The following is a 115343-nucleotide window of genomic DNA, read 5'->3' as shown; positions in this document are numbered from 1 at the left end:
CGGCGCCCTCGGCACAGAGATCGATGGCGTGCCGCACCGCGGTGTCGGTGCTGGCCCAGCGTCCGCCATCGCTGAACGAGTCCGGCGTCACGTTGAGCACGCCCATGACCAGGGTCACTCGCGGCCGCCGGTCACTTGGAACCGCCGATCAGGGCGATGATCTCGGAGCGGGCGACGGGCAGGGCCAGTTCGCCGCGGCTAGCCATGGTGACGGTGGAGCTGTGCACCTGGCGCGGTCCCCTGGTGGTGACGCAGCCGTGGCTGGCGTCGAGCACCACCAGCACGCCGCGCGGCGCGAGGCCGGTTTGCAGCGCGTCGGCGATCTCCTCGGTGAGGCGTTCCTGCAGCTGCGGCCTGGCGGCGAGGGTCTCGACCACGGCGGCGAGCTTGCCGAGCCCGACCACGTGGTCGCCGGGCAGGTACGCCAGGTGGGCGGTGCCGAGGAAGGGCAGCAGGTGGTGTTCGCAGACGGAACGGAACTCGATGTCGCGCAGCAGCACGAGTTCACCGGTCCGGTCTCCGACCGGCACGGGGTCGCGCAGGTGGTCGAGCGGGTCCTGGGCGAGGCCGGCGAAGAACTCGGCATACGCCGCAGCGACCCGTTGCGGGGTCGAGCCCAGACCGGGCCGGGCCGGATCCTCGCCGATGGCGGCGAGGATCTCGGCGACGGCGGCTTCGATGCGAGGCTGGTCGACTGCCACAAGAACCGCTTACGCGGTTGCGGGGCGCGGGTTGCGTGCGGGCGCGCGCTTGGGCTTGTCCTCGGTCGCTCCGCCGCTGGTGACTCCACCATCCACGGCTCCGCCGTCGATCGGAGCCTTGGGGGCCGGCATGGCGATCGGCGGCAGATCGGAGACGGGCCGCTTGTCGCTAGAGAGCCACTGTGGGCGTGGCGGCAGCTTCTCGACGTTCGCGAAGATCTCGACCAGAGCGGTCTGGTCGAGGGTCTCGTGTTCGAGCAGTTTCGCAGCCAGGTCGTCCAGGATCGCGCGGTTGGCGGTGATCACGGAGTACGCCTCGTCATGGGCGTTCTCCAGCAGCTGGCGCACCTCGGTGTCCACGCGCTCGGCAAGCCGCTCGGAGTAGTCCCGCTGGTGGCCCATGTCGCGGCCGAACATCATCTCGCCCGAGGCCGAGCCGAGCTTGAGCGGACCGACGTCTGACGACATGCCGAACTCGGTGACCATCTTGCGAGCCGTCGCGGTGGCCTTCTCGATGTCGTTGGACGCACCGGTGGTGGGGTCGTGGAAGATGATCTCTTCCGCAACCCGGCCGCCCATAGCATAGGCCAGCTGGTCGAGCAGTTCGTTGCGCGAGACCGAGTAACGGTCCTCGAGCGGCATCACCATCGTGTAGCCGAGGGCGCGGCCGCGGGGCAGGATGGTGATCTTGGTGACCGGGTCGGTGTTGCGCATGGCCGTGGCCACCAGGGCGTGGCCGCCCTCGTGGTAGGCGGTGATGAGCTTCTCCTGGTCGCGCATCACCCGGGTGCGGCGCTGCGGGCCGGCCATGACCCGGTCGACAGCCTCATCGAGGGCGCGGTTGTCGATCAGCTGGGCGTTGGAGCGTGCGGTGAGCAGGGCGGCCTCGTTGAGCACGTTGGCCAGGTCGGCACCGGTGAAGCCCGGAGTCTTGCGGGCGAGCACTTCGAGGTCGACGCCGGCGGCCATCGGCTTTCCCTTGGAGTGCACCTCCAGGATGCGCTTGCGGCCGAGCATGTCGGGCGCGTCAACGCCGATCTGCCGGTCGAACCGGCCCGGGCGCAACAGCGCGGGGTCGAGGATATCGGGCCGGTTGGTGGCCGCGATCAGGATCACGTTGGTCTTGACGTCGAAGCCGTCCATCTCCACCAGGAGCTGGTTGAGGGTCTGCTCGCGCTCGTCGTGCCCGCCACCCATGCCGGCGCCGCGGTGACGGCCGACGGCGTCGATCTCGTCGACGAAGATGATGGCCGGGGAGTTCTCCTTGGCCTGCTGGAACAGGTCGCGCACGCGGCTGGCGCCGACTCCGACGAACATCTCGACGAAGTCAGAACCGGAAATGGAGTAGAACGGCACGCCGGCCTCGCCGGCGACGGCGCGGGCCAGGAGGGTCTTACCGGTTCCGGGAGGGCCGTACAGCAGCACGCCCTTCGGGATGCGAGCACCGACGGCCTGGAACTTGGCGGGCTCCTTGAGGAAGTCCTTGATCTCCTGCAGCTCCTCGATGGCCTCGTCGGCGCCGGCGACGTCGCTGAAGCTCACCTGCGGGGTCTCCTTGGAAACCAGCTTCGCCTTGGACTTACCGAACTGCATGACCTTGTTGCCGCCGCCCTGCATGCCGGAGAGCATCAGCCAGAAGAACGCACCGATCAAGAGCACGGGCAGCAGGATGCCGAGCAGCGACAGGAACCAGCTGGACTGCGGCACCTCGTCGGTGAAGCCATCCTTCGGGTCCGCGCTCGTCACCGCGTTGACGACCTCTTCACCGCGGGGAGCGACGTAATAGAACTGCACCTGCTCGCCGTAGGTCGAGTCCGCCTTGGTGAGGGTGAGGTCGACCCGCTGTTCGCCGTCGACGATCTTGGCCTCAGAGACCTTGCCGTCCTTCAGGAAATCCAACCCCTGCTGGGTGGAGATCTCGCGGAAGCCCGACATTGTGAGCAGGCTGGAGCCGATCCAGACAGCGATTACCGCAAGGAGAATCCAGAGGAGTGGCCCGCGCAGAAGTTTCTTGACGTTCATGGTGGTGACAGGCTACCGCTCTCGTACTGGGGGAACACCGAGTGTTCGCCCAAAGATGAACTGGGGTTGTCGAACGGATGGAACGGGGTGTCAGGCGTTGTTCTCGCCGGAGTACACGTGCGGAGCCAGCACGCCGACCGAACGCAGGTTGCGGTACTTCTCGGCGTAGTCGAGACCGTAGCCGACCACGAACTGGTTCGGAATGTCGAAGCCGAGGTATTTCACGTCGATCTCGACGCGGGCAGCGTCGGGCTTGCGCAGCAGCGCGCAGATCTCCAGCGACGCCGGACCACGGGACTTGAGGTTCGCCATCAGCCAGGAGAGGGTGAGGCCGGAGTCGATGATGTCCTCGACGATGAGCACGTGGCGCCCGTGCAAGTCGGTGTCGAGGTCCTTGAGGATGCGCACGACGCCGCTGGACTGCGTGCCGGAGCCGTATGAGGAGACGGCCATCCAGTCCATGGTGACCGGGTGCACGAGTTCACGGGCCAGGTCGGCCATCACCATGACCGCGCCCTTGAGCACGCCCACCAGCAGGAGGTCCTTGCCGGCGTAGTCGGCTTCGATCTGGCGTGACATCTCCGCCAGGCGAGAGCGGATCTCGGCTTCCTCGATCAGGATTTCAGTGAGGTCGCCGTCAATGTCACGAGGTTCCATGGGAGAGGAAGAGTCCTTTGCTGTGGGTGGGTCGAGGAGCTGAGAAAATGAGCGTTCCCCCCTGCCGTTCCACTCTAACGCCTGGCAGGTCCAGCGCATTCTGTCCGTGCCAGTCGATCACGAGCCGCGCAATCGCGACGGTATGGCTGCGTTCGAGCGACACTCCGAACTCCTCGGCCGCGACCAGCCGGATGATCCGGTGCAGCACCGCCGCCGGATTCGCGGCCAGGGCGGCTGCCGACAGTGCGGCACCGGATTCGGCCGGAACCCGCATCCCGTCGACGAGGCCGAGCACGATCGCGTCGAGAACCTCGGCGTCTTCGCGCAGGGTGTCTGCGGTGCGGGCGAGTGCCTGCGCGATGCCGGGGCCGAGCTCCCGTTCCAGCACCGGTAGCACCCGTTCACGGGCGCGCACCCTGGCGTAGCCGGGGTCGAAGTTCTGCGGATCCGACCAGGCGGTGAGGCCGGCGTCCAGGCAGGCCTGCCGGGTTTGGGCGCGGCGGATGCCCAGCAGCGGCCGCCGATAGAGCCCCGAGGTGCTGTTCATGCCCTGCAGGCTCGTCGCGCCGGAGCCGCGGGCCAGGCCCAGCAGCACGGTCTCGGCCTGGTCGTCGAGGGTGTGGCCGAGCAGGATCGCCGCGGCTCCGGTGGCGGCCGCGGCGTCGTCGAGGGCGCGGTAGCGCGCGGTGCGGGCGGCGGCCTCTGGGCCGTCGCCCTCGGCATCCGTCACCCGCACGGTCTCGATCAGCACCGGGTGCAGGCCCAGGGCCACGGCCTGGTCGGCTGCGGTGCGGGCGACGCCGGCCGACCCCGCCTGCAGGCCGTGGTCGACGATCACTGCCCCGGCGGTGAGTCCGGCCCGCGGCGCCTCGAACGCCGTCGCGGCCGCCAGCGCCAGCGAATCCGCACCGCCGCTCAGGGCCACGAGCACCAGGCCGTGATCGGGCAGCAGCCCCCGCACGGCACGGCGAAGGTCGGCGATGGCCGGCGACAGTCGCGGGCGGCGGGTGGACTCCATCCAGTAACGTTATCCGCAGACTTCGACATAAGGGAGATATCAGGCCATGGCCGAATACGACGCAGTCATTGAAATCCCACGCGGTAGCCGCAACAAGTATGAGGTGGACCACGAAACCGGTCGGGTCTACCTCGACCGGGTGCTGTACACGAGCTTCGTGTACCCCACCGACTACGGCTTCTTCGAGAACACCCTCGGGCTCGACGGCGACCCCGTCGACGTGCTCGTGCTGCTCGACTTCCCGCTCTTCCCCGGCGTCGGCGTGTCCGTGCGCCCCGTCGGCGTGTTCAACATGACCGACGACGGCGGCTCAGACGCCAAGGTCATCGCCGTTCCGGCGGGCGACCCGCGGTGGGACCACATCCAGGACGTCACCGACATCCCGGAGTACACCCGCAAGGAGATCGAGCACTTCTTCGAGCACTACAAGGACCTCGAGCCGAACAAGTGGGTCAAGACCGAGGGCTGGGGCGACGCCGCTGAGGCCGACCAGATCGTGCGTGACGGTCTGAAGAAGCTCGTCGACGAAGGTCACTGATCCACTGACCTCGTGAACTGAAGAAAGCCGCTTCCCCCGACGGGAGGCGGCTTTCTTCGTTGGTGCTGATGCTCAGGCGGGGGCGAACTACGAGGGCCGGCCCACGTAGGGCGCGACCTCGCCGGGCGACCAGATGCTGTGCACCCGTACCGGCTTACCGTAGTCGGCGGCCTCGAGAATCTGGCCGCCGCCGACGTAGATCGCCACGTGGTAGTAGTTGCCGGGGGAACCCCAGAAGACCAGGTCGCCCACCTGCACCTGGGAGAACGAGACCAGCTGGCCCTGGCCGGCCATGGTGTTGTACTGGTTGGTCGCCGAGTGCGTTCCAATGTAGATTCCGGCCGCGGCATACGCCGCCTTGGTCAGGCCGGAGCAGTCCCAGATATCCGGCCCTGAGCCGCCGAGTCCGTAGGCGTCGCCCAGCTGGGCACGGGCGAAAGAGAGGGCGGTGTCTACCGCGGAGGCATTGGGCGCTGCCGGGGCGGGATCTGCTGCCGGGGGCGGCGTCACGACGACCGGGGTGGAGCCACCCGAGGCCGGTGTACTGCCCGAATCGGTGGCGGGGGCGGCTGGAGCTGCGGGGGCCGCCGGCGCAGCCGGGGCGGCGGGCGCCGGAGCTGCGGGGGCGGCAGGGGCAGCGGGGGCCGAGTCCGCCGGCGGGTTGTTCTTCACGGCTTCAGCGGCGGCGGCCTGTGCCGCGGCGAACGCGGCAGCGGCCGCGGCAGCGTCGAGGCCGGTCTGGTACTCGCGTTCCACCTCTGCGGTGGTGTCCTTGAGCAGGGCGAGCTGCTCGTAGAGTTCAGCGGACTTCTTCAACTCGACATCAAGTGCGGCTTGGGCGCTCAGGGCCGCGGCGCTGGCCGTGTCGTACTTGTCCTTGGATTCCGCGCTCAGCCGCTTGCGTTCTGCGGTGGCAGAGGCAGCCTGTGCGATCAGCGATTCCGCGGTGTTCTTGTCTTGAACGGCCTGACGGTAGATGGTCTCCGACTGTTCGCTGAGCTTGCTGGCGGTGCCGAGCTGGCTGAGCAGGTCGTCGGCGGTGTTGCCGTTGAGGAACAGGTTCAGGGAGAGGTCCTGCGCGCCGGTCTTGGCCAGGTGCGCCGCGATCAGGCCGGCGCGCAGCTTGGAGGTTTCCGCGGCCTTCTGCGCGACGGCGGACTGCTTGTCGAGGCTTTCTTCCCGTGCCGTGGCGGCGTCGAGGTCGTCCTGGGCGATCCGGTACGCCTCTGCCGACATCTGCGAGGAGCGCGAAGCGGCGGCGGAGGATTCCTGCAGGCTGTCGAGCAGCCCGGTCAGGTTCTCGATTTCCTTGGCCTTGGTGGCTTCGCTCTCCTTGGCCTTGGCGACCTCGTCCCAGCTGGGGAAATCCTCGTCGGCGAAGGCGGGAACAGCAACGCCGGCCCCTGCCGCGGCGGAGCCGATCATCGCGGCAGACAACAGTGCGGCCGAGGTACGCCGTGAACGGCGCGTTGGTGTGCTGTTAGCCAAGGGGAGCTCCTCTGTCGGACATGAACGGTACGGCGTTGATGCGGTTTCCGCCGGTGCGCACCTCGAAGTGCAGGTGGCAGCCGGTGGAGGCGCCGGTGGTACCGGAGCTGGCGATGTTCTGGCCCACATCCACGCGCTGGCCGACGGAGACGAAGATGCCGCCGTCACGGATGTGCGCGTAACCCGTCTCAACACCGTTGCCGTGGCTGATCAGGATGAAGTTGCCGTAGGTGCCGTAACGGCCGGCGTAGGTCACCGTGCCGGTGGCGGCCGCGTAGATGGGTGCGCTGCAGCCGGTGCCGATATCGGTGCCGTAGTGGAACCCGCCACTGCATCCGCCGCTGCCGCAGAGCACGGACCGTGCGCCGTAACCGTCGGTGATGCGCCCGCCGGCAGGCACTGCCCAGCCCTGGCCGCCGATCGACCCGCCGCTGAGGCCGGCGCCGGCGGTGCCGGTCGCTCCGCCTCCGGAAGACTGGTTCGATGCCGACGCAGCTGCTGCCGCGGCTCGCTCTGCGGCGACCCGCTGGCGCTCGACCTCGGCCAGCCGCGCCCGCTCGACAACGCCTGCCTGGTACGCGGCCGCCGTGGTTGCCTCCGCATCCTGCATGAACTGCAGCTGGGCCTCGAGAACCACACTCTGCGCTTCGGACTCGGCCAGCGCGGCCGCGGCGGCTTCGGCCGCTTCCTGTGCCGCGGCCAGCGCGGCTTCCGCAGCCACCCGCAGGGTTTCGCGCTCCGTCTTGGCGATGGCGGCCTGGTCGCCGAGCGACTGGGCGGTGTTGTTGGCCGTCTGGGCCTGGTCGTAGACGTCGGTGCTGCGTTCGACGAGCTTGCTCATGCTGCCGAGCTTGGACAGTAATTCGTCGGCACCCTCGCCGCTGGCCTGACCGTCGATGAAGAGGTTGACACTGAGGTCGGTGCCGCCGGTGCGGTAGAGCTGGGCGGCGAGCTGGCCGGCCTGGCGAGTGGCCGCGTCCGCCTCGGTCTTGCTGGTGTCGGCCTGGGTCTGCAGGTCGGTGGCCCGCCGGCTGGCGTCGTCGAACTTCTCCTGTGCCACCTGCAGCTCGGTGCCGCGGGCCTCAGCTTCGGACTGGGTGCGCTCGACCTCGGTTTGCAGACCGGCGATGGCGTTCTGGATCTGGGTGACCTGGTCGGCCGCGGCCGCGGTGTTGGACTTCGCAGCCTGGAGGTCTTCCCAACTGGGGTAGTCGATGGCCATCGCCGGGCTGATCGGGCTCGCCAGCGTGACTGCGAGGGTGATCGCGGCGGCGAAGCCGGTCACGCCCATCACCTTCGAGCGGACTGTCGACGTGCTGTCGGGGGTGCGTTGACGCGAAGGCCGCATCCGGTGCAGGCCAGCGCGCAGGCCGCGGCTGATCACGGTTGCCGTGCTCTTCATAACTCCCCGATCGGGCTTGCGTCAGTCACATTCGTCACTGTGGTAACTCTCGTCACAATAACAAATCCGAATGTGTGGCTTGGGTGGCGCTAAAAAACCTAACCCGGGCACGGCGAAAAACGCCGACCATTCGTGGGCGCGGTGAGATGCGACACGCCGAAAGGCCGCTCGGCCGAGAATGGATTTCGGCCCGGAAACACGCGGATCTCAGGCCGTTTGGGCACCGATGACGTCCGGCGCCGTGCGGCCGATTTGAACTCAGGCGCTTTCTCACCTTATAGTTATGCGTCGGAAGTCATCAGGCCTCCGGGAGTTCGGCCCCATCGTTTAGCGGCCTAGGACGGCGCCCTTTCACGGCGTTAACACGGGTTCGAATCCCGTTGGGGCTACGCAATACTGTAGGTTGTACTCGGCACGAAAAGTAAGACAGCAAGACAGCAACACAAGAACGAAAGTCTCATCATGAGGCCCTGTAGCGCAGTTGGTTAGCGCGCCGCCCTGTCACGGCGGAGGTCGCCGGTTCAAGTCCGGTCAGGGTCGCCAAGGCGACAAGCCCTTTCGAAAGAAGGGGCTTTTCTCCTTACAGAGGGCAACTCACTCAGCTGCCTTCTGGCCCTGTAGCTCAGTTGGTAGAGCGTTCGACTGAAAATCGAAAGGTCACCGGATCGACGCCGGTCGGGGCCACTTGGCCATCTGCGGGCTTCTACCGCAGGTGGCCATTTTTTGTGCCCGCGAACCGTGAGCTAAGCACCGAAAACGAGCCACATCTGGTGCTTTTCTCACAGTTCGCGGATGTATGCGACCATTTGGGCATGAAGCGCTCCGCATCCGCACATCTCGAGCTGGAGGCCCTCGGGCCCGCCGAGCTGGTCCTGTCCGTCACCGTGGCCGCGGATGCGAGCGCGACAGAGCTGCTGACCATCCTGCAGAACGGCGTGCAGCTTCCCTACCGGGAGACCCTCGACCAGCACGGTACCCGGCTGCAGCTGATCTCGGTGCAGGCCGGCCGGATCGACATCGACTACACGGTGGAGGTCACCGGAGAGTCCGCAGCCCCCGAGGTGAGCGACATCGACATCGTGCGTTACCTCCGGCCGAGCCGGTACTGCGAGTCCGATCATCTCTGGGCGACGGCCCAGGCCGAATTCCGCGGCCTCACCGGCACCGAGCTGCTCGATGGGATCACCTCCTGGGTGGGCTGGCACCTCAGCTATGTGCCCGGGGCCAGCCTGCCCACCGACGGCGCCGTGCGCACCCTGCTCGCCCGGCAAGGCGTGTGCCGGGACTATGCCCACCTCGTCATCGCGTTCCTCCGCGCTCACGACGTTCCGGCCCGGCTGGTGTCGGTCTACGCGCCCGGCCTGTCCCCGATGGACTTCCACGCCGTCGCCGAGGCGTACCTCGACGGCGCCTGGCAGGTGGTGGATGCGACCGGGCTCGCGCCGCGCCAGTCGCTGATGCGCATCGCGACCGGGCGGGATGCAGCCGACACCGCGTTCTTGTCCTCGGCTGGAGCTGCCGTGCTGCTGAATGTGCTCACCGTCACGGCGGTCGCCGATGTGCTGCCCCGGGATGATGTGAGCCAACTCGCCCGACTGCGCTAGGCCGGCAGCTCCCGGCGCCGGTCACGGCCACAGCACGGCCGGCGACCAGGCGTGTTCGATGAGCAGGACCGGCGCCTGGGTCCCGTTCGCCGCGACCGACCAGACGTCGCTGTCTCCCGCCGCATCCGTCCTGGGCAGGCCATAGAGCACGGTGGAGTCGTCCAGCCACTCCAGCTGATCATCGACGCTGCGCTGCTCCGGCAACACCGTCTGGCGACCGGTGGCGAGCTCGAGCACGGCGATCGACCACTGCCCCGGCGGTGTTCCCTCGATCCGGGTCTTGTAAGCCACTGTGGTGCCGTCCGGCGACAGCGACGGGCACTCGGCGTTCTCCCGGATCGCGACCAGAGTGCGCGTTTTCAGGTCTCCACGCACCAGCCAGGTTCGCCCGGCTGACGCCCCGGTGGCATAGAACGTGTCACCGGCGGCGAACGTGACACCCCAGAAGTTACGGTCGGCACTGGTCACGGGTTGCCCGCCCACCGAGAATGCGAAGTCCTCGAGGTTGACTGCCTCCGCGGGCGCCGCTCCCGGCAACGCGACGATTGTGGTGGCGATTGAGAAACCGACGGTGGCGTACGACTCCCCCGTGATGAACGCGCTGAACGCAACCAACGCCCCATCCCCCGAAAACCGGGTGCGACTCGGCACGCCGGGCAGAGGCCAGGATTGCTGGGGGCGCCACTGACCGTCGTACAGGGTGGCGGTGAAGGTCGTCACCACTCCCCTGTCGATGCTCAGACAGAGCCGGGCCGATCCCGTGGAATCGATCCGGTCACAGGCCACCGGCGCCAGGGTGCGGACGCCGGCCGGATCGCCGAGCGGAACGCTCGCCACCTGGCCGTAGCCGGCCCCCTGTGCGGTGTTGCGGAAAACGATCGTGGCACCGTCCCCAGCGCCGACCTCGGCTCCGGGCTCCGCCGCGATGGTGTCGACCTCGCTGGGGGCAGCCTGCCTGGCGCGGTAGCCCAGGTATTCGGTGGCGGCGTACGCCGCCACCGCCACGAGGATGGCCGCGGCGCAGACCGCGACGATGGCTCGCCGGTTCACCGGTGACCCGGCGAGCTCCGGGTGCGCAGCAGGAACGCCGCCACCGGAAGCATCAGGAGCAGCGCCGCGGCGAAGCCGAGCAGCGCCACCGTTGAGCCGACCGAATACCAGAGCACACCGAAAACAGTGGACGCCAGGAACCGGGCCAGGGCGACAACCGTCTGGGCACCGGCAAGGCCCGTCGCCGTGGATCCCGCCGGGGCGAACTGGGCCGCCAGAGCGGCGAGCACGCCGTCGGTTGCGGCATAGAAGACCCCGAGCAGCACGAGGCAGACAAGCGTCGGCAGTAGCGTTCCGATCGGAACTGCCGCGCACAGGTAGGCCGCCACGAGGGCGGCGTGCCCGGCCACGAACACCCGCGCCCGCCCCCACCGGTCGGCCAGACGCCCGAGCGGAATCGCCAAGGCCAGGAACACCACATTCGTGCCGACGTAGAGCAGCGGGAACCAGGTCGCAGCGAAATCAGTCCTGGCCTGAAGCGCCAGGTAGACGAACCCGTCGCCGACCGTGAACAGGCCGCAGAGCCCGGCGACCACGAGCACTCGCCGCAGCCCCGGATCGGCAAGCGCCCGCCAGCTGAAGGCCGGTCGCACGGGGGTCGTACCGACGGCGGGCGGCACAGCGGCGCCAGTCCTGCCCGGCACAAGAAGGCCGAGTACGACGAGGCCGAGTAGCGCACACCCCAGCGAGAGCACAAAAACCGTGGTGAACCCGGTCGGCAGCACGAGGAGGATCAGGAACGCCAACAACGGTCCGACCGCGGCCCCGACGGTGTCGAGCATTCGATGGACACCGAAGGACCGGCCGAGGTTCTCCGGCACGGATGCCGCTGTGATCATGGCATCCCGCGGCGCCGTGCGGAGACCCTTGCCCAGCCTGTCGACCGTGACGATGGCGACGATGGCGCTGAAACCCGTGGCCAGCAGGAACCCGATCCTGGCGAGGGCGGAAATGCCGTACCCGAAAACCGCCACCCACTTGGGTCGCTCGGTGCGATCGGCGGCCCAGCCGCCGAAGATGCGCACTATCGCGCTGACCCCCTGGTAGAGCCCGTCGATCACGCCGTACGCGATCGGCGACAGCCCGATGACCGTGGTGAGGTAGAGCGGCAGGATCGCTGCGACGGATTCCGAGGAGATGTCGGTGAGGAGGCTGACCACACCCAGTGTCACGACCACAGAAGACACCCGGGTGGCGCCGGCACCGCGTCGGCGCGGGGACCCACCGCGGTCCGCGAAGGAGATGTACATGCTCGCCTGCCCTCAGGCCCCGCCGCGACGGCCGGGCGGGCGGTCAGACGGCGACAAGGGTGGCCAGGATCGAGTAGTCGCAACCCCCGGCTGTCGGGGTCAGCGTCACCGTGACGCTTTCGGCACCCCGGGAGTACGCCCAGGCTGTCGACCCGCCGACGGCCGGAGCCTGGGTGGGATGCAGGGCCAGTGCTGCGAAGATCCCGTCGAAGTAGTCCTGCACTGCCTCGACGGTGTTGGTGCTGGTGGCCGAGAATGCGGCCTGCACATTGGCACCCTCCGAGGCCACCATCGACGCCGCCACCGTGGACGAAGGCGCTGGGGTGAGGAACGTGGGGAATCCGTCGACGAGTGCGCCCTCTGCCGTTGCAGTGTCCGGCGCCGGCGCTTGCAGCAAGGGGGGAATCGGATCGGACGGCGGCAGCGCGGGCACGCCGGGGTCGGACTCGACCGGCGGGAGCACTTCGGCCCCGGCATCCGGACCTGCCGCGGCGTCACCGGTTGGCGGTTCCGCCGTCACGGCGTCGCCGTCTCTGGGGTCTGGCGTTGCGGCGGGATCCTCGCCGGCTCGGGGCGTTTCCGTGGGGCCGGAATCGGCTGGTACCGGTGTCTCGGTCGCGACGGCTTCCGTCGACACCGGTCCGCCGGCCACATCATGGCCGCCGACGGGCCAGAAGGCGGCGCCGACAATACCGACGGCCGCAGCGCCCAGTAGCACCACGCCGACAAGCAGCCCGCGGCGGCGAGTGGATGCGCTCAACGGCAGACCCCCTCTCGATCGACTCGGCGGCGTCGCTGCAGACAGTAGCCGGGTCGCTCCGGCCCTGCGACCCTCGTTCGCGGGGTATCGGGGCGCAAAACTGCCGACCGGGGCGGCATTACTCGCCCCCGAACGGGTCACAGCGGCCCCCTACCCAACCGAGTATGTTCTGGTGGTACCAAGCTGAGAGATCGTCAGTTAGTGGCACCTTCCCCGTCCGGAAGCAACACGGTTTCCGGGTGGCGGACCACCCGACGCAACCTGTACACCCGAACTGCAGGGAATCACCGTGACTGTACCTCTAACCCCCAACACCCTCCTCCAAGCGAGCATCGGCACGTCCGTGCGCACCACCCGACCAGACCGGGCCCGGGCGCGCTGATGGAGATCGCAACCTCAGCCGACATCGACCCCACGGCCGTGATCGGCCCCGGCAGTGCCATCTGGCACCTCGGCCAGGTACGTGAATACGCCCTGCTCGGGCCCGGTTGCATCGTCGGTCGCGGCGCCTATATCGGCCCTGGCGTCATTCTGGGCAAGAACTGCAAAGTGCAGAACTACGCGCTCATCTACGAACCCGCCCTCCTGGAGGACGGAGTGTTCGTCGGCCCCGCCGCCGTTTTCACCAACGACCAGTTCCCGCGAGCGATCAACGTGGACGGCTCGAGGAAGTCGGCCCACGATTGGGTGCTGGTGGGTGTCACCGTGCGCACGGGTGCGTCAGTCGGAGCCCGTGCGGTCTGCGTCGCCCCGGTGACAATCGGGCGGTGGGCCATGGTGGCGGCCGGGGCCGTTGTCACCAGGGACGTGCCGGATTTCGCCCTGGTGCGCGGTGTTCCCGCTCGACAGGTGGGCTGGGTGGGTCGCAGCGGTATGCCGCTCCGGCGAGAGAGTGCCGCAGAGTTCAGTTGCCCGGTGACCGGCGAGCGTTACCTCGAACACGACGGGCAGCTGACACTCCAATGACCATCCCCTCCCCCGCATCCGCAGCGCACCAGGCCCTGCCCGACCCGGGCGGCGCCACCCCGCCCCCCACGAAACCCGCCGCGCACGCCGACGCCCCGGGCGGCCGTCCTCCGCAGGTGGACGCCCTGGTGGAGCTCGCCGTGCGCGGACTGTCCGCATCGTTCATTGCCGGCGGCAGATTCGCCCAGACCATGCGCGCAGTGCGCGGGCCGCAACGGATCGAATTGGTCAGAGAAGGCCAGAGCCTGCGCTACGCCGCCATCGTCGCCCTGGGCCTGGCCAGACTGGGCAGCGCCGACCAGAACAGGGTGCTCGGTCCTCTCGGCCTACCGGGGCTGGTCGGCGCGGTGTCTGCGGAAGCCAGGCACGATGCCGACCCCGGTGCTGTTGCCCTCGCGGCGTGGGCCGCCGCCGAAGCCGGCGGCGCACCGGACAACGGCTTGCTTGAGCGCCTCGAGAGACTGCTCACCGGCGCGCATCCGCTGCCGACGGTCGATGTCGCGTGGATGCTCACCGCGGCAGTCGCGGGCCAGTCGGGTGGGCAGCCGGGCAGCCGGCTGGCCGGACGCATCGCGCAGTTGGCCCGCGACCGCCTCCTGGCCGCACAGGGGCCGACCGGGATCTTTCCGCACGCCCTGCCGGCCAGGTCGCTGGGGCGCTGGCGAGCTCACATCGGCTGTTTCGCCGACCAGGTGTACCCGATCCAGGCTCTCGCCCGACTGGCCGGACTCACCGACGACTCGGTCGCTCTGACGGCCGCGAACGTGGCCGCGCGTCGCATCTGCACCCTGCAAGGACCCGCCGGCCAGTGGTGGTGGCACTATGACGCACGCCTGGGCACCGTCGTCGAGGGCTACCCGGTGTACAGCGTGCACCAGCACGCGATGGCCCCCATGGCGCTGGGTGACCTGGCTGCGGCCGGAGGCGACGACCATGGTGACGCCATCCGATTGGGGCTGCACTGGCTGGAGCGCCACCCGGAGGTGCTCGACGATCTCGTTTCCCCCCATTGGGCGCAGGTCTGGCGCAAGGTCGGCCGCCGGGAGCCCGCGAAGGCCGCGCGAAAGCTCTCCGCGGTGACGACCTCGATCCGCCCGGACTGGCACCTGCCCGGCATGGACGCAATGCTGCCGGCCAACCGGATCGACCACGAGTGCCGCCCCTACGAACTCGGCTGGCTCGTCTACGCCTGGGGCCCAGGACAGACGAACGCTCCGGCCCCAGAAACCGGCGACTGACCATGCCGCACAAGTACACCGCCGACCATCAGGGACGCTCAGGGGGCACTCGGCAGCCCCTGTTCGGGCTGGAAATCGACGCACTGACGATGACAGAGGTGCTCGAACGTGCCCACCACGGCACCGAGGAGCACATGCGGTTCCTGATCGGAGTGGTCAACGCCGCCAAGATCGTGCAGATGAGGCGGGATGCAGAGCTTCGCGGTTCCCTGCTCGAGGCCGACGTATTGCTGGCCGACGGCCAGTCGGTGATCTGGGCCAGCCGCATTCTCGGCCGCCCCCTGCCGGAGCGGATCGCGGGGATCGATCTCTTCGAACGGCTCCTCGAATCGGCGAACGAGGAACAACGCTCGGTGTATTTCCTCGGCGCCAGGCCTGAGGTGCTCGTACAGTTGCTGAACCGGGTGCGAGAGAACTACCCCCGGCTCGTCATCGCCGGCAGCCGGGACGGGTACTTCAGCGACGATGAAGCCGCAAGCGTCGCCGCCGACATCGCCGACAGCCACGCCGACATGCTTTTCCTCGGCATCAGCTCCCCCAAGAAGGAGAATTTCCTGGCCAGGTTCGGGCCGGAGCTCGACGTGCCACTCCTGCACGGCGTCGGCGGGTCCTTCGACGTCCTGGCCGGGGTCACCCGCCGCGCGCCGGACGCCTGGCAGCGGCTGGGCTTCGAGTGGGCGTATCGCCTGCTGCAGGAGCCGGGCCGGCTCTGGAACCGGTATTTGTTCACGAACACCGCATTCATCGCACTCACCGTGCGGGAGCGTATCCACCCGACGACGACCTACAGCGTCGACGGGCCGAAATCCGGCACACGAACAGAGACGGACGGCCCAGCAGATGGATAACACGTTCACCGGGAAGGTCGCAATCCTCGGCCTCGGCTACATCGGCCTGCCCACCGCTGTGGCTCTCGCCACTCGCGGCATCGAGGTCGCCGGCGTTGACATCAACGAGGCCATCGTTGAGGCGGTCTCGCTAGGTCGGGTGCCATTCGTCGAACCCGACCTCGCGATCGCCGTGAGCGGTGCCGTCAGCATCGGCCGGCTCACGGCCAGCACTGTGGTGCCGCAGGCGGATGCCTTCATCATCGCCGTGCCGACACCGTTCCTCGATGACCACTCCGCCGATCTGTCCTATATCCGGGCCGCGGTCGACCAGATCGCTCCGAACCTCACCCCGGGCAATCTGGTGGTGCTCGAATCCACCTCGCCGCCCGGCACCACGGATCAGGTCAGCCGTTGGCTTGCCGCGCTCCGGCCCGACCTGCGATTCCCGCACGAAGCCGACGGTCTGAGCGACATCTGCGTTGCGCACTGCCCTGAGCGGGTGCTGCCCGGGCGAATCATGATCGAGATGATCACCAACGATCGCGTGATCGGTGGAATCACCCGCCGGTGCGCCGACCAGGCCGCCGCCCTCTACCGGGTCTTCGCCCAGGGCCAGATCCTCACAACGGATGCCGACAGCGCCGAGATGGCAAAGCTGGTCGAGAACGCCTACCGCGACGTCAACATCGCGTTCGCCAACGAACTCTCGCTGATCAGCGAGCGGCTGCGGCTCGATGTCTGGGAGATCATCCGGCTCGCCAACCACCATCCCCGGGTGAACATCCTGAGCCCTGGTCCCGGCGTCGGCGGGCATTGCATCGCGGTCGATCCGTGGTTCATCGTGGGAGCGGCTCCCGACCTCGCCCACCTCATTCGCACCGCTCGCGAGGTCAACGATTCCAAGCCGCTGCACGTGGCACAGCAGGTCGGCGACAAGGCCTCCAGGTTCCGGGAACCGACGGTCGCCTGCCTCGGCCTGTCGTTCAAAGCGAATGTCGACGACATGCGGGAGAGCCCGGCGGTGGATGTCGTCGTAGCCATCGCCGACGCCCACCCCGACCTCGACATCCGGGTGGTGGAGCCGTTCACCCAGGACCTCCCCGGCGATCTGGCCGGGAGACCGAACGTTCGACTGCAGGGCCTCTCTGCGGCCATCGACGACGCCGATATCGTCGTGCTCCTGGTGGACCACGACCAGTTCACGAGCATCCCGAAGACACGGCTCGAGGGCCGGGTGGTTTTCGACACCCGGGGCGCCTGGCGCTAGGCCCTCACATCGTCCACCGTTACCGCCGCGAATTCCTCCGGGCGCTCGGCGGTGCCGAAGAAGTGTTCGATGGCACCGACGACCCTGCCGGCCGCGTGACCGTCACCGTACGGGTTGACGGCTCGCGCCATGATCTCGTACGCGACCGGGTCGGTCATCAGCTCGGTGGCGGCGGCCACGATCCGGTTCTCGTCTGTTCCGACCAGGCGCACCGTGTTGGCGGTGACGGCCTCCGGCCGCTCCGTGGTGTCCCGCAGCACCAGGACTGGTTTTCCCAGGCTGGGAGCCTCCTCCTGGATCCCTCCGCTGTCGGTGAGCACGAGGCAGGACACGCCGAGCACGTAGGCGAGGTCGGTGTAGTCCAACGGGTCGGTGACCAGGACATTGGGAACCCCGACCAGGGCGGGCAACAGGGCACTGCGCACGGTCGGGTTCAGGTGGGCCGGCAGCACGAACAACACACCGGGGAAGGCGTGGGCCAGCCGCGCGACGGCGGTGGAGATGCGCACCATCGGCGCGCCCCAGTTCTCCCGGCGATGGCTCGTCACGAGCACAACCCGTTCGAAGGAACGCACCGGCAGGAGGGCGGGGTTGAGCGGAGTGATGTGGCGCGAGGTGACGTCCAGGAGAGCATCGATCACAGTGTTCCCGGTCACGTGGATACTCTGCGGCCGTACTCCTTCTGCCAGCAGGTTCGCGCGGGACGTCGGGGTGGGCGCCAAGTGGAGCGAAGCGAGGGCTGTCGTGAGGCGCCGGTTGATCTCCTCGGGGAACGGATCGTAGCGGTTCCCGGTTCTCAGGCCCGCCTCGACGTGGGCGACCGGGATGCGCGCATAGAAGGCGGCGAGCGCAGCGGAGAACACGGTGCTGGTGTCACCCTGCACGACCACGAGGTCCGGGCTGAGGTCGTCGAGGATCGGGCCGAGCCCTTCAACCACTTGAGCAGTGATCCCGGCCAGATTCGGTCGGCCCTGGAGCAGGTCGAGATCATATTGCGGTCGGATCCCGAAAAGAGTGTTCACCTGATCGAGCATCGATCGATGTTGCCCGGTCACGACCACGACGGGTTCGAGGGTGCTCGAGCGGTCCAGGGCGTGCAGCACCGGGGCCAGTTTGATGGCTTCCGGCCTCGTTCCATAGACCACGAGAATCCTGCGCATCGAGACCCCAATGCTTCATCCTTCGGGAGCACAATCCCAGATGAGACGATGCTGGCTGCTGTGTGGCACGGTTCGTTCTCAGATGGGCGGCTAGCCCTGCCGGCGCGGAAAACCACATCACCTGCACCGCCCGAATCGGTGCGTCGACGACGCGACACGCGTTCCAACAAGAACACGATAATTCCTCAGTACCGGTCGAAGATATCCCCCATTCTGGGTGTTGATTTTTCCTCACAGGCACCTGTCGAGAATGGTTCAGGCTTCTGCGCAGGTTTGGATTCGGCCGATTCACAATGTAAGGATGGGGTTTCCGGCGGCGCACTTGGGGGGCTCTACCGCCACTCTCTTGGAACTTTGAATCCCTACATTCTCTGGGTCCTTTTTTCGACAGTACTTGGAGACGCACCATGAAATACCACTTGTCCCATACCCGGCCGCGTTCGGCCATCACCAGAGCGGCGTTCGTCGCTGCAACCGCCCTCGCTCTCGTCGTCGGCTCCGCAACCGCTCCCGCACTGGCACTACCGGTCGCCGCAGCGACCGCGAGCACCACGAGCACGCTGTGGGGCACCAGTGCTCCGAAGGGCGCCGTCGTCGACAGCGACCGCGACAGCGTTGAACTGGGCACCACCTTCACCGCCAAGTCCTCGGGCCAGGTCCAGGGCGTTCGCTACTGGAAGACCGCAGAGAACACCGGCACCCACACCGGTACCCTGTGGACCTCCGGCGGTACCAAACTCGCCACTGCCACCTTCACCTCTGAGTCGGCCAGCGGCTGGCAGACCGTGAAGTTCGCCAAGCCCGTCTCCGTGACCGCCGGCAAGCGTTACGTCGCCTCGTACCACGCTCCGAACGGTCGATACGCGGCCACGACCAACCTCACCGTGCCGGCGTCGAGCTCATCGCACCTGTCCGTGGCCAACGGCAGCGGAACGTACAAGTACGGCGCCTCCACCGCCTTCCCCGCCGACAGCTGGAAGTCCTCCGGCTACTGGGTCGACGTGGTCTTCGCCCCCACTGCCACCACCGCTCCCCCGGCCGCGCCGGCGCCGGCGCCGTCACCGGCACCGACCGCGACGCCGGCCCCGGCTCCTCAGCCGACCAGCACCCCGAAGCCGACTCCGACCACGGCGCCGACCCCGGCGCCGAGCCCGGCCGGATCGTTCGCCGGCGCGAACAACACCGGGCCCGCCGCGGCCGGATTCACTCCGACCCAGAAGTACACCGGGCCCATGACCATCACCACCGATGGCACCGTGATCAAGAACCAGGTCATCCCGGCCGGCCTCCGCATCGAGGCCAACGACGTCACCATCCAGGGCAACGACATCGCCGGCCCCACCGCGATTTCCTACGACCAGGCCGCCATCCATGTCGAGGGTGACCGGGTCAAGATCCTGGACAACAACATCCGTGGCCTCTCGGCGACGGACTGGACGAAGGCCCCGGTTTCCGCGGCCAAGCTGGTCGGTGATTCGGTCAGCTTCGAACGGAACAACGTGTCCTGGATCGCCGGAGACGGACTGAGCCTCTACGGCGCGGACGCCAAGATCGTCGGCAACTGGATCCACGACTTCGTCGACCGCGCCGACGTGCACTACGACGCCCTGCACTACCCGGTGAACAGCATCAGTTCCGCCGGCCTGATCCGGGACAACACCGTGGAACTCTGGGTCAACGGCGGCATGACGGCATCGCTGTCCTTCCCTGACGAAGCCGGTCGAATCGTGGTAGACCACAATGTGATCGCCGGTGGCAACTACGCCCTCATGGGCGGCGGCGGCGGCATCACCTTCACGAACAACCTGTTCTGGACCAAGTTCTCCGATCGCGTGGGAGTGTACGGTCCGTACGCGCACCTCGGCACGATTGGAGTCGTCAATTGGAGCAACAACGCGTACACCGCGGACGGCAAGACCAAGGGGGCGAACCTCGCCTACTAGCTGATCGGGCTCGCCGCCAGGTCCCGACCCCCGCGCCCGCTCGCTTGTGATGCGGGCGCGGGGCACAACGCCCATCGGGGGCGCGCAGTCCGGCGTGACCGTCGCGACGACCACCGAACAGGTCGAAGCGCTGCGCCCACTGTGGCAGTCGATGTCCGTGTCGAATCTCGACGCGGACATCGACTATTTCCTCGCTGTTGTCGCCCATCTTCCGGGCGTCATCGCTCCCCACGTTCTCTCGGTGGAACGTCCCGGACGGCCGGCGATGATCATCGTCGCCCGGCTCGAACGACATGTCTTCCCGGTCACCGTCGGATACACCGAACTCCTGCGCCCGCACCTGAAGACCGTCGTCGTCTCCTTCGATGGCATCCTGGGGGCGCAGTCGGAGGACGACCTTGCCGCCGCCGTACTCGCCCTACGTTCGACGCTGCGGAGCGGCCGTGCCGATGCCGTGATCCTGCAAAAGGTCGGCCTTCAGTCTGCGCTGCACCGCGCCGCCGTAGCAGGGTCCGCTCGCGTCACTCGAATCGGCGGGATCGCCGCGACTCGCCGCTGGCTCGTCACACTGCCGGATACCCTCGACCTTTTGCTGGAAGGGCGCTCCGTCAAGGCACGCAAGAAAGCGCACTACGAGAGCCGGCGGCTACGCCGGACGTACGACAGCGTCGAGGTCATCCGGCTGGACCGGGTGGAGCTGGAGCGGGTGCTCGGCGAGATCGAGGCCGTCGCCCGGACCACTTATCAGCGCGCCCTCGGCGTCGGCGCCAGCGAGTCCGCGCTCGGCCGCGCGCTAACCACGCTGTCCTTCGAACGGGGCTGGTTGCGGGTCTGGATGCTGCATATCGATGGTTCTCCTGCGGCGTTCTGGTGGGGAAACCAGCACGGGGACACTTTCTCCGTCGACACCCCCGGCTTCGACCCACGCTATACAAAGGACGGGGTCGGCACCTTTGTGTTGCACGCCATGCTCGACGAGCTCTGCCAGGACCCAACCGTCGCCGTCGTCGACTTCGGGCACGGTTACGCAGAGTACAAGGAACGCTACGCGAGCCAGAGCGTCGAACAGCGCGACGTGATCGTGCTGGCTGCCCGCGTCCGTCCCTTGCTCACCGGGCAGTTCGTCGCCCTGTTGGCCACGGTCAACCGGATGGCCTATCGTCTCCTGCGGAACCGCTCATTCGCGACCCGGCTCAGGCGAACCTGGCGAGCCCGGCTCACGGAGCGCCGGGGCGCAGACTGATCCGAGCCGCCACGAGGACCGCCAGCATGCGCTCACCCGCCGCCGCCCAAGTCTTTCCGGCGGACCCCGCGATGGCGTTCGTGCGCAGGGCCGCCAGGAGGGCCGCGTCGGTGGACACCCGTCGGATCTGATCGGCGAGTGCCGCCACATCTCCTGGGCCGTGCAGCAGTCCCTCCACACCGTCCGTGACCAGCGCACCGGATGCCGTCGACACCAGGGGAACGCAGCCGCAGGCCTGTGCCTCGTAGGTGACCAGGGCGCTGCCTTCCTCCAACGACGGCAACAACAGCACGTCGGCACTTCGCAACAGGGCCGCGGTGTCATTCACAAAGCCCAGCACCCGCACACTGGGGTGCACGAGCAAGGGGCGCAGCGTTTCCCGGTACCCCGGCGCGAAACTCCCGGCGACCAGCAGCGTGCCGGACGTGGCAGCGCCAGAGCTGTGCCAAGCCTCGAGGGCGTAGTGCAGGCCTTTCCGCGGTTCGGCTGAGCCCAGGAAGACCGCGGTGAATGCGCGCTCGGCTCTGTCGAGTCGGCCAGCGGGGGTGAACCTCAGCGGGTCGAACCCGTACTGGTGGCGGGCGAGGTTCGTGTCCGGCACCCCGGCGGTGAGGAACGACTGCCGGACATGTTCGGAAGGCACCAAGATCAGGTCAGCCGCCGCATACTCTTCGAGCTCCCTGCCCAGTCGTCGCGGATTCGGTCGGTGCGACGCCGAGCCATCCATTGTCAGCCCCAACCGGCGAGACTCCGCACCGGCGATCGCGTACGCAGCCGCCGTGTGCGAGTTCGGTGCCTCCCTGGTGCCGAGCACACCGCGCGCACGCGCTGCCCGTAGGGTGGCGAGAGCCCCGAGCGGCCAAGTATGCACGACGTCGTAGGCGCCGGAGGCCAGCATCGCCCGCGCCCGCCGGTCGTGATAGCGGAAGGCCGCGTCGGCGCTGCCGAACACTCGGTGGGGCAGTCGATGCCCCCGAACGGTCAGCGTGCGCGCGGCGGTGAATGCACCCACCGACGCGTCGACTGCGGTACAGACGACCGTGACATCGGCGCCTGCCGCCCGCAGGCCACTCACCTGGTTGAGCGCTGTCATGCCGATTCCGGGGGCGCCCAGGGTGTGCGGAAAACTGTAGAGGATACGCAACGGCACCGCCGGCCGGCCGGGGATCATGATGTTGGACCGGCTACCAGGCTGGTGCGCCCGAGCAGGGCCAATGCGGCTGCCCGCCTGGTCGGGTCGGCCGCGCGCAGAGCCACTCCGACAAAAACACCGGCGCGGAAGAGTAGCGTGCTGGCCCCGCTGTGCCGTGACCGATACAGCTTCACGCGGTTGCGTACGAGCAGCGAATAGAGCGCACGAGACTGGTGCGAATCGCCCTCGAAGTGCACGGCCTCCGCCGCTGGCGTGAAGCGAAGCGGGAAGCCTGCGTCCCTGGCGCGTAGGGCGAAGTCGGTCTCTTCCGAGTAGAGGAAGAAGGACTCGTCCCACCGGCCCACCGCACTGCAACAGGCGCGTGAAATCAGCATCGCCGCCCCGGTGGCCCAGTCGGGTTCGGCAATGCCGTCATACAAGACCCGGCGCGTCTCCATCTCGCCGAGCCTGGGGTATCTCCCGGCCAGGCGGCCGCCGAGAAGCGCTTCCCCCCAGGCCCGCAACACGCTCGGCTCCCGGCGCATCGACAGACGGAGCGAACCGTCGGCGTCCCGGAGGCGTGGCACCACGATGCCCGCCCCTGAGGCCCGCGCTTCGTGCAGCAGGTTCCGGATCGTGCTCGGTTCCAACCGGATGTCCGGATTCAGGAGCAGCACGTAGTCGCTCTCGGCGGCAACCGCGATGCCGGCATTCATTCCGGCCGCATAGCCGGCGTTTCTGCCGGTGTCGACCAAGGTGGTGGGGATCCCGTTCAGATCGGGGATTGCCTCCCGGAACCTGCCGAGGGTGCCGTCGGTGGAGGCGTTGTCCACCACCACGAGCCGCAGCGGGCCGTCCACCTGGGACTGCCGGAGCGAGTCGGCAAAGCCGTCCACGTGACCGTGACTGTTGAATGTGACGACGATCACAGCGACGGCCACCGGCGTTTTCTGCGCCATTCCCCGCCACCTGCCAATCTCTGCTGTATCGGCTCCGGGCCGTTGCGGCTATACACGGTACTAACACGGCTCGCGGAAGGAAGTCATCATGGCACAGGTCTCGCCGTCGGTCACGATAATCGTTCCGGCGCACGACGAAGAGTTCGCCCTGGCCAGACTGCTGACCGCGCTGCTCGATGGCGCGGGCAACGAGGAATTCGCGATCATCGTCGTCTGCAACGGCTGCACCGACAACACCGTGAAGATCGCCAGGTCGTTCGAACCCAGAGTTGCCGTCGTCGAACTCGCCGTCGCCTCAAAACCGGCCGCTCTATACACCGGCGGTTCGCTCGCCCAGGCCTTCCCGATCGTCTTCGTGGATGCCGACGTCGTCATAGACGCGGCCAGCGTGCGCCGGCTTGCGGCCCGGCTGCGCGACGATGCCGTGCTGGCAGCGGGTCCTGCCCGCCACCTGGACCGGCACGGGGTTTCCGCGGTCGCCGGCTGGTATTACGACATCTGGGAGCGCCTGCCGCAGGTGAGTACCGGCCTGTTCGGCCGCGGGGTAATCGCCCTGTCCGAGCTCGGCTACCGCCGGGTTGCCGGCCTCCCGCACGTGATCTCGGATGACCTGGCGGTGTCGGAGTCGTTCCTACCGGAGGAGCGGGATATCGTGCCCGGTGCGAGCGTGACGATCTGGCCGGCCCGTCGCTGGCGAGCCCTGCTCGCCCGCCGAATCCGCGTGACCCAGGGAAACCGCGAGCTCGCCGGTACCGGTCTCGTTTCTCCCTCGGCGTCGACCAGACCGAGGGACCTCTGGCGGATTGTGCGCCTGACTCCGTCGATGGCCTTACGGATGCCCGTGTTCCTCGGCACCGCGGCGCTCGCTCGGCTGGTGGAGAGGTTCAGGAGCCCGGCGCGTGGCGTCTGGCTTCGCGACGAGACCAGCCGGGCATGAGGGGCGCACAACCCGCACCCGGGCTGTCGGTGAAAGGTCAGAACTGGGACGGCCTTGTGGTGATAGCGTCCGGAACCTCCTGGGACGACACCTGGCTGTCGGAGAAACATCTGGCCCTGCACCTGTCCAGGCACGTGCCGGTGCTGTTCGTCGACCCGCCGATGTCTGTTCTCACCCCGCTGCGTAAGCCCCTCCTGCGGGAGTCTATGAGGGGACCTCGTCTGCGGATGCTCGGGTCCAACCTGGCCCGGCTCACGCCGATGACGGTGCCCGGCATCAGCCGGCCGGGACTGCGCAGCGTCGGGGAATGGCTCACCCGGCGGGCGATCGCCCGGGCGGTCTCCCGGATGGGTGCCAGCGTCGACGGACTGGTGGTGGCATCCCTCGACGACGTCTTCGGCGCCTGCGACGCCAGAGTCACCGTGCTTTACGGCACCGATGACTGGGTCGCCGGCGCGGAACTGATGGGAATCTCCTCCGGCTGGCTGCGCCGCAGGGAACGGCTCCGGCTGGAGAACGCCGATGTGGTCGTCGCAGTGTCCCAGGAATTAGCCCAGCGCTGGTCCCAGACCGCGGCAACGGTCGTGGTCATCCCCAACGGCTGCGACACCGGACACTTCGCCCGGGTCGATGAGGTCGACGCGAGCTCCGCCGTCACCCTGCCGGACCCGATCGCGGGCTTCATCGGCCATCTGTCGGAACGCATCGACATCGGGCTGTTGGAGGGCGTGGCGGCCGCCGGCTGTTCCCTCCTGCTGGTGGGGCCGCGCCAGCTCACCTTCGACCTCGACCGTATGACGGCACTGTTGGCGCACGAAAACGTGCAGTGGGTCGGTGCCCAGCCGTTCAGCGATCTGCCGGCCCTGATGCGGCGGATCCACGTGGGACTGACCCCGTACACCGACAGCGACTTCAACCGCGGCAGCGACCCGCTGAAAACCCTCGAGTACCTGGCCGCCGGTCGGCCGGTCGTCGTCACCGACCTGCCGAGCTCCCGCCGCATTCCGGCTGGCCTCGTGAACGTCTGCACGACGCCGGAGGAATTCACCGAGACGACCCTGCGCCTGCTGTCGCAGGCTCCGGACGCCGCCCTCGCCGAGGAACGCCGGGCCTACGCGCGGAGCCAGAATTGGGAGGCGCGCACTTTGGACTTCGTGGCGATCTTCAGCGCTGCGAGGCCAGGACGCCACGCCGCCCGGGCCGCCGGGGACCCAGGTAGCCCAGCACCGACACGGTGACCAGCAGGCCGGCGACCACGGTTGCCGCCATGGCCCTGGTATCGCTGCCACCCACCGCGTCCACCTGTGGTGCCTCGGGGTTGAGGATGGTGCGTACCCGGCTGGCCAGAGGCACACCCTGCAGGTCCTGGATGTCCGCCAGGGCGGAGTCGACCCGCCGCAGGGCGGCGTCCAACTGCTGCCGTGCGGCCCGGTCGGTGGAACCCACAGCCTGCACGTCGAGCACCGGCTCGTCGAAGCGGTACTGCCATTGCCCGCCGGCGTTGGGTTGCCGCACGGTATAGCCCTCCCGACGGCCTTCGCCGGTGAGGGTGACACTCTCCGACACCGCCTCCGCACCGACATCCGAGTCCGCCACCGACTTCGCAACGACGCCGGCGAGGCTGATCAGCGACCCTGCGGTGTCGGTGAGTCCATTGGGCTGGGCTGTTGCCGGGGGCAGCAGAACCACCCTGACCTGCGCAAGATACGACGGCTGGGCCGAGGTGACGAGGAATACCGCGCCCACCGTCAGCACCAGTCCGAGAACCGTGACCAGCCAGCGTTGAGCAGCAATCGTAAGCACATCCCACGCCGTCATTCCGGCCTCTTCTCTGGTCCTGACCGACCGATTCCGCCACCGCGCGAAGAATGGCCGATCGTGTTTATATATAACCGACAGCGCCAGAGCCGACAAGGGGAGGGACCGCCGGTGTACTTAGCGGAACTCCTCCACGCAGCGGGGCGACGGTGGTACGTGCTTGTCGGCGGCCTGCTCCTAACAGCTGGAGTCATCATCCTGGCGCTGCGGCTGATTCCGGTTACCTATGACGTCAAGTCGTCCATTCTGCTGCTGCCCCCGCAGATCTCGGTCGAGGAGACGGGCGGAAACCCGTTCCTCAGCCTCGGCGGCCTGGAGGTGGTGGCCGGAGTGCTCGCCAAGTCCCTCACCGACACCGATTCGGTCGAGAGCATCGTGCCCGATGACGGCCCGGCCGAATACACCATCGAACAGGACGCAAGCATCGACGGTTCCGTGCTGGAGGTGACGGTCTCCGATCGCACCGCCGACGGGGCCTTCGACACCCTCGACGCGGTGCTCGCGCTCGCCACCGAACGCCTCGACGAGCTCCAGGACGCCGTGGCGGCGTCCGACGAGTCGCACGTGCGGCTGATGGTGATCACGAACAACACCGTTGCCGTGCCCAACGCGGCAGCGCTCGGACGCACGCTGATCGTGCTGACGGCGGCATGCCTGGTTCTCACCCTCCTGCTGGCCGTCTTCGTGGATGCGGCCATCCGGCGGCGACGGGCGGTGTCAGCGGCCAGGACGCCGACCGACACCGTCGACGACGAACCCGGCCGCCCGGCTCCGATCCCAGCGATGGCACCCACCAGGGCGGATCGCGACGAGGAAGCGGTCCTCGCGAGAGAGAGTCCATGACTCCTGGCCGGCCCCAGGCCGCCCCGGGCCCTCCCCCGGTCTTCCGGATCGATGCGGCAGGTTTCCTGTCGATCTGCGTGTTCACGCTGATGCTCATTCCCTCGAACCTGACCATCTCGGCCATCGGAGCGGTGGGCACCCCGGCTCTCCTGCTCGGGCTCTGCGCGCTGGTGTGGTGGACAGGTGCGCAGATGAATCGGTCCACCTCCACCCTCACACCCCCTCAGCCCATTCGCCGGGCGATGTTGTCGTTCACCATCGCCGTGCTGACCAGTTACATCGCCGCCACGGTGCGCCCGATCGATGACTTCGAATTGAACGCCGCCGACCGCGGCCTCCTCCTGATCGCCTCCTGGCTGGGGCTCGTGCTCCTGGCCTCCGACGGTCTGGTGGGCCGCCGGAGCCTCGACACCGTTCTTCGGCGTCTGGTGCTGGCGGCCGGCATCGCGGCGCTCATCGGCATCCTGCAGTTCGTCACCGGGGCCGCGATCGTGGACGTGATCCAGATCCCGGGCCTGACCCCCAACACCTCGCTCACCAGCATCTACGACCGCAATGGCTTCACCAGGGCGGCAGGAACGTCCAGCCATCCGATCGAGTTCGGCGTGGTGCTGGCCATGGTCTTGCCACTGGCCCTGCACTTCGCCCTCACCGACCGAACCCGCAACGCTGTGGCCCGCTGGTTGCCGGTTGCGCTCATCGCGGTCGCCGTTCCGATCACCATCTCCCGCTCTGCCCTGGTCGGGGTGGCCGTCGCCCTGGTGGTGCTGATCCCCACCTGGTCGGCACTCAGGCGACGCATTTCCTATCTCGTGATCGCCGGGGTGGTCCTGGGCATCTACGTGACCATTCCCGGCATGCTGGGCACCCTGACCCGGCTGTTCACTGACGTCTCCACCGACGGCAGCGCCAGGTCCCGCACCGACAGCTATTCGCTGGCGTTGGAGTTCATCGAACGCAATCCGCTCTTCGGTCGAGGACTGTCGACGTTCCTCCCGCAGTATCGCATCCTCGACAACCAGTACCTCGGGCTGCTCATCGAGGTGGGCTTCGTCGGCACCATCGCCCTGCTCACGCTCTTCGCCGTGGCGATCATGTCTGCCTGGGTCAGCCGCAGGTCCAGCCGGGACGACACCACACGCAGCCTGGCGCAGGCGCTGATCGCCATGGTGGCCGCTGGGGCCGTCAGCTTCGCCACCTTCGACTCGTTCGGCTTTCCCCAGGCGTCGACGCTGGTGTTCCTCGGTGTCGGCTGCATCGGCGCCCTCGCCAACACGATTCTGCTCGACCGCAATGACGACGGTCTCGTGCCGCCGGTCCGGTTCACCGCGGCCGGCCCGGCCGCCGCAGGTCACCGCGCCCGCGCACCCGAGCCCATGAACCCCTTGATCGTGCGCAGGAATCTCCGCCCGACCAGAAGGGCGTAGATGGCCGCACCGGTGACCCCGCCGACGGCGAGGAGCAGGAACCCGTCCGGCAGCGCGACCTTCAACAGCGCGGCAGAACCCAGAACGGCGGCGGCACCCAGAAGCGGCAGGGCGAGATCGGTCACCAGCGGCCACACCGGGACCCCCGCCCTGGCGAGCAGGATGCCGACCCCTGGAAGCACCACAACGCCCACGACCAGTGCATGCGCCCAGGCGATCCCGCCGATTCCAAACCCCATCGCCCCGGCGACCAAGGCCGGTACCAGCACCACCAGCCAGACTCCGTGCAGCCAGGCGTTGCCGACAGTACGGCCGAGCGCGACCAGGTAGTCGTAGGACAGTTCAACGGCCATCCGTCCCATACTCAGGATCACCAGGGCCGGAACGACGACTGCCGCGGGCACCCAGGTCTCGCCGTACAGGAAACGCACGATCTCCTCCGCGTAGGCGGCCAGCAGCGCGCTCAGCAGCATCCCCAGGGACAGGACGAGGAACAGGGAGTGCCGGAAGCCCGCGTGGCCGTCACCGCGGTTGTGCAGTTGCGCATATGCGGCGGTCGTCACCCGGCGCACGACGGTGGACACCAGGGTCATCGGCCACGTGCTCAGGTTGAATCCGAGAAAATACAACCCGAGCTGCACGGTCCCGAGGACCCGTCCGGCGACGACAAAATCAACGTTGACGAGGGCCAGCAGCAGCAGGCTGGCCCCAGCCAGGGGCAGGCCGAATCTGAGCAGCCCGCCGGCCACAGCCCGGTCGAAGCCCGGCCGGTACTTCTCCGGCGACCACAACACCGAGAACAGCCCGGTGGCCAGGTTGCCGGCCACGGCTCCCCAGGCCAGGCTCCAGGCCCCCTGCCCGGCGAGCGCGAGGAGAATGGTCACCGGGGTGCTGACCGCGAAACCGATCAGGTCGATCTGCATCCGTTTGGCCTGCATGAACGCCCTGGTGAGCATCGCAACCGGCACAGAGGTGACGCCGTCGATGAGCACAGCGACCGACATCAACTGGATGATGCCCGTCGCTTCCGGCGCGCCCATCGCCGCCGCGAACGGTGCGGCCGCGGCAAGCATGGCCAGAAAGAACACCGCACTCGTGCCGATCGACAGCGTCACCACGGTGGGTGCGATGGCCGTTACCGGCCCCGGGTGGCGCACCAGCGCCACGCTCACGCCCAGCTCGTTCATGCTGAGCAACAGATTGAGGGCCACCAGTGCCACGGCGTAGACCCCGAATTGCTCCGGGGCGACTATTCGGGCGATGACGATGCCCGCCAGAAGCGAACCCAGCCGGCCGGCGAGGGTGTTGATGAAACTCCAGGCCAGCCCGCGCGACACCCGCTGTTCCAGCCCGCCGAGGGTGTCCCCGACGGTGCCGCCCGGTGGCACGTCCATGGCTCACACCAGCCGGGTCAGCACATCGGCCACCCTGAGCTGCTGCTGCTCGGTGAGGTGCGGGAACATCGGCAACGAGAGCAGCTCGCCAGCCGCCTGCTCCGCGACCGGAAAGTCCCCCCGCGCCCATCCCTGGCTGCGGAAGGCTCCAGTGAGGTGGATGGGAGTCGGATAGTGCAGGGCTGCACCGATCCCTTCCCGGTGCAGCCCGGCCAGGATCCGGTCCCGGTCGGCGACACGCACCGCATAGATATGCCAGTTGTGGCTGTTGCCCGGCAGGGTGTGTGGCAGGCGGATGCCGTCGATGCCGCTGAACAGCGCGTCATAACGACGTGCTGCCGCGCGCCTGGCCTCATTCCAGCCGTCGAGGCGGGCCAGCTTGGCCAGGAGCACCACAGCTTGAATCGTGTCCAGCCTCGAATTGAATCCGAAATCGTCGTGTACGTACTTCTCGGCGCTTCCGTGGTTGGCCGTGCGCCTGACCCGGTCCGCGAGGACTTCGTCATCGGTGAGGACCGCCCCACCGTCGCCCGCCGCGCCTAGGTTCTTGCCCGGGTAGAAGCTGGTTCCGGCGATGAGGCCGAGGGAACCGGCCATCCGGCCGAATCTGGCTGCGCCCTGCGATTGGGCGGCATCCTCGACAATGACTGCGCCCAGATTCGCCGCGACCGGTTCGATCTCCTCCACCGGAGCGGTCTGTCCGTACAGATGCACAGCGAGCACAGCTGCGGTGTCGGGGCTGACGGCCGCCTGCACTGTCGACTGGCTGAGCAGCAGCGACTCATCGTCGACATCCGCGAGCCGTAGCGTCGCACCGGCCCGCACAACGGCCTCTGCCGACGCGATGAACGAGTTCGCCGGCACCAGCACCTCCCGCCCCCGGCCGATTCCGAGGGCGCGCAGTGCCAGCTCGAGGGCGTCCGTGCCGTTGCCGACACCGACGCAATGCCGCACCCCGGCGTACGCCGCGAACCGGTCTTCGAACCGGCCCACCTCCTCACCCCCGACAAAATGAGCCAGCCGAAGCAGGTGCAGGATGTCAGGACCGATGTCATCCAGGATCTCCGCCTGCTGGGCGACGAGGTCGAGGAACGGGACTGCCCCGACTCCGGCCTGGCCGGGTTGCGGAACCGCGATCGGGACGGTGTCGGTCATGGGGTTGCCCTTTCTGCTGGTCCCCGCAGGGCGGGCAGGGAGTTGAAGTCGTCACTGGGCACGCCGCCGAGATGCCGCCGAATCTTCCGAGCCAGGTCGTACCTGGCCGCGGCCAGGTAGGGGCGCGCAAACCTGGTCGGCGATGTCCTGCCCGCCCCGTGGATGGTGGCCACGTAGAACCGCTCCAGGCGTTCGGCGGCCGCCGGCAAGCCGTTGCCGGATTCCACGGTATGCCGGGCGAAGCCACCCAGCTCCACGCGACGCGACGGATCGGCCAGCAGCGGCCGCAGGATGCCCTCGAGCGTCGCCTCACCGGCCCTGGGATCGGCGCTGTCGCCGATGCCGAACCAGCCCTGGTCGAGGAATCCCGGGAGGCTGTCCGGCTCGAGCAGGCGCCAGAATCCCCGCTCCCCCTGCACGATGACTGGTTTACCGAAGGCCATCGACCGCAGCGCCGATCCGCCCATGCCGAGTGACACGTCGGCGGCGTCGTACACCGGACGGGGGTCGGCGAGCGCGCCGGTGAGCACGACGACCTGAGCCCCCGCTGCGGTGTTCACCCGGGCGGCCGCGGCGGCGACCTCGGCGCGGGCCGGCCCGTCGCCGGCGATCACGAGGCGCACCGGGCGGTCAGCATTCAGCGTCCCCACCACGGTGATCGCGGCCAGGATTCCCTCCAGCTTGAGTTCCGGGGCCAGCCGGGTGACCAGTGTCACAACCGGTGTTCCCGGATCGATTCCCAGAGCCTGTTTCGCCGAGTCCCTGTCGCCCGGTCGATCGTGCTCGGTGTCGACGGGTGGTTCGAGCAGGATCGTACCGGGGCGCTCGGCGATCACCGAATGCAGGATCTTCCGCGTTCCGACGGTGAGCGGAAGCCAGCGTGGCAGGAACGGTGCCACCGACATCGACATGATCGTGCAGACAGCGGGAATGCGCAATCGTCGCTCTGGCCCGAAGACCGCCTCGAGCGCCGGCGGCCATTCGAAGCCGTGCACAATATCGGCGTTGAACTCGTCGGCCACGTCGCAGAGACGGTGCATCACGGTCGGTGAGGGCCGCAGGCGTGGCCGAGGTGCCGGTTCGTGCCGGAGTCCGCGTTCGGTAACGAGGCCGACGAGGGCGCCCGGTGGGGAGAAGACCAGAACCTCGTGGCCCCGATCTCGCAACGCTGTAGCGAGGTCGACGGCGTTCGACTGGCTGCCGCCGAACTCCATCGAGTGCGGGTAGACGACGATCCTCATGGCCGGGCCCTCACAGTCGGGACCGGATGGACTCCGTCCCCGGCACTCGTGCCGGACCGGCCGGACTCCAGCCGCCGGGCCGGCACGCCGGCCCAGGTTTCCCCGGCGGGCACATCGGTCAGCACCACGGCGCCCATACCGACAATGGCGCTCTCGCCCACCCACACTCCTTGGCGCACCGATGAGTTCATGCCGAGATAGCTGGCGTGCTCGAGCACGACGGACCCGCCGAGGGCCACGCCGGCGGCGAGCGTCACGTAGTCGGCGATCACGTCATCGTGGGTGAGGGTCGAGTTCGGCATGACGACCACGTGCGATCCCACTGTCACGTTCGCCGTGGCGACGACGCCGGCGAGGAGGATGCTGCCTGGCCCGATGGAGGTGCCCGGCGGCACGTGCGCCGCCGGGGAAACGAAGGTGGCGTACCGATCCTGGCCGATGCCCCGTTCGGTCAGGCGGTGGACGATACGTTTCCGGGCGAGGCCGGACCCGACGCAGACCAGCAGCTCCGCGTCGAGGTCGAGGGCAAGGTCGATGCCGCCCAGTACGCGCACGCCCGCAAGCACGGAGCCGTGCCGGCTGCCGTCGTCGTCGAGCAGGCCGATGATGCGGCCCCGGCCGGCCGAGTCGGCCAGGACCTCTCGGGCCAATCCGCTGGCCCCGACCAGGACGAGGTCGGTCATCACGCTGCTGTCGGTGCCGGGGAGAGCGCGGTGACCCTGATCGTGTCGACGACACGGTCCTGCTCGGCTGTGCTGAGGTGGTGAAAGACCGGCAGGATCAGGGTGTTGTCGGTGAGCCGGTCGGTCACCGGCAGCGGAACACCGGCCGCGCCGCGGTCGCGGTATGCGGGCTGGCGGTGCGCCGCCATGATGCCGCGGCGGGCAGAGATGTCCGCACGAGCGAGCGCTTCAAGTAAGCCGTCCCGGTCGACGGGGCTCTCAGGCCCGACCTCGATCCAGTAGGACTGGAAGTTGCAGAGTCCCCACGCGGGATCGGTGACGCTGCGCAGGCCCGGGATGCCGGCGAGGGCGGTCGTGTACGACTGGGCGATCTTCCGGCGGCGGGTGACGATGTCGGGCAGACGGCCGAGTTGGACGATGCCGATCGCGGCCTGCAGATCGGTCATCCGGTAGTTGTAGCCGATCTCGGCATACTCCTCGGCCGGCGCGAGCACGCTGGCCTGTCGATCGGCCGCCGAGACGCTCATGGCGTGTTCGCGCAACCGGCGCGCCCTGGCTGCCCACTCCGCGTTCGCGGTGGTGAGCATGCCGCCTTCTCCCGTGGTCAGGAGTTTGCGCGGGTGGAAGGACCATGCCGTGAGCACGGCACCGGCTCCGACCGGGCTGCCGTGATAACTGGACCCCGCCCCACAGGCGGCATCCTCGATGACCACAATGCCGAGGGGGTCACAGAGCGCCCGGATCGGTTCGAGATCGACGGGAACACCGCCCTGGTCCACTACGATCACGGCGCGGGTGCGGTTGGTCAGGGCGGCGCCGACGGTGGCCGCGGTGAGGTTGCCGGTCACGGGGTCGACGTCGGCGAAGACGGGTCTGGCACCGAGATAGGTGGGCGCATTCGTGGTGGCGATGAACGAGAAGGAGGGCACCACCACGTCGTCGCCGGCCTGCACCCCCGCGACGATCAATGCCAGGTGCAGGGCGCTGGTGCAGCTGGAGGTGGCCACTGCGTGGGACACCGCCATGGCCTTGGCGAAGGCAGCTTCGAACCTGGCCACCCGGGGACCCTGGGCCACCCAGCCCGACTCGATCACCTCGGTGACCGCGGCAATCTCCTCCTGCCCCAGCCAGGGCGCCATCACGTTGATCCGGCTCATGACGTCACCAGGGGCCGGCCGGCCGCGATTTCGTCCCTGAGCGGCTTCCACCAGTCGACGAGCTGCCGGAGCCCGTCGGCGAGGGAAACCTCAGCGTCGAAGCCGAGGTCGGTGCGGGCGGCCGACACATCGGCGAGTCGGCGCTGCACACCGTTCACAGCCCGCTCTGGCCCGTGCTCGACCTCGAGGTCGGAGCCCATCGCGGACAGCAGGGCCTGTGCCAGTTCGAGCAGGGTGGTTTCAGTGCCGCTCGCGACGTTGTAGACACCCTCGGTCACATTCCCGGCCGCGGCCAGCAGGTTGGCGCGGGCGATATCGCTGGTGAAAACGAAATCCATGCTCTGCCGGCCGTCACCGAAGATCAGCGGGGGCCGGCCGTCCATGATCCGCTCCATCCACCGCACCAGGACCTCGGTGTACAGGCCGTGCACGTCCATTCGCGGGCCGTACACGTTGAAATAGCGCAGCGCGACGTAGTCCAGCCCGCTCATCGCCCTAAAGCTGCGCAGCAGGCCCTCGTTGAACGATTTCGCCGCGCCGTACAGGGTGTCGTTGTTGTGGTGGTGATGACGTTCCCCGGTCGGGAAGTGCTCCGCCATGCCATAGACGGATGCACTGGACGCCGCGATGAGCTTGGCCACGGAGTGTTCGGCGGCGGCTTCGACCACGTTGAAGGTGCCGTCGACGAGCACCTCGAGCGCCAGGCGCGGTTCCTCGGCACACTGGGTGATCCGAATCGCCGCCTGGTGGAAGACGAGGTCCTGACCATGGCTGATGTCGTGCACCAGGTCGCGGTCACGGATGTCGCCGTCGACGAGGGTGACGCGCCCGGTGGACAGGGCGCCGGAGAGGTTGCCGGGCCGTCCACGCACCAGGTTGTCGAGCACGTCGATGTGGGAGGCGCCGGCGGTGAGGAGTTGGTCGACGATGGCGGACCCGATCGTGCCGGCTCCCCCGGTGACCAGGACGCTCGCTCCCTGCAGTGCTGTCATGGTGTTGCTCCTCGGTGGGGTCTGGTCGGGGTCGGCGGGTGTGCAGCGGTCAGCCGACTCAGCTAGCCAGGGGCGAACACGAGGTCGACGAAGTAATTCGTGGCATTCCAGGAGTACTCGGGGAATCCGCCGCCGCTGCCGTAGCGGTAGCGGCCGTTGGTGTTTGCCGCTGCGGTCAGCGGTCCGTTGGTCTTGGGCTGGGCGAAGTAGGCGGAGGTGTACGAGTAGTGCCCGACCGGCGCCAGGTAGGACACCACGTATGTGGTCCCCGCCGTGAGGCTCACCGGGCTGTCCAGGTCTGCGCTCTGCCAGCCGCTGGCGGTCTCGTTGGTGAAGGTCACCTCCGCCAGGCGTGTTCCCGTCGCCGACCACAGCGATCCGGTGTGGGTGCCGGTGTTGCCCTGGCCCTTGAAGAACCGGATGGCCGTCGCCGAGCCGTTCTGTGCCGGCGTGAATCCCATTCCGAGTTCGACGGCAGAGGATTCGCTGGCGGCCGCGACGGCCGGAGTCTCGCTGCCGAGCAGGGTGAATGCCGTGGTGCCGGTCGGCCCGGCAGTACGGAATCCCCAGGTCTGCGTGGGCAGCACGGCTCCCCCGGTCGAGGTGACCCCGGAGAGCGTCGCCACGATCGCGGCGGCGGCGGGCAACGTCTGGGTCGGCGTGAAGGTGACGGTGCGGCCATCCCCGGACAGAGCCGTCGCGCCCGGCACACTCGTGCCGCCGCTCTGCACGGCCAGGCTGAACCCGCTGGCGATGGCTGTGGACAGAGTGACCGCGACGGGCGCCGTGGTGTCTACCTCGACCGCCCCGTTCGCCGGACTCTGGCTGAGCACGCTGATGGGTTCCGCTCCCCGGTTGAACACAACGTCGACGAGGTAGTTGGCGGCTGAGTCCGAACCGGGGAAGGCATCCGCGTAGGTGTAGGCGCCGGCCCCATTGCCTGCGGTGAGCGGTCCCCTGCTGATCCCTGCTCCGGTGTAGTCGCCCAGCGTGGCGGAGTAGGTTCCGGTGGGGCTCGAGTACGAGGCCAGGTATTCGGTACCCGCTGTGATCGGCACCGGTGTGCCGAACGTCACGGTCTGCCAGCCTGAGGTGCTCTCATCGGCGAAGGTCGCCGTGGCCAACCGGGTTCCGGTGGAGCTCCACAAGGAGCCGGTGTGGGTACCGGTGTTCCCCGCGCTCTTGTAGAACTTCACCCCGGACACCGTCCCGGCGACGGAACTGGTGAAGCGCACGCCGAGGGTGGCCATCCTCTGATCGGAGATCTGCAGGATGCCGGGGGTGGTGGCGTCGGTGAACAGGCTGCACGGGCAGAGCCCGTCTGCGGCCGGCGGCCGCACCGTCGTGAAGGTCCAGCTGCCGCCACCGGACAGTGCGGCCCCGCCGGTGTCGGTGGCGGTGAGCGTCACCGTGTAGGCCACGAAGCCGTTCAGCGACGCCGTCGGAGTGAAGGTGGCCGTCCTGGTGGCCGCGGCATAGGTCACGGTTCCGGGCACGGTCGCCCCGAGCTGGTCCGTGACCGCGAAGGCTACGGACGAGGGCGTCGCGTCCCGGGAGAGGACGGCGCTGACAGTGGTGTTCTGTGGAACACTCGACGACCCCGGCAGTGGCCACTGGCTGCTCGCGGTCAGGGGCGAGGTGTCGACGTCAGTGAAGATAGCGTCGACGAAATAATTGCCCTGCCGGTAATCGTCCTGGGGGAAGGCCCCGGGGTTCGTGTTGTACACCCCAGCCGGCGTCGCCCCGAAACCACCGGCCACTGTGAGCGGCGCCGCCGTGATGCCCCGGTACGACCAGTAGTACTGGGTGGCCGAATAGTGGCCGACTTGCGTGGAATAGGAGATCACGTAGGTCGATCCGGTGGTGACGGGGACGGCGGCGGAGAAGGCGGCACTCTGCCAGCCGGAGGCAGTCTCAGAGCCGAAGGTCACCGTCGCCAATCGGGTGCCCGAGCTGGTCCAGAGCGATCCGGTGTGCACGCCGGTGTTGGCAGCGGCCTTGTAGAACCGCACGCCGGAGACGAAACCGCTCTGGCTGGGGGTGATCCGAAGTCCCAGCTCGACCGAGGTGGGGTCGCCGGCGTCGGCCGCGGCCGGCGCCTGACCACCGAACACCGTGAACGGCCCGGTGCTCTGGATTTGCCGGCTCGCCGGGGTACCGGTGATGTTGGCGCTGTCGTCGACGGCCCGCACCCGGATGCTCTGGGTGCCGACTCCCGTCACCAGGTAGGAGTAGGTCCAGCTTGTGGTGCCGTTGGCACGGTGCCAGCTGGTGCCGCCGTCGGTCGATACCTCGACGGCCGCGACGCGGCCTGCCGAATCGGTGGCGGTGCCGGTGGCCGTCGCAGTGCTGCCGTTGGCAATGGCGGCACCGGCCGTCGGGGTGCTGATGCTCACCGTCGGCCCTGTCGTATCGGTGCTCGCTGTCGCGGCAGTGAGTCCCGACATGAGGGTGGCCGGTTGGGCGCCCATATCGGCCAACAGGTTCACCTGCGCCTGCTGCATCCGTGCGTCGGCCGGTGCCCCGTCGCCGTCGTGTTCCTGGTCGAGGCCCCAGGTCCACTGCACGCTTCCGGCGGAGAAGACCAATGCCCCGCTGCTGGCCTTGTACAGAGTCAGGTGGTGGGTGGTGGTGCCGGGGGTGACCTCATTGCCGAAGTCCTGGAGGTACTCGGGCACAGCACCCGTCGTTGTCGACAGGGGGATCAGGCCGGCTGGCCGGAAGCCGTTGTCGACGTCTTCGTCGGATTCGTAGCCGATCGTGTGGGCAGCGAGGACTGCCGAAGTGCCCGCCGACAGTTGACTGAGACTCGTGTTGCGCCACAGCCGGTATTTGCCCTCCGCCGCGGAGACCGTGACGGCCAGGTCTGAGTAGTTCGACTGGTACATGGTGCCGGTGAGGGCGTTCTCGGGCCGGCCGCCGCCAACGGACGGGGCGGCGAACCGAGGATCGCGCCAGGTACCGGTCCACTGGCTGGACGGGTCGATCTTCGCGTTGCTCCAGGTTTCCTTGTACGACACCAGCGTTCGGTACGCCCCCGCTGTGCCCGTCGGCGAGGTCTCGTACCGGGTCTTCCAGTACACCTCGTTGCCGGAGAGGAATTGCAGGTTCACCCCGGCATCGCGTGCTGTTTCGACGTTGGCGCGCTGGCCCGCCGACCAGTACTCGTCGTGGCCGACCGACAGGAAGACCTTGTGGTTCAGCAGCTTCGCACCGAGGCGGTCGGTATCGACGCCGCTGAAGTAGGAGACGTCGTATCCGTTCCTCTCCAGGAATCGCACCAGTGGGTATTCGTTGCTGAAGTAGAAGTCCCGCCCGCCGGGACCGTCTCGCGTGGCGACGGGCCGGTTGTAGCTGATCTTGTAGGCGCGACCGTTGGCCGCACCCTGGTAGAAGTCCGATCCGCCGTAGGTGTTGTAGGCCTGCCAGGTGGGGTCAGAGGTCTGGAAGAGCACTTTGGACGAACTGGCCTCGTTGCGCACGACGAAGGTGATGTGGCTCTGACCACCCGTGTCGGTGCGGGTCAGCAGCGCGACGTAGACGCCGGAGACCGCGTCGGCGGGAACTGGCCACGATGCCGAAAGCGCCCACGTACCGCAGTCGTAGAGTTCGGTTGCCTGGTCGGTCAGGCACTCGGGCTGGTTCTGCGGCAGCGCTGCCGACGGCGTCACGTCCGCGATTTTCCGCGCCCCGAGACCCTGGTACCAGCCGGTGCGGTAAATCGCGATCGTGTAGGCGCTGGCGTCCGTGTCGATCTTGAAGCCAACCGTGCCGCCCACGTTGGCGCTGATGTCGGTGGAGAACCCCTGGATGCTCGGGTCGCCGGATCCGTCGACGTCCCACACGCTCTGGGCCACGCCGGGGAGGGCGTTTTCGCAGACGACCGGATTCGGTGCGGCGTTGCATCCGGTTGCGGCGCTGGCCGGGACAGGCGCCCCTCCCAGCGTCCCGCCGACCAGGGCCAGCACCGTCACAGCGACGGCGCCCAGCAGTGCAAGCGCCCTGGGCCGGCTTCGCGCTGCCCTAGGCATTGGATGCCTCTCCGACCAGCACTGGTTCTCGGTCGTGGCGCGGCGCAGTGGCCCCACCACCCGAGTCGAGGCTGCGACTGGCCGCCTCGAGGATGCCCAGCACCCGGAGGCCGGCACCGCCGTCGGTGCGCGCTGTGCGCCCCTCCCGGATCGCCGCGGCGAACTCCGTCACCATCGCGGCGAGCGCCTCGGTCTCCGGCAGTGCCGGCGACCACGTGTCGCCGAGCCGGTACGACACGGTTGCGGTGCGCCGGTCCGCGCCGTCCAGCACCTGCAGGCCGAGATCGACGCCGCGGTCATAGACGCTGAGGCGCTGTTGCGGGTTGAGGTCGTCCCAGACCAGGGTGCGCCGGGATCCACCGACGATCATCTGGCGGATCTTGGTGGGGCTGAGCCAGTTGACGTGCACGTGCGCGATGGCGCCGTTCGCGAGCGGGAGGGTGAGGTAGCCGATGCAGGACTTCCCCGCGTTCAGCGGATCTGCCCCGAGTGCGCTGACCGTGACGGGGGTGAGCCCACCGGGCAGGATGAAGTCGATGATCGACAGGTCATGCGGCGCCAGGTCCCAGAACACGTCCACGTCGGGCTGCACGAGCCCGAGATTGATCCGCACAGAGTCGATGAACAGGATGTCTCCCAGCTCGCCGCCGTGGATCAACTCGCGCATCTTGAGCACCGCAGGCGTATAGCAATAGGTGTGGTCGGTCATCAGCACCAGGGACGCCTGGGCTGCGGTCTGCACCATCGACATGCCGTGCGCGCCCGTGTCGGCCAGAGGCTTCTCCACCAGGACGTGCTTGCCGGCGGCGAGCGCCGCGAGTGCGATGTCGTGGTGCGTCGCCGCCGGGGTAGCGATGGCGACGGCGTCGAGTTCATCATCGGCGAGCAGGGTGTCGAGGGATGCCGTCACGCTCACGTCGGTCCCCGAACCGGCCACGCGCCGGGCACGCTCGGTGTCGAGGTCGCAGATCGCCGCGAGGTGCCAGTCCGGACTCGCCCGGAAGTTGCGGGCCAGGTTCGGACCCCAGTAGCCCGCGCCGATGACGGCGATCCGCAGCGTGTCGGTCACTGTTACCCCAATGGCTAGAAGGCTGAAGGTGGCGGGAGGGCTGGAGGAGCACAGCGACCAGGACAGAAAGTGAGGGTCGCTCACCCGCCCAGAGTGGCACCGCCCGGAAAAAACCGCAGTCCCCCAACAGGGGGGGTGATCGCGGGGCCCGGAACTGGCCCCTGTTCAGGTCACAGCGACAAAAACGACTTGCAGGGTATGTTCACCTCGTGAGTCGCTGAGCATCAGTCAGATCCGCCCCACCCGTCACATCCGTACCTGTGCCACCTCGCTCGGCTCCGGCTCATTCCGTCGTTCCGCTTACCCGTCTTACCTGTCTTACCCGTCTTACCCGACACTGCCATTCCGGACGCAGGGCCACCCACCCGGCGTTCGACTGCACCATCAGTTCCATCACCCGCCTGAACCTGTAAACCCGAACTGCAGGGGACCCACCGTGAATACGTCAGTGACGTGTCGGCCTATTGGTCGACCCCAAAAGCTCCAGCTGCCCCCGTTCCGCAGCCGGGCCTCGCGCTCTGCCTGCCCTGATCCGGCCCGGAGTGCCGGTCGACGATGAGCACGCCGAAGCCGGAGTCCCCGCTGTCCGACAGCGTTCCGGCCGGGTATCGGGCGCCGCTGCGCCTGGTGCGCCCCGCGGCAACCGGACCCGTGCAAACCGGTCCGGCCGGTGCAGCACAGCCGGGGTCTCTCCCGGCCGCGCCACCAGCGGTCGGACTGTCCGGAGCCGCCTGGGCCCGGCAATACCGCACTCGACTCACGCTCACGGACTCCGCGGTGATTGCGTCCGCCGTCACGGTGGCATTCATCGCCAGGTTCACGCTGATCAACCCGGTCTCCGACCCCTCGCTGATCCCCCCGTCCACCTGGGCTGTGACCGCGGTCGTGGCCATCGCCTGGATCATCACCCTCGGCACCTTCCGCACCCGGGACGCGCGGATCGTCGGGGTCGGCGCGACCGAGTACAAGCTCGTCATCAACGCGAGCGCTCTGGCCTTCGGCATGCTTGCCATCCTCTTCCTCCTCTTGCAGGTCGACACCGCGAGGGCCTATTTCGTATTCGCGCTGCCGCTGGGTGTCGCCGCGCTCATCCTGGAGCGCTGGCTGTGGCGCAAGTGGTTGATCCGGCAACGCCGTTTCGGCCACTACCTGGCCAGGGCCATCGTCGTCGGCGGGCGGGACGACGTTGAATACGTCGTGCGGCAGATCAATGAGAAATCTGGGGCCGCCTACCAAGTGGTCGGGGCCGCCCTGGAAGGCGACAGTACGACCAGCGTGCTCTCGGCCGGTCAGGATGTTCCGGTCGTGTCCGATTTCGCGCACGTCGCAGCCGCTGCGCAGTCACTCGGAGTCGACGCCGTCATCGTCGCCGGGCACCCGAGCCTCGGTAACACCTTCATCCGCAACCTGGGCTGGGACCTCGAGAAGACCTCGGCCGAACTCGTGCTGTCCAGCCGGCTGACAGATGTCGCCGGCCCGCGCATCCATTTCCGCCCGGTGGAAGGGTTGCCCCTGATCCACGTCGAGATCCCGCAATACGACGGGGCCAAGCACGTGCTCAAACGGGCCCTCGATATGATCCTGGGCGGAGCGGCGCTGATCCTGGTGAGCCCGGTGCTCCTCGTGATCGGGCTGCTGGTGAAACTGGACAGCCCTGGCCCTGTGCTCTTTCGGCAGGAACGCATCGGCCGGAACGGGCGGCCCTTCCGCATGCTGAAGCTTCGGTCGATGGTGCGCACCGCCGAAGACGACCTGGCCGGCCTGCTCGACCAGAACGAGGGCGTCGGCGTGCTCTTCAAGATCCGCAGCGACCCCCGCATCACCAGGGTCGGCCGGGTGCTGCGCAAATACTCCCTCGACGAACTCCCCCAGCTGTGGAACATCGTGGTCGGCCAGATGAGCCTCGTCGGCCCGCGCCCGCCGCTGCCGGACGAGGTGAAGAACTACGAGTCGCACATGCATCGCCGCCTGTACATCAAGCCTGGTCTCACCGGCATGTGGCAGGTCAACGGCCGATCTGACCTCAGCTGGGAGGAAAGCGTGCGACTCGACCTCTACTACGTCGAGAACTGGTCGCTGGCCGGCGATCTGATGATCATCTGGCGCACCTTCAAAATCATCATCCGACCACTGGGGGCTTACTGACATGTCGTTCTGGACTCGGACTGAGCCGGAGGCGCGTTCCGGCGCCTCGGCGCTGCGGATCGCGATGATCGGTACCCGTGGGGTGCCGGCTGCCTATGGCGGTTTCGAGACCGCCGTCGAGGAGATCGGCCGGCGTCTGGTGGATCGCGGGCACGCGGTAACGGTCTACTGCCGCTCCGCCGGCAACTCGCAGCCGCCTCCGACCCGGGAGCACCTGGGGATGCGCCTCGTGCACCTGCCCGCGCTGCACCTGAAGGCTCTCGAGACCCTCAGCCACACCGCATTCTCCGTAGCGCACGCCACCTCTGGGCAGCGTCCGGATGTCGCATTCGTGTTCAACGCCGCGAACGCCCCGTTCGTGCCGTTCCTGCGCCAGCGCGGCATCCCCACCACCGTGCACGTGGATGGCTTGGAGTGGAAACGAGACAAGTGGGGAGGCGCCGCACGCCAGTATTACCGCTGGGCCGAACTACTGTCGGTGAAGTCAGCGGATGCCCTCATCGCCGATGCCCAGGGAATAGCCGATTACTACCGGCAGGAGTTCGCGATCCCGACCGAACTGATCAGCTATGGCACCCGGCTGTTGCACAAACCGCCGTCCGACCGGCTGGCCGAGCTCGGTCTCACTCCGAATGGTTACCACCTCGTTGTCGCCAGGTTCGAACCGGAGAATCACGTCGACGTCATCATCGACGGCTACCGGCAGAGCAGCGCCCGGATGCCGCTGGTTGTCGTCGGCTCCGCGCCCTACGCCGGTGCCTACTGCCGCAAGATCACCGCCCTCGCCGATGACCCCCGCGTGCGGCTGCTCGGCGGGCTCTGGGACCAGGACCAGCTCGATCAGCTGTACGCGCACTCGGTGAGTTACCTGCACGGCCACTCTGTCGGGGGCACCAACCCATCCCTGCTTCGCGCGATGGGCGCACGCACGGCAGCCATCGCCTGGGATGTCGTCTTCAACCGCGAGGTCCTCGGCGCCTACGGTGCCTACTTCAGCGATGCCCGCACGCTCTCGACCCTGATCGAAGACGCCGAACTCAACCCCCACCACACCGAAGAAGTGAGCGAGGCGTTACAACGCCGTGCGGCCGCCCTCTACAACTGGGGCCACGTGACCGATGGATATGAGGATCTCGCTCAGCGACTCGCCGCCGGCTACAGCACGCAGGGCATCAGCGTGGCACGCACTGGACGGTCGCCGTGGAACGCCCCAGAACCGGCCCGACGCACCTCGACGCCGGTGCGGGGTGTCCTGTGACCGGCAGCGTCGCGGCGCCCCCGCTGACGGTGGCCGATGCCGTCCGGCAGCTCGCCTTCGCCCAGAAGGGCGCGGCCAGGGGCGCCCCGGCGTATTCACTGTTCGTGAACCGACCTCTGGGCCGGATCCCCGCTGCCATCGCCTTCCGGCTGGGCTGGACGCCGAACATGGTCACCGCGCTGAGCGCCGGTTTCACCCTCGGCGGGGTGCTGCTGCTGGCGACCTTCCCGCCCAGCCTGATGATGGGCATCGGCGTCTGGTTGCTGCTGGCGGTCGGCTACGTGCTGGATTCGGCCGACGGTCAGCTGGCCCGGCTGCAGCACGCCGGCAGCGCGGCCGGAGAATGGCTGGACCACGTGGTCGACGCCTGGAAGATCTCCAGCGTGCACCTGGCAGTGCTCGTCCTGGTCTATCGGTTCTTCGACCTGCCGAGCCCGGCCTGGTTGCTGGTACCGCTCGTGTTCACGATCGTCGCCGCCGTGGCGTTCTTTGCGATGATCCTCAACGACCTGCTGAAGGCCAAGCACACCGGCCCGGTCGCCACAACCGTGCACTCCAGCACCCCGCTCCGGTCCCTGCTGGGTCTTCCCACCGACTTCGGCGTTCTGTGCGCCTCGTTCGCGTTGCTCGGTGCGCCCCCGGTGTTCTTCGCCGTGTACACCGCCTTGCTCGCGGCCAACGCCCTCTACCTCGGGCTTGCCCTGGTGAAGTGGTTCGGCGACATGCGCGCCCTGGCGCCTGCTCCCGCCGAAGGCACGCCCCGGCACCGTTCCACAGAGGGGAACCCCGATGTCATTGCCTGAGGACCTGGGAATCGTGGTGGTCAACTACGGCCCGCCCGACCTGTTGGAAGCGAATCTTGTCCAACTCGGCAGGCGGCTGACCACCGGGCGCGTCGTGGTGGTCGACAACTTCTCCACGCTCGCCCATCGCGAGGCGACGACCGCGCTCGCTGCCCGCGAGGGCTGGTCACTGATCGCCCCCGGATTGAACCTGGGTTTCGGCGCCGGCGTGAACGCGGGTGCCCGATTGTTGATCTCCCGCGGGTGCAGCCGACTGCTGCTGATCAACCCTGACGCCCGCATCGACGAGGCGGGCGTGCTGGCCCTGGCCACTGCCTGCGCCGCCAACCCCCAGCAACTGCAGAGCCCCCGGATCGTGCGCCCGGACGGGTCGCTCTGGTTCGCCGGCGGCACGGTGGATGTCGGACGGGGCCGCACCCGCACGGGCGACCCTGTCGACAGCTCTGCGCCGGGAGGGTGGCTCAGCGGGTCCTGCCTGATGGTGCACGCACACCTGTGGGACTGGTTGGGCGGATTCGACGAAACCTACTTCCTCTACTGGGAGGATGTCGACCTGTCCTGGCGGTGTCTCGCCGCCGGCGGCACCCTGCTGGTGCGCGACGACATCACCGTGGTGCACAGCGTCGGCGGCACCCAGGACACCTCTGGGAAGTCGCCGTTGTATGTCTACTCCAATTGCCGCAACCGGCTGGCCTTCGCCGCCAGGCACCTCGATCGCCGGCACGTGATGCGATGGCTCCTGCTCAGTCCGGTCTACGCCGCTGCCGTACTCCAGCGCGGCGGCCGTCGCGACCTGGCCCGTCACGCCGTCCCGCTTCTGATGGCCGCGGCGCGCGGCACCGTCGCCGGCGCCGGACTGGCGATGCGAACGCTGATCGCGCCGGCGCCGGCCAACCGGCCGGCGGTCATCCGCCGTCTCAACCCCGTGCGGGAGGATTCGTGAGCACATCATCGGTTCCCGCGAACGAAGTGCTGATCGCGCACCCCGGCGCTGAACTCTACGGCTCGGACCTGGTCATGCTCGAGACCGTGTCCGCCCTGGTCTCCGCCGGCATGCGGGTCACCGTCGCACTCCCCTCGACCGGCCCGTTGGCCGCGGAACTCGCCCGGCGTGGCGCCGGCACCACGGTGTGCCCCACGCCGGTGCTGCGCAAGAGCATCCTCCGCCCGGCCGGTGCCCTCCGGTTTCTGGCGGACACCGTGCGCGGTGTCGTCAGCGGGCTCCGGCTGCTGCGCCGGGTGCGCCCTGACGTCGTGTATGTCAACACCGTGACCCTGCCGCTCTGGGTGCTGCTCGGGCGGCTGGCCAGGGTGCCGGTGGTCGCCCATGTGCATGAGGCGGAGCGCGGCGGCTCCTGGCCTGTGCGCCGCGCCCTGGCGGCCCCGCTGTTGCTCTGCAACTCGGTGATCTCGAACAGTCAGCATTGCATTGACGTCTATTGCGAGTCGTATCCGTCGCTGCGCGGGCGTTCCAGGCTGGTACGCAATCCGATCAGCTGGCCGGCCAAACCCGACGCTGCGCGCTCCCGGCTCGAGGGTGCGCTGCAGGTGGTCTATGTCGGACGGTTGTCGGAACGGAAAGGGGTCGACACGGCGGTGCGGGCCCTGGCCGAATACCGTTCCGACGGGCACGACGCTGAACTGCACCTCGTGGGCGACATCTACCCCGGCTACGAGTGGTACCTGGACCGACTTCGCGCCTTGGTGCGCACGGAGGGACTGACCGAGGTCGTGCATTTCCACGGTTACCAGCGTGATGTCTGGCCGTTCCTGGCTATGAGCGACATCGTGCTCGTGCCCTCGATCCTCGAAGAGGGATTCGGCAACACCGCCGTCGAAGGCATCCTCGCCGCCCGGCCCGTGGTGGTGAGCGACACGTCCGGCCTGCGCGAGGCCTCCGCAGGATACGCCTCCGCGGTGAGAGTGGCACCCGGCGCGTCATCCGACCTGGCCGGCGCCCTGGCACTGATGGTGCGGGAGTGGCCCAGGTTCCGGCTGGCCGCCGGTACCGACCAGTTCCTCGCCCGGGACCGGCACGGGGTCGCCGGCTACCGCACGAGTATCCGCCAGACGGTGCTCACCGCGGGTCACCCGCAGCACCTGCTGCGCCAGCATCCGGCGGAGCAGCGCCGCACCGAGCCTCGCACCGCGGCCGCCCGGCATCTCGCCGATCAGAAGAACTAGCCATCGCATCGAGCAGCACGAGTGCAGAGGGGACAACAACATGGAATCGGTCGAATACCTGCGATCCATCGCACGGAGGTGGCTCACGATTCTGGTCCTCGGCGTTCTGGGCGCCGGCGTCGGCTTCGCCTATGCGTCCGCCCAGCCCGCCCTGTATCGGGCCACGAGCAGCGTATTCGTCTCCAGCCCACGGGGTGAGACCACCAATGAGCTCGTTCAGGGCTTCACCTTCACCGAGAAGCTCGTGCAGTCCTACACCCAGCTAGCCACCATGCCCGCCGTGCTCCAGCCGGTGATCGACAAACTGGAGCTGGACACAACCCCGGCCAGACTCGCCGCCAGTGTGACGGCTTCGACGCCACTGAATACCGTGATCATCGAGGTCACCGTGGTCAACCGGTCCGCCGACCAGGCCGCCCGCATCGCCAACGCGATCACCCGGTCGCTGGCCACCACCGGCCAGGAGCTCGCACCGGAAGGTCCGGCGGGATCCGCATCGATCGCACTCCAGACCGTGTCGACCGCCCAGCCGCCGGCGCGCCCGTTCTCGCCCAACACCACACTGCTCGTTCTCACCGGGCTGCTGATCGGCCTGGCCCTGGGGGTGGCCTACGCGGTGCTGCGCGACATCCTGGACACCAGGGTACGCACCGACGCCGACATCGACAGGGTCACCGATGTGCCCGTGCTGGGCAAGGTCGGCCAGCGGGGACGCAAGGTTCCGGCAGGGATCACGATGCGCACGATGCCGCGCAGCACCCTGGCCGAGTCCTACCGTCGGGTGCAGGCGAACCTCGAGTTCATCGATGTCGACCACCGGCCCCGCCTCATGGTGGTCACCTCCCCACTCACCAAGGACGGCAAGTCCACCACGTCGGTCAATCTCGCGCTCGCCCTGGCCGAACGATCCCCCCGGGTTTTGCTGGTCGACGCCGACCTGCGCCGGCCGAGCATCGCGGACCTCTGCGGCCTCGACGGCGACGTCGGCCTCACCACGGTGCTGCGAGGCGCGATCTCACCTGAGGAGGCGATAGTGCCGTGCGGGGACAGCCTGTCGGTGCTGACCGCCGGGGCGCTGCCACCCAACCCCGGGCAGCTGCTCGGGTCGGCCGCCATGCGCACCCTCCTGCAGACCCTCGCGGCCCGCTTCGATTACATCGTGATCGACTCCCCGCCGTTGCTGGCGGCGACCGACGCCCTGGGCCTGGCGCACATCGCCGACGGCGCCATCGTCGTCGCACGCTACGGGGTCACCCGCCGCGCGCAGCTGAAAGACACCATCGGTGCGCTGGAGAACGTGAACGCGCGGGTGCTCGGGATCGTGCTCAACGGAGTGAAGGAGTCCCGGCCCACCGACTACTACGGCATGGTGAGCGTGCCGGAGGGGCCCGGGGTGGCGAAGGCCGATGCTGCGCCGGAAGCGGCGGTGCCGCCGGCCCCGGCCGTCAGCAGGCGGGCCGCCGAGAGGACCACGGCCGGATGATGCGCGTCCTGCAGTCATTCCCGACCGGACGCAGCACGACCAATCCCTATCTGGTGCAACTGGAAGCCGAGCTCGGTCCGGAGCCGGAGGTGCTCGGTTTCACGTGGCGTACCGCCCTGACCGGGCAGTACGACGTTTTCCACGTGCACTGGCCAGAGGCGCTGCTGCACGGCAGTACGCCGGCGCGGACCCTCGCCAGGCGGATGCTGTTCCGGGCGCTTCTCCTGCGCCTATGGCTGCGCCGGAGCCGGACGGCAGTCGTGCGGACCGTGCACAACCTGCGCAGCCACGAGGCCGGCAGCCGTACAGAGCGGGCGTTGCTCGAGCGGTTCGACCGACTGACGACCCTGTGGATCCGGCTCAACCCCACCACACCGGTCTCGGACGAGGCCAGTGTGCGCACCATCGAGCACGGGGACTACATCACCTGGTTCGACGCGGCAGAGTTGGGGCCATCGTTGCCCGGCCGGTTGGTCTATTTCGGGCTCATCCGCCCGTACAAGGCCGTGCCCGACCTGATCACCACTTTCAGCGCGCTTCGCACCGGTCCGGACGGCGGTCCGGTGTCCTTGCGGGTGGTCGGCAACCCGACCACGACCGACCTCGGCGCAGAAGTGACCCTCGCCGCCCTGGCCGACGACAGGGTCACGGTCTCGCTCGGCCACGCGACCGACGCTGAACTGGCCGCCGAGGTCGCGCAGGCCGAACTCGTGACCCTGCCCTACCGGGAGTTGCACAATTCCGGCGCTGCGATCCTGGCGTTGTCGTTGGCACGGCCCATTCTGGTGCCGTCGAATCCGGTCACAGAGGCGCTGCGCACGGAAGCCGGCCGAGGGTGGGTGTACACCTACAGCGGCGCCCTCACCGCCGACCAGCTGGGGCGAGCCCTGGACCGGTGCCGGGCGGAACAGCCCGACAGGTCCGCGCGGCCGGATCTGACCAATCGGGCCTGGCCCGTCGTGGCCGCCAAACACCGGGAGGCGTACGCTGCCGCCTTGGCGCGCATCGGGGCGCGCGCTCGCTCTCGCGGCTCAGCCGCCGAACAACCAGGCGTCGGCGGCGAGTCGCCCATCGACCTCAGGAAGGTCACCGAGAACGGAATCCCGGCTTCGACGGTGCCGCAGCGCGACGTCGAGGGCGCGCGCCCAGTCATCGGGGGCGACTGACGGCTCCAGAGTGGTGTGGCCGTGCGCGGCCAGCCAGGCCGCGAGCCCGGTTTCGGTGGTGGTGACGACGGTGCAGCCGTGGGCAAGGCCCTCGCAGATCGGCAGGCCCACCTGTTCGCGCCACCCGGGCGTTGGTTGCGATGGCAGGATCAGCACGGTGGAACGACGAAGATGCGCGTGGATCTCTGCCCTGCCCGGGTTGATGTGTAGGTCGACGGAGGAATCGGCGTCAGAGAGGGCTCGTGCCTGATCCGCCATCGGGCCGGTGCCGAGGATCGTCAATCGCGCATTCGGCAGGCGTACCTTTAAATAGGGCCACGCGTCGAGTAGCTGCGGGAAGCCCTTGCGCGCGCTGAGGGCACCGAGGAAGAGCACCCGCGGGGTGTCGTCGACTCCCTGGCCCGGGCAGGTGCACGGCGCGGGTAGCGCGAGAACCTCGGCGCTCTGTGCCGGGCCGGGCCGGCTCGAGAAGGCGGCGCCGTAGGTGCGCTGGGCCGATTCGGTGCCGAAGGCCACCCGGTCGAGAGAGGACCAGACGAAGCCGGACAGCAACCGGTGCGCCCGTCGGGTCAGCCTGGCGCGCCCGGATACCGATTGATCGAATGGGTCGGCGTTCTCGATGGCGTAGCTCACGATGCGAGTACGGGGGCCGCCGATCAGGGGCCGCAGGCGCAGCACCGCGATCGCGAGTGCCGTGCGCGGGAGGCTGCGGAGCATGAGGGGCTCGTTGACCTCCAGCTGACGCACCCCCGAACGCGCCAAGAGCCATGCTGCCCGTACCGGGCCGGCCGGGACGAGGTCGAGGTCGCCGGCGAGGGTGCGGTCGAAGTCCTTGCGCGTGGCGCGGTACAAGATCGTGGCCGGCGCCAGGGCATGCGCCCGCTCGAGGTGCGCGGTGCGCACGGTCTGGTAGAGCCGCGCCCGGCCAGCGACGATGGCTGCCACGTCAGGTCCGGGAGTATTCGCTGAAGGTCGCACCGAGCGAGCCAGACACCATGCCTGCGCCCCGAGCGACGGTGCGCATGCCGCGGGAACGATGGACCAGCTGCCCGGTGAGGAATCCGGCAGCGCAGCGCGCCGATCCGGCCAGCAGCCGGGCCGATCCCCTGGCGAGGAGCCCCACTCGCAGGGCAAGCCGGTGACCGGGCGTGGCGGCGTCCAGGCGTACTCGGCTGGACGCATTGCCGATCCGATACGCGCGACGCAGGACCCAGCTCCGGGTGACCCGGTTGGGCGGGACGACGTCGATCACGACGGCTTCGTCGCACCAGGTCATGAGTCCGCCCAGGGCGTGCACCTGCCGGGTGAAGAGGGAATCCGATCCTCCGCTGAGCCCGAATCGGCCGTCGAAGCGGAGACCTCTGGCCTGCACCCAGGCGAGGTCGATCAGCAGATTATTGGTGGCTGCTTCGGTGACGGGAGTGCCCGTCGGCAGACGGCGGCGATCGAAGAATCGGCCGGCCTGCACCCACCGGCTGGGCGGGGTGTCGTACCGCGAGAGGACGGCGCCCACCACGGCGACCGGCCGATAGCGTTCGTACGTGGCCAGCAGCGTGGCCAGCCAGGCCGCGGTGGGGCGCTCGTCGTCGTCGATGAAGACGAGGAGGTCGGCCCTGGTCTCGTCCAGAGCACGGTTACGGGCAGCGGCGATGCCTGGACTGGGCTCGTGCACGTAACGGATGGGCGCATGTCGCGCCTCGGTCATCACCTGCGTGCGTGCCCCGGCGTCCGGATCGTTGTCGACCACCAGGATGTCGACCACCCCCGCAACTCCGTCGATCTGGGTCCGCAGAATCGGCAGGATGTCGGCCAGGTCGTTCGGGCGCCGATAGGTGAGGACGGCGATGGTCAGCCTGCGGGCGGTCGCGCTGTCGGTCATGGCAGCGGCTTGGCCAGAAGGTCGTCGAACCGGGCGGTGACCGGCGTGATGGTGGATGATCCGCCGAGGTAGAGGGCGATTCCGACACCGCCGGGAACCTGCATCGCCGCGGTCGCGTCGGTACCGGTCAGCTGCCAGGCGGCCGGCTCGGCCTGGCCGGCGACCCAGACCTTGGCGCGGAGAGTGGTCGGTGCCGTGCCGGTGACCTGCAGCCGGATCGCCAGCGGCTGGCCGACGGCCGGGGTGAGCCCCGGCACCAGGAGGGACCGCAGTGCGGTGGCACCGCGCATGATCTGCAGTGTCACGGTGCCGTCGGCGTTCAACCGCACCCTGGCCCGGTAGTCGTCAGCCCCGACGGTGCGACCCAGCACCGACACGTAGGTGCCGGATCCGGTAGCGGCCTGCTGCACCGCGGCGACGACCCCGACATCGGTGGCCGTCGAGGAGACTGTGGCCAGTCGGGCGGTCTCCATCGCCCCGACGGCGGGCGAGCGGAGGGTTGCGGTGCCGCTCCCGACGCTGTAATTCGCGCTGGACCCGGTGATCGACCAGGCGCCGCCCACCTCCGCGGTGCCGAGGCCGGTGGCGACGGTGCGGCCGAAGGCATCCCTGGCGAGGTCGGTGCCGGCGGGCGGCGGCGGCGGTGCTGTCACGGTGACCTGTTTCGCGAGGGTGGTGGCGGCGCCATCATCGTCGGTGACGGTGAGGCTCACCGGATAGGTGCCGGCCGCGACGTAGGCGTGGTTGACGGTGGCCCCGGTGGCCGTCGTGCCGTCACCGAAATTCCAGGCGTATCCGGCAATGGTGCCGTCGGAATCGGTGGACCCGGACGCATCCGCTGTCACGGTGAGGTCGGCCGTCAATGTGCTGAAGGCCGCGACCGGGGCCACGTTCGTCGGCGTCGGCGGGGTCGGCGGGGTCGGCGTGGCGCCGGACGGTCCCGCCCAGAGGGTGTCGAACGCTGCCGTCACCGGGGCGGTGGTAGCGGTCCCACCCAGGTACAGCGAGAGCCCGATCGTTCCGGCCTGCTGGAGGGCGGCGGTGGTGTCGGTGGTCGTTGCCTGCCAGTCGGCCGGCTCGGCGCTCCCGGCCCGCCAGACCTTGGCCCTGATGGTCGTCGGCGAGGTGCCCGTGACCTGAACGGCGATGTTGAGCTGGTCGCCGGTGGCGTAGACCAGCCCGGCGATGTTGGCCGTTCGGAGGGTCGTACCGCCGTGCAGGAGCTGCAGTTGCACCGCGCCCCCTGCGGCGACCTTGACCCTGGCGCGGTAGTCGTCTGTGCCGACCTTGCGGCCGAGCACCGACAGGTAGGCGCCAGAGCCCGTGGCGGCTTGTTGCAGGGCGGCGGCAACCCGCACTTCGGTGTCGGTGGCGCTCACCCCCGGCAACGTGGCGGTCACGGTTGCGCCGGCCGCCGGCGCCCGGAGTTTGGCCGAGCCGCCGGACACCGAATAGTTTGCGGTCGAACCGCTCACGGTCCAGGCGCCGCCCCGATCGGCGAGGCCGAGGCCGCCGGTGACCGCCCGCTCGAAGGCATCGGTCGCCAGGGCTGTCACCACCGGAGCCGCCGCAACGGTGACGGTCTGCGCTGTGCTGCCGCTCGCACCGGTGTTGTCGGTCACGGTCAGTCCGACCTCGTACTCCCCCGCGGTCGCGTAGGTGTGCTGGGCGGTGGCGCCCGTTGCCGTCGCGCCGTCGCCGAAGGTCCACGCGTAGCCGGCGATCGTGCCGTCGGCATCCACGGAAGTGGCCCCGTCGACGGTCACGGCGAGGTTGGCGGCCGTGAGCGTGAAGGCGGCCGTTGGCGCCTCGTTCACGGGCAACGCCGTCGTGGTGACCGGATGGCTGATCGATTGGGTGGCCCCGTCGTTGTCGGTCACGGTCAGGGTGACCGAGTACGTTCCTGCGGCCGCGTAGGTGTGATCGGCCGTGGCACCGGTGGCGGTGGCACCGTCCCCGAACGCCCAGGAGTAACCGGCGATGGAACCGTCCGGGTCAGCGGATGCGGTGCCGTCGACGGTGACGGCCAGGTGGTCGACAGTGCTCTCGAAGGCAGCCGTCGGGAGAGTGTTCTCCGGTTCGCCCGCCGTGCCGGTGGTGAAGTGGTTGCGGATCACCGTCGCGCCGATGTCGCGGGAATACACGGCGACCTCGTCGATGACGCCGGCGAAATACGGGCTGCTCGAGCTCCAGGTGGGATCTCCACCGACCCGCCAGTAGCCGGAGTACGACTGCGCGGAGGTCTGCGGGTTGGTGCCGACGATGGCGCCGTCCACGTAGAGCTTCATGCCGTCGCCGGATTGCACCGCCACCACGTGGTGCCGGCGGCCGTCGTTGTAGGCGGTCGGCGTGGTGATCGTGTTCGTAGCTCCGGTCCAGGTACCGAAGACCAGGGTGCCGTCGTCCTGCAGGTAGACGTGCCTGTCGTAGTTGCCGGAGAGGCCGGTTTGCTGGTCACCGAATCCGATGATCTTGCCACCCTGGGTGCTGGTGGTGGAGAACCAGGCCTCGAGGGAGTAGGTGCGCGGGTCGCTCACCTGCACAGTGCTGCTGACGATGCCGGTACTGAAAGTGGCCGCGGTGTCCGGCGTTCCGGTGACCAGGCCGGCCGCTCCCTGGCTGACCTGGCCGGAATACGTGCCGGGGGTCAGTGAGCGTGATGAGTCGGCCGCGACGGTGCCGGAGCTCTCGCCCAGCCGCCAGTACAGGTCGGGGTCGGCGTTGTAGACCGACTTGCCGTAGGCATCCGTCGGTGCCGCGGGGGCGGACGAGGTGCGGCCGGAGGCTTCGTAGTGTGCGATCACCTGGGCCAGGCTCAACGGGGCCGGGTACACGGAGACCTCGTCGATGTCGGCGGCGATGAAGGCGGTCGAGGGCTGGTTCGGCCAGCCGCCGATGTTGTCACCGCCGATGCGCCAGTAGCCCGAGTAGCCCTGGGCGCTGGTCACGTCGGCGCGTTGGGCAATCCGTTTGCCGTCGACGTAGAGCGCCATTCCGGCGGACCCGAGGGTCGCGACCACCTGGTGCCACTGGCCATCGTTGTACGACGCGGAGCTGTTCACGGTGCGCACGCCGCCCGGGTAGACGCCGAACCAGATCTTGCCTGAGCCGTCCATGTAGACGTGCCGGTCGTACGACGACGAGGTGCCGGTGCGGCTGTCACCGAAACCGACGATCTTGCCGCCGGTCGTGCTGGTGGTCTTCACCCAGGCTTCGACGCTGAACGTGTCAGTGGACGGTTGGGCCGTGTCGGTCACCGCGTAGCCGGTTGCGCTGCCGTCGAACCGGGATGCAGTGCCGGAGTGGCCGATCACGGCACCAGGGACTCCACGGGTCACGCCGGCCTGGACGGTGGCGTCGATTCCGGTGGCCCAGTCGAATGCTGCGGTTCCGCTGGCCTCGCCCAGCGGCCAGTACGACGTCGCCGAGTCGGCGAGGACTGCTTCCGCGTACGAGCTCAGGCTGCCGTCGGCGGCGACGGTGACCGCCACGGAATTACCGGTCTTGGAGTTTCCGAGCGGGTCGGTGACGCGCAACCGATAGGAGTAAGACGCACCGTTGGTGAGACCGGAGTCCGTCCAGCTGAGGGTCGGCCGGTTCCAATCGCTGGACGCGGCCACGAGCGTCTTGACGACCACGCCGTCGCGGAGCACCTCATAGCTGAGCTTCTCGTTGTCCCGGTCGTAGTTGGCCGGCCAACTCAGCCGGGCGCTGCCCGCCACGAACGAGGCGACCGAGGGCACAAAATCTGCTCCGGTGAGCCGTGGGCCCTCCTTGTTGGGGGCGATGGCGGTTGAAGCGAACCGCACCAGGCCTTGCTGCTTCTTGTTGTTCACGATGGTGAACTCACCGCCGTAGAGCACGTAGTCGTCATTGGCGGCGACGTTCCACGGTCCCTGGCCCTGCCCGGTGTAAGTACCCGTGTTGATGTCGGGGTAGAAGGTGAGCAGGCTCGGCCTCGGGGTGCCGGCGAAGTTGTAGTAGCCGAGCGGGTCAGCGGTGATGGTGCCCGTAGCCTGCATCCCGAAGGCAAGGGTGCGGTGATAGGTCCACGGGTTGGCCTGCGGGAACCCGCCGATGTTGCCGCAGTAGTGCGGATGTCCGGTCGTGTAGACCACGTCGTGGACCGGTACCGCGGAGTAGGTGTCGCCGTGGCAGTCTTCCAGCCAGATCAGGGTGCCGTCCTCCCAGCTCGCCCGGAACGTGCCCTCGAGGTTGCCGCCGGTGCCGAAGACGTAGCCGGTACCGAAAACGCCCTCGGCCGACGACGTGAGGCTCAGGATGGATGCCTGCGGGCCGCCGTTCCGAACCAGGGAGTTCACCTTCCAGGTCAGCGATGCGCCGGTGACGGCGTCGGTTGCGGCCATGCCGTAGCCGGGGTCGGAGCTGCCGTTGTAGGCCGTGAAGCTGCCGCCGACGATGACTTTCGTGCCGTCGGGCGAGACGGTGAGTGCGTTGATGCCGCCACCGGTCGGGGTGCCGGTCCACGCCTTGAGGGCGCCGTTGCTGGTCGCGAACGCGGCGAGGCCTTCACGGGCGACCCCGTTGGCCGAGGAGAAGATGCCGCCCACGTACACCGTCGACGCCGTCATGCCCAGCGTGGTGACACGCGCGTTGACCTGGGGGGCCCAGGACGTGACGAGGGCTCCGGTCGCGGTGCTGATCGCCGCCACCCGGTACCTGGTAACACCGCCGACCTGCGTGAATGTGCCGCCGAGGTAGAGCCGGCTTCCATCGGGCGAGGCGACGAGGGAGCGCACCGTGCCGTTGACGTTGGGGTTGAACGAGGCGGTCAGGACACCCGTGCTGAGGTCATAGGCGAGGAGGTTGTTGCGCACCACCTCGCTGGTGCCGGCAGCGGCTCCGGCCGGCCGGGCCCTGGTGAATTCCCCGCCGACGTACACGGTGTTGCCCACGATCACCTGGGACCAGACCACGCCGTTGATCTGCGTCGTCGGGAGGGCGTCGGCCGCAACGGTCTTGGGTGTTCCGACCGAATCCGGCGCGGTGTCGGCCCGGGCGGGCGGCGCCGACAGCACCAATCCCCCGACGAGGGCGGCCACGGCCACCACCGCTGTGAGCAGCGTGCGCAGCCTGCCGCCGGCGTTCGGACGGGCGAGCAGGGACGGGGAAAGGGCCGGAGCGCCCATGGAGGCCTCAGTTCGGGTCGGGACCGTGGCCTTCGGGTGGCCACCGCACGGTGTGACTGTAGTCAGGAAGATTCAGCGTTCGATGTCCCCAGTTCGGGGCGAATGCCGCGCGTGCGGCGGGGCGCCGGAAGAGGCCTATCGCGGGGCTGAGCCCTCGAAGACCACGATGGGAACGCCGACGACGTAGTCGACGCCGATCTTGACCTGGTCACGTTGCTCGGTCGGTACCGCGAAGACGAAGACGCCCGTGACGGTGGCGCCGGCGGCGACGGTCTCAGGCAGGGGTATCCCGCCGGGTTCCCGCAGATCGACCATGGGCAGCTGGTCGGCTCCGGCGTACAGGTTGACCACGGTAGCCGCGAGCGACACCTCGGCATCGGTGTCGTTGCGCATGGTCAGGGTGAACCGTAAAGCGGGTCCGCCCACCTCCCCCGGGCCTTGGGCGACGCCGTCGACGGCTTCGAGGGAATCGATCCCGAAGACAACGCCGGGAACCGGAGCGACCTGCTCGGTCAGCGGAACAGGGCGCAGCTCGGCCAGCGGCGCCACCTCGACCGGGGCTTCGGATTCCTCGGGGGCTGGGGCATCCGTGCCAGGCGCCGCGCTCGGTGCCGGAACAATCGTCGCGGGCGGTTCGGTGGAGTCCGGTGCCGCGGCGGGATCGGACGCGGACGCTTCGGGGCTCGCCGCCCCCGTGGCTCCGGAAACCGGGGAACCGCCTCCCTGGGAGACCCAGAAGGTCGCGCCGAGAAGCAGGACCGCCGCCGTGATCACTCCCGAGAGCCCGAGCCGCTGCCACCGCCGGTTGGGCTGGTTGTCGGGGGGCGTCGGGGAATCTAATGCCATGGTCGGGCTCCTGCCGCTGAGGCCACTTCGCGTCGGTGAGCCGATCGGTTAGCTCGTGCTGTCATTTAGGCACGGTCTTGCCGACCTGCCAAGGGGCGTCACCGGGCGGTCGTCGCCGTCGGCGTGACTGCGTCCTCGGCGGGCAGCTCAACAGTGGTCTCGAGCGGCACGACGTCAGGTGCCGGCGGGTCTGCCGGTTCTGCCGGAGAGTCGGCCGGGGGCTCGGCCGGATCGACAGGTGCCGGCAAGGACGGTGTCGGGCTGGGCGTGGCGGTGGACGGCTTCGGTACGGTGCCCGTCGCCGGGGTGTCGCCCGTCGGTTCCTGCGGGGACGGAACCGTGGGCACGGCCTGCTCCGGAGCCGGGTCGATCTTCGGCGCCGGGTTCTCTGCCGGCGGCGCAGTCACATCGACCGACTGGGTGATGCTGAGCTTCACCCCATCGGCGTCGGTGGCCGTGAGCGTCACCGGGTAGCTGCCCGCCTGTGCGTACCGGTGGCCGGCCGTGACACCGGCTGCGGTGGCTGTGTCACCGAAGTCCCAGGCGTAGCTCACGATAGGAGCTCCGGATGCTGAGGTCACCGAGGTGGCGTCGACGGCCACGTCGAGGCCGGTGATCGTTGCCTGGAAGGCCGGGGCCGGGGCGGCTTGGCGCTTCGCGGCGGCGCCGTTGGCTACCGTCACGCTCGCGGCGTTGCCGGTCTTTGTGTTGCCGAACGGATCGGTCACCTTGATCCGGTACGAATAGGTGCCGCCGGCCAGGCCGGTTTCGGTCCAGCTGAGCGCGGGTCGCTTCCAGTCCATCGACCGGCCGGTGAGGGTCTTGACCGTCACGCCGCCGCGCTGCACGGCGTAGGTGAGCAGCTCGTTGTCCCGGTCGTAGTTGGAGGTCCAGGCCACCGTGACCGATCCGGAACTCGGTGTGGTGAGAGTGGGTACGAAGTCAGCGCCGGCGAGCCGAGGTCCTTCCTTGTCCGGCGCGATCGCGGATACAGCAAACCTCACCAGACCCTGCTGCTTCTTGTTGTTGACGATGGTGAATTCTCCGCCGTAAAGCACGTATTGAGAATTCGCGGTCACGGTCCACGGTCCCTGACCCTGGCCGGTATAGGTGCCGGTGTTGATGTCAGGGTAGAAGGTCAGCAGCGACGGGCGTGGCTTGCCACCGAAATTGGAGTACCCCGGCACCGTGTTGGTCGCGACCGTGCCGGTGGCGTTCATCGAGAAGGACACCGTGCGATGGTACGACCGGGGGGTGGTCTCACCGAAGCCGCCGATGTTGCCGCAGTAGTGGGTGTGGCCGGTGGTGTAGACGACGTCGTTGGTCGGCGCGGCCGAATAGGTATCGCCGTGACAGTCCTCGAGCCAGGTGATGGTGCCGTCGGCCCACGTCGCGCGGAAAGTGCCCTCGAAATTGCCGGTGCTGCCGAAGTCGTAGCCGGTGCCGAAGACCCCGGCGCTCGTGGACGTGAGGCTGAGAATGGCGGCTTTGGCGCCGCCGTTGCGCACGACGCTGTTCACCTTCCAGGCCGAAGGCGCACCGGTGGTCGCGTTCGTGGCCACCATGCCGTAACCCGGGTTGGTGCCGCCGTTGTAGGAGGTGAAGGCGCCACCGACGATGACCTTGGTGCCGTCGGGTGAGACCGTGATGGCGTTTACTCCGCCCCCTGCAGGAGTGCCCTTCCAGGGCTGCACCGCGCCGTTGGAGGTGGCGAAACTGGCCATGTACGGGCGGGCCTGCCCGCCGGCAGAAGTGAACGCGCCGCCGGCGTAAACCGCTGTGTTGCTGATGCCCAGGGCGCTGACCCGACCGTTCACCTGCGGAGCCCAGGACGTGACGAGGGCGCCAGACGAGGCGGTGAATGCGGCGAGCCGGTAGCGGGAGACGCCCCCGACCGAGGTGAAGGTGCCGCCGGCGTAGACCCGCGAGCTGTCCGTGGCGGCGACCAGGGCACGGACAGCCCCGTTGACGTTGGGATTGAACGAGGTGAGCACCCCGGTGCTGAGGGTGTACGCCAGCAGGTTGTTACGGACGACCTCATTCACCCCGGCGGCGGACCCCGCCGGGCGGGCGCGGGTGAACTCACCACCGACGTAGACCGTGTCGCCGACGATCAGCTGGGCCCACACCACTCCGTTGATCTGCGGGGTGGGCAGGGCATCGGCCGCGACGGTGGCGGGCGTACCCGCATCCGGTGGAGCGGTGTCGGCCAGAGCAGGCGCTCCGGTGAACGTGGCTGCGATAGCGAGGACGACGACGGTGCCAAGTGCGAGGAGCGAGTGCCGGGCGCGTGAAACCATCGGTCAGCCTCATCCGTGGGGGCCGACCATCGATGGCCGGCGCGATGTGGCAAGTATATGATGATTGCTCAACTTTACTGACCCCTCTTCGGGTGCGGGTCACCATGCAACCGAAGATCCCCGCATGCCAGGCGCGCGGGGATCGACGGTTCAGCAGGCCAGACGGCCGGGGATCAGCCCTTGTGGACGGAGACCAGGGTCTTGTCCGGCACGTAGTAGTTACGGGCCAGGTCGATCTTGGTGGTGGACTTCGCGATGATGGCGCAGTTGCTCACCTTGGTGTCGCGGCCGAAGGTGTTGTCGGCGATCTTGACGCCCTGCACCGGGCCGTAGGACTTCTCGGCGATGTTCACCGTGCAGCCTCCGCCGTTGGCGTAGTTGCCGGTGAAGGTGAAGTTCGAGACCTTGCCGGTGTCCTGGGTGATCTGGATACCGGAGTTGAACGCACCACTGATGTTGTTGTTCACAACCTTGATGTTGTCGCCCTTCTGGATCTGGATCGAGTCGTCGTGGCTCGGGCTGCCGCCGTGGTTCGGGTCGCTGGAGTAGTGCAGGTTGTTGTGCAACCAGGACTTCTCGATCACGACGTTGCCTCCGGTGAGGTGGACGCTGTCGATCACGCCATGGATGTTGACCCGGGTGGCGGTGAAGTTGTAGCCGTAGATACCCATCGCATACGGAGACGCGGTGGACGGGAACAGCTCGGTGTCGACGATCTTCAAGCCGGACTGGCCGCCGAGGTTGTTGATCAGCGGGGCGACACCGGTGAGGGCGCGACCGCGGATGACCGAGTTCTTGATCGTCACGTTGGGAGCGCTGATCTTGACCAGGCCACGGATGTCCTGTCCGTCGATGACGGTGCCGGCCTTGGTGATGTTGAGGTCACCGTTGTGCACGGTGAGCTTGGTGCCGGCGGGAACGCCGGTGTTGGAGCCGCTCGGGGTGCCGGTCGCGGGTGCCGCCGGAGCGGGTGCGGGAGCTGGCGCAGGCGCAGGCGCCGGGGTCGGCGCGGGTGCCGGGGTGGACGAGGCCGTCTTGAAGGTCACACCGGTCGCGGTCAGCTTGACACTGGCCTGACTGCTGGTCAGGGTGAGCTTGCCGTTGTTGCCGGCGTGCAGGGGCAGCGTGACACTGGCGGAGGGCTTGGCGTCCTTGGCGACGGTGTAGACGGACTGCTGGCGACCGTCAGGGCCGATGGAGGCCTTCACCTCGGTGCTCTGCCAAGCACCGGCGGCGGCCAGGTTGAACGTCACCGACGTCGAGCCGGCCGGCACGCTGCCGAGGCTGATGGTCTTCTGACCGCCGGACGGAACGACGACGGCTTCAAGCGAACCTGCCGCCGCGGGTGCTGCTGCGGGCGCGGCCGGAACACCGATGTTGGTGACAGTGGTGTTCACGCGCACGCTGGCCTGACTGCTGGTGAGGGTGAGCTTGCCGTTGTGCCCGGCCTGCAGGGGCAGGGTGAGGGTCGCACTCGGCTTGCCATCCTTGGTGGCGGTGAAGGCGAGCTTCTGGGCACCGTTGGGGCCGATGGAGGCCTTGACGTCGGTGTTCTGCCAGGCGCCCGCACCGTCGAGTTTGAGGGTGACCGAGTTCGCGCCGGCAGGAAGGCTGCCGAGCGAGATGGTCTTCTGACCGCCAGAGGGCACGACCACTGATTCGAGCGCTGTGGACACGGCAGCCTTGACGGCTGACGCGGCCGACGCCGACGCTGTGGTTGCCGTCGCTGCCTGGGCGGGGACGGCGGCGAAGCCGGTGAGTCCGATGACCACAGCAAGGGCTGCGGAGGCGGCGAGAAGCGGCCGCTTGGTGAATGATGCCCCTGTGGTGCCGGTCGAAGACCGGTCGGGGGCGGAGGAGGTCGTCTTTTTCGACGACGAAGAACGCAAAAGTGTGGAGATCATGAAGGTTGTGAGTGATTTCTGATGGTGCACACGTTCGGGACATGCGGGATGGAGCAACCGTAGGGGGCCACCGATCGTTGCTCCAGCTTGACTCACCGAACTCCAGACGTCAAACGCTTACATGAGTTTCCAAGGTTTTAGGCGCACACAGCCTTGGCAAGAAGGACGTGTCTGGCTACTGTCCCATACACCACGCTCCCTCCAGGACCACCACCGGCTGCAGCCGGTGTGAGCGAAACGAGAGCCACCAGATGAGTGCTGACAGCCGGGTAGGGCACCGAGAACGCACCGGCCGGGTCGGCTACGCCGCCGGCGCATTCGACCTGTTTCACGTGGGCCACCTGAACATCCTCCGGCAAGCCCGGTCGGCATGCGATTACCTGATCGCGGGCGTAGTTTCCGATGACATGCTCGTGCTGACCAAGGGCGCGCCGCCCATCGTGCCGCTGGCGGAGCGGCTCGAAATCGTGAGCCACATCAGCTTCGTCGATGAGGCCGTCGCCGAGACGGTGCCAGACAAACTCGACACCTGGCGAGAGCTGCGCTTCGATCTCTTCTTCAAGGGCGACGACTGGCGGGGCACGCCGCGGGGCCTTTTGCTCGAGCGGGAATTCGCCGCCGTGGGGGTGGACGTGGTCTATTTCCCCTACACAATGCACACCTCGAGCACCGCCTTACGGCGCGCGCTGGAAGCGCTTTCGGCTCCATCACGGTTTGGAGAGACCCGGGCCTGACCCATCCGGGCTCGGTAGTGGCGGCGTGATCAGGCCACCGGCCGGGCGCAGGTGGCGCGGCTGACGTTGTCGTACCCAGGAGGCCACCGGAACGTCGAACAGGCCGGGGACCGCCCCGGCATAACGGAAGACGGCGAGCGCCAGGCTGATGGCCGCAATGGTGAGCAGAAGCGGCAGGACAACAGCAACACCCTCGCTCAGCGGTGGCGCAACCGCCACGATAACGGCAGCGGTCAGGATCATCGGGAAGGTGTGCACGAGGTAGATGGCCAGCGTGCGGGTGCCCAGGTTTCGCAGCCAGTCGAAGGCCGCCAGCCGGCCGAGCACAGCCGCGACCGTGATGCCGACTGTCACCGCGAGCACGCTCGTGGCCAGCAACACGAACGGCACCGTCGACAGGTCGAGGCGCACCACGACGATGGTGACGGCAGCGTACAACAGCGTCGCGAGCAAGGCATGCCACCAGCGGACCGCTGGGACCAAGCGCCGCACTCTGGGCCCCAGCCAGATAGCGGCGATGAAGAACACCAGGTAGCGCCCCATCTTGTCCCAGGGCGTGCCGGTGTGCAGCATCGTCGACCCGAATCCGGCGGCGAGGAGGGCCGTCAGTGCCACCTGGACGGCCGGCGGCCAGCGGCGTATCAACCAGGCCAGGGCGAAGAACAGCGGCAGGGCGTAGATGAACCACAGGTTCGAGTTGGGCCGCACGAACAGGGTGAGAAGATCGAGCGGGCGGGCATTGGCCGGGGCCGCGCTGATCGGCGGCACGACCAGGAGCACGATGGTCTGCAGGGCCACCCAGACCACATACAGGTAGAGCAGTCGCAGCATGCGGGTGCGAAAGAGCGCCCCGAACGGCAGGGTGATCGCCTTGGCGGCCAGGATTCCGGACATGAAGAAGAACAGGGGCATGCGGAATGTGTCCAGTAACGGGTTCATCCTGGCGAGCGGCCCGGTCACCCCGGCCCCCTCGAGGTACATCACCGAGTGGAACAGCACCACCAGGATGATGGCGATGCCCTTGGCGACGTCGATCCAGGTCTCCCGCACGGTCTGCGGTGCATGCACGGCACTCACTGCGGCTCCTGCGCGTGCCGCGGCGCCCGGCGGCGCCCGGCCCGGGCCGTGGACCGGTCGCCGATTCGCAGCACGGTCGGCGGAGGCTGATAAAGGTACCGGAGTGGAGTGGGTGCCGCAGCCCGATTGAGCCAGAGGGCGAGGGCGACCGCGATGGCGGCGAGGACCGGCGGCACTCCCCCGGCGACCGGCGCGAGTACCGGGAACAGCAGCGGCGTGGACAGCACGAAGGAGAGCAGGATGATCAGGGGGGTGTGGGCGAGGTAGATCGGTAGGGTGGTGCGACCAATGGAGGCCAGCCGGGGAACGCCGGCCAGGACGCGGCTGATGCTCACACCGGCCACCACCCCGATCAGGCAGTTCGCGAAGTACAGGCCGGGAACGGTTCTGAGGTCGAAAACGGCGACGGTGGTCGACAGAACCGCCCACAGGGCGACGACGCCGGCCGCCAGAGTCGGCGGGATACTGCCCAGCCTGAGGATGACCGGGCGCAGATAGAGTCCGGCGAGGAAGAAGAACAGATGGCGGGCGGACCCGCTCCAGCCGACGTTGGCGGTCTCCCAGCCGCTGAGGGCGACCATCGAGACCACGCCGGTGAGCGCGAGTTGCACCCGGTAGTCCACCCGTCTGGCCAGTTTCGCCGCCACGAAGAACAGTGCCAGCGCCCAGATGAACCAGAGTTCGAAGCGTGGGGCGACCGGCGAGACGAGCAGGGCGAGCAGGCTTTGCCTGACACCGACGCCCTGGCCCCTGAGGCTCAGTCCCAGCATGAAGACGACCGACCCGATCACCTCCCAGATCAGGAATACCCAGACATACAGGCGCAGCTTCGAGTTCCATAAGTGGTTCCAGGGCACCGCGAGCCATTTGGGGGCGAAGAGGCCGGCCAGGGCGAAGAACAGCGGCATCCGCATCGAGGAGAGTGCGTCGTTGATCTCTCGCCAGTAGGGGATGTCGAAGCCGGCCCCCAGCAGCCAGCTCGCCGAGTGGTACAACGCCACGAGCAGGATCGCGATGCCCCGGCCGGTGTCGATCCAGCCGATGCGGGCGGCCGGCTGCGTCGGCGGCGGGTTCGATGGCACTCCGGTCACCGGAGTCTCCCCGAGTCGGCCGCTACCGGTTGCGGTTGCGGGTCGCGGCGGAGCATGACCAGGCCGATGGTGATGATGATCAGGGTCGCCGAACTGTACAACGGGCCGAACAACAGCGCCCACAGCAGTTTGATGCCTAGGTAGATCACCACGGCCGCCGCGGTGCCGGAGCCCACGGCGTGACCGAGCCCGCGCAGGATGAGCACGACGAACGCTGCGGCGAGGGCAAGTCCGGCCAGGCCGAACCACGCCCACAGGTCACCGATGATGGAGTGCAACTCGACGTGTCCGCCGAACATGTAGACGTCGACATAGTTGTTGTTCGGGTCGTAGCCGATCGCGCTCAAGCCCGTCTTGGCGGCGAGGATGTCGTGGGCGTTCGGAGCGGTGCCGGCCCCGAACCCGATCGGCTGGTGCGCCATGAGCGCTGCCGTGGCCGCCAGCTCTGGCCGGCCGCCGAGGATGAGGGACCCTGAGGTCTGCATCTGAGCACTGCTGCGCAGTTGGGTGTCCTGGCCGAGTGCGCCGTCCAGGATCAGGGCCTGGCCGAGGTTGTAGACCACAAGCGCGAGCACGCCCAGCGCCAGCACGACCCTGGCGGCCGACACGGCGCGAGTGCGGGTGCCCGGCCGGAGCTGCCAGAGCACCAGCAGGGCGGTGAAGAGCAGGATGGCAAAAGAGGACCTGGCATCCGTCACGGCGGCAATGGCAGTGAACCCGACCACCGCGACGAGTTCGAGCCACCGGCGGCCGGTCAACCTCGCCACGGCCAGCACGATGATGGTGAGGGCCACCGAGTAGCCGAACCGCCACGGATTTGCCGCGTAGAGATCGCTGCCGGGCGAGACGCCGAACAGCAGTCCGACGCCGAACCACAGGGCCACCTGGGCATCCGGGAGCACCGTGCGGCACCAGAGCACGAACCCGATCGAACAGAGGATGCCGGCCAGGCCGACACAGATGGTGACGGCTTGGCCCGGCGCAGTCTCATGCGACGAGGCAGAGAACACCGTGAGCCAGACGCCTCCGAGGATGGCGAGCGCACCGATGCCGAGGAGGGCCGTCGCGCCCTGGAAGTGCCGGACCACTGGCAGCCAGAGCGGGACGAGGGCGGCGGCCGCGAGATAGCCCACGGTGAGGCCCTGCGACAACTCGACCCGCATGGCCAGCACGATCAAGACGCCGACGGCGAGGACGCGCACCACGATGAGCGCGCGAGCCGTATCCCTGGACCGGCCGGGTTCCAGCGGCGGAGCGACGGGCAGCCGCCGGGTGGGAACGGCGGCCCGGCGCGCACGGTGCGATCGAGCCTCTGCCGTCATTCTCGCCGCCCGCCCCTGGCGCACAATCCGGCGAGCCGGATGCTCGCCGTGATGGGCCGTTTCGAGCACACCATAGAGCGCCATCCCAGGCACAACAAGGGCGGATCCGCGCTGCGGGGGCCGATGGCCCCCGAACGTGGGCGGTATCCGCGCCCGTCTGGCCCGGGTACTGTGTGCGGCCTCAGGGCTCGTCGATCCGCGACGCCCGGCCGGCGCCAGGGTCGGTGGCGAGACGTGGGAGGTACAGCCGTGGCCGGTCGACTCGCCAGGGGCCTGTCGGGGTTGCGGCGCGACCCTGCGGCCACGCTGGAGCGCCTCCGGCTGGAGCTGCGGCTGCGACTCCTCTCCGCACGGTGCCGGTACGGCCGCCGCCGGGTGACGGGCTCGGGGGCGGCAGTGGTCAATCTCACCAGCTATGGACACCGCATCGACACCGTCTTCTATTCGATCGAGTCGATCGCCCGGGGTGCGGTGCGTCCCCGTCGTCTGATCCTCTGGCTGGACGAGGCCGACGTCGTGGCGGATCCACCACCCGCCCTGCGTCGCTTGATGGAACGCGGCCTCGAAGTGCTCTGGTGTGCGGATTACGGTCCGCATAAGAAGCAGTACGCCTACGCGACCACCATGGCCTCGGCCGAGTTGCCCCTGGTTGCCGCCGACGATGACGTGCTCTATCCCCGGCTGTGGCTGGCCGATCTGCTCGCCGCGCATGCCAGGCACCCGGAGGATGTGCACGGCCATCGCGCCCACCGGGTCGAGTTCGACGGTGCCCGGTTGGCGCCGTACAAACGCTGGAGCGCATGCACCGGAACGGAGGCCAGCTTTCGCACCCTGTGCACCGGTGTGTCCGGCATCCTCTACCCCCCTGCCCTGCTCACCGCCCTGGCCGCGGAGGGTGAGGAGTTCACCCGGCTCGCGCCCTGGGCCGATGACATCTGGGTGCACTCCGTGATGGTGCGGCACGGTTTCCGGGGGCGCCAGGTCGCACCTCGGCAGGCAGAATACATCGCCATTCCCGGCACTCAGCGGGGCACGTTGTATGGCCGGAACGTGCTGGGCGGCGGCAACGACGCCCAGATCGCGGCGTGCTTCGGGCCGGAGGAGCTGAGCCGGATGCGCGCCGACGAGCCGGCGACGACGGCTGCCGGCCGCGCCGCCGAACCGGGCGCCCATGTCGGCTAAGCGGCAGCGGCGGGCGGTACGGGCAATGCCTGCTGGCCCGGCCGGGCCGCCGGGCCGGACGGGGGTGTTGTCGGGCAATATGTCGATCGCCCTGATCGGCAACGCCTTCCCGCCCCTGGTCGCGCTGTTCTCCGGCCCCATCCTCGCGCAGGCCCTCGGGGTACAGGGCCGCGGCGAAGTCGCCGCCGCGACGGCGCCGCTGGCGTTGGTGGTGACCCTGGCGACCTTCGGCATTCCGGAGGCGGTGACCTGGGCTGTCGCCCGCGCGCCGCATCTGGCCAGGAACGCTGCCCGGCGCGGTCTGCTGCTGCTGACCCTGGCCGGGCTGATCGCGATGGCCGCGGTGTTCGCAAGCTCGTCGTGGCTGAGCGGCGGTTCGCCCGTTGTCGCCCAGCTGATCCTGGTGGCGTCGTTGGCGATAGTGCCCAATCTGCTCGTGGGGGTGCTGCGCGGTGTCGCCTCCGCCACGCAGAGCTGGCGGTTGGTGGCGACCGAGCGCATCGTGACGTCGTCGTTGCGACTGCTCGTGCTTATTCCGTTCTGGCTGACCGGCACCCTCACCCCGCTGGTGGCCACGCTCACCGTCGCCGTGATGCCGGTGTGCGGGGCGTTCGTCTACATCGGCCGTATGCGGAGCCTGGCGCCGCGGGCGACCGAGGTGCCGCGGATGGCCCGCACCAGCGGGTTGCTGGGCTACGGCGTGCGGGTGTGGGTGGGGTCACTCTCCGGCATGCTGCTCTCCCGCATCGACCAGGTGCTGATGACCCCGCTGGCCGACACCTACCAGCTGGGGTTGTACGTGGTCGCGGTCAGTGTGAGCGAACTGCCGCTGATCATCAACCAGGCCGTGCGGGACGTGACCTTCGTGACCGACGCGGCGGAGTCGGTGGACGAGCGGCTCAGTGCCTCGGCCCGCATCTCCACTTTCCTCTGCGGCCTGGCCGGCCTGGCACTGGGCGTGAGCATGTTGTGGTGGCTGCCGTTCCTGTTCGGTGAGGGTTTTGTCGACTCGTTGCCGGTCGCGGCGGTGCTGCTGGCCGCCGTGGTGCTCGGCACCCCGGGGTCGATCGGCGGTTCAGGGCTGAGCGCCAGGGGCCGGCCGGGTCTTCGCAGCCTGTCTCTGACGATCGCCTGCCTGGTCAACATCGGCCTGCTCGTGCTGTTGGCGCCGGTGCTGGGCGCGATGGGGGCCGCGCTGGCCACGCTGGTGGGCAACCTGCTCTCGAGCAACCTCAACCTGTATTTCCTGGCGCGCAGCTTCGGCATCAACCCGCTCACCTTCTACGGACTGCGCCGGAGCGATCTGGCCACGCTGGGCAGGTTCGCCCGCCGGTACACCGACAAGCTGGCCCGCCGCATCCGCTGAGCGCAGGCAGCGGGCCCGGTCAGTGCGTCAGCGCGCGAAGCGGTCGGTGGCGTCGAGCAGCGCGGCCCGGATGCCCGGCTCCTCGAACGAGTGCCCGGCGTCGGGGATCAGCTGGAAGTCGGCCTCCGGCCAAGCCTGGTGCAGTGCCCAGGCGGTGAACGCCGGGGTGCACATGTCGTAGCGGCCCTGCACGATCACGCCGGGGATGTCGGTGAGCTTGGTCGCATCCCGGAGCAGCTGTTCGGGCTCGAACCAGCCCTTGTTCATGAAGTAGTGGTTCTCGATGCGGGCAAAGGCCACGGCGAAGGACGGTTCGGTGAACCGTTCGATGGTCGCCGGGCTCTGCAGCAGGGTGATGGTGGACGATTCCCAGGTGGACCAGGCCACGCCGGCGCGCTCACGCACGGCCTGGTCCGGGTCGTGCAGCAGTCGGCTGTACGCCTCGATCAGGCGACCGCGCTCGGCAACGGGTACCGGGGCAACGAAGCCCTCCCAGAGGTCAGGGTAGATCGCCGCGGCGCCACCCTCGTAGAACCAGTCGAGCTCGATCGGGCGCAGCGTGAAGATGCCGCGCAACACGAGTTCGGTGACCTTGTCGGTGTGGGTTTCGGCGTAGGCCAGGGCGAGGGAACTGCCCCACGAGCCGCCGCAGACCAGCCAGCGGTCGATGCCGAGGTGCTCGCGAAGTCGCTCGATGTCGGCGACCAGGTGCCAGGTGGTGTTGGTGGAGAGGTCGGCGTCGGGGGCGCTGGCGTGCGGGGTGCTCTGGCCGCACCCGCGCTGGTCGAAGAGCACGATGCGGTACTTCTCCGGGTCGAACACCCGTCGCTGAGTGGGGCTGGATGCGCCGCCCGGACCGCCGTGCAGGTAGACCGCCGGCTTGCCGTCCGGGTTGCCGGAGACCTCGTAGTAGATGCTCTGACCATCACCGACGTCGAGCATGCCGGTGTCGTACGGTTCGATCTCAGGGTAGAACTCTCTCATGCTGCGAGCCTACGGCCAGAGACTCCGTCCCGGCCGGTGGCGAGTCCTCCCGGCGCGCCCCGGCCGGCGCCGGTCAGGCGTCGCGGCGACGCAGCAGCACGGCGGCGCCGGCCAGGGAGACCGCGACCCAGCCGAGCACGATGAGCAGGTTCTGCCAGGCCTCGAATTCGGACGGGCCGAACTGTTCGAGGCCGAACATGGCCAGGCCGGCGGTGGAGATCAGGTAGGGCAGCGATTCTGCGGCCCACTCGGCCGGGATCATCGCCAGCATGATCGGCAGCAGCAAGAGGATGCCGAGGGCAGCGGCGATGCCGCCGGCGCTCGAGCGCAGCATGGCCCCGACACCGAGCGCGAATACCGCCACCAAGGCGAGGTAGAGCGCTCCGCCCAGGAGCGGGAGCAGCAGGTCAGGGTCGGTCAGACTGGCACTGACGCCCTTGCCGCCGAGGACCGACGCCGCCACGAGGTAGGAACCCACGGTGGTGACCAGGCCGACGACGAAGGTGCAGACGAAAAGCACAACGGCCTTCGCGGCCAGCATGGGCAGGCGCCGCGGTGCGGCGGTGAGGCTCGAACGGATCATGCCGGTGCTGTACTCCCCACTAATGGCGAGCACACCGAGCACGGCCACGACGAGCTGACCGAAGAAGACCCCGAAGGTCGCGGCCTGGGCCAGCAGCGTCGCCTGCGCATCCGCCGGCACCGGGCTGCCACCGAAGTCGATCGAGACGGACATGAGCAACGCCATGCCGAACGAGATCAGGACGACCGTGGCGTACGACCAGATCGTGGAGCGGACGGAGCGCAGCTTGATCCACTCCGACCGGAGCAGACCGGGAAAGCTCAGGCCGGAGCCGGTGGGAACGAAGACGTGGACGGATGCCGGGGCGGTGGTGGTCATCGGACACTTCCCTGGAGGTCGGAGGCGGTCATGGCGGCGGCGTGTTCGGCGGCGGGGTCGCCCGGCGTTCCACCGGTGCGGTATTCGACGTCGTTCTGGGTGAGTGCCATGTAGGCCTCCTCGAGCGACGCGCTGATCGGAGTGAGTTCGTGCAGGGCGATTCCGGCCCTGGCGGCCTGATTGCCGATCTCGGCGGCGGTGATGCCGGAGATCACCAGCTGGTCGATGCCGGTACCGGTCACGGTGACATCGGCCCGCTGGAACAGCGCGCTGAGCTCGGCGGCGTATGGGGTACGCACCCGGACGGTGTTCTGGTTGGCCGCACCGATCAGCTCGGCGACGGGCGCATCAGCGATGACCTTGCCACGGCCGAGCACGATCAGGTGGTCTGCGGTGACGGCCATCTCGCTCATCAGGTGCGAGGAGAGCAGGATAGTTCGGCCCTCGGCGGCGAGGTTGCGCACCAGATGACGCACCCACTGCACACCCTCCGGGTCGAGCCCGTTGACGGGTTCGTCGAGGATCAGGGTGGCCGGGTCGCCCAGCAGGGCCGCGGCGATGCCGAGCCGCTGGCCCATGCCGAGCGAGAATCCGCCGACGCGTTTGCGGGCGACGGATTCGAGCCCGGTGAGTTCGATGACCTCCTTCACCCGGCTGGCCGGAATGGAATGGGTGGCGGCCATGGCGAGCAGATGGTTGTAGGCGCTGCGACCGGTGTGGATGGCCTTGGCGTCCAGGAGCACACCGACTTCTCGCAGCGGCGCCTTGTGCTCGCGGTACTGCTTGCCGTTGACGGTGACCGAACCGTGGCTGGGCCGGTCGAGGCCCACGATCATGCGCATGGTGGTGGACTTGCCGGCGCCGTTCGGGCCGAGGAAACCGGTCACCCGGCCGGGCTGCACCGTGAAGTCGACGGCATCGACGGCGGTCTTACTTCCGTAGCGCTTGGTCAGGGATTCTGCGTGGATCATCCGGTACCTGTCCCTCTCATCTCAGAAGGAACGCATGCCGCGTCACCCCCACAGACGACGATATGGGCACCGCGTCGGCGTCGGCATCAGCCCAGCGGATGGTTCTGGCGCACCACCCCTCATCCGCTCGCCTGACCCACCCCCAGTCCGGGTGGGGCCTGCGGGTTCAGCGGCGGGGGGCGGGCTTTTCGAGGACGGGGGCGGTGCCGGCGGCGCGCTGGTCGCGGTAATACTGGCGGGCTTCGACCTGGCGCACCCGCTCTGCGCCGGAGGCGATCGGCGCCCGCAGGTGCTCAGGGGCGTAGCCGAACGCGTCGACCAGGTCGAGGGCGTGCGGGCGCAGCCGCGCGATGATGCGGTCGATGTAGGCCGTCACCGCCAGTGCCCGCTTGCCCGACAACCGGCCGTTGATCAGGTACCAGGCGGCGTGCTCCTCGATCAGGCGCAACCCGAACAGGTCGCGCAGCCAGGTGAGAACCTGCCGGGTGCCGGCGTCTTCCGTGGTCTCCACGGCCCGGGTGAACGCCTCCCACTGCAGCAACTCGGCGTGCGCGCGGGCGGCTTCGATGAGCTCGTTCTGGTGCGAGTTGAACAGGGCCGCCGCTTCTTTCTTGGGCAGCTTGGTGGTGTTGCGGAGTGCCTGGGCGATCCCGGCGATCATGCTCTCGACCCGGTCGGTGAGCAGCGCCCGCTGAGTGGCGGTCTCCCGCAGTTGGCCGACGCTGCGGGCGGTGGAGCCGAAGTCGGCCACTGACTGGCCGAGCCGGCGTAGGCCCGTGCCGTGGTAGGCCCGGCCGGCGGTCTGCTGCACGACGTATCGGGCGAGCGCGCCGGCATCCGCACCGGCGAATTTGCGGTTGTAGTCGGTGAGCAGCCGTTTGGCCACGAGCTGGAGGAGCACGTTGTTGTCGCCCTCGAAGGTGGCGTAGACGTCGAGGTCGGCGCGGAGGCCCACGAACCGGTTCTCAGCCAGGAACCCGGCGCCGCCGCAGGCCTCGCGCGCTTCCTGCAGGGTGTCCAGCGCGTTCCAGGTGGAGAGCGGTTTGAGGGCGGCGGCGAGGGTCTCCAGGTCTTGCCGGTCGACATCAGTGTCGGCGGTGCCGCTGAACACTTGGTCGAACTTGACCAGGAATTCATCGTGCGCGAAGGTCTGCGCGTACGCCGTGGCCAGCCGGGGGATGAGCCGGCGCTGGTGGCGCTGGTAGTCGAGGATGACCTCTTCGTCGGTGTCGCTGCCGGCGGTGAACTGGCGGCGTTCGCTGCCGTAGCGGATGGCGATGGTGAGGGCGAGCGCGGAGGCCTGGGTGGCGGCACCGTCGAGCGAGACCCGGCCCTGCACCAGGGTGCCGAGCATGGTGAAGAAGCGCCGGCCGGGGCTGCCGATCGGGCTGGTGTAACTGCCGTCCTCGGCGACATCGCCGTACCGGTTGAGGAGGTTCTCGCGGGGCACCCGCACCTGGTCGAAGTGCAACCGGCCGTTGTCGATGCCGTTCAGGCCGCCCTTGAGGCCATCGTCCTCTCCGCCGATACCGGGCAGGAAGGCGCCGGATTCGTCGCGCAGCGGAACGTAGAACGCGTGCACACCGTGGTTGACACCCAGGCTGACCAGTTGGGCGAAGACGACGGCGGCGATGCCGTCGTTGGCGGCGTTGCCGAGGTAGTCCTTCCAGGCGGCGCGGAACGGGGTTTGTAGCACGAAGTCGCCCGCCTCGACGTCGTAGGTCGCGGTGGTGCCGATCGCGGAGACATCCGAGCCGTGGCCGGTCTCGGTCATCGCGAAGGCGCCGGGCACGTCCAGGCTCATGATGCCGGGCAGCCACTTCTCGTGGTGCTCCCTGGTGCCCAGGTGCAGCACGGCGGCGCCGAAGAGTCCCCACTGCACGCCGGCCTTGATCTGCAGGCTCGGGTCGGCGGTGACCAGTTCTTCGAAGCCGGCGATATTGCCGCCGTGGTCGTCAAAGCCGCCGAGCGCGGCCGGGAAGGCACGGTGCACGTGGCCGTTGTCGGCGAGGACCTTCAGCTGGCCGAGCACGCGCTCGCGGTGGGCGGCCATGGAGAGGCCCTCGACGCGCTGCAGCTCTGGCCGGGCGGTCAGCTCGCGGGCGTTCAGCCGCACCTGTGCCCAGGTGCCGAGCAGCTTGTGCGTGAGCAGTGGCAGGTCGATGCGCGGGGCATCCGGATCGCCGGCGACCCGGACGGGCCCCGTGTCGGTCTCGACCGCGTTGGGGCGGGAGTCTGAGGAGCGCTGGGCAGTGTCAACCATCATTGGTCCTTACGTCTACGCGCGGCTGTTGAGTGTTCGACCACGTTAGGTCGACCGGCTCTCAGGCGGAAATAGTGCGTGACGGGGCTACAAAGACGGGTGCGGCGGCACGCGGTGGGACTGTAGCTCTTCTACAAGAACGCGGTGCCTGCACCTGCGATGGGCGACAAAGATGGGCCGATGCGGGGGCGGCCCGACCGGGTCAGTCGCTCGCCGCCACGACCTCGAGCAGGGCTTCGCCGTAGGAGTCGAGCTTCTTGGCGCCGACGCCGGTGATGCCGTCGAGATCGGCCAGGGTGCGAGGCTTCGCCGCCGCGACGGCCACCAGGGTGGCATCACCGAAGACGACATACGCGGGCACGCCCTGCTCCTTGGCGGTGGCGCTGCGCCAGGCGCGCAGTGCCTGGAACAGAGCCTCCTGGTCGGGGCTGAGTTCGGCCAGCCCGGCCTTCGCGGTAGCAGCGCGGGCCGCCGGGGTTCGCTTGACCGGCCGGTCGGGTTCGCTGCGCAGCTGCACCGGGCGGGAGCCGGCGAGCACCTCGCCGGCGGCCTCGGTGAGGATCAGGGTGCCGTACTCACCCGAAGTGGCGATGAAGCCCTGGGCGAGCATCTGCCGCACCACGCCGCGCCACTGCTGGTCGGTGAGATCGGCGCCGATGCCCCAGGTGGCCAGCTGCTCGTGGTGGTGCTGGGTGGTGCGCGGGGTGGTCTTGCCGCGCAGGATGTCGATGAGTTGACCTGCGCCGAAGCGCTGGTTGCGTTCCCGCAGCAGGCGCACGATCGTGGAGAGCAGCTTCTGTGCCGGCACTGTGCCGTCCCAGGCCTCCGGCGGCACCAGGCAGGTGTCGCAGTTGCCGCACGGTTCGCTGGCCTGGCCGAAATAGCGCAGCAGGTTGACCCGCCGGCAGTGCACGGTCTCGCAGAGCGCGAGCATCGCATCGAGGTGCGCACTCATCTTGCGCCGGTGGGCGAGGTCGCCAGGCGATTCGTCGATCATGCGGCGCTGCTGCACCACGTCTTGCAGGCCGTAAGCCAGCCAGCCGGTGGAGGGCAGGCCGTCGCGGCCGGCCCGGCCGGTCTCCTGGTAGTAGCCCTCGACGGACTTGGGCAGGTCGATGTGCGCGACGAAGCGCACATCCGGCTTGTCGATGCCCATGCCGAACGCGATGGTGGCGACGATGATGACGCCCTCTTCGCGCAGGAACCTGGACTGGGTGCGGGCCCGCAGGCCCTGGTCGAGACCGGCGTGGTACGGGTAGGCGTTCAGGCCGTTGGCGCGCAGGAACTCGGCGGTCTGCTCAACGGTCTTGCGACTGAGCGCGTAGACGATGCCGGCGTCGGTGGGGTGTTCGGTCTTGATGAAGTTGAGGAGTTGTTTGCGCGGCTCGGCCTTGCCCACGATGCGGTACTGGATGTTGGGCCGGTCGAAGCTGGCGACGAAGTGCTGCGCCTGGCCCATCTGCAGGCGCTCGGTGAGCTCTTTGTGGGTGGCGTCGGTGGCCGTGGCGGTGAGCGCGATGCGGGGCACATCGGGCCAACGGTCGGCGAGCTCGGACAACGCGAGGTAGTCGGGCCGGAAGTCGTGCCCCCACTGGGAGACACAGTGCGCCTCGTCGATCGCGAACAGGGCGATGGTTCCGCGGTCGAGGAACCGTTTGGTGGCTTCGTTGCTCAGCCGCTCCGGGGCGACGTAGAGCAGGTCGAGGTTGCCGGCCAGGTAGTCACGTTCGACCTGGCTGCGGGCGGCGGAGTCCTGGCTGGAATTGAGGAACGCGGCGCTCACGCCGACGAGGGTGAGCGCATCCACCTGGTCTTGCATGAGCGCGATCAGCGGGGAGATCACGATGCCGGTGCCCTCGCGCACGAGCGACGGGATCTGGTAGCAGAGGCTCTTGCCGCCACCGGTGGGCATGAGCACGACGGCGTCGCCGCCACCGATGAGCTGGTCGATGATCTGGGCCTGCTCGCCGCGGAACGAGTCGTAGCCGAAGACGGTGTGCAGGGCTTCGGCGGCGGTGGCGAACTTGGCGGTGGCGCGTTTGGGAGGCGGCGGGGCGAGCAGCGTGGCGCCACCGGCGGGCGGGGCGTAGTCGCCGAAGTCGACCGGACCGGAACCCGCTGGGGCTGATGCGCCCTGCCGGGCGGCGGGCGCAGCGGAGCTACCCGAACCGTAGGGGTCTGGGGGCGGTGGGGCATCGAAGTCGTCCGGTGGCTCGAACTCGTCAGGATCCCACGGTATCTCGGCGTTCCAACTCACCCGCCAACTCTACCCGCGCCCACCGACGCCACCGGGCGACGTGCCAGCGTGTGCACAACCGCTGACGCAGCNCGCGAGAGCGGTGCTGTGGTTGCCACAGGTCGCTGAGGCGACCGTTACACCGCTCTCGCGGGATGCAGCTCTCGCGGAGAAGGAGCTCGCGCGGAGAACCACATTCGCGAGAGCGGTGCTGTGGTTGCCACAGGTCGCTGAGGCGACCGTTACACCGCTCTCGCGGGATGCAGCTCTCGCGGAGAAGGAGCTCGCGCGGAGAACCACACTCGCGAGAGCGGTGTCACGGGACGGCTAGTCTCCGGTGGGGCGGCGACGCAGCACGAGCAGGGTCGCGCCGATCGCGGCGAGGACGGCCACGAGCGCGCCGCCGATCCAGAGCAGGTCGGTGGCCCGCACTCCGGAGCCGCTGTCGGCGTCGGCCGCGGCCTCAGTGGCTGCCGCGTCGGTGTCCGCGGCCCCGCTGCTTGAGTTGTCGGTCGCGCAGGTCGGCGCCGTGGCCGAACCCTCGGCGAGCACCTGGTTCGCATCGGGCTGCCAGGTGAAGGTGAACCTGTCGGAGATCGAGTGCGAGTCCGTGGACACCACCTGCCACACCACCGTGTACTCCCCCGGCTGGCCGAGCTGCACCTCGGTCTCGAGCGACGGCCCGAAGACCGTGGAGCAGCCGTCGCCGTAGTAGCGCACGTCGCCGCCCGGGCCGCTGATCTGCATGGCATTCGAACCGCCCTCGCCGGCGAGGTCGAGGAGGTTGTCGTTCGTGGTGACCGTGATCACTCCGGGTTGTTCGGTCACCACGGAGCCGGGTTCCGGGGAGATGTTGACCACCGAATTGTGCGCGGACGCCGGGGCAGCCACGAGGCCGACGCTCGCGAGCGCAACTACGAGACCGGCCAGGAGATAGCGGGCGCTGCGGAGGCGGCGACCGCGGGATCGGATGCTTGTCATCGAAAGGCCTAGGCCGCGTTCTTGCGGCGGGACGCGATGGCCACCACCAGGCCGACAGCACCGACGACGAGACCACCGATGCCGAGCACCCGGGCGATCACGTCATCCGTGGCCGTGCTGGCGCCGGCTGCCTCGTGGTCGTCAGCCGTGGCCTCGTCGGTGCTGCCGTGGCCGTGGCCGGACTCGGCGGTGGCTTCGGTGACAATGAGCGACGGGGCCGGGTGCGCCGGTTCCTCTTCACCCTCGACGACGGCCTCGCTCCAGTTGGTTTCGCCGACCTCGCAGGTTTGCAGCACCGGGAAGGCGAGGGTGTCGCCGGCGGCCGCATCGGCCGGGATCTGCAGGCTGAGCACGAAGGTGGTGCGCAGCCCGTCGACCAACGGCGCCTGGGCGGTGTAGCTGACCTGGCCGACCCGAGTGGTGATGGTGTCACCCTCGCCATCGTCGAGCGGGGTGGCGAGGTCGACAGCGATCTTGTCGATGTCCCAGCCAGGGTTGACGGTGGGGGTGACGCTCGTGATCGACTCCGGGATGTCGATGGTGATGCCGGTGGTGGACGACCCCTCGCAGCCGTGCCCTACCGAGAAGGTGAGCAGGCTGTAGGAGCCGGCGGCGGTCGACGACGGGTCGACCTCGACGTGGGCACTGGCCGCCAGCGGAGCGGACAGGGCGAGCAGGCCGGCACCGAGGAGGGTGGTGGCGGCGAAGACGGGCGTGGAGAGCTTCATGGTGGGTCCTTGGGATCGTGGCTGACGAGAACCGTCGCCCGGTGGCGGGCAGGTGGGAGCGGTTCGGTCAGGTAATAAGCGGTGTGAATCGAACGAGGAGAGGGATCTCTCAGGCGACGAGGCACACCGGCGGACCACGATGCCGCATGGTGCTGAGCAGGGCGAGCCGGCGCCGGGGCGGCATCCGGGTGACGAAGGGGGTCGCTGCGGCCGGGCTGTGCCCGATGGGAGCGATTGTGAGCGCCTTCACGAGGGCGTGCAGGGCGACCCTCGCCGTGCTGAACAGGCCCCAGAACGCGCGTTCGCCGAACCGGAGCGCCAGCACCGTGATGACTGCCGCAACGACGTGGGCGAGGATCATCAGCGACCCGTGGTCGCCGGTCATGGCGCCGGGAGCCGCGCCCGCCGGGAGGAGCAGAACTGCGGAGCCGGCGTCGTGTGCGTGGCCGGTCATGGCATCCGTGCCGGCGAGGCGGCCGCCCGCTCCCCCGAACGAGAACAGGCCGTGGAAGATCAGCTGGCTCACCAGGACCGCCACGGTGAGCCGCCAGGTGGACAGGGTGCGGCCGGACAGGCCGATGGAGACGATCGCTGCGAACGCGAGTGACACGACCACGGCGAGCACGCCGGGTACGGCGCCACCACCGAGGGTGTGCGAGAGCGCGGCCACGAAGGTGGAGAAACCCGCCACGATCCACCCACGGGCGAAGCGCGCCCAGCGTGTGGTCATGATTCTCCCTCTGACAGCGTGCATCGAATCTATCAGCAGAGCCTGACGCCGGACCATCCACGATGCGCCCAGGACTGATCCGGCAGAATGGGGAGCGTGATGGCTACAAACAGGCACCCGGCGCTCCTCCTCGGCACAGGACTGGCGGTGGCGGCCCTGCTGCTCTGCGGCTGTGCCGCGAACGAGGCCGGCGACGCGCCGAGCACGCTGGCGGGGACGCTGGACGGCGCGGGCTCCTCCGCCCAGGCATCCGCCCAGGACGTCTGGGTATCGCAGTTCCAGCGGGCCAACGGCAGTGTGACGATCAACTACGACCCGACCGGCTCTGGCGCGGGCCGGGAACAGTTCATCGGCGGCGGGGTCGACTTCGCCGGGTCGGATTCGGCGTTGAGCGACGAGGAACTCACCGGCGAGTTCCGCAGCTGCGCGCCGGGCGCGGCCGCCATCGACCTGCCGGTCTACGTGTCACCGCTGGTGCTGGTCTTCAACGTCGACGGCGTCGACTCGCTGCGGCTGGACCCGGCGGCGATCGCCGGCATCTTCTCGGGCGCGATCACCCGGTGGAACGACCCGGTCCTCACGGCGCTCAACCCCGGCAGCGCCCTTCCCGACGAGCAGATTTCCGCCGTGCACCGGTCCGATGACTCCGGCACCACCAAGAACTTCGCCGACTACCTGCACCAGAACGTGCCCGAGGCGTGGCCGAACGACCCGGCCGACGCCTTCCCCTACCCAGGCGAGGGCGCTCAGGGCAATTCCGGCGTGGTGAGCGCCGTCGCGAACGGCTACAACACCATCGGCTACGCGGATGCGTCCCGCGCCGGCGACCTGTCGGTGGCGTCGCTGAAGGTGGGCGACGACTTCGTGGACTACTCCACCGAGGCCGCGGCCGCGATCATCGACGAATCTCCGCTGGTGGACCGGGAGAACCCGAACGACCTCGTGATCGATGTCGACCGTACCTCGACGGCAGCCGGGGTGTACCCACTGGTGCTGGTGAGCTATCTGATCGCCTGCGAGGAGTATCCGGATGCCGACCAGGCCGAACTGGTCACCGCCTACCTGAACTATGTCGCCAGTCCGGAGGGGCAGGCCGCGGCAGCCGAAGGCGCTGGTTCTGCGCCGTTGTCTCTGGACTACTCCGCTCGGGTGCAGGACGCGATCAACAGCATCCGCTGAGCCGGTGCCGGGCAGGCGGAACGCGCCCGCCGCAGCTGTATCCTGCGGATACCTGCGGAGCACCGCGCGGACGCCCCGCAGATATCCTGACGTGCGCGGGAAATCACAAACCCGAATTGTGAGCGTCACGCGAACGAGAAAACCGTACCGCACCGGGGCCGGTGCCAGCTAGGTTTTCGCCGCGGAACCCGTGCCGGTTAACGCCGGCAGGGCACCCGCCGGATCGGCGGATGCCCTGCTGGGTGGAACTGGTTCTCGCTAGAGGTTCGCGAGCGCCGTGATCGATGCGTCACCCGGCGTGGCCGTGGTGAAGCTGGACTCGATCTCGGCCCGGTCGAGCAGGTCTTCCATGCGACGGCGACGCTGCTTGGGGATCAGCGTGACGACGGTACCGGACTTGCCGGCGCGGCCGGTGCGGCCGGCGCGGTGCAGGTAGGTCTTGTACTCGTCGGGCATGTCGGCCTGGATGACCAGGTCGATGTCGTCGACGTGGATGCCGCGGGCGGCGACGTCGGTGGCGACGAGAACGTTGACGCGTCCGCTGGTGAGCATCTGCAGGTTGCGGGTACGGCGGGCCTGGTTCAGGTCGCCGTGCAGGCTGGTGGCCTTCACGCCGGCGTCTTCGAGCTGGTCGGCGAGCTGCTCGGCGTACGCGCGGGTGCGGCTGAAGATCAGCGTCTTGCCCTGGCGGTCGACGAGCTGGCCGATGATGGAGGCCTTGTCGCGGTGCTCGATGAGGAGGACCTTGTGGTCGATCGTGCTGGAGGCCTGGTCTTCGCCGGCGACCTCGTGCACGGCCGGGTTGGTCAGGAACTCCTTGACCAACGAGGCAACACCCTTGTCGAGGGTGGCCGAGAACAGCAGACGCTGGCTGTTCTTCTTGGTCAGGCGCAGGATGCGCTGAACCGGCTCGAGGAAGCCCAGGTCGCACATGTAGTCGGCCTCGTCGAGAACCGTGATGACAACCTCGGACAGGTCGAGACGACCCTGCTCGACGAGGTCTTCGATGCGGCCGGCGGTGCCGATGATGATGTCCACGCCGCGCTGGAGGGCGCTGACCTGACGGTACTGCGGCACGCCGCCGTAGATCTGGGTGGTGAAGAGGCCGACGCTGCGGGCGATGGGCTGCACGGTGCGGTCGATCTGCAGGGCCAGCTCACGGGTGGGGGCCAGGATGAGCGCGCGGGGCTTGCGCGCCATCTTGCGGTCCTTGGCGCCGTTGTTCTCCATCAGCTTCTCGATCATGGGAGCGGCGAAGGCGATGGTCTTGCCTGAGCCGGTCTTGCCACGGCCGAGCACGTCGCGACCGGCGAGCACGTCGGGGATGGTCGCGGCCTGGATCGGGAACGGGGACGGAGCGCCGAGCAGGGCGAGCTCGCGCACGATGTTGCCACCGAGGCCGAGGTCGCCAAAGGTCACGCCGACAACATCCGCTGCGGTCGTGGCGATGGCCTCGAGGCGCTCGAGCACCACGTCGTCGCCGCCGGCGAACTTGGGCTTGGAGTCGCGGTCGGGGTAGAAGTTGCTGGAGTGTCCGCCATCGTTCGAACGGTCGTTGCGAGCCGCGCGGTCGTTGTTGTACGCGGGACGCTCGCCACGGGCCGGACGGTCGTTGTTGTAGGCCGGACGGTCGGTGCGGGGCGCACGGTCGCCGTAGGACGGACGCTCGGTACGGGCCGGACGGTCGTTGTTGTACGCGGGACGGTCCGTGCGCGGGGCACGGTCACCGTAGGACGGACGGTCGTTGTTGTACGCCGGACGATCGGTGCGCGGGGCACGGTCGCCATAGGACGGACGCTCGGTACGGGCCGGACGATCGTTGTTGTAGGCCGGGCGGTCGGTGCGCGGGGCACGGTCACCGTAGGACGGACGGTCGTTGTTGTACGCCGAACGGTCGGTGCGCGGGGCACGGTCGCCGTAGGAGGGACGGTCGCCGCCGCGGGCGGGACGGTCGTTGTTGTAGGAGGGGCGCTCGCTGCGCTGGGCACGGTCACCGTAAGAAGGACGGTCGCCGCCGCGGTCATTGCGGTCGTTGTTGTACGCCGGACGGTCGGTGCGCGGGGCACGGTCACCGTAGGAGGGACGGTCGCCGCCGCGGGCGGGACGGTCGTTGTTGTAGGCAGGACGGTCGTTGCGCGGAGCGCGGTCGTTGTAGGCGGGGCGCTCGGTGCGGCCGCCGGTGGCGGGACGCTCGGTGCGGTTGCCGTACGCGGGACGGTCGCCGTAGGCGGGACGGTCGGAGGAGGACCGCTCACCGGAGCGCGCGGCGCGCTCGTCGGCGTTCCAACGCTGCTTCTTCGGGGCACCCTCGTCAGCGCGGTAGCCGCGGTGTCCGGGGCTCTTGCTGCCACCCTTGGGTGCGCCCTTGGGGCCGCCCTTGGAGTAGCTCGGGTCGTAGTTCTTGGCTGCGCGGCCGACGGCCGGCTTCTTGCTAGTAGGCATAGAAGTATTCCTGGGTTGTATTGGGTACATGGCAGAACAACGCCGCACAGCGACGCAACCTGAGAACCCGGGCAGTCTATGGCCGGGGCCGTTCACATACAGTGATTTTTCACCAGCGGATTACTGGGAAACCGGCCCATCCTGACTTACAAACCCATCCGCGCACACAATAAAACACGCGGTGTCAAGAGCCGACTTGTCTACGTTACCTGATCGAGCCCCAAAAGTCACGGACATCTTTGGGGCACGCTCGGTCTTCAGCCGGCGGAACCGCCGGGCACCTCGCTCGCCAGCCACTGGGCAAACGTCTGCCGGCCGCGCTCGGTGCCGGCCGCCGGCAGCAGGGCGCCCGCACGCATGGCCGCGCCCATCCGGCCCGGCAGCCTGATCTGCACCAGAGGCCGCCGGGTGCGGGTGGCCTGGGCATAGGCCCGCACGATGTCGATGAGTTGCTCCTCCCTGGGGCCGCCGAGATCCGCGGCCTGACCCCGGGGCGAGCCCACGGCGAGCTCGACGAGGCGCTCGGCCACCTCGCGCGCCGCGACGGGCTGGGTGCGCATGACCGGAACCAGCGCCGCCACCTTCAGGGAGCCGCGCCCCAGGGTCTGGGCGGCGAACTCGTGGAACTGCGTGGCCCGGAGGATCGTCCACGGCACGGTGCCGGCGCGCACCCTCGATTCCTGCGCAACCTTTCCGGCGTAGTACCCCGCTGCCACCCTGGTGGCGTTCACGATCGACAGGGCCACGTGGTGCCGCACCCCGGCCACGACCCTGGCGTCGAGCAGGGCGGCCGTGGTGGCATCGAAGAACCGGGTGGACGCCGCGGCGCCCAGGGTCGGTGTGTTGAGGACATCGATGACGACGTCGACACCCGACAGCGCGTCGGCGAGGCCGGTCGCCGTCGTGAGATCGTGCCCGGCTGACCGAGCGAGGACAACGGATTCGTGCCCGCGTTGCCGCACCAGGTCGGTGACGTGACGGCCGACCGTACCGGTTCCGCCCGCGATCGCGATCTTCACCTCTGGCTCCTTTGCTGACGAGGTCGCACGTTGCGATGATGCGCCGATTGTATGCCAACGGTGCGCTGAGGTCAGCGGTCGGGACGCTCGAGCCAGGACTCGACGATTGGGAGCGGGCGAGGGGATCGTGCAGAATCGTTCGATGCCCAAACGCGAATTATCCCTCCGCGCGACCGGCGGCCTCGCAAAGGCCGCGGTCGCGCATCCGCGGTTGCTGCTGGCGGCGAAAACGGCGATCGCGGTGGCCATCGCCTGGAAGCTGGCCCCGTTCATGCCCGGAGTGGCGGACGACTACCCCTATTACGCGCCTCTGGGCGTGATCGTGGCCAGCTTCCCGACCCTGATGGGGTCGGTGAAGAACGCGGCCCAGACCCTGGCCGGGCTGGTGATCGGGATCGGGTTGGCGGCCGCGGTGATCATCTTCAGCGAGCCGAGCGTGCTCACGGTGGCGCTCGTCGTCGGCGTCGGCATGCTGTTCGGTGGCATCCGTCAGCTCGGGGCCGGGCGGGACTACGTGCCGATCGCGGGCCTGTTCGTGCTGATCGTGGGCGGACCGAACGCCGACGGGTATTCGATCGGGTACGTGTCGCAGATGACCCTCGGCGTCGTCGTCGGCCTCGCGGTGAACCTGCTGGTCGCCCCGCCCGTGCGCGTGACCGCCGCGGCCACGGAACTCTCCAGGCTGCGCGGTTCGCTCGGCCGGCACCTGGCTGATCTGGCGGATGCGCTCGACGCCAGTTGGCCGCCTGCCGAAGGCGAGTGGTCCGCCCAGGGCCAAACCCTGTTGAGCACCACCACGGCGGTGCGGCACGCTCTGGCCGAGGTGGACGAAAGCCGGAGGATCAACCCGCGGGAGCGCATCCGCCCGCATGACCTCAGTCATGACTACGACGACCTCGCGGCGCTGGAGAATGTCACCTTCTATGTGCGTGACCTCACCGATGTGCTCGCCGGGGCGGCCTGGGGTACCCCGGTGCCGGTGGAACTGCCCGCCGCACTGCGCCCGCCGCTCAGCGAGGCCGCCCGCGCGACGGCCGCGGTGGTGGAGGAGTGGGACACCGGCACTGCCGACCCCGGCACCCTGAGAGCGGCGGACGACGCCATCGCCGCCCTCAACCAGGCGATCCACGACCAGCGCGACCTCGGTGCAGAGGCGATCCTAGCCGCCAGCGCGGCAACCCTGGACCTGACCCGGATGATCGCCGCGCTGCGGCCGGGGATCACCAGGGACGCTCCGACGTCCGCCTGACCCGGCTCGACTGACCCGGGTGCACCGGCGCGACGCGCCCGGCCTGCGGGTGCACTGGCGCCGATTAGCACCGCGGGGCCGGCCAATCTATTCTCGGGAGTACCCGCACCCAGCGCATACAGGAGCATCCGTGAGCACCGGTCGCCGCATTTTCGGACTTGGCTCCCGACGCTTTCTCGTGATCTTCATCGCCTACGCCGGCGGCATGTCCATCGTGGCGACAGCGCTGGTGGCCGGCGCCCACTGGAACCTGCGCCCGGTGGCACCCGCCCAGGTGGGCGGCACCGCCAGCGAGGTGGACACCACCGCAGTCGTCGGCATCCGCACCTTCGTGTCCCCCGGCACCGCCGTGATCGACGAGGACGTGGTCTACTCCACCCAGGCCGACGGCACCCAGCTCACCCTCGACGTCTGCTCACCCCCGACCGTGGTCGACCCGGCGAACGAGCTCGCCGAGGACTCGGCCGGGGACGGGAGCGGTGCGGTCGCCGGCGTAGGCGGCGCGGAGTCCGTCGACCCCACCGCGGAGCCGGACCCGGCGGCAGGGTCGGAAGTGGATTCGGTGACGGGAACCACCGACGACATCGCCGGTGTGGAGGAATCCACCCCCACGCCCGGCGAGACCGTGCTGCGCCCGGCCGTGATCTCGATCCACGGCGGCAGCTGGGCGCGCGGCGACAAGGGCAACAGCGATTGGCGCGGTGTGTGCGAGTGGTTCGCATCCGAGGGATTCGTGGCGTTCTCGGTGAACTACCGCCTCGTGCCGTCGGTGAGTTTTCCGGCCGCGATCGAGGACCTCGGCCATGCCGTCGAATGGATGCGGGCCAACGCGGGCAGCTACAACATCGACCCTGACCGCATCGGTGCGTTCGGCGGGTCGGCCGGCGGCAACCTCGCCACCCTGCTGGGCGCACGCGGCAGTGGATCGTTCACCGAGGGCTCCAGGGTTGCGGCGGTCGCCGAGCTGAGCGGCCCCGTCGACCTCAGCTATGACGGCGTCGTCGTGGCCGGCGGGTCATCCGGGCTGGAACAGATCGTGCTGGACTACCTCGACTGCACGTCCCTCTTGGAGTGCCCGCCGGCGAAGGATGCGTCGGCGGTCAACTCCCTCGACCGCTCCGACCCGCCCGTCTTCATCGGCTCGTCCACCGAGGAGTTCATTCCGCTGAGCCAGTCCTCCGGTTACGCCGCCGACCTCGACGACCTCGGCATCGTCAACCAGCTCGTGACCGTGCCGGGCAGCCTGCACTCCATCGGGATCCTGGATGCGGCCATGCGCGGTGAGGTCTCCGCGTTCCTGCACGCCCAGCTCGGTGGCTGAGCCGTCGGTCGCGCACCCCTGATGGCGGATCGCTCCGGCTGAAGCGGGCGCAATCCGCCAGGCGAGACGCTGCCACGGCGCCAGACGGATGCGTTGCGGGCTGCGGGGGGCGGTGCGATACTGGCGCCACTTGCCGGTTGACCGGCCACCCCTCCTGCACCGGGATTGCGAAATCGGTATGGCACTGACGTCGAATGGTCGAAGCGCGCGGCGCGTCGACCACGCGCGCCGACTCCGCCAGACCGCGACGATCGGCCTCCTCGTGTGCGGCGCCATCGTGCTCACCGCCGGCGCGGTGCCGCCGTTCCTCGCACCGGCGACAACCGTCGCGACACCGACACCGACACCGACGCCGGCCCCGACTCCGACTCCGACTCTGACTCCCCCATCGTCTCCCTCGGAGAAGCCGCCGGCGTCTGCCGGGCCGTCCGCGCCCCCGGCCCGGTCACCCGAGCCCTCACCGTCGTCGTCACCGGCGCCGGCCGTGCCCACCCCGGGCCCGACGGTCTCCCCACCACCGGCGGCCACGCCGGGGTCAACCCCCGATCCCACCGAGCCGGGCTCGACGCCCACGCCCACGCCCACGCCCACGCCCACGCCCAGCCCAACACCCACGCCGCACTCCACCGCCACGCCATCCGCCCCGCCGACGTCGACTCCCACGCCGACTCCGCGGCCGACCGGCACCCCGAACCCGACCCCAACGCTAACCCCAACCCCAACCCCAACCCCAACCCCAACCGCGACGGCACCATCCACGCCGGAGCCGACGCCGACTCCCCCACCGACCGGCACCCCTACGCCGCCGCAAGCCCCACCGACCCCGACCGATGTGACCGGGGCACCGACATCCGGCACCCCGCTCTGGCCCTCTGCCCTCACGCCGGGCTCGGTGCCGCTGGCAGCGCTGACTCCCGCTGAGGCCGCGCCGTCCCTTGCGACCACGCGGGCAGCATCCGCCCTGGCCGCAGCCGAAACCATGCACGCCGGCGCACAATCGGCCTACGACACGGCCAGGCTCGAGTTGGTGGCCACCCTCGCCGACCACGATGCCGCCACGACCCGGGTCGATGAGGTTCGGGTTCTCGCCGAAGCTGCCCTACAACGGGCCGAGGTGTCCAGCCGCACGCTGGCCTCCCTGGTGCGGGCCATGGTGCAGCACGGCTCGGATACCGCGGCAATGGATGCCGTGCTCGGCTCCCAGGGAGCCACCGATTTGCTCGCCCGAATGGGCATCGTGGACCGCCTGGCCACCCTCACCGGCAACCTGGGTGATATTCGCGAGCAGGTGGAGATCGACGAGAACCGTTCCAACTCCCTGCAGTCCCAATACACCGCTGCCCAGGATGCGGTGGCCTCGATTCCACTCGCCGACAAGCAGGCGGCCTTTGCCGCCGCAGAGACCGACCTCGACCAGGCCACCGCGGCCCTCGCCGCTGCCACCGCGGCCGCCCAGATCGCGTTGGCGGACTCGGCCCAGGCATCCGCCAGTCGTTCCGCCCGGGCCGCGAGCCAACTGGCAGGCCTCCTCGGCGCCCGGCTGAGCGGTCAGGGCTGGGCCACCCCAGCTGTGGGCATCATCAACGACGGCTTCGGCCCCCGACCCGACCTGCCCCTGCCCGGGGTGCAGCCGTTCCATTCCGGTACCGACCTGGGCGCCGCCTGCGGCTCACCGGTCTACGCCGCCAGCGCCGGGGTCGTCGTGCAGACCGGCGTGCTGGGCACCTACGGCAACTGGATCCTCATCGACCACGGCGACGGCGTCTCCACCGGCTACGCGCACATCCGGGATGGGGCCACCCTGGTCAGTCCCGGGGACGCGGTGACCGCCGGGCAGGTGATCGCCGGAGTGGGCAGCACCGGAGCCTCCACCGGCTGCCACCTGCACATCGAGGTGCGCGTCGACGGCACCGCGGTGGACGCCCAGCCGTTCTTCGCCGCGCACGGGATCGATCTCGGCGCCGGCTGACGCGAGCCTGCGGTCAGCGGGAGGCGCGCCGCAACCGGCGGTTTTCCCGCCCGCCCTCGACCACGAGGTACAGCACGGGCAGCACCACCAGGGTCAGCACCGTGGACGACACCAGGCCGCCGATGACGACCAGTGCCAGGGGCTGGGAGATGAACCCGCCGTGCCCGGTGAGGCCGACGGCCATGGGCAGCAGCGCGAAGATCGTGGCGAGCGCCGTCATCAGGATCGGGCGGAGCCGCCGGGACGCACCGTGCACCAGGGCATCGAACACGCTCTGGCCGCGCCGCCGGTACTGGTTGACCAGGTCGACCAACACGATGGCGTTCGTGACGACGATGCCGATCAGCATCAGCACGCCGATGAGCGAGGCCACCCCGAGCGGGATGCCGGTGATGACCTGCAGCGCGATCGCGCCGGTGGCCGCGAACGGCACCGACACCAGCAACAGCAGCGGCTGCAGCAGCGAGCGGAAGGTGGCGACCATGACGATGTAGACGATCAGGATGGCTACCAGCATTGCGATACCGAGTTGCTGGAAGGCCTCGGTCTGATCGGCCGAGACGCCGCCGAGCGACGCCGCGGCGCCGGTCGGCAGCCCGGTGTCGGCCAGGGCCGCCGACACCTGAGCGGTGGCGGTGCCCAGGTCGTCGCCGTCCGGGGTGGCCGAGACCGTCGCGGTGCGGAGTCCCTTGGTGGTGGTCAGCGTCGACGGGCCGTCGACCTGTTCCACCGTGGCCAGGGTGTCGAGCGCCACCGGCCCGGTGAGCGTGGGAATCTGCAGGGCGGCCAGGTCGGCCGTCGTGGCCGGTGACGACGCCGACTGCAGGTACACCGAGAGGGTGGCCTCGTCGATCACGATCGAGCCGATCGTGCTGGGCTGCATGGCCTGCGACACCAGGGTGCCGAGGGCCAGTTCGCTCAGGCCGACGGCGGCCGCCTGGGTGCGGTCGATGGTGACGGCCACATAGGGACGGGAGGCGGCGAGGTTGCTGCTCACCTGGCTCACGGCGTCGAGGTCGCCGACCGCGGCGAGGATGTCATCCGACGCCTGCTGCAGGTCGTCGCCCGAGGCCGCGGTGATGTCGATCTCGATGTCGGAGGAGCCACCGAAACCTCCGCCGGAAGACACCGTGACCTCGCCCGCGTTCTCCAGGCCGTCGAGTTGGTCGCGCACCTCGGCCTGCACGGCGTCGGCGTCGGCCGAGTCATCGGTGGTGACCGAGTAGGTGACGGTGCTCGACGACGAGCCGCCGCCGGCGAACGCCGCGAACGCACTGCCGCCGCCGATGGAGACCTGCACGATGCTGACGCCGTCGACGCCGCGCACGAGGTCTTCGACGGCGGTGGAAGCGGCATCCTGCGCGGCCAGGCTGGTGCCCACCGGCAGTTCCTGGCTGACCTGGAAGGTGGATTGGCCGGTGGAGCCGAGGAAGTTGACCTTCATGAACGGCAGCAGCGCCACGGTGCCGACGAGCACGAGGGCCGCCAGGAGCAGGGTGGACACGTAGTGCCGCAGGGTCCAACGGATGATAGGCAGGTATCCCTTCTGCAGCCGGCTGGGCTGTTCGCGGGCATCACGTTCGTCGAAGCCGTCGACGTCGGGGGCGGCGTGCCGGTTGCGCGGCAGCACGGCCGTCGCGGTGGTCACGGTGCCGGTGGCGACCGAGGCCAGGGCGGCGGGAGCGGTGACCGGATCGATGGCGACGGGCGACTCGTCCTCGGGTGAATCGGTGACGGTGGCGGGCTTCGGCGCACGGAGGAACCAGTACGCCAGCACCGGCACGATCGTGAGAGCGACGAGCAGCGACGCCAACAGCGCGATCGTGACCGTGAGGGCGAACGGGCGGAAGAGCTCGCCGGTGGAACCGCCGACGAAGGAGATCGGCAGGAATACCGTGACCGTGGTGATGGTGGACGCGGTGATGGCGCCGGCTACCTCGCGCACCGCGCGCACGATGGTGTCGGCCCGGTCGGCGCCCCAGACCAGGTGCCGCTTGATGTTCTCGATCACCACGATGGAGTCGTCGACGACCCGGCCGATGGCGATGGTGAGCGCACCGAGGGTGAGGATGTTGAGCGAATAGCCCACCGCCTGCAGGCCGATGAAGGTGATCAGCACCGAGGTGGGGATCGAGATGGCCGTGACCAGGGTGGCGCGCACCGACAGCAGGAAGACCAGGATCACCAGGACGGCGAAGACGAGGCCGAGGATGCCCTCCTGGGTGAGGGCGTCGATGGACTCCTGGATGAACGGGGCCTGGTCGAAGACCACGGTGATGGTGGTGCCGGGTACCGCGTCTTCGAGCTGCGGCAGGAGCGCCCGCACCGCGGTGGAGACGTCGACGGTGTTCGCGGCCGGAACCTTGGTGACCGAGATGGTGAGCGCCGGTTCGCCGTCGACCCGGGAAATGCTGGTGACGGGGTTGTCGACCACGGCGACGGCGGCGACGTCGCCGATCGTGGTCGGCCCGGCCTCAGCCGCTCCGGCCGCAGCGGCGGTGGGCGCGCTGAGCAGCGGCAGCGCGGCAATGTCGTCGGCCGAACCGAGCTTGGTGCCGGCCTGCACGGAGAGGGTCTTGTCGTCCTCGGTGAGCGAGCCCGCCGGGATGAGTGACCCGTTCTGCTGCAGGGCGTCGCGGATGGCGGCCGAGCTGAGCCCGCGGGCGGCCAGCGCCGCAGCATCCGGCGTGATGGTGACCCGCTGGCCGACATCACCGACCAGGGCGGCGTCGCGCACACCGTCGACGTCACGGATGTCGCCGAGCACGCTGCGGGTGAGCTGGTCGGCGACGGTGTCGGCGTCACCGCCGGAGACAGCCAGGGAGAGCACCGGGAAGTCGTCGATGCTGCCGCTGATCACCTGCGGGTCGAGGTCGTCGGGCAAAGTGGTCTTGATGCGGTTGATCGCCTGGCTGATCTTGGACTCGGCCTTGACCAGATCGGTGCCGTAGGTGAACGTGGCGTTGACCAACGACGAGTTCGTGCTGCTGGTGGTGGAGGTGGACTCCAGCCCTTCGATGCCCTGAATGGCGGTCTCGATGGGCGTGGAAACGTCATCGTTGACCACCTCGGGCGAGGCCCCCGGGTAGCTGGTCGAGATCAGCAGCTGCGGCAGCTGTAGTGACGGGATCAGCTCCTGCTTGAGACTGGTCAGGGCGAGGCTGCCGAAAATCGCCGCGACGATGGTGATGAGCGCGATCAGCGCCCGGTTTTTCATGCTCAAGACCGAGAGAAAAGACACCCGCCCAGTATCTCATCAGGGGCCCGGCCGTCACCGTTTCCGTAAGCGTGGCCCGGGAACGGTCTGGTTACATTCACACCACGTCGGCGAGGTACCCGGTGTCGGGCAGCGGATGCCGCAGCATCGACTGCCAGGCCTCTGCGAGAGCGTCGAGGGCGCGGGGCATTTCGCTGGGTCCGTAACAGAACGGGATGCGCAGGAACCGCTCGAATGCGCCATCGATGCCGAAGCGCGGGCCGGCCGGCAGGAGCAGGCCCTGGGCTCTGGCGGCGAGGGAGAGCTGGGAGCTGACCGGCCGACCGAGGTTGACCCAGAGCACCACACCGCCGTGGACCTGCGGCACCTGCCACTCGGGGAAACGTTCGGCGAGCCCGGTGACCAGCCGGTCGCGGCCAGCTCGCAGCAGGGTGCGCCGGGACTCGAGGATGCCCGGCAGCTCCTGCAACAGCCGGGTGACGATGAGTTGTTCGAGCACGGGGGTGCCGAGGTCGTTGGCGAGGCGGGCAGAGGCGAGCTTGCGGATCAGCCCGGCATCGGCGCGGATCCAGCCCACCCGCAGACCGCCCCAGACCGTCTTGCCGACCGAGCCGACCGTGATCGCCAGGTCGGGTCTGGCCGGGTCGGCCGAGGCGGCGAACGGGCCGAACTCGCCTGCCCGGTCGATGTCGAGTTCGCCGATGGTCTCGTCGCTGATCAGCACGGTGCCCTGGCGGGCGGCGGCGGCCAGCACTCGTTCCCGTTGTTCAACCGGCATGGTCTGGCCGGTGGGGTTCTGGAAGTCCGGCATCAGGTAGCCGAGCACCGGGTTGCTGCGCTCGAGGGTCTGGACGAGGGCGGGTTCGTCCCAGCCGGCGTCGGCGCCGGGCAGGTCGGCGGTGACCGAGACGGGCATGAGGCGCCCGCCCGCCGCCCGCAGGGCTTCGTAGGCGTGCGGATAGGTGGGCGTTTCGATCAGCACCCGGTCGCCGCGATTGATCAGCACCCGGGCGAGCAGGGCGATGGCGTGCTGGGCGCCGACGGTGACCATGATCTGCTCCGGTTCGGTAGGCAGCCCCCTGGCCCGGTAGCGCTCGGCGAGAGCGCGGCGCAGTTCGGGGATGCCGAGCGGGTCGAAGCCGGAACCGGTGAGGTGCTTGGGCAGGTCGGCCGCGGCGAGGGTGGCCACCTCGGCCAGCCCGGGCCAGGCCGGCAGCACCGCCTGGCCGAGGTCGAGAATGGCGGCCGCGGCGGGCGCATCCGGGTCGAGGGTGGTGCCGGGCAACCGGGCGACGCTGCCGGAGCCCTGCACGCTGTGCAGGTAGCCGGCGTCGCGCAACTGCCGGTAGGCGGCGGTGACGGTGGTGCGGCTGAGGCCGAGCCGGGTGCCGAGGTCACGTTCGGCGGGCAGCCGGCTGTCGGTGGGGATGCGACCGTCGAGGGTGAGCAACCGGATGCGGTCGGCCAGGGCGGTGTACGCGCTGCCATCGGTGCGCCATTCCCCGAGCAGGGACTCGAGCGTGCGGGCGGTCAGCTGGTTCGGCGACATGAGGCCACTCTAGGCAGATTGGCCTCTTGAGTACAGCGTTCGGATGTAATTGGATTGGTTCTTATGACCCGCCGCCTATCCCAGCTTCTCATTGGCCTCTTCCTCTATGGAATCGGCATCGCCCTGATCGTGCGGGGCGGTATCGGTGTGGCCCCGTGGGATGTGCTGACGCAGGGTATCGACAGCCACGTGCACCTCGGGTTCGGGTTCGTCACAACGATCATCAGCGGTGTCGTGCTGCTGCTCTGGATTCCGCTGCGTCAGAAGCTCGGCGTCGGCACCGTGGCCAACGCGCTGCTGGTGGGGCCGTCGGCGGATGTTGGCCTCTGGCTGATCCCCGCCGACCTCGACCTCTGGCTGCGGGTGCTGTTGTTCGCGGCCGGTCTGGTGCTGCTCGCGGTCGCCTCCGGCATCTACATCGGGGCTGACCTCGGCCCCGGCCCCCGGGACGGCCTGATGACCGGGCTGCACGCCCGCACCGGCTGGCCGATCTGGGCGGTGCGCACCGGCATCGAGGGATCCGTGCTGGCGGTCGGCTGGCTGCTCGGCGGCAATGTGGGGGTCGGCACCGTGCTCTTCGCCCTGCTGGTGGGCCCGCTCTGCGGCTGGACGCTGCCGCTGTTCGCCCGGCCGGCCCGCGAGAGCGCCGCTGTGGTGACCTCACTCGCGTGAGGCAACCACGGGTCCGCTCTCGTGCGGGAGGCCGGTCGCGAGAGCGGCGCTGTGGTCACCTCAGCTGCGTGAGGTGACCACACGACCGCTTTCGCGAGCGGGAGCGGCTCGGTGCGGGAGCGGTTCGGGGACGAACTACAGGTGGCGGTCGGCGTAGGCAGTGAGCGCGTCGCGCACGAAGGTGGCGCCGGAGGCACCGCCGTAGTTCGCGGCGAACCTGTCGTCGGCCAGGTACATCTCGCCCAGACCGCGCACGTACGCGGCGGCCGGGGTGCCGTTCTCGCGCGGGATGCCGGGCACACCGTCCAGCCACTCGACGTGGCGGGCGGCCAGGGCCTGGGCTTCCTCGCCGGCTGGATCGACCTGCCGGGTGGCGGCATCCACCCAGGCCGTTGCGAGCTCGGTGCTGCGCGCCTTCCAGTCGGCCTGTTCGGCCGGGCTCTTGCTCTGCCACCAGCTGTCGCCGGCGCGGTAGGCGTCGGCCCCCCAGCGCTGCTCGACCTCCTCTTTATACGTGGTGTGGTCGAAGCCGTCGAACATGATGTCTGCCATGAGAGGTTCCTCTCCTTCTAATGCGGTGATGGTGGTGCGCACCGACCGGATCTGGCGCTGCAGGCGCCGCTGCTCCTGTTCGAGCCAGCCGAGGTGGGCCGTGAGCGCGGCGGTTTCATCGACCTCACGGTCGAGCACCTCGCGGATCGCGGGCAGCCCCAGGCCGAGTTCGCGCAGCAGCAGGATGCGCTGCAGCCGCACGAGCGCGCGCTCGTCGTAGTAGCGGTAACCGTTCTCCCCGATCCGGCTCGGCGGCAGCAGCCCCTCTGCGCCGTAGTGGCGCAGGGTGCGGCTGGTGGTTCCGGCGAGCCGGGCGATGTCCTGGATCGAGTGGTCCATGGCGGCGTTCCTTCTTCGGTGGTGCGGCCGGGCGGGTGCCCGATATCCCCACCCTAAATCTTGACGCAGCGTCAAGGTCAAGCGCGGAACGGGCCGGCTGCGTGCGGTCAGCCGCAGACCGCGATGATGGTGTCCTCGAGGATCTCGGCCACCTGCCGGATCGACTCCTCGGTGGCCCACTCGGTGGGGGCGTGCGCTCCTCCCCCGTCGACGCCGAAGAGCAGGCAGGGGATGCCGGCCTCTCGCACCAGGCCGGCATCGGTCCAGAACGGCTCGCCGCGATGCACGACCGGGCGGCCGAGCACCCGCTCGGCCTGTTCGGCGAGCAGCTGCACGATGGGCCAGTCCGGGTCGGCCTCGAACGCCCCGCGGGCCACCAGCCGGGTGAGGTCGAAGGCGAAGTCGGCGGTCTCGGCGGCGAGGTTTTCGAGAAGGGCACGCAGCCCGGCTTCGACGGTATCCGGGGTCTCACCGGGCAGGGTGCGCCGCTCGATCGTGAGGGTGCAGCTGGGCGCGACGGTGGCCGCATCCGCCCCACCGGTGATCATCGACACCCGCACCGTGCCGTGGCCGAGCAGCGGATGCGCCGGCTTGCGCTCGATCCCGGCGTGGAGCTCGTCGAGGGCGCGCAACACCAGGCCGGCGTGCCGGATGGCGTCGACGCCCTGCTCCGGCATCGACCCGTGTGCGGCCCGGCCGTGCAGGGTGAGTTCGAACCAGGCGAAGCCGCGGTGGGCCACGGTGAGGCTGAGCTCGCTCGGCTCGACCACGATCGCGGCGTCGGCGCTGAACCGACGGAGGACCTCCGCCGTGCCGAGGCTGCCGAACTCCTCGTCGGCCACCAGGGTCACGAGCAGGTCACCGGCGAGCGGCGAGAGGGTGGCCCGCTCCGCGGCGACCAGCACGGCCGCCATCCCGCCCTTGGTGTCGAAGGCGCCGCGGCCGTGCAGCCGGCCGGAATGCCGCTCGGCCGCGAACGGATCACCCTCGTAGCCGGCGACCCCGACGGTGTCGAGGTGGGCGTTGAGCATCAGGGAGCGGCCGCCCCCGGTGCCGCGTTTGATGCCCACGACCGAGGGACGGCCGGCGCGCTCCTCGAGCAGATGCACCTCGAAACCGCGGATGGTCAGCCACCGGGCGCACCAGGCGGCGATCTCGGCCTCACCGGCGCCCCCGGGCGAGAGGTCGGGGTTGACCGAGTCGATGCCGATCAGCCGCGCGGCCAGCGCCACCGGATCCAGGTGGCCGTCACCGGCCGGATCGAGCTGGTCTGAGGTTCGGTCGGAGCCTCGGTCCAGGCCGCGGCTGGCGCGGTCGGCGGCACGGCGGTCTGCGGGGTTCACCATGCACCGACCGTACCGCCACCCACATCCGGGCGGGCATTTACCTGCGGGTCCGGGTCGGCCAGACTTGGACGATGGGAGACGACAGGCTGGTCACGGCCCCGGCAGGGTCGGGCCGGGCCGCAGGATGGGCGCCGCTGCGACTGGTGGCGGCCGCCCTGGTCTCGGCATCCGCCGTTCTGCTGTTCGCCCTGCGGTTGCCGGCGCCCGGCTACGCGGTGCTCGCGGCGGCACTCGTGGTGGCGGTGCTGGTGGACCGGGCCCTGTTCCGTGACCTGCTGTTGATCGCGATCGGATTGCTGATCGTCAGCACCATCTCGGTGGAAGCCGACATCAGCTACCCGAACATGGCACTGATGGGGGTGGTGCTGTCGGCCGCGGTCGCGGTGCCGTACCTCATCTCCCGGCGGGTCTTCGGCGACCGGGAGGTGTGGTTTCCGATCAAGACCGGACAGCGCTGGAGCACGCTCGAACGCTGGTATCTGGTGGCGGTCCTGGTGCTCGGCTACCTCATTCTGCCGAGCTATTTCATCGGCTCGGGGGCGTATCAGAACTGGCCGAGCATCAGTGCTCCCGACGAGCTCGGCCGGCTGTTCGTCGGCGTGGGTTTTGTGGGCATCTGGGATGAGGTCTTCTTCATCTGCACGGTCTTCGCCCTGTTCAGAAGGCATTTCTCGTTCTGGTCGGCAAACCTGCTGCAGATGGTGATTTTCGTCTCGTTCCTCTGGGAACTCGGCTACCGCAGCTGGGGCCCGGTGCTCACGATCCCGTTCGCGTTGTTGCAGGGGTACATCTTCTCGCTGACCAAGTCGCTCACCTATGTGGTCTGCGTGCACCTGCTCTTCGACCTCGTGGTCTTCCTGGTGCTCGTGCACGCGCACAACCGCGACTGGCTTGACGTCTTCCTCTATTAGGCCACTCATTGCGCCTGGCTGCGGGTTTGCCGTGAAGGGCTTGCGGGCCACTGGAACGCGATATATCTTGAGATTCTACAGACGCGATATATCGCGAAGGAGAAAATCATGACGCAGGAAAAATGGTTGGTCGCCCCGGGGCAGACCAAGATCATCGATGTGGAGCTGGTGCGCTCACTGAAAGTGAGCCTGATCGGCGGAAAGGTCGATGTGATCGGCAGCGACGAACCCGGCGCCCGCATCGAAGTACACAACGTGACCGGCAAGGACCTCAAGATCTCGATCGCAGATGACGCCCTCGAGATCGACCACCCTCAGCTGCGCTGGGACAACTTCATCGACGTCTTCTCGTCGTTCCGCGGCACCGCGAAAGCCGAGGTGAGCGTCACCGTTCCCCGGGACGTCGCCATGAAATTCGGTGTCGTCACGGCGGATGCCCTCGTCACGGGGCTCCGCAATGACGCCAAACTCAGCACCGTCTCCGGCGACCTCGTGATCGACGATGTCACCGGCGACCTCGACCTCAACGGCGTGAACGGCGAGATGTCGGTACGCAACCACACCGGCAACATCCAGGCCCACACCGTCTCCGGCGACATCACCGCGAGCGGGGCCATCCGCCGGTTCAGCGTGGATGGGGTGACGAGCGCCGTCTTCCTCGACATCGAGGGCACGCCGGACGAAATCGCCACGAACCTCGTGAGCGGTGCGCTGACTGTGCGCCTGGGCTCCGACGTGCCCACCCGGTTCAAGCTGAACACGGTCTCCGGCACGCTCCAGCTCGACAACCAGACCATCCGCGGCACGCTGGGCAAGGGCTACGACGGCAGCACCGGCGACCTCAGCGGCGCGTGGCTGGAGCTCCGCGCCAATTCGGTGTCGGGAAACATCTCCGTGGTGCGCCGGCACACCGCCGATGCGCCCGGCACGACGAGCAACACCGCTACCTCGGGCGACGGGGTGGTCTCATGACTCCGATCTTCGGTCACGGCAGCCTGCGGTTGTACCTGCTGAGCCTGCTGGCCGAGCGCCCCCGACACGGCTACGAGCTGATCCAGGCGCTGAGCGACCGGTTCGGCGGCACCTACAGCCCGAGCGCCGGCACCATCTACCCCCGCCTGGCCAAGCTCGAGGAAGAGGGCCTGGTGACCAAGACCGCCGGCGACCGCAAGACCGTCTACGAGATCACCGACGCGGGCCGGGCCGAACTCGCCGCCAGGGCCGACGACCTGCGGGACATCGAGAACGAGGTCACGGACTCAGTTCGCCGGCTCGCCGACGAGGTGCGCACCGGGGTCACCGAGGCGATGAAGAGCCTGCGCGCCGATCTCGCTTCCGCCGCCAGGGAGGCCAGGCCCGACCCGGCCAAGGCGACCCCGGATGCCCGCCCCAGCGGCGATTCCAACCGGGATCTGCGCGAAGCCGACATGGTGCTGAACGAGTTTCGCCAGCAGCTGCGCGCCGATCTGCGCAAGCAGGCGTATCGCTCGGCGATGCCGGCGGCCACCGTGCCGGAGCTGCGCCGCCAGCTCGACGCGGTGCGGGCCAGCATTCTCGCGTCACTCGGACGCTAGGCCGAGCGACGCCTTGGCGCTTGCTGAGAGAATTCGCATGATCGGCGGGCAGGACGGGCGCGGAATCCGCGCCGGAACTGCCCGCCGATCAGCCTGATCAGTTCGATTTTCCTAGCCGGACCCGGCTGGAGACACGCCGGGCTGTTCCTGCCAATTCCCCGGCAACTTGACAGTGCGGGCCATCGGAGTAGTGTCGTCCCTCGTGACACCCGAGGGGAACCCCCCAGCACCTGAAGGCCGATCACCTAAACGGTGGATAATCGGCGAACCGCTCCCCAGCGAACACCTGGACGGGCAGCTGCTTCCAAAGCACCTTGCGCTCCCGATTTTCGCCAGCGACCCGCTCTCCAGCGTGGCCTACGCCCCGCAGGAACTGCTCATGATCCTGACCCTTGGCGGCCTGGCTTTCTTGAGCTTCGCCCCCTGGGTTGCCGCTGTCGTCGTGCTGCTGCTCGTCGTGGTCGTGGTCTCGTACCGTCAGCTGATCAAGGCCTACCCCAGCGGTGGCGGTGACTACGAAGTCGCCTCCAAGAACCTCGGCGAAAAGGCCGGCCTCGTCGTCGCATCCGCCCTGCTCGTCGACTACGTGATGACCGTCGTGGTCTCGGTCGCCAGCGGGGTGGACAACATCATCTCCGCTTTGCCCGGCCTGGCCCCGTTCCGAGTGGAACTGGCCGTGGTGTTCGTGATCCTTCTCGCCGCGGTCAACCTGCGCGGTGTGGCGGAGTCCAGCAAGGCCTTCGCGATTCCCACCTACCTCTTTATCGGCAGCGTTCTGCTGATGATCATCATCGGCCTCGGCCGGGTCGCCATGGGCGACGCGCCCATCGCCGAATCGGCGGGTTTCACCGTGCAGGCCGAGAACCTCGCGCAATCGGCGTTCATCCTGCTGCTGCTGCGCTCCTTCGCCAGTGGCTGTAGCGCCCTGACGGGTGTTGAAGCCATCGCCAACGGCGTGCCCGCGTTCAAACGCCCCAAGGTGCGCAACGCCCAGATCACCCTGACCCTCATGGGTGGAATCGCGATCACGCTGTTCGTCGGGCTCACCGCCCTGGCGCTGTTCTCGAAGGTGCACTACGCAGAGAACCCGTGTGACCTGATCGGCTGGGCCGACTGCGCCACCCAACCGCAACGCAGCCTGATCGCCCAGATCGCGGCCGCCACCTTCGGCAACAACTCGCTGATGTTCTTCGTGCTGCAGGCCGCGACCGCCATGGTGCTGTTGCTGGCCGCCAACACGGCATTCAACGGCTTCCCCCTGCTCGGCAGCGTGCTGGCCCGGGACTCCTACGCACCCAAGTCGCTGAGCACTCGCGGCGACCGCCTGATCTACTCCAACGGTGTGCTGGTGCTCGCCCTGGCCGCCGTGCTGATCCTGATCGTCTACCAGGCCAACCTGACGGTGCTGATCCAGCTCTACATCATCGGTGTCTTCGTGTCGTTCACGATCGGCCAGACCGGCATGGTGAAACATTGGCTCACCCTGCTCAAGACCGACCCGCCCAACCGGGGCTCGATCATCCGCAGCCTGTCGATCAACGGCTTCGGTGCACTTCTCACCGGCGTGGTGCTCATCGTAGTGACCGTGACCAAGTTCACCCACGGCGCCTGGCTCGTGTTCCTGATGATGCCGATCCTGTTCGTGCTGATGCTGGGCGTGAACCGGTACTACCGCGACGTGGCCAAAGAGGTCGAGGTCGACCCCGTCACCACGTTCGGTTCGCAGGGCGACCACGCCATCGTGCTCGTGGGCAAGATGCAGAAGCCCGTGCTCAAGGCCCTGGACTACGCGATCGCCGCCCGGCACGTGAGCCTCGAGGCCGTGCACGTCTCGATCGACGAGGCCGAGACCGAAGACCTGATCATCGACTGGGCCAAGCAGAACATCGAAGTGCCGCTGAACATCGTGGCCTCGCCGTACCGCGACATCAGCTGGCCCCTGATTTGCTACATCAAGGACCGCCGCGAGACCTTCGGTTCCGAAGTCGTCACGGTGTACACGCCGATCTACATCGTCGGCCACTGGTGGGAAGGCCTGCTGCACAACCACAAGGCGCGCCGACTGCGGCAGAAGCTGATGCTCGTGCACGGTGTGACCATCGCGCTCGTGCCGTGGCTGCTGGACTCCTCCGAACTCATCTACGGGCGCCGGTCCCGGCCGATCCCCGGCCAGGAGCGTCGCGGCGAACCGGTGCGCTCGCACCCGATCCCGCGGAAGCCTCTGGCGCCCGTCGCCGCGGACACCACGAGCGTGAGCACGGTGACCACGCCAGACACCAAGCCCAAGTCCAGCCCGGCCAGCCCGCCGATGAAGCCGCGGTCCCGCCCGGTCAACCCGAACCGGCGCAAGCGCAAGTAGCGTCACCGGGTCTCGACACGCTCGACCAGCGACGGCCTGGGCTCAACCAGCGACGGCCTGGGCTCGACCAGCGGCGGGCTCGGTCAGAGCAGGGCGAGGATCTGCCGCGCGATGACCCGGCCACTGCGACGCGCACCGATGGTGCTGGCCTGCGGGCCGTATCCGGCCAGGAAGATGCGCGGGTCGGTCCAGGATGCGCCCGCTCCCACGATCAGGCCGCCGGCCTTGTCGCGCAGCTTGAGCGGCGCCAGGTGGCGCAGCTCCGGCCGGAACCCGGTGGCCCAGATAATCGCATCCGCTTCGGTGAAGGAACCGTCGGCCCAACGCACGCCGGTCGGTTCGATCGATTCGAACATCGGCCGTGCCACCAACGTGCCCCGGTCGATTCCGGCCTGGATGCGCCGGCTGACCGGCACCCCGGTGCCGCTGACGATGCTCGGCAGGGCCCGGCCGCTGCGGGCCGCGTCGTCCTGCATGGAGACCGCAGCCGAGGCACCCTCGAGGTCGAGGCGTTCGGTGTGCACCCAGTCCACCGGGCGGCGGGACACCCAGGTGAGGCTCTTTGCGACCCCCTCCAGCTCGAGCATGAAGCCGATGGCTGAGGTGCCGCCGCCGACCACGACCACCCGCTGACCGGCGAAGTCGGCGGCATCCGTGAAGCCGTTGGTGTGCAGCTGGCGGCCGGTGAAGGTGGCGGCGCCCGGGTAATGCGGCACGAACGGCGCTCCCCAGGTGCCGGAGGCGTTGACGAGCAGCCGCGCGAGCGTCTCCCGGTCACCGTAGTCGGGGGAATGGGTCTGCACGACGAGGTCGGCGCGGCGGTTGAAGACCGCCTGCACCGCCACCGGGCGCACCACGTTCAGCTCGAAGTGTTCCTCGTACCTGGCGTAGTACTCGGTCACGACGTCGCGCGCGGGGCGGCTCTGGTCGGCCGTCTCGAAGCTCAGGCCCAGTTCGGACAGGCCGGGAAGATCGTTCACCCGGTGGGCGGCACCGAGGCGCAGGGACTCCCAGCGGTACTGCCACGCGCCGCCCGCGGTCTGGCCCCGGTCGAAGATGACGAAGTCCCGGCCGGCGGTGAGCCCGAACCGCTTGAGGTAGTACGCCACCGAGAGTCCGGCTTGCCCGGCGCCGATGAGGACCACCGGCACGGCCGTGGCATTCACTCTGTCTCCTCGTCACCGGTTCAGCTCCTGAACCGCGTCATCGGGGCGCAAGGCCCACCATGCTAAACTAGCGGCTAGATTTCACAATTCCGTTCGGCAACTCCCGAGTGACTCATGACTCACTCGGCCTGGCATCGTTAGGGGGTCACGCATGGGGCGCGGCCGTCAAAAAGCAAAGCACACCAAGGTTGCCCGCGAGCTGAAGTATTTCAGCCCGGACACCAACTACAACGCGCTCGAACGCGAGCTCACCGGGCATCCGGCGACCGACCCGCGTCTCGACGAGGACCTGGCCAAGTGGCCGGAGTATGAAGCGAACAAGGCCACGACTGACGAACCGGACGACTACGTCGACCACTACGACACCGAGGACGAGAAGAAGCGCGCGTAGCTGACTCTGCCTGAATCGCTGCCTCTCGGGGTTCTTCAGCGTGCCCGGCGCGCCGTAAAGCGCACCTTCGGGCAACTCCCAGCGTCATGACTGGCCCGGTCTTGCTCGTGGCACGGGTTGCCGCAACAACACGAGTGGGCCAGTCATGGCGCGCGGCGACGCGGATGCGCCGGGGCAGGCGTCAGGACGCGTAGGCGCCGACCAAGCGCACGGCGCCGCCGTTGACGCCCTTGGCGCCCTGCTCGAAGCCGGTGACGTCGTGCGGGGCCATCGAGACCCGGCCGGCGACCCAGGACGGCACGCCCTCGTTCTTCAGGCGGGCGATGACGGAGGACGCGGAGTTCGCCGCGACGACGGCGAACATGCCGACGCCGAGGTTCCAGGTGCCCTCAGCGCTTTCGAGCGTGGTGCCGGCCATGTCGCTGAGCACCCGGAAGATCGGGGCCGGCGACCAGGTGGACCGGTCGACCTCCACCCAGCTGCCGATGGGCAGCACCCGGGCCAGGTTGGCGGCGATGCCGCCGCCGGTGACGTGGCTGAGCGAGTGCACCACACCGGCCAGTTCGGGGTCGGCGAGCACGCTGAGCAGCGGGCCGGTGTAGAGCTTGGTGGGTTCGAGCAGGGCCTCGCCGATCACGCCGCCGAGGTCGGCCGAGGTATCGGTGTACCCGACGCCCTGCTGGGCGAGGATGTGGCGCACGAGCGAGAAGCCGTTGGAGTGCAGACCGGAGGAGGCCATGGCGATGACGACATCGCCGGACTGGACCCGTTCGGCGCCCAGAACCTGATCGGCCTCGACGACACCGGTGGCGGCTCCGGCAACGTCGTAGTCATCCGGGCCGAGCAGCCCGGGGTGCTCGGCGGTCTCACCGCCGACGAGGGCGGTGCCGGTGGCAGCGCAGGCCTTGGCGATGCCCTCCACGATGGAGGCGATGCGCTCGGGGACGACCTTGCCGCAGGCGATGTAGTCGGTCATGAACAGCGGGCGCGCGCCGACGACGATGATGTCGTCAACGACCATGCCCACGAGGTCCTGCCCGATGGTGTCGTGCTTGTCGAGCGCCTGGGCGATCGCGACCTTGGTGCCGACGCCATCCGTGGACGTGGCCAGCAGCGGGCGCTTGTAGCCGGTGAGGAAGGACACGTCGTAGAGTCCGGCGAAACCGCCGAAGCCGCCGAGTACCTCTGGGCCGTGAGTGGCCGAGACGGCCGACTTCATCAGCGATACCGCGAGGTCACCCGCGTGGGTATCGACTCCGGCGGCGGCGTAGGTTGCGTTGCTCATTCTGGTCTTCCGGGATCGCCGAACGGAACCTGACCGTGCGCGGCAAGGGTGGTCGCCCGCTCCGGCTCAGGGGTGAGCACGCTCTCGAACTCCGCGTCTGGACCGGGGTCGCAGCCATCGGAGGTGGAGAAGTCGCGCTCGAGGAGGTTCTTGCCCAGGTGCTGGGTCTCCGGCAGCTTGATCGGGTAGACCCCGGTGAAGCAGGCCGTGCACAGGCTCTCCCGCGGCTGCTCGGTGGAGGCGATCATGCCGTCCTCCGAGAGGTAACCGAGCGAGTCCGCGCCGATCGACCGGCGCACCTCGTCGACGCTGATGCCGGTGGCGATCAGTTCGGCGCGGGAGGCGAAGTCGATGCCGTAGAAGCAGGGCCAGGTGATGGGCGGGCTGGAAATGCGCACGTGCACCTCGGCCGCTCCGGCCTCGCGCAGCATGCTCACCAGGGCGCGCTGGGTGTTGCCACGCACGATCGAGTCGTCGACCACGATCAGGCGCTTGCCCTTGATGACCTCTTTGAGCGGGTTGAGCTTGAGCTTGATGCCGCGCTGGCGGATGGTCTGCGAGGGCTGGATGAAGGTGCGGCCCACGTACGTGTTCTTGACCAGGCCCTGGCCGAACGGGATGCCGGACGCCTGCGCGTAGCCGATCGCCGCTGGGGTGCCCGATTCCGGGGTGGGGATGACGAGGTCCGCTTCGACGGGGTACTCGGCAGCGAGCTGACGGCCCATCTCGACGCGGGCCTCATGCACGCCGCGGCCGGCGATGGTGGTGTCGGGCCGGGCGAGATAGACGTATTCGAAAACGCAGCCGGCGCGCTTCACTTCGGCGAAACGCTGGGTGCGCAGGCCGTTCTCGTCGATGGTGATCAGCTCACCGGGTTCGACCTCGCGCACGAAGCTCGCGCCGACGATGTCGAGGGCGGCGGTTTCGGAGGCGACGACCCAGCCGCGCTCGAGGCGGCCGAGCACCAGCGGGCGCACACCCTGCGGGTCGCGGGCGGCGTAGAGGGTGGTCTCGTCCATGAAAACCAGGCAGAAGGCGCCGCGCAGGCGCGGGAGCACCTCCATGGCGGTGGCTTCGAGGGTGTGGTCGAGGTCACCGGTGAGCAGAGCGGTGATCACCGCGGTGTCGGTGGTGTTGCCGCGGGCGAGTTCGCCGTCGACCTTGGGGTAGCGCTCCCGCACCAGTTCGAGCAACTCGGCGGTGTTGGTGAGGTTGCCGTTGTGACCGAGGGCGACGGTGCCGGCCGCGGTGCGACCGAGGGTGGGCTGAGCGTTCTGCCAGCTCGACGACCCGGTCGTGGAGTAGCGGGTGTGCCCGACCGCGATGTGGCCGAGCAGGGTGCTCAACGATGCCTCGTTGAAGACCTGGGAGACCAGGCCCATGTCCTTGTAGATGAGGATCTTCGAGCCATCGCTGGTGGCGATTCCCGCCGATTCCTGGCCGCGGTGTTGCAGGGCGTAGAGCCCGAAGTAGCTGAGCTTGGCTACTTCCTCGCCCGGAGCCCAGACACCGAAGACTCCACAGGCATCCTGTGGACCCTTCTCGCCAGGAAGAAGATCATGATTCAGACGTCCGTCGCCACCGGCCAAGCCGCAGCCCCTTATTTGCTAAGAATTCAAGTTGGAAGGTTGGGGGTCGGATCCAGGATCCGGAGCCTCGAAGGCGCGTGTTGAGTTCGTGTCAAGTCTATCGGCGACAACTGTCGTTACCGAGCGACCAACGAATCGATCAAGGATGATCGCGACCAGGCAACTCACGGCCACCCCGACGGTGACCCCGCCGAGGAGCAGGAATCCGAGGACCTGCGCCTGGCTGAACTCGGGGTTCGCGGGAAAGACCAGGGTGAGCACGATGGCGAGGAGGGCGCCGGCAACGGCGCCCACGATCATGAAGTTGATGTACTTCGGCGAGCGGCGCACCACGAGAGTGGTCTCGGCGACGACAACCTCTGTGGGTTCAACGGGAACGGGAGCCGGTTCGTTCGCCGACGCCGCGAACGGCCCAACGCTGCCGGATGGCCGCGTCTCGGCGTCGCCGTGCTGATCTGCGGAGCTCACCTGACTATTGTCGCACGGTAAAACCAGATACCGCCCGGCCCCGAACCAGCCGCGGGCGCCTGCCCAGCCGGGCAGCACGGCCCCGGCACACAATGGCCGATGGCCGACGCATTCGGCGCGGCATCCGCCAGACTGGTCGGGTGAAGAACTTCAATCGGGCCCCCCGGATCGCCGTGCTCGGCAGTGCCAACATGGACCTCGTGGTGCGAGCGCCACGGCTGCCCGAGCCGGGCGAGACCATGTTCGGCAGCGGTTTCAGCACCGTGCCCGGCGGTAAGGGCCTCAACCAGGGCGTGGCGGCGGCCCGCCAGGGCGGTGCCGTGGACTTCATGGGGGCGGTCGGCGACGACGCCTACGGCGCCCACCTGCGTGAGCTGCTGCACGACAACGAGATGGGAGTCGACGGCCTCGCGACGGCGGATGCCCCGACCGGCACCGCGCACATCTCTGTGGTGGACTCCGGCGAGAACTCGATCGTGGTGGTCTCCGGCGCCAACGCCACGGTGACCTCACTCTCGCCGGTGCAGGAGCGGATCATTCGCGACGCCGCGTTCCTGGTGATGCAGTGCGAGCTGCCCGTTGCGGCGCTCGAGGCCGGTATCGAGGTGGCTCGGGCCGCCGGCGTCTTCACCGTGCTCACCCCGGCCCCGGTGATGCCGCTGCCTAAGGGCTTCCTGGCCTCGGTGGACCTGGTGGTGCCCAACCGCCTCGAAGCGTTGGAGCTCACCGGCGAGACCGACCCGGTGCGCGCCGCCGAGCTGCTCAGCGCCGGCCGCACCTGGGCGATCGTGACCCTCGGCGCCGAGGGCTGCATCGTGGCGTTCGACGGTGCCGTGCTGGGCCTCGCTCCGGCCCGTCCGGTGACGGCGGTGGACACCACCGCCGCCGGCGACACTTTCGTGGGTGCACTCGTGGCCCGGCTGGCCTCGTTCGACCTGGGCACTCCGGTGCGCGAGAGCGTGTCGGAAGAGCGGATGATCGACGCCGTGCGCTGGGCCACCGTGGCGTCGTCGATCTCGGTCACCCGGCCGGGCGCCACCAGCTCGATGCCGCACCTGGCCGAGGTCGCCGCGGTCCTGGCCTGATCGGAGGCGCTCCGCCGCCACAACTGTTGCCGCTTCGGACTTCTGCGCCCGGCGCACTGGGCGCAATTGTCCGCTCGGGGAACAGTTGTGCGGCCAGAGGGGCGAGTGGGGCTAGCGGAAGAGGGGCTCGCGGAAGAGGGGGAGCTCGGCGGTGAGGTCGGCGCGCTGACCGGAGGCGTGGATGCGGCCCGAGCCAATGCCGTCTGCCCAGGCCAGGGTGCCCGTGGCCAGGTGCAGCCAGGTGGCGACATCCGTTTCGACCACGTTCGGCGGGGTACCGCGGGTGTGCCGGGGGCCGGCGATGCACTGCACGGCACCGAACGGGGGAACGCGCACCTCGACGGTGTTGCCCTCGGCCTGCTCGGCCAACAACTGCAGGGTGTACCGCACGGCGAGCGCCTTGGTGTCGCGGGAGGCGCCCGGCTCATCGGCCAGGTAGGCCTTCACGGCGGTTCTGCCCAACCCGTCATCGATCCTCGCGCGTGCCATGCCTCCAGTCTGCCGCCTGTGCCGCACCACGCGCGACGACCACGGCGTCGGCACGGAAGGCGCCGGCCTTGTACCGGCGGGCAGATCGCCATAGCTTCAGCGCAACATCCATCGTTCGGGCCCGATTCATCGGAAACGGTGTCGCCATGAAGGATCTGTCGTCGTACCCGTTAACTGTCTCGCCTGTGCGCGGTAGTTGGATCCTCACCGCTCTCGGTGTCTGCGCCGCCGGGATCACCGGCCTGATGCTGGCCGACGGCTCCTCCGCCGTCGCTTTTCTGAGCCCCTTCGTGGCCGGTTCCGGGTTGCTCTGGTTTGCCACCCTTCTGGGTGCCTGGATCGACCATCGCCACCAGACGGCGATGTACGGCAATCCCGACAGCGACGGCCGCTGACGCAAGCGACCGCCGCCTGCGTACGTGTGTGACGCCGTGGGTGCGCGGGGGCCGACGGGCCGGGTAGCCTGTTCCGGTGAGAATATTGGTCCTCGGTTCCGGTGCCCGCGAGCACGCCATCGTCACGGCCCTCCTGCGTGAGGAGCCGCGACCCCACGTGATCGCCGCACCCGGCAATGCCGGTATCGCTGCGGATGTGCCGGTGGTCGACCTCGACCCCACCGACTCCGACGTCGTGACCAACTTCGCCCAGGACCACAACATCGACCTGGTCGTGGTGGGCCCGGAGGCCCCGCTCGTGGCCGGCGTCGCCGACGCGCTGCGCACCCGCGGCATCCCGGTCTTCGGCCCCGGCCAGGCCGCCGCCGCCCTCGAGGGCAGCAAGACCTTCGCCAAGCGCATCATGGACGAGGCCGGGGTACCCACCGGCCGGGCCGTGCGCGCCGGCAACCTCGCCGAGGCGCAGGGCGCGCTCGACGAATACGGCGCCCCCTACGTGGTCAAGGCCGACGGCCTGGCCGCCGGCAAGGGCGTGCTCGTCACCACCGACCGCGACGACGCCCTCGCCCACGCGGTGCGCTGGTTGCAGCACGGCGCCGTGCTCATCGAGGAATTCCTCGACGGCCAGGAGGTCTCCCTCTTCCTCCTCAGCGACGGCCACAACGTGCTGCCGCTCTCGCCCGCCCAGGACTACAAGCGCCTCGCCGACAACGACGAAGGCCCCAACACCGGCGGCATGGGTGCTTACTCCCCCCTGCCCTGGCTCGACGCCGGCTTCGGCAGCGAGACCGCGTTCGTCGACGAGGTCATCGAGACCATCGCCCTGCCCACCGTGCGGCAGCTCGCCGACGAGGACACCCCGTTCATCGGGCTGCTCTACTGCGGGCTGATTCTCACGGATGCCGGCATCCGCGTGATCGAATTCAACGCCCGGTTCGGCGACCCCGAGACGCAGGTGGTGCTGCCGCGCCTCATCACCCCGCTGTCGGACCTGTTGCTGGCCGCATCCACCGGTGAACTCGCCGGGCTGCCCCGCCCGGAGTTCTCTGCCGACGCCGCCGTCACCGTGGTGATCGCGAGCGAGAACTACCCGGAGACCCCCGTCACGGGGCGCCCGATCACCGGGCTGGCCGAAGCCTCCGCCGTGACCGGCGTGACCGTCGCCCACGCCGCCACCGCCCTGGCCGGCACCGACCTCGTCGCCACCGGCGGCCGGGTGCTCAGTGTCGTGGCCGTTGGCACCGACTTCACCCAGGCGCGCACCCGGGCCTACGAGGCGATCGACCTGATCGGCCTGGCGGGCTCGCAGCACCGCAGCGACATCGCCGCGAAGGTCGCGAACTGATGGCCGCGTTGCAGTTGGACGGCTGGCGGCACGAGTACTCGGGCAAGGTGCGCGACCTGTACGTGCCGCTCGGCTCCGCCGGCCTGGCCGACGCCGACCGCGTGCTCGTTGTGGCCAGCGACCGGGTCAGCGCGTTCGACCACGTGCTCGAACCGGGCATCCCCGGCAAGGGCGAACTGCTCACCACCCTGAGCCTGTGGTGGTTCGACCAGCTCGACGGTGTGCCCAACCACCTCGTGCCCGACCACGGCATCGACACGAAGAGCCTGATCCCCGCCGCGGTGGCCGGCCGGGCGATGCTCTGCAAGACCCTGGACATGTACCCGATCGAGTGCGTGGTGCGCGGCTACCTCACCGGCTCCGGCTGGCTCGAGTACGAGGCCAGCCAGACCGTCTGCGGCATCCCGCTGCCGGCCGGCCTGTCGAATGGTGACCGCCTGCCCGAACCGATCTACACCCCCGCCTGGAAAGCCCCGATGGGCGAGCACGACGAGAACATCTCCTTCGAGCGCACCGTGGAGCTGGTGGGCGCCGAGGCGGCCGCCGCCCTGCGCGATGCGTCACTGGAGATCTTCCGCCGGGCATCCGCCATCGCCGAAGCCCGGGGCGTGATTCTGGCCGACACCAAGTTCGAATTCGGCGCCGACCGCACGACCGGCCTGCTCACCCTGGCCGACGAGGTGCTCACCAGCGACTCCAGCCGGTACTGGGATGCCGCAAGCTGGCAGGCAGGCACCACCCCGCGGGAGCGCATGGCGAGCTTCGACAAGCAGATCGTGCGCGACTGGCTGTCGGCGCACTGGGACCAGACCGGCACCCCGCCCGAGCTGCCCGCGGAGATCGTGGAGCAGACCGCGGCCCGCTACCGAGAGCTGCTCGGGCTGCTGACCGCCGCGTAGCCCGCGACTTGCCCCGTTGGGGACGAGTTGCCCTCGTGCACCGGGGCAACTCGTCCATAGACGGGCAACTCGGCGATCGTCGCCTAGTCTGGCCTGATGCCAGGGGTAGCCGTCGCCACAACCAACGACACGATCGCCGGTCCACACGGTCCGATCCCCGTGCGCCGCTACTACCCGGCCCACCCCGCCAGCGCCGTACCCGTTGTCTGGCTGCACGGCGGCGCCTTCGTCAAGGGCGGGCTCGATCTGCCGGAAACCCACGACGTGGCCCTCGCTCTGGCCGACGCCGGCTTCGCGGTGATCACCGTGGACTATCGCCTGGCGACGTTTCTCAAACGCCGGCGACCGTCACCCGAGTCGAACACGGCGGGACGATCGCGGGTGCGCTATCCGGTGCCGGTCGACGATGTCGTGGCTGTGCTGACTCGGGTCTCGGAGGAATTTCCCGCGGGCGTCATTCTCGGTGGAGCCAGCGCCGGGGCGTGCCTGGCCGCGGCGGCCACGCTGCGTCTCGCGGCGGACGGGGCGCCGGCACCGCGTGGCGTCTTCCTGGCCTACGGCATCTTCCACGCCGCCCTGCCGGTGCGCACGCCAGAGCTGCTGTCCCGGCTGCGTGGCCGTCGCCGGTTCACCCACATCCCGCCACTGCTCAATCTGGTGAACCTCTACTACGCCGGGTCGCGGGCCGCACTGGCAGACCCGCACGCTTTTCCCGGCGGCCACGAGCTCACCGGGTTCCCGCGCACCCTGCTGCTGGATGCCGACCACGACTCGATGCGGGCATCCGGCGGGCGGTTCGCCGAAGAACTCGCGGCAGCCGGGGTAGGCGTCGATTATCACGTGATTCCCGACACTGACCATGCTTTTCTCAACCGGCCGAACGACCCGGGCTTCGCGGCCGGCCTGCGCCTGATCGTCGAGTGGGCGCGGCGCGTTCAGCCCGGGTAGCGCGATTTCTGAAGCGACGGGTCAGGTGGCGGAGCGGGAGCCGCGGGCGGCGCGCTTGGACCGCCGGGTGAGCCCATGCACGGTGGCCTGGAACTCCTTGACGCTCAAGGGGCGGCCGGGCAGCTTGGGCCGGGGCTTCTCGGGCAAGCGCAGGCCGTCGAGCACGAGGGAGAGCTGCCGGCGCCACTGGCCGGTGTAGCCGCCGCCGAGGGTGCCCAGGGAACCGATCATGGTGACCAGTACGGCCAGGTCCATGGAGTCGACATCCGGACGCAGGTCGCCGTCTTTCTTCGCCTGGGCGACGAGGGAGGCGATGAAGCTCTCGAATTCCACCGAGGGCCGGGCGGTGGGGTCGATCGTGGCCATCCGCTTGAGGATTGGCGGCAGCGACGGGTCGGCCACCAGCCACTCGGCGAGGCGTTCGGTGTAGAGCACCACCCCCGCCCACGCTGTGGGAGCCGCCTCGATCTCGGCCCGCACCGCGAAAAGCTCCGCCAGGGCGATGTCGTAGAGGGCGCGCACCAGGTCGTCGCGGGTGGGGAAGTTGCGATACAGCGTCGCGACGCCCACGTCGGCGCGGCGGGCGATCTCCTCCAGCGACGCGTCGACGCCGTGTTCGGCGATGAGGCTGCGGGCCTCGTCGATCAGGCGGTCGCGGTTCTGCCGGGCGTCGCGGCGCCGCGGTTGGGACGCGTCCTGCGGGGGCCGGGCAGAGGTAGTCATGGGCTTGATTCTAGAACCCTCTGCTCCGAGGCCGCGGAGGGACCCCTCCCCAGCGCTGTGGGCGCGGGCGCGCCAAGTCGGCGCCGGCCGGGCCGCTGGGCGTGTCGCCGGCCGCGGATGCTGTTGCGCCCGCCCGGCGCACCCCGCACAATTCAGGAAGCAGTTCCGGGCCCGCGTGGGCCCGGCAGAGAGGACGCCGTGCCCGTGCAGAACAACACCCGCGATCTTGAACCAGAGATCGTCACCGATTTTCGCGAACGGATGAGCTACGGCGGGTACCTCGACCTGGACACCCTGCTCTCGGCGCAGAATCCGGTCAGCGCGCCGGAGCACCACGACGAACTGCTCTTCATCATTCAGCACCAGACCACAGAGCTGTGGCTGAAGCTGGTGCTCCACGAACTGCGTGCTGCGGCCGAGCACCTCCGCCAGGACCGGCTGCCGCCGGCCCTGAAGGGCATCCCCAGGGTCAAGCACATCCAGCGCACCCTCACCGAACAGTGGTCGGTGCTCGCGACTCTCACCCCCACCGAATACGCCCAGTTCCGGGACTTCCTCGGCAGCTCTTCCGGCTTCCAGTCGTACCAGTACCGGGCGGTGGAGTTCGTGCTCGGCAACAAGCATCCGCGCATGCTCGAGGTCTTCGCAAGCGACCCCGAGGCGCTGGCGCTGTTGCGCGAGGTGTACGAGGCGCCGAGCATCTACGACGAGTTCCTGCGCTACCTGCACCGGCAGGGCTTCGAGATTCCGACGGCGGTGCTCGACCGCGACGTCACAGAGGCTTGGGTGCTGCAGCCCGAACTCGTGCATACCTTCCGTGGAATATACGAGAACGAGACCGAGAACTGGAACGTCTACGAGGCCTGCGAGGAGCTCGTCGACCTGGAGGACAACTTTCAGCTCTGGCGGTTCCGGCACCTCAAGACGGTGCAGCGGATCATCGGCATGAAGCCGGGCACCGGTGGCTCGAGCGGGGCCGGGTTTCTGCAGAAGGCACTGGAGCTCACGTTCTTCCCCGAGCTGTTCGCGGTGCGCACCGAGGTGGGTCGGTGACGGTGCTGCCCGCGTTCCTCGACGCCCACGTGCACCTGGCGCTGATCGACCCGGCGGCGCTCGCGGCCGGCGGCATCGGCCGGGTGCTCGACCTGGGCGGGTGGGTGCCGTCCGCAGCGGCCCCGCCGGCCGGCTCCTCGTTGGAGTCGTTTCCGGAGGCACGATACGCCGCCCAGTTCCTCGGCGCCCCCGATGGTTACCCCAGCCGGCAGGTGTGGGCTCCCCCCGGCAGCTCCTGCCCGGTGGCCGCCCCCGAGGACGCACCCGACGCCGTCGCCCGGCAGGCCGCGGCCGGCGCATCCGTGATCAAGGTGACACTCAACGCTGTCGCCGGGCCGGTGCTCGACGCCGACACTCTCGCCGCGATCGTGGTGGCAGCACACGAACGGATGCGGCCCGTCTCCGCCCACACCGAGGGCGCCGGCCAGGCCGCCGCCGCGTTCGCGGCCGGGGTGGACCTGCTCGCGCACACCCCGTTCAGCGAACGCCTCCCAGATGACCTGCTCGCGGCCATGGCCGGACGGCTCGCCTGGATCAGCACCCTGGACATCCACGGCTGGGGCCGGCCGACCGCCGCGTTCGCCGTGGCCAGCGACAATCTGCGGCGCTTCCACGCCGCCGGCGGCCGGGTGCTCTACGGCACCGACCTCGGCAATGGGCCGCTGCCGGTGGGGCTCAACCGCAGGGAGATCGAGGCGCTGCTGGACTGCGGGCTCTCGTCCGACGATGTGCTGGCCGCGCTCACGGCCGACTTTCCCGGGTATCCGGCGGCCGCAGCCCTCCCCCTGACCCGCGCTGTGAGCTCGGAACGGGTTACCGTGATACCCGGCGAGCGCCCCACCGACCCCACCGACCTGACCGGTTTCACCGACTGGCTGCTCGGTGCTCGCTCACTGCCTGCTCACGCACTGCCCGCCCACGCACTGCCCGCCCACGCGCTCCCCCGACCCGACCTCGAGGACCTCTGATCATGACCCAGCACGACACCACCGCGCCCGAGGGCACCGGCCTCGATGCGCACCTGGCCTTCGCCCGTCGGATGGACCGCATCGACGGTCTCGGCCACTACCGCCGCCGGTTCGTAGGCCTCGAGAACAGCACCGCCGGCACCGATGCCACCGACGCGCCCTCGGTGGTCTACCTCGACGGCAACTCGCTCGGCCGCCCCACCATCGCCAGCGTCGAACGCATCGCCGAGTTCCTCACCGGCGCCTGGGGCACCCGGCTGATCCGCGGCTGGGACGACGAGTGGATGCAACTGCCGCTGACCATCGGCGACGCCCTCGGCAATGCCGCGCTCGGCGCCGCGCCCGGCCAGGTGTACATCGGTGACTCCACCACCGTCACCCTGTACAAGCTCGCCCGTGCCGCCGTCGACTCGCTGCCGGCCCGCACCGAGATCGTGCTCGACACCGACAACTTCCCCACCGACCGGTACGTTCTCGCCGGCATCGCCGCCGAACGCGGGCTCACCCTGCGCTGGATCGAATCGAGCACCACCGCCGGGGTCACCGTCGACCAGGTGCGGGCCGTGGTGGGCCCGCAGACCGCGCTCGTGGTGCTCAGCCACGTCGCCTACCGCTCCGGCTTCCTCGCCGACGTTCCCGCGATCACCGCCGCGGTGCATGACGCCGGCGCCCTGGTGCTCTGGGACCTCTGCCACTCCGTGGGATCGGTGCCGGTGAACCTCGACCTCGACGGCGTCGACCTGGCCGTGGGCTGCAGCTACAAGTACCTCAACGGCGGCCCGGGCGCCCCCGCGTTCGGCTACGTGCGTGCCGAATTGCAGCCTGACCTGGCGCAGCCGATCCAGGGCTGGATGGGCGCGGCCGACGTGTTCGCGATGGGCCCGGGTTATGTGCCTGCCCCGGGCATCCGCCGCTTTCTCAGCGGCACCCCGGCGATCGTGGGCATGCTCGCGATGCAAGACACCATCCAGATGATCGGCGAGATGGGCATCGATCAGGTGCGCGCCAAGTCGGTGGCGCTGACCGAGTTCGCGCTCGAGCTGGTGGATGCCTGGCTGGTTCCGCTCGGCGTCACGGTGGCGTCTCCCCGCGAGCACACCCACCGCGGCGGCCACATCACGGTGAACCATCCCGCCATGCGGCAGGTCACGCAGATTCTCTGGGAGCACGACGTGATCCCGGACTTCCGCGCGCCCGAGGGCCTGCGGATCGGGTTGTCGCCGCTCTGCACCAGCTTCGTGGAGACCTACCAGGGTGTCGCGGCCGTGCGCGACGTGCTGCGCGGCATCCTGCTCGGCCAGGCCGGTCTGGCCCCGGCTGGGGGCCTGTAGAATCGTCAGCATCCGCCCCCGACGTCTTACGGAGTGAGCCATGCCAACCATCGTCGTAGAAGTTATGCCCAAGGCAGAACTGCTCGATCCCCAGGGCAAGGCCGTCGCCGGCGCCCTCCGCCGCCTGGGCAAGACCGACTTCACCGGCGTGCGCGTCGGCAAGCGGTTCGAACTCACCGTTGAGGGCCCCGCGGATGCCGCGCTGCTCGCCGAGGTGCAGGAACTGGCCGACACCGTGCTGTCCAACTCCGTGATCGAGGACGTCACCGGCATCTTCGTGCTCGAGGCCGCCGGAGAAACCCGCTGATGCGCATCGGCGTCGTCACCTTCCCGGGCTCGCTCGACGACCGCGACGCCCAGCGCGCCATCCGCCTGGCCGGCGCGACGCCGGTGGCCCTGTGGCACGGCGAGCACGACCTGCACGGCGTGGACGCCCTCGTTCTGCCCGGCGGGTTCAGCTACGGCGACTACCTGCGCTGCGGGGCCATCGCGAGCCTGTCGCCGATCATGGCCGAGGTCATCGACGCCGCGAACAAGGGGATGCCCGTGCTCGGCATCTGCAACGGCTTCCAGATGCTCACCGAGGCGCACCTGCTCGAGGGCGGGCTGATTCGCAACGAGGCCGGCGCGTTCATCTGCCGCGACCAGCGCTTGCGCATCGAGAACAGCTCCACCGACTGGACGAACGGTTTCACCGACAAGCAGGAGATCACCATCCCGCTGAAGAACGGTGAGGGCGGCTTCATTGCCTCGGCAGAGACCCTGGCCCGCCTCGAGGGCGAGGGCCGCGTGATCGCCCGCTACCTCGACGTGAACCCCAACGGCTCGCTCAACGACATCGCCGGCGTCACCAACGCCCGCGGCAACGTCGTGGGCCTGATGCCGCACCCCGAGCACGCCGTCGAGCCCGGCTTCGGCCCCGACACCGCTGCCGCGATGCGCAGCGGCATCGACGGCCTCGCCTTCTTCACCTCGGTGATCGAGCGGTCGCTGGTCAACGCGTAGGTGTTCTGGGGCCGAGTTGCCCTGTTGCGGACGAATTGCCCCGGTGCGCCGGGGCAATTCGTCCGTTAAAGGGCAACTCGGCGATGGTGGCCGCGGGTTCCATCCTTTGACGGATGTTCCGCTCAGGCGGGGCTGACAGGCTGGAGTCTGACCTGCCCGCCGACCACGCCCAGGAGTTGTTCCCCCGTGTCACCCCGCCTGCTCTACCGCATCCTGTCCATCGCCGAAGCGATCACCTGGACCCTCCTGATCACCGCGATGCTGCTCAAGTACGTGTTCGCCCCCGGCGACTTCGGCGACGGGGCCGTGCGGGTGGCCGGCTTTGTGCACGGGCTCGTGTTCCTGGCCTACGGCATCACAGCGGTGCTCGTGGGTGTGAACCAGCACTGGCGGCCCCGGCTGATGTTGCTCGCTGTGGCCACCGCCGTGGTGCCCTACGCCACGATCCCGTTCGACCGCTGGCTCGAGCGCCGCGACCTGCTGGACGGCGGCTGGCGCCGCACGGCCACGGACGACCCCCGCGACCACACCGTGGTGAGCCGGCTGCTGCGCTTCGGTCTGGCACGACCGGCGCTGCTGGCATCCGTGCTCGTGGTGGGCCTGGCCGCCGTCTTCACGACGCTGCTCGTGATGGGCCCGCCCGGCGGCGGCGCCTAAGCCACCTTTCGTGACTGGCCCATTCTCGCTCGTGCGGGGCGGTCGGCAACCCGCCGAAATGGGCCAGCCATGGCAGCGCCGTGCCTGCGCTGCTCGGCGAGCGCGGGGCGCACGCCGATTCGCGGGTGGCGCGCCATGCGCGCAGCGGCGCCTGACCCGCGCGGCCCGAGCGCGCGGGCCTCGCGCGCG

General features: G+C 69.0%; 95 protein-coding genes and 3 tRNA genes (1 of these 98 running past the window's edge). 47 read left to right on the top strand and 51 right to left on the bottom strand.

Annotation, left to right across the window (positions count from 1 at the left end; genetic code table 11):
• The 5 genes from folP to tilS all read right to left on the bottom strand — a co-directional run.
• Window positions 1–118, bottom strand: partial view of a dihydropteroate synthase gene (gene folP, locus CTB96_RS19950; RefSeq protein ID WP_110128735.1) — the beginning only. 689 nt of this gene lie to the left of the window's left edge; the window shows 118 of its 807 coding nt (coding positions 1–118); the start codon lies at window positions 116–118; its stop codon lies off the left edge, out of view.
• Window positions 119–131: 13 nt separating this feature from the next.
• The gene (gene folE, locus CTB96_RS19945; protein ID WP_110128733.1) at window positions 132–701 is read right to left on the bottom strand and encodes a GTP cyclohydrolase I FolE; all 570 of its coding nucleotides are present in this window, start codon (window positions 699–701) and stop codon (window positions 132–134) included.
• Between the two features lie 9 nt (window positions 702–710).
• Entirely contained in the window at window positions 711–2723 is a 2013-nt protein-coding gene (gene ftsH, locus CTB96_RS19940) for an ATP-dependent zinc metalloprotease FtsH (protein ID WP_110128731.1), read from the bottom strand.
• Between the two features lie 90 nt (window positions 2724–2813).
• Entirely contained in the window at window positions 2814–3380 is a 567-nt protein-coding gene (gene hpt / locus CTB96_RS19935) for a hypoxanthine phosphoribosyltransferase (protein ID WP_110128729.1), read from the bottom strand.
• Window positions 3367–4398, bottom strand: coding sequence for a tRNA lysidine(34) synthetase TilS (gene tilS, locus CTB96_RS19930; protein WP_110128728.1), 1032 nt, complete (start codon window positions 4396–4398; stop codon window positions 3367–3369). The genes hpt and tilS overlap by 14 nt, the downstream gene beginning before the upstream one ends.
• Window positions 4399–4444: 46 nt before the next feature.
• Here tilS and CTB96_RS19925 point away from each other — a divergent pair, with 46 nt between their 5' ends.
• Entirely contained in the window at window positions 4445–4936 is a 492-nt protein-coding gene (locus CTB96_RS19925) for an inorganic diphosphatase (protein WP_110128726.1), read from the top strand.
• Window positions 4937–5023: 87 nt separating this feature from the next.
• On the opposite strand, the gene CTB96_RS19920 is transcribed toward CTB96_RS19925, so the two are convergent.
• Both CTB96_RS19920 and CTB96_RS19915 read right to left on the bottom strand, forming a co-directional pair.
• On the bottom strand, window positions 5024–6424 hold the full coding sequence (locus CTB96_RS19920) for a C40 family peptidase (RefSeq protein WP_248283511.1): 1401 nt from the start codon (window positions 6422–6424) through the stop codon (window positions 5024–5026).
• Entirely contained in the window at window positions 6417–7826 is a 1410-nt protein-coding gene (locus CTB96_RS19915) for a M23 family metallopeptidase (RefSeq protein ID WP_110128722.1), read from the bottom strand. Before CTB96_RS19915 ends, CTB96_RS19920 begins: the two co-directional genes overlap by 8 nt.
• Window positions 7827–8142: 316 nt before the next feature.
• Between CTB96_RS19915 and CTB96_RS19910 the strand changes: the two genes are divergently transcribed.
• The 4 genes from CTB96_RS19910 (at window position 8143) to CTB96_RS19895 (ending at window position 9430) form a co-directional block, all read left to right on the top strand.
• A tRNA-Glu gene (locus CTB96_RS19910) sits at window positions 8143–8215 on the top strand.
• Between the two features lie 77 nt (window positions 8216–8292).
• Window positions 8293–8369: transfer RNA gene (locus CTB96_RS19905), tRNA-Asp, on the top strand.
• Between the two features lie 68 nt (window positions 8370–8437).
• Window positions 8438–8510 (top strand) — tRNA-Phe (locus CTB96_RS19900).
• Between the two features lie 128 nt (window positions 8511–8638).
• Window positions 8639–9430 (top strand): transglutaminase-like domain-containing protein, encoded by a 792-nt coding sequence (locus CTB96_RS19895; protein WP_110128720.1) that lies wholly within the window; start codon window positions 8639–8641, stop codon window positions 9428–9430.
• A 21-nt stretch (window positions 9431–9451) separates the two neighbouring features.
• Here the strand turns inward: CTB96_RS19895 and CTB96_RS19890 are convergent, their stop codons facing one another.
• The 3 genes from CTB96_RS19890 to CTB96_RS19880 are packed head-to-tail and all read right to left on the bottom strand — an operon-like array spanning window position 9452 to window position 12490.
• Window positions 9452–10480 (bottom strand): TolB-like translocation protein, encoded by a 1029-nt coding sequence (locus CTB96_RS19890; RefSeq protein ID WP_248283510.1) that lies wholly within the window; start codon window positions 10478–10480, stop codon window positions 9452–9454.
• Complete coding sequence (locus CTB96_RS19885) at window positions 10477–11730, bottom strand: MFS transporter (RefSeq protein ID WP_110128718.1); 1254 nt, start codon at window positions 11728–11730, stop codon at window positions 10477–10479. The genes CTB96_RS19890 and CTB96_RS19885 overlap by 4 nt, the downstream gene beginning before the upstream one ends.
• Window positions 11731–11773: 43 nt before the next feature.
• On the bottom strand, window positions 11774–12490 hold the full coding sequence (locus tag CTB96_RS19880) for a hypothetical protein (protein WP_110128716.1): 717 nt from the start codon (window positions 12488–12490) through the stop codon (window positions 11774–11776).
• 381 nt (window positions 12491–12871) lie between these two features.
• On the opposite strand from CTB96_RS19880, the gene CTB96_RS19875 reads away from it, so the two are divergent.
• From CTB96_RS19875 to wecC, 4 genes are read left to right on the top strand one after another with little or no spacing between them, the layout of a single operon-like run.
• Window positions 12872–13456: an acyltransferase gene (locus CTB96_RS19875; protein WP_110128714.1), complete on the top strand. Its 585-nt coding sequence runs from the start codon at window positions 12872–12874 to the stop codon at window positions 13454–13456.
• Window positions 13453–14694 carry a hypothetical protein gene (locus tag CTB96_RS19870; protein WP_110128713.1) on the top strand — a complete coding sequence of 414 codons (1242 nt, stop codon included), beginning with the start codon at window positions 13453–13455 and terminating at the stop codon, window positions 14692–14694. The genes CTB96_RS19875 and CTB96_RS19870 overlap by 4 nt, the downstream gene beginning before the upstream one ends.
• Before the next feature lie 2 nt (window positions 14695–14696).
• Entirely contained in the window at window positions 14697–15542 is an 846-nt protein-coding gene (locus CTB96_RS19865; RefSeq protein WP_110128711.1) for a WecB/TagA/CpsF family glycosyltransferase, read from the top strand.
• Complete coding sequence (wecC, locus tag CTB96_RS19860) at window positions 15535–16791, top strand: UDP-N-acetyl-D-mannosamine dehydrogenase (protein WP_110128710.1); 1257 nt, start codon at window positions 15535–15537, stop codon at window positions 16789–16791. The genes CTB96_RS19865 and wecC overlap by 8 nt, the downstream gene beginning before the upstream one ends.
• On the opposite strand, the gene wecB is transcribed toward wecC, so the two are convergent.
• Window positions 16788–17951: a non-hydrolyzing UDP-N-acetylglucosamine 2-epimerase gene (gene wecB / locus CTB96_RS19855; RefSeq protein ID WP_110128709.1), complete on the bottom strand. Its 1164-nt coding sequence runs from the start codon at window positions 17949–17951 to the stop codon at window positions 16788–16790. The two genes, wecC and wecB, sit on opposite strands and share 4 nt — an antisense overlap.
• Window positions 17952–18358: 407 nt before the next feature.
• On the opposite strand from wecB, the gene CTB96_RS19850 reads away from it, so the two are divergent.
• A complete protein-coding gene (locus tag CTB96_RS19850; protein ID WP_110128707.1) occupies window positions 18359–19894 on the top strand; it encodes a DUF4082 domain-containing protein in 1536 nt (511 codons plus the stop codon).
• Window positions 19895–19988: 94 nt separating this feature from the next.
• On the top strand, window positions 19989–21137 hold the full coding sequence (locus tag CTB96_RS19845) for a GNAT family N-acetyltransferase (protein WP_181397377.1): 1149 nt from the start codon (window positions 19989–19991) through the stop codon (window positions 21135–21137).
• On the opposite strand, the gene CTB96_RS19840 is transcribed toward CTB96_RS19845, so the two are convergent.
• Together CTB96_RS19840 and CTB96_RS19835 are read right to left on the bottom strand one after the other, a co-directional pair.
• On the bottom strand, window positions 21112–22308 hold the full coding sequence (locus CTB96_RS19840) for a glycosyltransferase family 4 protein (protein WP_110128703.1): 1197 nt from the start codon (window positions 22306–22308) through the stop codon (window positions 21112–21114). The genes CTB96_RS19845 and CTB96_RS19840 overlap by 26 nt on opposite strands.
• Window positions 22305–23228 carry a glycosyltransferase family 2 protein gene (locus CTB96_RS19835; protein WP_110128702.1) on the bottom strand — a complete coding sequence of 308 codons (924 nt, stop codon included), beginning with the start codon at window positions 23226–23228 and terminating at the stop codon, window positions 22305–22307. Before CTB96_RS19835 ends, CTB96_RS19840 begins: the two co-directional genes overlap by 4 nt.
• 88 nt (window positions 23229–23316) lie before the next feature.
• Here CTB96_RS19835 and CTB96_RS19830 point away from each other — a divergent pair, with 88 nt between their 5' ends.
• Together CTB96_RS19830 and CTB96_RS19825 are read left to right on the top strand one after the other, a co-directional pair.
• A complete protein-coding gene (locus CTB96_RS19830; RefSeq protein WP_110128700.1) occupies window positions 23317–24165 on the top strand; it encodes a glycosyltransferase in 849 nt (282 codons plus the stop codon).
• Entirely contained in the window at window positions 24162–25403 is a 1242-nt protein-coding gene (locus tag CTB96_RS19825) for a glycosyltransferase (RefSeq protein WP_110128698.1), read from the top strand. The genes CTB96_RS19830 and CTB96_RS19825 overlap by 4 nt, the downstream gene beginning before the upstream one ends.
• Here CTB96_RS19825 and CTB96_RS19820 read toward each other — a convergent pair.
• Window positions 25330–25983: a hypothetical protein gene (locus CTB96_RS19820; RefSeq protein ID WP_110128696.1), complete on the bottom strand. Its 654-nt coding sequence runs from the start codon at window positions 25981–25983 to the stop codon at window positions 25330–25332. The two genes, CTB96_RS19825 and CTB96_RS19820, sit on opposite strands and share 74 nt — an antisense overlap.
• A gap of 156 nt (window positions 25984–26139) precedes the next feature.
• On the opposite strand from CTB96_RS19820, the gene CTB96_RS20660 reads away from it, so the two are divergent.
• Window positions 26140–26826, top strand: coding sequence for a hypothetical protein (locus CTB96_RS20660; RefSeq protein ID WP_181397376.1), 687 nt, complete (start codon window positions 26140–26142; stop codon window positions 26824–26826).
• On the top strand, window positions 26823–28253 hold the full coding sequence (locus CTB96_RS19815; protein WP_181397375.1) for an O-antigen ligase family protein: 1431 nt from the start codon (window positions 26823–26825) through the stop codon (window positions 28251–28253). Before CTB96_RS20660 ends, CTB96_RS19815 begins: the two co-directional genes overlap by 4 nt.
• Here the strand turns inward: CTB96_RS19815 and CTB96_RS19810 are convergent.
• The 8 genes from CTB96_RS19810 to CTB96_RS19775 form a co-directional block, all read right to left on the bottom strand.
• A complete protein-coding gene (locus tag CTB96_RS19810; protein ID WP_110128694.1) occupies window positions 28178–29647 on the bottom strand; it encodes an oligosaccharide flippase family protein in 1470 nt (489 codons plus the stop codon). The genes CTB96_RS19815 and CTB96_RS19810 overlap by 76 nt on opposite strands.
• Before the next feature lie 3 nt (window positions 29648–29650).
• Window positions 29651–30802 carry a DegT/DnrJ/EryC1/StrS family aminotransferase gene (locus CTB96_RS19805; protein ID WP_110128692.1) on the bottom strand — a complete coding sequence of 384 codons (1152 nt, stop codon included), beginning with the start codon at window positions 30800–30802 and terminating at the stop codon, window positions 29651–29653.
• Window positions 30799–32043: a glycosyltransferase family 4 protein gene (locus CTB96_RS19800; protein WP_110128690.1), complete on the bottom strand. Its 1245-nt coding sequence runs from the start codon at window positions 32041–32043 to the stop codon at window positions 30799–30801. The genes CTB96_RS19805 and CTB96_RS19800 overlap by 4 nt, the downstream gene beginning before the upstream one ends.
• Entirely contained in the window at window positions 32040–32726 is a 687-nt protein-coding gene (locus CTB96_RS19795) for a NeuD/PglB/VioB family sugar acetyltransferase (RefSeq protein ID WP_110128688.1), read from the bottom strand. The genes CTB96_RS19800 and CTB96_RS19795 overlap by 4 nt, the downstream gene beginning before the upstream one ends.
• A complete protein-coding gene (locus CTB96_RS19790) occupies window positions 32726–33883 on the bottom strand; it encodes a DegT/DnrJ/EryC1/StrS family aminotransferase (protein ID WP_110128686.1) in 1158 nt (385 codons plus the stop codon). Before CTB96_RS19790 ends, CTB96_RS19795 begins: the two co-directional genes overlap by 1 nt.
• On the bottom strand, window positions 33880–34875 hold the full coding sequence (locus CTB96_RS19785; protein WP_110128684.1) for an NAD-dependent epimerase/dehydratase family protein: 996 nt from the start codon (window positions 34873–34875) through the stop codon (window positions 33880–33882). The genes CTB96_RS19790 and CTB96_RS19785 overlap by 4 nt, the downstream gene beginning before the upstream one ends.
• A gap of 62 nt (window positions 34876–34937) precedes the next feature.
• Complete coding sequence (locus CTB96_RS19780; protein WP_110128682.1) at window positions 34938–38906, bottom strand: DUF4082 domain-containing protein; 3969 nt, start codon at window positions 38904–38906, stop codon at window positions 34938–34940.
• Window positions 38899–39975, bottom strand: a complete 1077-nt coding sequence (locus CTB96_RS19775; protein WP_110128680.1) for a Gfo/Idh/MocA family protein — start codon at window positions 39973–39975, stop codon at window positions 38899–38901. Before CTB96_RS19775 ends, CTB96_RS19780 begins: the two co-directional genes overlap by 8 nt.
• 555 nt (window positions 39976–40530) lie before the next feature.
• On the opposite strand from CTB96_RS19775, the gene CTB96_RS19770 reads away from it, so the two are divergent.
• Genes CTB96_RS19770 through CTB96_RS19745 form a run of 6 tightly spaced genes read left to right on the top strand, consistent with a single transcriptional unit; the run spans window position 40531 to window position 47848 of the window.
• Window positions 40531–42120: a sugar transferase gene (locus CTB96_RS19770; protein ID WP_110128678.1), complete on the top strand. Its 1590-nt coding sequence runs from the start codon at window positions 40531–40533 to the stop codon at window positions 42118–42120.
• A 1-nt stretch (window position 42121) separates the two neighbouring features.
• Complete coding sequence (locus tag CTB96_RS19765) at window positions 42122–43378, top strand: DUF1972 domain-containing protein (protein WP_110128676.1); 1257 nt, start codon at window positions 42122–42124, stop codon at window positions 43376–43378.
• The gene (locus CTB96_RS19760) at window positions 43375–44181 is read left to right on the top strand and encodes a CDP-alcohol phosphatidyltransferase family protein (protein ID WP_110128674.1); all 807 of its coding nucleotides are present in this window, start codon (window positions 43375–43377) and stop codon (window positions 44179–44181) included. The genes CTB96_RS19765 and CTB96_RS19760 overlap by 4 nt, the downstream gene beginning before the upstream one ends.
• Window positions 44168–45124 (top strand): glycosyltransferase family 2 protein, encoded by a 957-nt coding sequence (locus CTB96_RS19755; protein ID WP_110128672.1) that lies wholly within the window; start codon window positions 44168–44170, stop codon window positions 45122–45124. Before CTB96_RS19760 ends, CTB96_RS19755 begins: the two co-directional genes overlap by 14 nt.
• Window positions 45121–46365 carry a glycosyltransferase gene (locus CTB96_RS19750; RefSeq protein ID WP_181397374.1) on the top strand — a complete coding sequence of 415 codons (1245 nt, stop codon included), beginning with the start codon at window positions 45121–45123 and terminating at the stop codon, window positions 46363–46365. Before CTB96_RS19755 ends, CTB96_RS19750 begins: the two co-directional genes overlap by 4 nt.
• A 40-nt stretch (window positions 46366–46405) precedes the next feature.
• Window positions 46406–47848 (top strand): tyrosine-protein kinase domain-containing protein, encoded by a 1443-nt coding sequence (locus CTB96_RS19745; protein WP_110128669.1) that lies wholly within the window; start codon window positions 46406–46408, stop codon window positions 47846–47848.
• A gap of 1031 nt (window positions 47849–48879) precedes the next feature.
• Here the strand turns inward: CTB96_RS19745 and CTB96_RS19740 are convergent.
• The 6 genes from CTB96_RS19740 to CTB96_RS20410 form a co-directional block, all read right to left on the bottom strand.
• Window positions 48880–49959 carry a glycosyltransferase family 4 protein gene (locus tag CTB96_RS19740; protein ID WP_110128667.1) on the bottom strand — a complete coding sequence of 360 codons (1080 nt, stop codon included), beginning with the start codon at window positions 49957–49959 and terminating at the stop codon, window positions 48880–48882.
• Between the two features lies 1 nt (window position 49960).
• The gene (locus CTB96_RS19735; RefSeq protein WP_110128666.1) at window positions 49961–50893 is read right to left on the bottom strand and encodes a glycosyltransferase family 2 protein; all 933 of its coding nucleotides are present in this window, start codon (window positions 50891–50893) and stop codon (window positions 49961–49963) included.
• Window positions 50890–56043, bottom strand: coding sequence for a PKD domain-containing protein (locus tag CTB96_RS19730; protein ID WP_110128664.1), 5154 nt, complete (start codon window positions 56041–56043; stop codon window positions 50890–50892). The genes CTB96_RS19735 and CTB96_RS19730 overlap by 4 nt, the downstream gene beginning before the upstream one ends.
• A 135-nt stretch (window positions 56044–56178) precedes the next feature.
• Window positions 56179–56889 (bottom strand): hypothetical protein, encoded by a 711-nt coding sequence (locus CTB96_RS19725; protein ID WP_110128663.1) that lies wholly within the window; start codon window positions 56887–56889, stop codon window positions 56179–56181.
• Window positions 56890–56987: 98 nt separating this feature from the next.
• Window positions 56988–59189: a PKD domain-containing protein gene (locus tag CTB96_RS20945; protein ID WP_110128662.1), complete on the bottom strand. Its 2202-nt coding sequence runs from the start codon at window positions 59187–59189 to the stop codon at window positions 56988–56990.
• 173 nt (window positions 59190–59362) lie between these two features.
• Complete coding sequence (locus tag CTB96_RS20410; RefSeq protein ID WP_146215871.1) at window positions 59363–60838, bottom strand: right-handed parallel beta-helix repeat-containing protein; 1476 nt, start codon at window positions 60836–60838, stop codon at window positions 59363–59365.
• Window positions 60839–60857: 19 nt separating this feature from the next.
• On the opposite strand from CTB96_RS20410, the gene CTB96_RS19700 reads away from it, so the two are divergent.
• Both CTB96_RS19700 and CTB96_RS19695 read left to right on the top strand, forming a co-directional pair.
• Window positions 60858–61115 (top strand): hypothetical protein, encoded by a 258-nt coding sequence (locus tag CTB96_RS19700; protein ID WP_110128657.1) that lies wholly within the window; start codon window positions 60858–60860, stop codon window positions 61113–61115.
• Between the two features lie 229 nt (window positions 61116–61344).
• Window positions 61345–61827: an FAD synthase family protein gene (locus tag CTB96_RS19695; protein WP_110128655.1), complete on the top strand. Its 483-nt coding sequence runs from the start codon at window positions 61345–61347 to the stop codon at window positions 61825–61827.
• On the opposite strand, the gene CTB96_RS19690 is transcribed toward CTB96_RS19695, so the two are convergent.
• Genes CTB96_RS19690 through CTB96_RS20655 form a run of 3 tightly spaced genes read right to left on the bottom strand, consistent with a single transcriptional unit; the run spans window position 61801 to window position 65317 of the window.
• Window positions 61801–62904, bottom strand: a complete 1104-nt coding sequence (locus CTB96_RS19690; protein WP_181397373.1) for an acyltransferase family protein — start codon at window positions 62902–62904, stop codon at window positions 61801–61803. The genes CTB96_RS19695 and CTB96_RS19690 overlap by 27 nt on opposite strands.
• Entirely contained in the window at window positions 62901–63995 is a 1095-nt protein-coding gene (locus tag CTB96_RS19685) for an acyltransferase family protein (RefSeq protein WP_181397372.1), read from the bottom strand. Before CTB96_RS19685 ends, CTB96_RS19690 begins: the two co-directional genes overlap by 4 nt.
• Window positions 63992–65317, bottom strand: coding sequence for a hypothetical protein (locus CTB96_RS20655; RefSeq protein ID WP_181397371.1), 1326 nt, complete (start codon window positions 65315–65317; stop codon window positions 63992–63994). Before CTB96_RS20655 ends, CTB96_RS19685 begins: the two co-directional genes overlap by 4 nt.
• 249 nt (window positions 65318–65566) lie before the next feature.
• Here CTB96_RS20655 and CTB96_RS19680 point away from each other — a divergent pair, with 249 nt between their 5' ends.
• Window positions 65567–66499, top strand: coding sequence for a hypothetical protein (locus tag CTB96_RS19680; RefSeq protein ID WP_146215870.1), 933 nt, complete (start codon window positions 65567–65569; stop codon window positions 66497–66499).
• A gap of 25 nt (window positions 66500–66524) precedes the next feature.
• Window positions 66525–67865, top strand: a complete 1341-nt coding sequence (locus CTB96_RS19675; RefSeq protein WP_181397370.1) for an oligosaccharide flippase family protein — start codon at window positions 66525–66527, stop codon at window positions 67863–67865.
• 27 nt (window positions 67866–67892) lie between these two features.
• Here CTB96_RS19675 and pip read toward each other — a convergent pair whose 3' ends face one another.
• The 8 genes from pip to CTB96_RS19635 all read right to left on the bottom strand — a co-directional run bounded on the left by pip (window position 67893) and on the right by CTB96_RS19635 (window position 77659).
• A complete protein-coding gene (gene pip, locus CTB96_RS19670; RefSeq protein WP_110128650.1) occupies window positions 67893–68849 on the bottom strand; it encodes a prolyl aminopeptidase in 957 nt (318 codons plus the stop codon).
• Between the two features lie 73 nt (window positions 68850–68922).
• Complete coding sequence (locus CTB96_RS19665; RefSeq protein WP_110128649.1) at window positions 68923–69750, bottom strand: ABC transporter permease; 828 nt, start codon at window positions 69748–69750, stop codon at window positions 68923–68925.
• Window positions 69747–70721, bottom strand: a complete 975-nt coding sequence (locus CTB96_RS19660) for an ABC transporter ATP-binding protein (protein ID WP_110128647.1) — start codon at window positions 70719–70721, stop codon at window positions 69747–69749. Before CTB96_RS19660 ends, CTB96_RS19665 begins: the two co-directional genes overlap by 4 nt.
• A 166-nt stretch (window positions 70722–70887) precedes the next feature.
• Entirely contained in the window at window positions 70888–72984 is a 2097-nt protein-coding gene (locus tag CTB96_RS19655; RefSeq protein ID WP_110128835.1) for an acyl-CoA dehydrogenase family protein, read from the bottom strand.
• A gap of 202 nt (window positions 72985–73186) precedes the next feature.
• Window positions 73187–75241, bottom strand: a complete 2055-nt coding sequence (recQ, locus tag CTB96_RS19650; protein ID WP_219993322.1) for a DNA helicase RecQ — start codon at window positions 75239–75241, stop codon at window positions 73187–73189.
• A gap of 306 nt (window positions 75242–75547) precedes the next feature.
• Complete coding sequence (locus CTB96_RS19645) at window positions 75548–76201, bottom strand: copper resistance CopC family protein (RefSeq protein WP_110128645.1); 654 nt, start codon at window positions 76199–76201, stop codon at window positions 75548–75550.
• A gap of 8 nt (window positions 76202–76209) precedes the next feature.
• The gene (locus CTB96_RS19640) at window positions 76210–76929 is read right to left on the bottom strand and encodes a YcnI family copper-binding membrane protein (protein ID WP_110128643.1); all 720 of its coding nucleotides are present in this window, start codon (window positions 76927–76929) and stop codon (window positions 76210–76212) included.
• Between the two features lie 109 nt (window positions 76930–77038).
• Entirely contained in the window at window positions 77039–77659 is a 621-nt protein-coding gene (locus tag CTB96_RS19635) for a hypothetical protein (protein ID WP_110128641.1), read from the bottom strand.
• 99 nt (window positions 77660–77758) lie between these two features.
• Here CTB96_RS19635 and pstS point away from each other — a divergent pair, with 99 nt between their 5' ends.
• The gene (pstS, locus tag CTB96_RS19630) at window positions 77759–78838 is read left to right on the top strand and encodes a phosphate ABC transporter substrate-binding protein PstS (RefSeq protein ID WP_110128639.1); all 1080 of its coding nucleotides are present in this window, start codon (window positions 77759–77761) and stop codon (window positions 78836–78838) included.
• A gap of 258 nt (window positions 78839–79096) precedes the next feature.
• Here the strand turns inward: pstS and CTB96_RS19625 are convergent, their stop codons facing one another.
• Both CTB96_RS19625 and CTB96_RS19620 read right to left on the bottom strand, forming a co-directional pair.
• The gene (locus CTB96_RS19625; RefSeq protein ID WP_110128637.1) at window positions 79097–81280 is read right to left on the bottom strand and encodes a DEAD/DEAH box helicase; all 2184 of its coding nucleotides are present in this window, start codon (window positions 81278–81280) and stop codon (window positions 79097–79099) included.
• A 257-nt stretch (window positions 81281–81537) separates the two neighbouring features.
• The gene (locus tag CTB96_RS19620) at window positions 81538–82299 is read right to left on the bottom strand and encodes an SDR family oxidoreductase (protein ID WP_181397369.1); all 762 of its coding nucleotides are present in this window, start codon (window positions 82297–82299) and stop codon (window positions 81538–81540) included.
• Between the two features lie 142 nt (window positions 82300–82441).
• On the opposite strand from CTB96_RS19620, the gene CTB96_RS19615 reads away from it, so the two are divergent.
• The 4 genes from CTB96_RS19615 (at window position 82442) to CTB96_RS20645 (ending at window position 86838) form a co-directional block, all read left to right on the top strand.
• A complete protein-coding gene (locus CTB96_RS19615) occupies window positions 82442–83548 on the top strand; it encodes an FUSC family protein (RefSeq protein WP_181397368.1) in 1107 nt (368 codons plus the stop codon).
• Between the two features lie 130 nt (window positions 83549–83678).
• Window positions 83679–84869 (top strand): alpha/beta hydrolase, encoded by a 1191-nt coding sequence (locus tag CTB96_RS19610; RefSeq protein WP_110128633.1) that lies wholly within the window; start codon window positions 83679–83681, stop codon window positions 84867–84869.
• A gap of 264 nt (window positions 84870–85133) precedes the next feature.
• Window positions 85134–85790: a hypothetical protein gene (locus CTB96_RS20650; RefSeq protein WP_181397367.1), complete on the top strand. Its 657-nt coding sequence runs from the start codon at window positions 85134–85136 to the stop codon at window positions 85788–85790.
• A complete protein-coding gene (locus tag CTB96_RS20645) occupies window positions 85702–86838 on the top strand; it encodes a M23 family metallopeptidase (protein ID WP_181397366.1) in 1137 nt (378 codons plus the stop codon). Before CTB96_RS20650 ends, CTB96_RS20645 begins: the two co-directional genes overlap by 89 nt.
• 13 nt (window positions 86839–86851) lie before the next feature.
• On the opposite strand, the gene CTB96_RS19600 is transcribed toward CTB96_RS20645, so the two are convergent.
• Together CTB96_RS19600 and yczR are read right to left on the bottom strand one after the other, a co-directional pair.
• Window positions 86852–90079 carry an efflux RND transporter permease subunit gene (locus CTB96_RS19600; RefSeq protein WP_110128629.1) on the bottom strand — a complete coding sequence of 1076 codons (3228 nt, stop codon included), beginning with the start codon at window positions 90077–90079 and terminating at the stop codon, window positions 86852–86854.
• 73 nt (window positions 90080–90152) lie between these two features.
• On the bottom strand, window positions 90153–91604 hold the full coding sequence (gene yczR / locus CTB96_RS19595; RefSeq protein ID WP_110128627.1) for a MocR-like transcription factor YczR: 1452 nt from the start codon (window positions 91602–91604) through the stop codon (window positions 90153–90155).
• A 63-nt stretch (window positions 91605–91667) separates the two neighbouring features.
• Here yczR and yczE point away from each other — a divergent pair, with 63 nt between their 5' ends.
• Window positions 91668–92276: a membrane protein YczE gene (yczE, locus tag CTB96_RS19590; RefSeq protein ID WP_110128625.1), complete on the top strand. Its 609-nt coding sequence runs from the start codon at window positions 91668–91670 to the stop codon at window positions 92274–92276.
• 135 nt (window positions 92277–92411) lie between these two features.
• Here the strand turns inward: yczE and CTB96_RS19585 are convergent, their stop codons facing one another.
• The gene (locus CTB96_RS19585) at window positions 92412–93167 is read right to left on the bottom strand and encodes a MerR family transcriptional regulator (protein ID WP_110128623.1); all 756 of its coding nucleotides are present in this window, start codon (window positions 93165–93167) and stop codon (window positions 92412–92414) included.
• A gap of 107 nt (window positions 93168–93274) precedes the next feature.
• Window positions 93275–94513 (bottom strand): M20/M25/M40 family metallo-hydrolase, encoded by a 1239-nt coding sequence (locus tag CTB96_RS19580; protein WP_110128621.1) that lies wholly within the window; start codon window positions 94511–94513, stop codon window positions 93275–93277.
• Between the two features lie 71 nt (window positions 94514–94584).
• Between CTB96_RS19580 and CTB96_RS19575 the strand changes: the two genes are divergently transcribed.
• The 4 genes from CTB96_RS19575 (at window position 94585) to CTB96_RS19560 (ending at window position 99357) form a co-directional block, all read left to right on the top strand.
• Complete coding sequence (locus CTB96_RS19575) at window positions 94585–95424, top strand: CPBP family intramembrane glutamic endopeptidase (RefSeq protein ID WP_248283509.1); 840 nt, start codon at window positions 94585–94587, stop codon at window positions 95422–95424.
• Between the two features lie 108 nt (window positions 95425–95532).
• On the top strand, window positions 95533–96396 hold the full coding sequence (locus CTB96_RS19570; RefSeq protein ID WP_248283508.1) for a DUF4097 family beta strand repeat-containing protein: 864 nt from the start codon (window positions 95533–95535) through the stop codon (window positions 96394–96396).
• Complete coding sequence (locus CTB96_RS19565) at window positions 96393–96998, top strand: PadR family transcriptional regulator (protein WP_110128619.1); 606 nt, start codon at window positions 96393–96395, stop codon at window positions 96996–96998. Before CTB96_RS19570 ends, CTB96_RS19565 begins: the two co-directional genes overlap by 4 nt.
• 202 nt (window positions 96999–97200) lie before the next feature.
• A complete protein-coding gene (locus CTB96_RS19560; protein WP_181397365.1) occupies window positions 97201–99357 on the top strand; it encodes an APC family permease in 2157 nt (718 codons plus the stop codon).
• 83 nt (window positions 99358–99440) lie between these two features.
• Here CTB96_RS19560 and CTB96_RS19555 read toward each other — a convergent pair whose 3' ends face one another.
• Entirely contained in the window at window positions 99441–100523 is a 1083-nt protein-coding gene (locus CTB96_RS19555; RefSeq protein WP_110128617.1) for an NAD(P)-binding domain-containing protein, read from the bottom strand.
• A 151-nt stretch (window positions 100524–100674) separates the two neighbouring features.
• Here CTB96_RS19555 and CTB96_RS19550 point away from each other — a divergent pair, with 151 nt between their 5' ends.
• A complete protein-coding gene (locus tag CTB96_RS19550) occupies window positions 100675–100914 on the top strand; it encodes a DUF3073 domain-containing protein (RefSeq protein ID WP_110128615.1) in 240 nt (79 codons plus the stop codon).
• 181 nt (window positions 100915–101095) lie between these two features.
• Here the strand turns inward: CTB96_RS19550 and purM are convergent, their stop codons facing one another.
• From purM to CTB96_RS19535, 3 genes are read right to left on the bottom strand one after another with little or no spacing between them, the layout of a single operon-like run.
• Window positions 101096–102199, bottom strand: a complete 1104-nt coding sequence (gene purM, locus CTB96_RS19545) for a phosphoribosylformylglycinamidine cyclo-ligase (RefSeq protein WP_110128613.1) — start codon at window positions 102197–102199, stop codon at window positions 101096–101098.
• A complete protein-coding gene (gene purF, locus CTB96_RS19540) occupies window positions 102196–103788 on the bottom strand; it encodes an amidophosphoribosyltransferase (protein ID WP_110128611.1) in 1593 nt (530 codons plus the stop codon). The genes purM and purF overlap by 4 nt, the downstream gene beginning before the upstream one ends.
• A gap of 18 nt (window positions 103789–103806) precedes the next feature.
• The gene (locus tag CTB96_RS19535; protein ID WP_110128609.1) at window positions 103807–104256 is read right to left on the bottom strand and encodes a hypothetical protein; all 450 of its coding nucleotides are present in this window, start codon (window positions 104254–104256) and stop codon (window positions 103807–103809) included.
• A 140-nt stretch (window positions 104257–104396) separates the two neighbouring features.
• Here CTB96_RS19535 and CTB96_RS19530 point away from each other — a divergent pair, with 140 nt between their 5' ends.
• Window positions 104397–105341 carry a ribokinase gene (locus CTB96_RS19530; RefSeq protein WP_219993321.1) on the top strand — a complete coding sequence of 315 codons (945 nt, stop codon included), beginning with the start codon at window positions 104397–104399 and terminating at the stop codon, window positions 105339–105341.
• Window positions 105342–105452: 111 nt separating this feature from the next.
• Here CTB96_RS19530 and CTB96_RS19525 read toward each other — a convergent pair whose 3' ends face one another.
• Window positions 105453–105830, bottom strand: a complete 378-nt coding sequence (locus tag CTB96_RS19525) for a sterol carrier family protein (protein ID WP_110128606.1) — start codon at window positions 105828–105830, stop codon at window positions 105453–105455.
• Window positions 105831–105976: 146 nt separating this feature from the next.
• On the opposite strand from CTB96_RS19525, the gene CTB96_RS19520 reads away from it, so the two are divergent.
• The 4 genes from CTB96_RS19520 (at window position 105977) to CTB96_RS19505 (ending at window position 109417) form a co-directional block, all read left to right on the top strand.
• A complete protein-coding gene (locus CTB96_RS19520) occupies window positions 105977–106225 on the top strand; it encodes a hypothetical protein (protein ID WP_146215868.1) in 249 nt (82 codons plus the stop codon).
• Between the two features lie 76 nt (window positions 106226–106301).
• Window positions 106302–107570 (top strand): phosphoribosylamine--glycine ligase, encoded by a 1269-nt coding sequence (gene purD, locus CTB96_RS19515; protein WP_110128604.1) that lies wholly within the window; start codon window positions 106302–106304, stop codon window positions 107568–107570.
• The gene (locus CTB96_RS19510; RefSeq protein WP_110128603.1) at window positions 107570–108469 is read left to right on the top strand and encodes a phosphoribosylaminoimidazolesuccinocarboxamide synthase; all 900 of its coding nucleotides are present in this window, start codon (window positions 107570–107572) and stop codon (window positions 108467–108469) included. The genes purD and CTB96_RS19510 overlap by 1 nt, the downstream gene beginning before the upstream one ends.
• Window positions 108470–108565: 96 nt before the next feature.
• Window positions 108566–109417: an alpha/beta hydrolase gene (locus tag CTB96_RS19505; protein ID WP_110128602.1), complete on the top strand. Its 852-nt coding sequence runs from the start codon at window positions 108566–108568 to the stop codon at window positions 109415–109417.
• 21 nt (window positions 109418–109438) lie between these two features.
• Here the strand turns inward: CTB96_RS19505 and CTB96_RS19500 are convergent, their stop codons facing one another.
• Entirely contained in the window at window positions 109439–110140 is a 702-nt protein-coding gene (locus tag CTB96_RS19500; RefSeq protein ID WP_110128601.1) for a TetR/AcrR family transcriptional regulator, read from the bottom strand.
• Between the two features lie 198 nt (window positions 110141–110338).
• Between CTB96_RS19500 and kynA the strand changes: the two genes are divergently transcribed.
• The 6 genes from kynA (at window position 110339) to CTB96_RS19470 (ending at window position 115154) form a co-directional block, all read left to right on the top strand.
• Entirely contained in the window at window positions 110339–111193 is an 855-nt protein-coding gene (gene kynA / locus CTB96_RS19495; RefSeq protein ID WP_110128600.1) for a tryptophan 2,3-dioxygenase, read from the top strand.
• Complete coding sequence (locus CTB96_RS19490) at window positions 111190–112161, top strand: amidohydrolase family protein (RefSeq protein WP_181397364.1); 972 nt, start codon at window positions 111190–111192, stop codon at window positions 112159–112161. Before kynA ends, CTB96_RS19490 begins: the two co-directional genes overlap by 4 nt.
• Before the next feature lie 2 nt (window positions 112162–112163).
• Window positions 112164–113492 (top strand): kynureninase, encoded by a 1329-nt coding sequence (locus CTB96_RS19485; protein WP_110128599.1) that lies wholly within the window; start codon window positions 112164–112166, stop codon window positions 113490–113492.
• Between the two features lie 40 nt (window positions 113493–113532).
• Complete coding sequence (purS, locus tag CTB96_RS19480) at window positions 113533–113799, top strand: phosphoribosylformylglycinamidine synthase subunit PurS (RefSeq protein ID WP_110128598.1); 267 nt, start codon at window positions 113533–113535, stop codon at window positions 113797–113799.
• Window positions 113799–114497, top strand: coding sequence for a phosphoribosylformylglycinamidine synthase subunit PurQ (purQ, locus tag CTB96_RS19475; protein WP_110128597.1), 699 nt, complete (start codon window positions 113799–113801; stop codon window positions 114495–114497). Before purS ends, purQ begins: the two co-directional genes overlap by 1 nt.
• A 186-nt stretch (window positions 114498–114683) precedes the next feature.
• Entirely contained in the window at window positions 114684–115154 is a 471-nt protein-coding gene (locus CTB96_RS19470) for a DUF3817 domain-containing protein (RefSeq protein ID WP_110128596.1), read from the top strand.
• Window positions 115155–115343: the final 189 nt, after the last annotated feature.

Origin of the sequence: Cryobacterium arcticum, assembly GCF_003185895.1 — a bacterium.
Classification (GTDB): Bacteria; Actinomycetota; Actinomycetes; order Actinomycetales; family Microbacteriaceae; genus Cryobacterium; species Cryobacterium arcticum.
Note: the sequence above shows the minus strand (reverse complement) of the source record. Positions and strands in the feature narration are given on the sequence as shown.

Excerpts from the sequence above, each read along its gene's own strand:
- CTB96_RS19665 (WP_110128649.1), bottom strand. The coding sequence starts at position 69,750 with ATGACCACCACCGCCCCGGCATCCGTCCACGTCTTCGTTCCCACCGGC.
- CTB96_RS19820 (WP_110128696.1), bottom strand. The coding sequence starts at position 25,983 with ATGACGGCGTGGGATGTGCTTACGATTGCTGCTCAACGCTGGCTGGTC.
- CTB96_RS19825 (WP_110128698.1), top strand. The coding sequence starts at position 24,162 with ATGAGGGGCGCACAACCCGCACCCGGGCTGTCGGTGAAAGGTCAGAAC.
- pstS (WP_110128639.1), top strand. The coding sequence starts at position 77,759 with ATGGCTACAAACAGGCACCCGGCGCTCCTCCTCGGCACAGGACTGGCG.
- CTB96_RS19810 (WP_110128694.1), bottom strand. The coding sequence starts at position 29,647 with ATGGACGTGCCACCGGGCGGCACCGTCGGGGACACCCTCGGCGGGCTG.
- CTB96_RS19785 (WP_110128684.1), bottom strand. The coding sequence starts at position 34,875 with ATGACAGCACTGCAGGGAGCGAGCGTCCTGGTCACCGGGGGAGCCGGC.
- CTB96_RS19780 (WP_110128682.1), bottom strand. The coding sequence starts at position 38,906 with ATGCCTAGGGCAGCGCGAAGCCGGCCCAGGGCGCTTGCACTGCTGGGC.
- CTB96_RS19840 (WP_110128703.1), bottom strand. The coding sequence starts at position 22,308 with ATGATCCCCGGCCGGCCGGCGGTGCCGTTGCGTATCCTCTACAGTTTT.
- CTB96_RS19895 (WP_110128720.1), top strand. The coding sequence starts at position 8,639 with ATGAAGCGCTCCGCATCCGCACATCTCGAGCTGGAGGCCCTCGGGCCC.
- CTB96_RS19745 (WP_110128669.1), top strand. The coding sequence starts at position 46,406 with ATGGAATCGGTCGAATACCTGCGATCCATCGCACGGAGGTGGCTCACG.
- CTB96_RS19500 (WP_110128601.1), bottom strand. The coding sequence starts at position 110,140 with ATGACTACCTCTGCCCGGCCCCCGCAGGACGCGTCCCAACCGCGGCGC.
- CTB96_RS19770 (WP_110128678.1), top strand. The coding sequence starts at position 40,531 with ATGAGCACGCCGAAGCCGGAGTCCCCGCTGTCCGACAGCGTTCCGGCC.
- CTB96_RS19730 (WP_110128664.1), bottom strand. The coding sequence starts at position 56,043 with ATGGGCGCTCCGGCCCTTTCCCCGTCCCTGCTCGCCCGTCCGAACGCC.
- CTB96_RS19735 (WP_110128666.1), bottom strand. The coding sequence starts at position 50,893 with ATGACCGACAGCGCGACCGCCCGCAGGCTGACCATCGCCGTCCTCACC.
- CTB96_RS19925 (WP_110128726.1), top strand. The coding sequence starts at position 4,445 with ATGGCCGAATACGACGCAGTCATTGAAATCCCACGCGGTAGCCGCAAC.
- CTB96_RS19800 (WP_110128690.1), bottom strand. The coding sequence starts at position 32,043 with ATGAGGATCGTCGTCTACCCGCACTCGATGGAGTTCGGCGGCAGCCAG.
- CTB96_RS19675 (WP_181397370.1), top strand. The coding sequence starts at position 66,525 with ATGCCTGCTGGCCCGGCCGGGCCGCCGGGCCGGACGGGGGTGTTGTCG.
- CTB96_RS19790 (WP_110128686.1), bottom strand. The coding sequence starts at position 33,883 with ATGAGCCGGATCAACGTGATGGCGCCCTGGCTGGGGCAGGAGGAGATT.
- CTB96_RS19485 (WP_110128599.1), top strand. The coding sequence starts at position 112,164 with ATGACCCAGCACGACACCACCGCGCCCGAGGGCACCGGCCTCGATGCG.
- CTB96_RS19870 (WP_110128713.1), top strand. The coding sequence starts at position 13,453 with ATGACCATCCCCTCCCCCGCATCCGCAGCGCACCAGGCCCTGCCCGAC.
- CTB96_RS19795 (WP_110128688.1), bottom strand. The coding sequence starts at position 32,726 with ATGACCGACCTCGTCCTGGTCGGGGCCAGCGGATTGGCCCGAGAGGTC.
- CTB96_RS19815 (WP_181397375.1), top strand. The coding sequence starts at position 26,823 with ATGACTCCTGGCCGGCCCCAGGCCGCCCCGGGCCCTCCCCCGGTCTTC.
- CTB96_RS19510 (WP_110128603.1), top strand. The coding sequence starts at position 107,570 with ATGGCCGCGTTGCAGTTGGACGGCTGGCGGCACGAGTACTCGGGCAAG.
- yczE (WP_110128625.1), top strand. The coding sequence starts at position 91,668 with ATGACCCGCCGCCTATCCCAGCTTCTCATTGGCCTCTTCCTCTATGGA.
- CTB96_RS19755 (WP_110128672.1), top strand. The coding sequence starts at position 44,168 with ATGTCATTGCCTGAGGACCTGGGAATCGTGGTGGTCAACTACGGCCCG.
- CTB96_RS19645 (WP_110128645.1), bottom strand. The coding sequence starts at position 76,201 with ATGACAAGCATCCGATCCCGCGGTCGCCGCCTCCGCAGCGCCCGCTAT.
- CTB96_RS19625 (WP_110128637.1), bottom strand. The coding sequence starts at position 81,280 with ATGCCTACTAGCAAGAAGCCGGCCGTCGGCCGCGCAGCCAAGAACTAC.
- CTB96_RS19835 (WP_110128702.1), bottom strand. The coding sequence starts at position 23,228 with ATGGCGCAGAAAACGCCGGTGGCCGTCGCTGTGATCGTCGTCACATTC.
- purQ (WP_110128597.1), top strand. The coding sequence starts at position 113,799 with ATGCGCATCGGCGTCGTCACCTTCCCGGGCTCGCTCGACGACCGCGAC.
- CTB96_RS19765 (WP_110128676.1), top strand. The coding sequence starts at position 42,122 with ATGTCGTTCTGGACTCGGACTGAGCCGGAGGCGCGTTCCGGCGCCTCG.
- CTB96_RS19550 (WP_110128615.1), top strand. The coding sequence starts at position 100,675 with ATGGGGCGCGGCCGTCAAAAAGCAAAGCACACCAAGGTTGCCCGCGAG.
- wecC (WP_110128710.1), top strand. The coding sequence starts at position 15,535 with ATGGATAACACGTTCACCGGGAAGGTCGCAATCCTCGGCCTCGGCTAC.
- tilS (WP_110128728.1), bottom strand. The coding sequence starts at position 4,398 with ATGGAGTCCACCCGCCGCCCGCGACTGTCGCCGGCCATCGCCGACCTT.
- CTB96_RS19585 (WP_110128623.1), bottom strand. The coding sequence starts at position 93,167 with ATGGACCACTCGATCCAGGACATCGCCCGGCTCGCCGGAACCACCAGC.
- CTB96_RS19885 (WP_110128718.1), bottom strand. The coding sequence starts at position 11,730 with ATGTACATCTCCTTCGCGGACCGCGGTGGGTCCCCGCGCCGACGCGGT.
- CTB96_RS19915 (WP_110128722.1), bottom strand. The coding sequence starts at position 7,826 with ATGAAGAGCACGGCAACCGTGATCAGCCGCGGCCTGCGCGCTGGCCTG.
- CTB96_RS19875 (WP_110128714.1), top strand. The coding sequence starts at position 12,872 with ATGGAGATCGCAACCTCAGCCGACATCGACCCCACGGCCGTGATCGGC.
- yczR (WP_110128627.1), bottom strand. The coding sequence starts at position 91,604 with ATGTCGCCGAACCAGCTGACCGCCCGCACGCTCGAGTCCCTGCTCGGG.
- CTB96_RS19635 (WP_110128641.1), bottom strand. The coding sequence starts at position 77,659 with ATGACCACACGCTGGGCGCGCTTCGCCCGTGGGTGGATCGTGGCGGGT.
- CTB96_RS20655 (WP_181397371.1), bottom strand. The coding sequence starts at position 65,317 with ATGACGGCAGAGGCTCGATCGCACCGTGCGCGCCGGGCCGCCGTTCCC.
- CTB96_RS19570 (WP_248283508.1), top strand. The coding sequence starts at position 95,533 with ATGACGCAGGAAAAATGGTTGGTCGCCCCGGGGCAGACCAAGATCATC.
- CTB96_RS19520 (WP_146215868.1), top strand. The coding sequence starts at position 105,977 with ATGAAGGATCTGTCGTCGTACCCGTTAACTGTCTCGCCTGTGCGCGGT.
- CTB96_RS19575 (WP_248283509.1), top strand. The coding sequence starts at position 94,585 with ATGGGAGACGACAGGCTGGTCACGGCCCCGGCAGGGTCGGGCCGGGCC.
- CTB96_RS19865 (WP_110128711.1), top strand. The coding sequence starts at position 14,697 with ATGCCGCACAAGTACACCGCCGACCATCAGGGACGCTCAGGGGGCACT.
- CTB96_RS19615 (WP_181397368.1), top strand. The coding sequence starts at position 82,442 with ATGCCCAAACGCGAATTATCCCTCCGCGCGACCGGCGGCCTCGCAAAG.
- purM (WP_110128613.1), bottom strand. The coding sequence starts at position 102,199 with ATGAGCAACGCAACCTACGCCGCCGCCGGAGTCGATACCCACGCGGGT.
- CTB96_RS19850 (WP_110128707.1), top strand. The coding sequence starts at position 18,359 with ATGAAATACCACTTGTCCCATACCCGGCCGCGTTCGGCCATCACCAGA.
- wecB (WP_110128709.1), bottom strand. The coding sequence starts at position 17,951 with ATGCGCAGGATTCTCGTGGTCTATGGAACGAGGCCGGAAGCCATCAAA.
- CTB96_RS19830 (WP_110128700.1), top strand. The coding sequence starts at position 23,317 with ATGGCACAGGTCTCGCCGTCGGTCACGATAATCGTTCCGGCGCACGAC.
- purS (WP_110128598.1), top strand. The coding sequence starts at position 113,533 with ATGCCAACCATCGTCGTAGAAGTTATGCCCAAGGCAGAACTGCTCGAT.
- CTB96_RS19655 (WP_110128835.1), bottom strand. The coding sequence starts at position 72,984 with ATGGTTGACACTGCCCAGCGCTCCTCAGACTCCCGCCCCAACGCGGTC.
- hpt (WP_110128729.1), bottom strand. The coding sequence starts at position 3,380 with ATGGAACCTCGTGACATTGACGGCGACCTCACTGAAATCCTGATCGAG.
- CTB96_RS19805 (WP_110128692.1), bottom strand. The coding sequence starts at position 30,802 with ATGACCGACACCGTCCCGATCGCGGTTCCGCAACCCGGCCAGGCCGGA.
- CTB96_RS19505 (WP_110128602.1), top strand. The coding sequence starts at position 108,566 with ATGCCAGGGGTAGCCGTCGCCACAACCAACGACACGATCGCCGGTCCA.
- CTB96_RS19525 (WP_110128606.1), bottom strand. The coding sequence starts at position 105,830 with ATGGCACGCGCGAGGATCGATGACGGGTTGGGCAGAACCGCCGTGAAG.
- CTB96_RS20945 (WP_110128662.1), bottom strand. The coding sequence starts at position 59,189 with ATGGTTTCACGCGCCCGGCACTCGCTCCTCGCACTTGGCACCGTCGTC.
- CTB96_RS19640 (WP_110128643.1), bottom strand. The coding sequence starts at position 76,929 with ATGAAGCTCTCCACGCCCGTCTTCGCCGCCACCACCCTCCTCGGTGCC.
- CTB96_RS19695 (WP_110128655.1), top strand. The coding sequence starts at position 61,345 with ATGAGTGCTGACAGCCGGGTAGGGCACCGAGAACGCACCGGCCGGGTC.
- ftsH (WP_110128731.1), bottom strand. The coding sequence starts at position 2,723 with ATGAACGTCAAGAAACTTCTGCGCGGGCCACTCCTCTGGATTCTCCTT.
- CTB96_RS19580 (WP_110128621.1), bottom strand. The coding sequence starts at position 94,513 with ATGGTGAACCCCGCAGACCGCCGTGCCGCCGACCGCGCCAGCCGCGGC.
- pip (WP_110128650.1), bottom strand. The coding sequence starts at position 68,849 with ATGAGAGAGTTCTACCCTGAGATCGAACCGTACGACACCGGCATGCTC.
- CTB96_RS19565 (WP_110128619.1), top strand. The coding sequence starts at position 96,393 with ATGACTCCGATCTTCGGTCACGGCAGCCTGCGGTTGTACCTGCTGAGC.
- CTB96_RS19660 (WP_110128647.1), bottom strand. The coding sequence starts at position 70,721 with ATGATCCACGCAGAATCCCTGACCAAGCGCTACGGAAGTAAGACCGCC.
- CTB96_RS19725 (WP_110128663.1), bottom strand. The coding sequence starts at position 56,889 with ATGGCATTAGATTCCCCGACGCCCCCCGACAACCAGCCCAACCGGCGG.